We start from the raw sequence: 115343 nt of genomic DNA on the forward strand, positions 1-115343 counted from the left end.
CTATGTGCTGGCACCGCTGGCATCGGCACAGGCTGCGCTCGACCGCCGGGAGATCGCGCCGCTCTATAGCTTTTCGACGCATGTATCGCTGCTGCTTGCGGCGCCGCTCGCCGGTTTCCTGATCCTCGTCGCCGCCGACATGCTCAGCGCCTTTGCACCGGGGAGCGAGGCGGGACTGTCGGTCGTGATCATCCTGCTGGCCGCACGGGCGGCAGAGGCGGCATTGGGCCCGGCCACACCGATTATCGAGATGACAGGGCATCGCATATTGCCCTTGGCCAACAGCCTGGCCGGCCTTGTTATCTGGCTGGCGCTCGGGATGTGGCTGGTGCCGCAGCGCGGCGCCGAAGGGATGGCGATGGCCGTTTCCGCGGCAGTGGTGCTGACGGCAATCCTCGCAATGGTCGAGCTGTACTGGGTCGACCGCATCTCCCCGCTGGGGCATGGCTTCTGGCGGGCGCTGTTCTCCGCGGCTGGCTGTATCGCACTTTTGTGGGGATTGGGCGAACTGCTCTCCCCTATTGGGCAGCCGGTGCGCGCACTCTCGCTGCTCGTCCTGTTCTGGCCTGCACTGTGGGTCACGCTGCGCATCGGCCTATTGCCCGAGGACAAGGCTGGGCTGGGCAGTTTCGCGCGAAAGCTGCGCCTCTAAGCGGTTGCTCTAAACGCAGCATCGACGCATAAGGCGCGCCGGTGGAATAAGAGGGGCAGTCATCATGCAAGCAGGCGAAGTGCGGATCGAACGGGTGACGGGCAAAGGCGCGACTGCCGAATTTATCGACCTGCCTTTCCGCCTTTATGCCGATGATCCCAATTGGGTGCCGCCGTTAAAGGATGAAGTGCGCGGCTTGCTGACGCCGGGTAAAAACCCCTGGTTCGAACATGCCGAGGCTCAGCTTTTCCTCGCGCGGCGCGCAGGCGAAGTGGTCGGCCGCATTTCCGCCCATATCGACTATCTGGCGCTGCAGCAGCCTGCCGAACAGGGCATGGGCCCCGGCACGGGCTTCTGGGGTTTTTACGAGGCAGAGAGCGCCGAGATTGGCAAGCTGTTGCTCGACGAGGCCGCAAGTTGGCTGCGCACGCGCGGCATGACGCAGATGCTGGGCCCTGTAAGTTTCGCTATGTGGGATGAACCGGGATTGTTGGTCGAAGGGCATGATCATCCGCCGACCGTAATGATGGGGTTCAACAGCGCCGCCTATCAGGCGTGGATCGAGGCCGAGGGCCATGAAAAGGCAGAGGATCTTTATACCTATGCGCTGAAGATTGACGAGGGTTTCCCCGAACTGACCAACCGTATCGTCGCCATGGGCGAGAAAAGCGGCAAGATCAAAGTCCGCCGGGTGAACAAGCGCCGCTTCGATGAAGAAGCAGCCCTGATCCTGTCGATCCTCAACGATGCCTGGAGCGACAATTGGGGCTTTGTTCCCTTCACCCCAGCCGAGGTCGCCTATGCCGGCAAAAAATTGAAACCCATCGTCTTCGAAGACCTGATCCGCGTCGCCGAAATCGACGGTGAACCGGTTGCCTTCATGATGACCGTGCCTGATTTGAACGAACAGCTGGTAAAATATGGCGGATCCTTATGGCCGTTCAACTGGGCAAAGCTGCTCTGGTGGCTGAATGTCGGAACGCCGCAGGTCACCACAATGCGTGTGCCATTGATGGGCGTCGTCAAGAAATTGCAGGGAAGCCGCATGGCAAGCCAGTTGGCCTTCATGATGATCGAATATATCCGTCGCGATTCGGTGACGAAATTCGGTGCGACCCGCGGCGATTTCGGCTGGGTCCTGTCGTCAAACGGCCCCATGGGTTCGGTCGGCGAAGCCGTTGGCGGCAAGAAGAGCAAGGTTTACCGCATCTACCGCAAGGCGCTTTAAAGCCCGCGCCCTGCCCTTCCGGCCAGTTCAACCGCATAATGCCACGCGATCCGGCCTGATCGGCCGCCCCGCTGATGCGCAAAGGCAAGCGCATCGGCCGCGTCCCAGTCGAGGCTAAAATGCGCGGCATAGGCGGCCACCATTCCCAGGAAGGCCGGCTGGTCGGGATATTGAAAACCGAGTTTGAGGCCAAAGCGATCAGCCAGCGCCAGCCTGTCGTCGGCAACGTCACGGGCATTAACGGCGGCGTCTTCCTCATCTTGGCGGCGCTCAACGATGTTACGCCGGTTCGAGGTCACATAAAGCCGGACATTGGCCGGGCGCGCTTCTGACCCGCCTTCGAGCAAGGAGCGGAGACGACGCGGCGCGGCATCATCGCCTTCAAAGGCCATATCGTCGATGAACAGAATGAAGCGGCGGTCGTACGCTGCCAGAAGCGCGAACAGTTCAGGCAGGCTGGCAAGCTGGTCGGCGGAGGTTTCGACAAGCGCAACCGGCAGCCCATCGGCCTGCAGGCCCGCGAGCACCGATTTGACCAGAGCCGACTTTCCCATGCCGCGCGCACCCCAAAGCAGCACATCATGCGCGGCATGGCCCTGTGCGAGACGGAGGCTGTTTTGCGTGACAGCATCCTTTTGTCGGTCGACGCCGACGATCAGATCGGCCGGCAGCGGGGCAAAATGGGCAATCGCCGCCAAACCGCGGCCATCCCAATGATAGGCCGGATGCGCGCCAAGATCGGCGGATAGGCGGGGCGGCGGAACCAGCCGTTCAAGCGCACCGGCAATTCGGCGAAGGGTTTCACTATCGGTCACGCCCTGCCCCTTCCGGTTTCGTCATGCTGAAACAGTTTCAGCATTTACGCCGCCAGTTCGTCCGCATCCAAGGCATAGAGCAAATCCGCTCCCGCCATCGCGCTGCCCTTCAAAGACAGCGCCTCAGGCACCATCACGTCCAGATAATAGCGGCAGGCAGCAATCTTGGCCTTAAGGAACGGCGTGTCGCCACCTTCCGCCTCGGCCGCCGCCAATTGCCGCGCCATCAGCCAGCCGCTGGTCGCCACCGCCATCATCGTCGTGAAGGGATAGCTGCCTGCCAGCCGGTCGTCGGTCGACGCTGAACCGATCATCCATTCGGCAATTTCAGCACAGGCCCCGGCCAGCGCCTTCAGCGCGCCATGATTGCCAGCCTCCTGCCCAATCCGCGCCAGAAGGTCGCGCACAGCGTCCCCGCCGCGCATGCCAAGCTTGCGGCCGACAAGATCGGCCGCCTGGATACCATTGGTGCCTTCGTAAATCGCAGCAATGCGGATATCGCGATACAGCTGCGCCGCGCCGGTTTCCTCTACATAGCCCATGCCACCATGCACCTGAATGCCAAGCGACGCGATCTCGCTGCCCATATCGGTGCCATAGGTTTTGGCCAGCGGGGTCAGGAGGTCGACCATCTCCTGCGCGCCCTCAATCCCCAGCGCCGCGCGATCGACAAAGCCGCTGGCGCAATAAAGCAGCGCGCGGATCGCCTGCGTCCCCGCCTTCATCCGCATCAGCATGCGGCGGACATCGGGATGTTCAACGATAGCGACGGAATCGCGGCTCGCCCCGCCGGCACGAGCCGACTGCACCCGATCCCGGGCAAAGGCGACCGCCTTTTGCGTCGCCGCCTCGGCAATCTGCACGCCTTCAAGTCCGACATTGAGTCGCGCATTGTTCATCATCGTGAACATCGCGCGCATGCCGCCAAATTCGGGGCCGATCAATTCGCCGATGCAATCGCCTTCCTCGCCATAGGCAAGCACGCAGGTAGGTGAGGCATTGATCCCCATCTTATGCTCGATCGAAACCGTCTTGATATCCTGTTCAGCGCCCAGCGAACCATCGGGATTCACAAGATATTTGGGTACCAGGAAGAGCGAAATACCCTTTGTCCCCGGGGGTGCATCGGGCGTGCGTGCCAGCACAAGATGGACGATATTTTCCACCATGTCATGGTCGCCGAAGCTGATGTAAATCTTCTGGCCTCTGATCTGGTAAGTGCCGTCGCCACGCGGCGTCGCGCTTGCCTTCAGCGCGCCGACATCGCTGCCTGCCTGTGGTTCGGTGAGGTTCATCGTACCAGACCATTCGGCGGTCGAAAGCTTGGGCAAATACATCGCCTTTTGCGCATCGGAGCCGTGGTGATGGATCGCCTCGATCGCGCCGACCGACAGGATCGGACAGAGCGCAAAGGCCATGTTGGCGGCCCCGAGCGAATCGAGCGCGACGCTCGCAAGGGTGAAAGGCAGGCCCTGCCCGCCATAGGCTGCAGGCGCGTTGATCGATCCCCAACCATTGGCGACATAGGCCTTGTAAGCATCAACATAGCCTTCGGGCATCCGCACCCGCCCATCGATCAGCCGGGCACCGACGGTATCGCCAATCCGGCGCAGCGGATAGAATTGCTCCTCGGCAAATTCGCCGATGCCGCCGACAATCGCCTCGACCATGTCGGGGCTGGCATCGGCAAAGCGAGCATGCCCCGCCAGTTCATCGATGCCGGTGATATGCTTGAGCACGAACAATTGTTCGGCGACGGGTGCGGTGAAGGTCATCTTTTGCCCTGTTGTTGGAAGGTTACACCGCCTATAGCGCGGGATGATGGCAGGCTCAAATCCCCTAGGTCAAAGCCCTATGACAAAGGCCGATGACGGCGGAATCGACGCTGCAGTCGATGCATTGCGCGCGGGCCATGTTGTCGCGATTCCGACCGAGACCGTCTACGGCCTTGCCGCCGATGCCAGCAACGCGGAAGCCGTTGCCCGCATCTATCGCACCAAGGGACGGCCCGATTTCAATCCGCTGATCGTGCACGTTCCCGATCATGCCACCGCCGAAACGCTTGCCCGGTTCGATGATCGCGCAAGCAGGCTTGCCGCGCGTTTCTGGCCGGGGCCATTGACGCTTGTCCTGCCGCTCTTGCCCGGTGCGCCGGTGGCCAGCGCCGTGACCGCAGGACTTGCCACCATTGCGCTGCGCTGCCCCGCGCATCCGGTGATGCAGGCCGTGCTGCAACGCAGTGGCCTGTGCCTTGCTGCGCCCTCTGCCAACCGCAGTGGCGGGATCAGCCCGACCCGCGCCGAACATGTGGCGCACAGCCTTGGCGCAGATACACCGCTGCTGCTCGATGCAGGGCCATGCAGTGCGGGGCTGGAATCGACGATTGTCGCGGTACGCGAAAATGGCTGGCAGTTGCTGCGCCCCGGCCCGGTAACCACCGCTGCGATTGAGGGCCTTCTTGGCGAGCCGCCTTTGCCCGTTACCGAAGCCAAAATCGAAGCCCCCGGCCAGCTTGCGAGCCATTATGCACCGACCAAGCCCGTGCGCCTGAATGGCGAAACTGCGCAAGACGATGAATGGCATATCGGTTTTGGCGCGATTGCAGGCGATGACAATCTGTCGCCCGACGGCGATCTGGCCATGGCAGCTGCACGGCTGTTCGATGCCCTCCACCGCGCCGACGCAAGCGACCGGCGCGCCATCGTCGTTGCGCCGATCCCAGATCTGGGCATTGGTGCTGCGATCAATGACAGGCTGCGGCGGGCGGCAGCGTGAAGCTGCTGGTCGCTTTGCTCTCGCTATGCGGCCTGCTCGGGCTGGCAGCGACGGCGCGCAACGCACCGCCACAGGATCCTGTTGTCGTCGCCTATCAGGAACTGATCGCAACCGACTTGCGTCTTGCAACTGTCGGCTATCATCTGGCGAAAGGCAGTGCGGACTATTGCCGCAATAAATGGCGCAATCCCGGCTGGGTGCTGCATGACGAACGCCAATATCCAGACCTCGCGCTAGCCCGCCGCGCCTTTACCTTTCGCCGACCGGTCAGCATTGCGGCGTTGGTACCCGATGGTCCGGCAGAAAAGGCCGGCATGCAGGTCGGCGACGGTTTGGTCGGAACCGATAATGGCTTGATCTGGTATGGTGGGGATCCAATTCGTCACCAGCCTTCGGTCGATCGGCTTGATTCGGTGAAGGACGGATTGCGCAAGATTTTGGCGCAGAGCGGTCCCATCGCCTATCGCATGGAAACCGCAAGCAGCATGTCCCAACGCAATGAATTTTCGCGCTTCACGCTTGATCCGCCCGAAATCTGTGCATCCGATGTCTGGGTCGATGTCAGCGGCAAACGCGATGCTGGCGCCGATGGTGAACGGGTGCGGGTCACGAGCGGCCTGATCGCCTATGTACGCGACGATGACGAGCTGGCCGCTGTCGTGGCGCATGAAATGGCGCACAACCTGCTTGACCACCGCGCACGCATCAACGCGGCTAAGAGCGGGAAGACGCGCATCACCCGTGAAACCGAGGAGGAAGCCGACCGGCTGTCAGTCTGGCTGATGGCCAATGCAGGCTATGATCCCGAAGCGGCGGTCACATTCTGGGAACGTTATGGCGCGGAAACAGGGCTCGGCATATTTACCGAACCCACCCATAATCGCTGGCAGACCCGCGTCGCGATGTTGCAGGAGGAAATTGCCCGGATCAATGCAACCGCCGCAGTCGCAGGCCGGCGCGATCCGCCCTTGCTGGCCCGGCACCGGAGCGTGCAATAAATTGCATTTCAAAATGCAATCGACTGTTTCCTTATGTCCGCAAATCTCTTAACTGTTGGCGATAGAGAGAAATGGGAGGGAAAGTGCCAGTTCGAGCACATCGCCTTACAATTGCCGGATTATTGCTAAGCCTGTCGCTTGCCGGCTGTGCTGATGAACCGGCGACTGTGAACAGTTCAGAGGAAGTCTTTCCCGTCCAGACAATGACGGTGCAGCCCGGCAATATGGTGCAGACGTTGAGCGCCATAGGCACTGTGCGCTATCGCCGCGAAACGCCGCTTGGCTTTACCTCGGCAGGCAAGGTTGCCCGGGTAAGATTCGAAGAAGGCGATACCGTGCGCCAGGGCGCATTGCTCGCCGCGCTCGATACCACCAGTGTTGGCGCCGACCTGAGCATCGCCGAAGCGGAACGCAGCCGCGCCCAAGCCGATTTCGAACGCATCAAGCAGCTCTATGCAGAAGGCTGGATAACCAAGGCACGCTATGAAGCCGCCGAAGCCGCCGCCAAAGGCGCAACCGCGCGCGTTGCACAGGCAGGTTTTGCGAGCGGAACGGCACAGCTTTACGCGCCGTCCAACGGCGTCGTGCTGACCCGCAATGTCCAGCCTGGCCAGGTCATTGCCGCAGGCACGCCTGCGCTGATCCTGGGCGAGGCGGATGACGGCTTTGTCTTTCGCGCACCCGTGATTGATCGCAACGCTAGCCGGCTGCGCATCGGCATGCCGGCGCAAATTTCCTTGCCGGCACTTGGCAACGCCCCGGTGACCGCAACAATCAGCGAAATTGACGGCCGGGCCAATCAGGCGACCGGCGCCTTCACCGTCCAGTTCAAACTGCCGTCTGCCGCCGGACTGAAATCGGGCCAGATCGGCACTGCGAGCATCGCCCTTCCTGCCGCCGAGGACGGGTCGTTGCAGATCCCGGCAAGCGCCATTTTTGGCCTGCGCACCGGGGAGGCTCTTGTCTATATCGTCGATCCCAAGACCAGCCGCGTCGAAACCCGCAATGTCGCTGTTGAGCGGCTGACCGACGGTTTCGTGATCGTCACCGGCGGCTTGAAGCAGGGCGACATGCTGGTGGTCAAAGGTGCGGAAAAACTGCGGACCGGCGCCAAGGTACGCACGACACGGGCAGCCAATTGATATGCCGCCGCGCATAGCCGGAACAGCAAGGCCATGAACTTTACCGAAATTGCCATCCGCCGCTGGCAGTTGACGCTTGTCCTCTTCGCGCTGCTCTCGGCGCTTGGCTATTCTGCCTTTTCGACCATACCCCGCGCGGTTGACCCGCATTTCCCGCTTCCGGTCGTGGTGATCACCGCGATCCAGCCCGGCGCCGATGCGGCCGAGATGGAGCAGACGGTCGCCAAGCCGATCGAAGAACTGATGCAGGGTCTGGAGGACGTCAAGGAGATCGTATCCGCCAGCAATGACAGCAGCGCCGTCATTCGCGCCGAGTTCGACTGGTCGGGCGATCCGGACCGTTATTTCAACGACACTGTCCGTGAAGTCACTGCGATCCGGAGCAGGCTGCCCGCTGATCTTGCCCGTCTCGATTTCAAAAAGATGCGCACCACCAACGCGTCGGTGTTGCAAATTGCGCTGGTCAGCGAGACCGCAAGCTGGCGGCGGATGGAAAAATATGGCCGCGACATAAGCGAGGCTTTTTCACGCTACACATCGGTGCGTGAGGCCGAAGTGCATGGCTTGTCACAACCGGAAGTGACCGTTGCTGTCGATCCGGCCCGGCTGGCGGAGCTGCAATTGCCTGCCAGCCTTGTCGCCGATGCGCTGCGCCTGGGCGGCGCCGATGTGGCGAGCGGCGCAGTGGTCAGCGGCACGCGGCGGTTCAATGTCGAGGCAGGCGGCGCGTTCAAGAACCTTGACGCCATCCGCAACCTGCCCTTGCGCGCAAACAATGGTTCGATCCTGCGCGTCGGCGATGTCGCAAAGGTCTATTGGGGCGCAGAAGAAGCCCGTACCCGGCTGTTCCACAATGGCAAACGCGCCATCTGGATTACCGCCAACCAAAAGGCGGGTACAGACGCCACCAAGCTGCGCGACGCACTGCTGGAAGAGCTTGAGCTGCAGAAAAAGACCTTGCCGCCCGATATCGATGTCGTGATGCAGTTCGACCAGAGCCGGGATATCGCAACCCGGCTGCGCGAACTGGCGCGCGATTTCGCGATCGCACTGTTCCTTGTGATGTTCACGCTGCTGCCATTGGGGTGGCGCGCAGCGGCGATTGTGATGGTCTCGATTCCGCTCTCGCTCGCATCCGGCTTGCTCGCGGTCTATGCTGCAGGCTTCAATCTCAGCCAGCTGGTTGTGGCCGGCTTCATCCTGTCTCTGGGCTTGCTGGTCGACGATTCGATTGTCGTCATAGAGAATATCTCGCGCCATCTGCGCATGGGCAAGGAACGCATCCAGGCGGCCATCGAAGGCACAAAGGAAATCCAGCTTGCGGTGCTGGGATCAACCGGCGTTCTCATCTTCGCCTTTTTCCCGATGCTGTTCCTGCCTGAAGGCGCAGGGCAATATACCCGCAGCTTCATCGCCACGATCATCTTCACCGTCACCGCGTCGCTGGTCATATCGCTTACCATCATCCCCTTCCTCGCAAGCCGGATGTTGAAGCGTGATGAAGACGAGCATGGCAACCGGCTGCTGCAATGGCTGATGCGCAACATCGACCATTTCTATCGCCCCCTGCTGCACAAGGCATTGGAGGCACCGCGCAAGACGGTGTGGGGCGCATTGGCCGTGACCATCGCGGCCTTTGGGTTGGTACCCGTGCTGGGCTTCAGCCTTTTCCCGGACGCCGATGCCAGCTATTTCCGCGTCAAGATCGATGCGGAACAGGGCACCAGCCTCGATGAGACCCAGCGCATTGTCCGCAAGGTTTCCGACATTCTTGCCAAGGAACCAACGATTGAAGTGCGCGCCGAAAATGTCGGCCGGTTCAATCCCTCGGTTTTCTATAATAGTTTCGAAACGGTCGAGACGACGACCGAGGGCGAAGTGCTTGCCGTCATGGACAAATGGCATGGCCGCGAAAGCCGCGAGATGGTGGATCGGCTGCGCAAGCAGTTTGAAGAGATTAGCGGTGCGCGCGTCAAGCTGGTGCTTTTCCAGAATGGGGCGCCGATCAATGCGCCGGTCGAATTCCGCGTCGTGGGCCCTGACCTTGACATGTTGAAGTCGCTCGCCGCAAAAGTGCAGGCAGTGCTGCATGAAACGCCCGGCACGCGCGACATTGTGAACCCGGTTGCCAACGACCGGATCGACCTCGACATGCAGATTGACGATGCCAAGGCCGCGTTGCTCGACATTCCGGCAGGTTCGCCGCGCCGCACGATCCGGCTTGCGCTATCAGGTGAACGGGCCGGCACTTTCCGCGACAGTGAAGGCGACAGCTATCCGGTAACCGTGCGGCTTCCGCTTGATGGTACGCAGCCGGTTTCGGCGCTCGATTCAATCTATCTCGCCAGCCGCAGCGGTGCGCCGGTTGCACTTGGCGAAATCACCGATCCTGAACTGGTCGCCGTGCCCCCATTGATCAAACGCCGCAATCTCGAACGCACGGTCGAAATCACCGCGCAAACACAGGAAGGCGCACTTCCGTCGAAGGTCACGGTCGATGCAAAGGCGCGGATGGAAAAGATCGATCTGCCACCCGGCTATTCGATCCGGGTCGGCGGCGAAGCGGAAAAGATCAACGATACCTTTTCGGGGTTCGGTCCGGTCATCCTGATCGCGCTGTTCATCATATTCGGCATTCTCGTTGCCGAATTCGGTGAGTTCCGTGAAGCGCTGGTGGTGGCAGGGGTGATCCCGCTCGGCACCTTTGGCGGCTTCCTCGCACTGCTAGTGACCGGCAATAATCTGTCTTTCCTTGCCGTAATCGGTTTTGTCGCGCTGATCGGGATCGAGATCAAAAATTCGATCCTGCTCGTCGATTTCACCACCCAATTGCGTGCGCGCGGACTGGCGCTGCGCGAGGCGATCGAACAGGCCGGTGAAGTGCGCTTCCTGCCGGTGCTGCTGACATCGGTGACGGCCATTGGCGGGCTGCTGCCGCTCGCCATTTTCGGCGGCAACCTATACGGGCCGCTGGCAATCGTGCTGATCGGCGGACTTATTTCGTCGACCCTCTTGTCGCGCATCGTCACGCCCGCCATGTATCTGCTGGTGGTAAGAGGACGCGAAGAAAAGAAGGAAGCGGCAATTGGCTGAGGCAATTTTTGCGGGTGGATGTTTCTGGTGCACCGAAGCGGTGTTCAAACAGCTGGCCGGGGTAAATAGCGTTGAAAGCGGATATATTGGCGGCAGCGTCGCCAATCCCGATTACAAACTGGTCTGCACGGGCACAACCGGCCATGCAGAGGCGATCCGCATCGGTTTTGACGAGAGCGTCATTTCCCTCGCAGATCTGCTCGACATCTACTTTGCGACCCACGATCCGACCCAGCTGAACCGGCAGGGCAATGATATCGGGACACAATATCGCTCTGCCATCTTCCCGCTCGATGATGCCCAGCGCGCCGAAGCCGAAGCCGCGATCATACGCGCGCAGCCCGATTGGCCCGCCCCGATCGTCACCACGATTGAAGCCGCAACAACATGGTATCCGGCCGAAGATTATCATCAGGATTATTGGGTCGGCGAAGGTCAGCGCAACTCCTATTGTCTGGCGGTGATACCGCCCAAGCTGGCAAAGCTGAAAAAGGGGTTTGCCGAGCGACTGGCTTAGCCGCCGCCACAGCCATAGCCGTCATGGACAATTAACAATGTTCGATTATGGCTTAACATCATGACGCACAAACCGATCCGCAAGGCCGTGTTTCCCGTTGCCGGCCTTGGCACCCGCTTTCTGCCTGCGACCAAGGCGATCCCGAAGGAGATGCTGCCTGTCGTGGACCGGCCGCTGATCCAATATGCGGTCGACGAAGCGCGCGAGGCGGGGATTGAGCAGATGATCTTCGTCACCGGTCGCGGCAAGAGCGCGATCGAGGATCATTTCGACATCGCCTTCGAACTCGAACGCACGATGACCGATCGCGGCAAAGATATTTCGGTGCTGGAACCGACGCGCCTTGGCCCCGGCAATTGCGCCTATGTGCGCCAGCAGGAACCGATGGGCCTTGGCCATGCCATTTGGTGCGCGCGCGACATTGTCGGCGATGAACCCTTTGCGATCTTCCTGCCCGATGAATTCATGCACGGGTCACCCGGCTGCATGGCGCAGATGGTAGCAGAATATGAGAAAGTAGGCGGCAACCTGCTTTCTGTGCTCGAAGTGCCGCGCGAGCAAGTCTCCAGCTATGGCGTGATCGACCCCGGCCAGGCCGAAGGCAAGCTGACCGAAGTCAAAGGCCTTGTCGAAAAGCCCAAGGTCGATGCAGCGCCTTCGAACCTCATCATCTCGGGCCGCTATATCCTGCAGCCCGAAGTGATGCGCGTGTTGGAACATCAAGGCAAAGGCGCAGGCGGCGAGATCCAGTTGACCGACGCTATGGCGCAGATGATCGGCGAGCAGCCCTTCCATGCGGTCACCTTTAACGGTGCGCGATATGATTGCGGATCGAAGGTCGGCTATATCGAGGCCAATCTCGCCGTTGCGCTCTCACGCCCCGACATGGCTGACGAGGTGCGGGCAGTGGCACGCCGATTGGCGGGCTGACAGACCGAAGCGTTCGGTTTATGTGCACTCTGCGTCGGCATAGAAGTGCCGGCAAAATGGAGTTCCAATCTCATGCGCCTGCTTTTTCCCCTATTGTGCCTGCCATTGCTGGGCGGCTGCGTCGCATCGGTTGTCGGCGATGTCGTCACGGCACCGGTCAAGGTCGCTTCAAAGACCGCCGATGTCTTGACCACCAGCCAATCGGAAGCGGACGAGAATCGCGGGCGGGCGATGCGCGAGCATGAGGAACGGTTGGGCAAATTGTCGCGGAAGGCGAAAAAGGCGCAGAACAAATGCGAAGACGGCGATCGCGATGCGTGCGAGAGGCTGGAGGATATCGAGCAAGAGATCGCCAAGGAGCGCAAGCGCGCCTATCGGTGAACATGGCTTGATCGCCCTGCCAGCGCAGCGCGGCCAGAAATGAAAAGCCCGCCGGAATTGCTTCCAGCGGGCTTTTTCTTTGTCCTTTAAACGAGGCTTATTCGGCGGTGTCGCCGTCAAAATCCTCAACCGTCTCGGGCGTATGCTCCATCACAGCGATCGGATCGTCACCAATCGCAGCTTCGGGGCCCTGTGCCAGTTCGGCTGCATGCTCTTCAGCAGCAGTCGCAGGCGCGATCAGGCTTTCCTGAAGCTTGCGATAGCTGGCACGAAGCGCGGCATCACGGCTGCTGGCAGCAACGCGGATGCGGTTCATGGCAGAACCCGTACCGGCCGGGATCAGACGACCGACGATCACATTTTCCTTAAGGCCGGTCAGGATGTCCTTCTTGCCTTCAACCGCCGCCTGCGTGAGCACGCGGGTGGTTTCCTGGAACGATGCGGCCGAGATGAAGCTGCGCGTCTGCAGGCTGGCCTTGGTGATGCCGAGCAACACGGGCTTGCCAACAGCGGGCTGCTGACCATCAGCAAGCTTCGCATTGATCGCGTCCATTTCTTCACGGTCGACCTGTTCACCGGCGAGCAGCGTGGTATCGCCGCCATCAGTGATTTCGACCTTCTGAAGCATCTGGCGAACGATCGTTTCGATGTGCTTGTCGTTGATCTTCACACCCTGCAATCGATAGACTTCCTGGATTTCCGCAACGAGATATTCGGCCAGAGCTTCAACACCCAGAACTTCCAGAATGTCATGCGGATCGGGCGATCCGGCGATCAGATTGTCACCCTTGCGGACGAAATCGCCTTCCTGCACGTCGAGCACCTTCGACTTGGGGATCAGATATTCAATCCGGTCGCCTTCCTCCGGCACAATCGCGATCTTGCGCTTTGCCTTATAGTCACGGACGAATTCGATCCGGCCCGACTGCTTGGCGATGATCGCATTGTCCTTCGGCTTGCGCGCTTCGAACAGTTCGGCAACGCGCGGCAGACCGCCGGTGATGTCGCGGGTTTTGGCCGATTCACGGGTAACACGGGCGAGAACGTCGCCTGCTTCGACCCGCTGGCCGTCCTCAACCGAGAGCATCGTGCCAACTGCGAGCAGATAACGAGCGGCTTCGCCGCTGTCATCGTCAAGCAGGGTAAGGCGCGGACGAAGGTCTTCCTTCTTGGCACGGGCTGCACCGCGATATTCGATCACGACGCGCTGGGCGATACCGGTCGCTTCGTCGGTCTGTTCGATCAGCGTCTTGCCGTCGAGCAGATCCTGGAACTTCACGATACCGGGCTTTTCGGTGATCAGCGGCATGGTGAACGGATCCCATTCAGCCAGGCGTTCGCCAACCTTCACCGCATCGCCTTCGGCAAAGTGCAGCGTCGCACCATAAGGCAGACGGTGCACTTCCATCTCACGGCCGTCCTTGTCGTTGATCACAAGTTCACCGCCGCGGGCCATGGCAACTCGACGACCGCGCTTGTCGACGATTGTCGGCAGTTCGCGATAGTTGACGAAACCGTCAGCCGAAGAATCGAGGTTCGACGTTTCGTTCAGCTGCGCCGCGCCACCGATGTGGAAGGTACGCATGGTCAGCTGCGTGCCCGGTTCACCGATCGATTGGGCAGCAATAACGCCGACTGCTTCGCCGATATTCACCGGTGTACCACGCGCCAGATCGCGGCCGTAGCAGGTACCGCAAACACCAACCTTCGATTCGCACACCAGCGGCGAGCGGATCTTGAGGGCTTGCAGTCCGATTTCCTCGATCGCGGTGATCGCGGCTTCGTCCAGCAGGGTGCCCGTCGGGAAGAGGATGTTGCCATCTGCGCCGACGATATCTTCTGCAGTGGTACGACCCAGAACGCGCTCACCGAGCGACGCGATGGTCGAACCACCCTGCACGATCGAGCGCATTTCCAGCGCACGTTCGGTACCGCAATCGATTTCGACGATGGTGCAATCCTGCGACACGTCGACAAGACGGCGGGTCAGGTAACCCGAGTTTGCGGTCTTCAGTGCGGTATCGGCAAGGCCCTTACGCGCACCATGGGTCGAGTTGAAATATTCAAGGACGGTCAGACCTTCCTTAAAGTTCGAGATGATCGGCGTTTCGATGATTTCGCCCGAAGGCTTTGCCATCAGGCCGCGCATCCCGCCCAGCTGCTTCATCTGCGCCGGCGAACCACGCGCACCGGAGTGCGACATCATGTAGATCGAGTTGATCTGTGCCTCGCGGCCATCCTCGTCCTTCGGCGTCGCCTTCAGCTTTTCCATCATGGCATTCGCCACCTGGTCACCGCAACGGCTCCAGGCGTCGATCACCTTGTTGTACTTTTCCTGCTGGGTGATCAGGCCGTCCTGATATTGCTGTTCGAAATCGGCCACAATCGCCTTGGTTTCTGCAACCAGACCATCCTTTTCTTCGGGGATGATCATGTCATCCTTGCCAAAGCTGATGCCGGCCTTGAACGCGTGACGGAAACCCAGTGCCATGATCGCGTCGGCGAAAAGGACTGTGTCCTTCTGGCCGGTGTGACGATAGACTTGGTCGATCACGTCGCCGATTTCCTTCTTGGTGAGAAGGCGGTTCACAACGTCGAACGGCACGGTGTGCGATTTCGGCAGGCATTCACCGATCAGCATACGGCCCGGGGTGGTTTCATAACGCACCATACGCTCGACACCATCTTCGCCCGTTTGCGGGACGCGGCTGGTGATCTTCGAGTGGAGCGTGACCGCACCCACTTCGAGCGCCTGGTGAACTTCGGCCATATCCGAAAGCAGCATGCCTTCACCGGGTTCGCCTTGGCGGTCCATCGACAGATAATAAAGACCCAGCACCATATCCTGCGAAGGAACGATGATCGGCTTACCGTTTGCGGGCGAGAGGATGTTGTTGGTCGACATCATCAGCACGCGCGCTTCCAGCTGGGCTTCAAGGCTCAGCGGAACGTGAACAGCCATCTGGTCGCCGTCAAAGTCGGCATTGAATGCCGAGCAGACCAGCGGGTGAAGCTGGATTGCCTTGCCTTCAATAAGGACAGGTTCGAAAGCCTGGATGCCCAAGCGGTGAAGCGTCGGCGCGCGGTTCAGCAGTACTGGATGCTCACGGATCACCTCGTCCAGGATGTCCCAGACTTCCTTGCGTTCCTTTTCAACCCACTTCTTCGCCTGCTTCAGGGTCATCGACAGACCCTTGGCGTCAAGGCGCGAATAGATGAACGGCTTGAACAGTTCGAGCGCCATCTTCTTGGGCAGGCCGCACTGATGCAGCTTGAGTTCGGGACCGGTCACGATGACCGAACGGCCCGAATAGTCGACGCGCTTGCCGAGCAGGTTCTGGCGGAAGCGGCCCTGCTTGCCCTTGAGCATGTCGGACAGCGACTTCAGCGGACGCTTGTTGGCGCCGGTGATGGTACGACCGCGACGGCCATTGTCGAACAAGGCGTCAACGGCTTCCTGCAACATGCGCTTCTCGTTGCGCACGATGATGTCCGGCGCGCGCAGTTCGATCAGGCGCTTCAGACGGTTGTTACGGTTGATCACGCGGCGATAGAGATCGTTCAGATCCGACGTCGCAAAACGGCCACCGTCGAGCGGCACCAGCGGGCGCAGTTCGGGGGGAATGACGGGGATGACGTCAAGGATCATCCATTCGGGGCGGTTGCCCGAATCGATGAAGCTTTCGACAACCTTGAGCCGCTTGATGATCTTCTTGGGCTTCAGTTCCGACTTTGTGGTCGCCAGCTCTTCCAGCAGATCGACCCGTTCCTGTTCAAGGTCGAGGTCCATCAGCATCTGCTTCACGGCCTCAGCACCGATGCCGGCAGTGAAGGCGTCTTCGCCATATTCATCCTGCGCGGTGAGCAGTTCGTCTTCCGTCAGAAGCTGGAACTTTTCGAGCGCGGTCAGGCCGGGTTCGGTGACGATATAGTTTTCGAAATACAGCACCCGCTCCAGCTGCTTCAGCTGCATGTCGAGCAGAAGGCCGATGCGCGAAGGCAGCGACTTCAGGAACCAGATATGCGCAACCGGCGCGGCCAGTTCGATATGGCCCATGCGTTCACGACGCACCTTGGTGACGGTAACTTCGACGCCGCATTTTTCGCAGACGACGCCCTTATACTTCATGCGCTTATACTTGCCGCACAGGCACTCATAGTCCTTTACGGGGCCGAAGATGCGCGCGCAGAAAAGGCCGTCACGCTCGGGCTTGAAGGTACGATAGTTGATCGTTTCCGGCTTCTTGATTTCGCCGAAAGACCAGCTGCGGATTTTCTCCGGGCTCGCGATCCCGATCTGGATCTGGTCAAAGGTTTCCGGCTTGGCGAGCGGATTGCTGAATTTGGTAAGATCGTTCATCTTTGTGTCCTCATGGAGCCATGCGGCTCCGGTAAATCATCCAAGGGGCGGGAAAGGGGCGGCACAATGGCCGCCCGGCTTCCTTATTCCGCTGCCTCCGGCAGATCGTCGTCCTCGCTGTCGTTCATGGATTTCAGATCGACATTGAGACCCAGCGAACGCATTTCCTTGACGAGAACGTTGAAGCTCTCCGGAATGCCGGCTTCGAAGGTATCGTCGCCCTTGACGATGGCTTCGTAAACCTTGGTGCGGCCGACAACGTCGTCCGATTTCACCGTCAGCATTTCCTGCAGCGTATAGGCTGCGCCATAGGCCTGCAGTGCCCAGACCTCCATTTCCCCGAAGCGCTGGCCACCGAACTGGGCCTTACCACCCAGCGGCTGCTGGGTAACGAGGCTGTAGGGACCGATCGACCGGGCGTGGATCTTGTCGTCGACCAAGTGGTGGAGCTTGAGCATATAGATATAGCCCACGGTCACCTTGCGGTCGAACTTGTCACCGGTGCGGCCGTCATACAGGTCGCTCTGGCCCGATGTATCAAGGCCGGCGCGCGACAGCATGTCGGCAACGTCGGATTCCTTGGCACCATCGAACACGGGCGTTCCCATCGGCACACCAAAGGTCAGATGCTCGGCCAACTCGACGATTTCGTCGTCCGAACGGTTCTTCACTTCGTCGGCATAGTTCGCGCCGTAAATGTCGGCCAGTCGTTCACGAACAGCCTCTGGCGGAGCGCCGGCAGCCGGATTCGGGTTGGCTGCACGCCATTCCTCAAGCGATGCCTCGATCTGTTTGCCAAGACCGCGTGCGGCCCAGCCCAGATGCGTTTCGAAAATCTGACCGACGTTCATGCGCGAAGGCACGCCCAGCGGGTTCAGAACGATATCGACCGGCGTACCATCAGCAAGGAAGGGCATATCTTCCTGCGGCAGGATGCGCGAGATGACACCCTTGTTACCGTGACGGCCTGCCATTTTGTCGCCCGGCTGCAGCTTGCGCTTCACCGCGACGAAGACCTTGACCATCTTGAGCACGCCCGGTGCGAGTTCGTCGCCCCGCTCTAGCTTTTCGCGGCGGTCTTCAAACTTTTCGACGATCAGCTTCACGGCGTCGTCATATTGCGCCTTGACCGCTTCGAGGTCGGCCTGGACCTTGTCGTCCACAACGCCGATTTTCCACCAGTCGTGGCGTTCGACTTCGGCAAGGTTACCCTCGTCGATCGTGTCGCCCTTCTTGATGCCCTTGGGGCCAGCCGCCACGACCTGCCCGATCAGCATGTCCTTCAGGCGGTTGTAGGTCGCACGGTTGAGGATTGAGCGTTCGTCTTCACGGTCCTTCGCAAGGCGTTCGATTTCCTCGCGTTCGATTGCCATCGCACGCTCGTCCTTGTCGATGCCATGGCGGTTGAAGACGCGAACCTCGACAACCGTTCCGGCAACACCCGGCGGCAGGCGGAGCGAGGTGTCACGCACATCGCTGGCCTTTTCACCGAAGATCGCGCGGAGCAGCTTTTCTTCGGGGGTCATCGGCGATTCACCCTTGGGGGTGATCTTGCCGACAAGGATGTCGCCCGGATGCACTTCGGCACCGATGTAGACGATGCCCGCTTCGTCGAGGCTGCGCAGCGCTTCCTCACCGACATTGGGGATGTCGCGGGTGATATCTTCAGGCCCAAGCTTGGTATCGCGGGCCATGACTTCAAACTCCTCGATATGGATCGAGGTAAAGACGTCGTCCTTCACGATGCGTTCGCTGATCAGGATGGAGTCTTCGTAATTGTAGCCATTCCAAGGCATGAACGCGGTAAGGCTGTTCTTGCCCAGTGCCAGTTCGCCCAGTTCGGTCGACGGGCCGTCGGCGATTATATCACCGGCGTGAATGACCGCACCCACCTTCACCAGAGGCTTTTGGTTGATGCAGGTATTCTGGTTTGAACGCTGGAATTTCTGAAGCGTGTAGATGTCAACGCCCGACTGGCCGGGTTCAACCTCGCCAGTGACGCGGACAACGATACGCGTTGCGTCAACCTGGTCGACCACGCCCGAACGGCGCGCTGCAATCGCAGCGCCCGAATCGCGCGCCACGGTTTCTTCCATGCCGGTGCCAACCAGCGGCGCCTCTGCACGGAGCAGCGGCACAGCCTGACGCTGCATGTTCGATCCCATCAGAGCGCGGTTGGCGTCATCGTTTTCCAGGAACGGGATGAGCGAGGCAGCAACCGAAACCAGCTGTTTCGGGCTGACGTCCATCAAGGTGATCTGTTCCTTGGGTGCCATCAGGAATTCACCCGCCTGGCGTGCCGAGATCAGATCTTCGAGCAGATTGCCCTCTTCGTCGATTTCGGCGTTGGCCTGCGCGATCGTGTGCTTGGCTTCTTCCATCGCCGAAAGATACACAACCTCAGGCGTTACCTTATTACCCTCAACCTTGCGGTAGGGGGTTTCGATAAAGCCATATTTGTTCACGCGGCTGAACGATGCAAGGCTGTTGATCAGACCGATGTTCGGGCCTTCCGGCGTTTCAATCGGGCAGATACGGCCATAGTGCGTCGGGTGGACGTCGCGGACTTCGAAGCCCGCACGTTCGCGCGTCAGACCACCGGGCCCAAGCGCCGAAACGCGGCGCTTGTGGGTGACTTCCGACAGCGGGTTGGTCTGGTCCATGAACTGCGACAGCTGCGAAGAACCGAAGAATTCGCGCACCGCAGCGACCGCAGGCTTCGCATTGATCAGGTCGTTCGGCATCACCGTCGACACATCAACCGAGCTCATGCGCTCCTTGACCGCACGCTCCATGCGCAACAGGCCAACGCGATACTGGTTTTCAAGCAATTCGCCGACCGAACGGACACGACGGTTACCAAGATTGTCGATATCGTCGATTTCGCCCTTGCCGTCCTTGAGGTTCACCAGCTCCTTGACGACAGCGAGGATATCCTCGGTGCGCAGGGTGGTCAGGCTGTCATCGGCATCAAGGCCAAGGCGCATGTTGAGCTTTACGCGGCCAACCGCCGACAGGTCATAACGGTCGGGATCGAAGAACAGGCCGGCGAACAGAGCTTCGGCGGTTTCGCGGGTCGGCGGCTCGCCGGGGCGCATAACGCGATAGATCGCATCGAGGCCCATGTCGCGGTTCTCGGCCTTGTCAGCCTTCAGCGTGTTGCGCATCCAGGCGCCGGTGATGACATGATCAATATCGAGCAGTTCGAGGCTGTCGATCCCGGCCTTGTCGAGCGCTTCGAGATTTTCGGCGGTGATTTCATCGCCTGCCTCGACATAGATGCGGCCAGTCTTGTCGTCGACCAGATCGAACGCCGAATAGCGGCCAAAGATTTCCTCGGTCGGGATCAGCAGATCGGTGAGGCCATCCTTGACTGCCTTGTTGGCAGCACGCGGGGTGACCTTCTGGCCAGCGGGGAATACGACTTCGCCGCTATTTGCATCAACGATGTCGAATGTCGGCTTTGACGCGCGCCATTGCTCAGCATTGAACGGAATTTTCCAGCCGCCCTTGGCGCGTGCGAAAACAACGCGGTCGTAGAAATGGTTGAGGATTTCCTCGGCATTGAGGCCGAGCGAATAGAGCAATGTCGTCACCGGCAGCTTGCGCTTGCGGTCAATACGGACATTGACGATGTCCTTCGCGTCGAATTCGAAATCGAGCCACGAACCGCGATAGGGAATGACGCGCGCGGCAAAGAGATATTTGCCCGACGCATGAGTCTTGCCACGGTCATGATCGAACAGCACGCCCGGCGAACGGTGCATCTGCGACACGATCACGCGCTCGGTACCGTTGATGAAGAAGGTGCCGTTTTGCGTCATGAGCGGCATTTCGCCCATGTAAACGTCCTGCTCCTTGATATCGAGAACCGAACGCGCTTCGGTTTCAGGATCAACTTCAAAGACGATCAGGCGGAGCGTGACCTTCATCTGCGCCGAATAGGTAATTCCGCGCTGGCGGCATTCCTCGACGTCATATTTCGGCTCTTCAAGCTCGTAATTGACGAAATCGAGTTCGCAGGTGCCGGCGAAATCGCGGATCGGGAAAACACTGCGCAGGGTCTTTTCCAGACCAGACACATAGCCGATCGAGGGATCCGACCGCAGGAACTGCTCATAGCTTTCGCGCTGAACCTCGATCAGGTTCGGCATGTCGATCACTTCGTGAATGTCGCCGAAAATCTTGCGAATGCGCTTTTGGCGCGAGAGGGCGGTGGATGCGCCCAGCGATGCGGTAACCGCTGCTTTAGCCATGTGGTTTGCTCAGCCTTGTCTAGATCAAATATATGAGCGCGAAGGGCCCGACAACGAAAAGGCCGCATGGTACCACCCCGATGATTCCCGAGATAACCAGCAGCCTTAGCGCGTCAGAAAACCAGATCTTTCAATTCGTTAGAGGCAATGCGCGTTTTGCCCCGATCCCGAAAGTTCTGGTGGATGTGCAACGGTATACGGAAAGGGCAGCTTCCGGTCAAGCATGGCGCCGGTGCAGGTCAGCCGAAGGGAAGTTTTGCTACCAACCGCTCCATGGCCTCCGCCGCCTTTTGGGCGGCCCGCAGCAAATTGGTGTGGAAATCATCGCTGCTTGCGCCGTCCGCATCATCGGTCACGGCCTTGATTGCCGCCCAGCGCAGCCCCAGCGCCTCTGCCGCCTGTGCGACAGCTGCGACTTCCATATCGACAAGTTGGACCCCTAGCCGCGCAGCCAACGCCTCGGCGGTTTCGGGACATTCCAGAAAGACGTCGCCGCTGGCGATCGAAGCATGCGGCAGGCCAAGACCGGGATCAGCTATTGCGGCAAAGGCCTGGTCACGGGCATCGCCCATGGGCCAATCGCCTGCGCGATAATGGACGAAGCCGGCCGATTGGCGCGCGCCATAATCATGCTGGATCGCGCGGTGGATCCAGAAAAAATCCCCCGCAATCGGCGCAATCCGCCCGCAAGTGCCGGTCATCGCGACAAGCGCGGTATCGGCCTTAGCGTAGCGGCCGACGGCAAGTGCCGCATTCACCTTGCCTAGCCCGCAGGTGATGATCTTCACATGCACCCCGCCCTGATCGACGATCCGGGCAGGCATAGCTTCACCCTCAACAATCCTTCCCTCACCAGGCCGGAAAGCATCGGCTTCTTCGGGAAGTGCGGCAAGGAGGAGGATGTGCTTGCACCCGTTCTGCAAGCGAGGGGAGATAACGGTCAATGCCCGTCAAACCCGATAAGCGCAGTCGGTTCGACCCCCGCAGCGCGCAGTTTTTCTGCGCCGCCCAATTCGGGCAGATCGACGATGAAGAGCGCCTGATCAACCACGCCGCCGGCGCGGCGGATCAGTTCGATACCGGCCAGCGCGGTGCCGCCTGTCGCGATCAGATCATCAACCAGCAATATCTTTTGCCCCGGCAACACCTGACCGGTGTGGAGTTCGATGCGGTCGCTGCCATATTCAAGCTGATAGTCGATCCCGATTTTCTCACCGGGCAGCTTGCCGGGTTTGCGCAGCATCAATTTGCCAAGGCCGAGCGCATAGGAAAGCCCCGCCGCGACGATGAATCCCCGCGCCTCAATGCCCGCAATCAGCCGTGTATCAGGCGCGACCAAGGCGGCGAGCCGGTCGATCGTCATCTGGAAGCCCTTGCCGTCGAGCAACAATGTCGAGACATCGCGAAACAATATGCCCGGCTTTGGATAATCGGGAATGGTGCGGATAAGCACAGCAAGATCGGCATTTTCGGTCATGGTTGCTCAATGCCGCGACCATAAGGAAAGCGCAAAGAAAAAGGGCGGCCCCAAAGGACCGCCCTTCCCTTCTCCCCCGTCGGGGAAAAGTCGATTACTTAAGTTCGACAGTACCGCCGGCAGCGACGATCTTGCCCTTGATGTCTTCAGCTTCAGCCTTCGAAACGCCTTCCTTGATCGCCTTCGGAGCCGACTCAACAAGAGCCTTGGCTTCGGTCAGGCCGAGGCTGGTGATCGCACGGACTTCCTTGATGACAGCAATCTTGTTGCCGCCGTCGCCGGTCAGGATCACGTCAAATTCGGTCTGCTCTTCAGCAGCCGGAGCAGCAGCGGCAGCAGGAGCTGCAACAGCAACAGCAGCGGCAGCCGAAACGCCCCATGCTTCTTCGAGGGCCTTGGCAAGGTCAGCAGCTTCCAGAACGGTCAGCTTGCTCAGTTCTTCAACCAGCTTTGCGATATCAGCCATTTCAATAACACTCCAATTTCTATGCAATACTAGCCACGCGATCGCTCGCCGCGCGGTGATGTTGATTCAAAAAATTATGCGGCTTCCTTGGCAGCGTAAGCGCCAAAAACGCGAGCCAGCTTGCCAGCGGGCGCAACAACAACCTGGGCGATCTTGGTAGCCGGGGCCTGTACAAGGCCGATCAGCGTAGCGCGCAGTTCGTCGAGCGACGGCATAGAAGCCAGCGACTTGACACCTTCGACGTCCAGAACGGTTTCGCCCATCGCACCGCCGACAATTTCAAGTTTGTCGTTGGTCTTGGCAAATTCGACGGCAACCTTGGCGGCTGCTACCGGATCGGCCGATGTGGCGATCGCAGTCGGGCCGGTCAGCAAATCGCTGAGCGACTCATACTGCGTGTCTGAAAGTGCGATCTTGGCAAGGCGGTTCTTGGCGACCTTGTAGCTGGCACCAGCTTCACGCATTTTCAAACGAAGGTCGGTCGACTGTGCGACGGTCAGACCCAGATTACGGGTGACCACGACAACCGCGGCTTCGTTAAAAGTTGCATTCAGCGCAGCAACCGCATCGGTCTTTTCAGAACGGTTCATGCATTACTCCAATCACAGGGTCTTCCCGAAAGAAAACCCGACACGAATAGCGAAGCGCCGCTGTTGACGGCGATCCGCAAGCTTGGTCCGTGGGGAAGGTCATGCCCGCGAAAACGCGGCAAAAGGCACCAGAGTGCCATGAATGAGTCTATCCCCGTCTAGGCTGGAAATTAAGAAGGGCATATTCCCTTCACCAACTGTCTCGGACGGTGACGTGGAGGGCGAACCCTCCGGTCGGCGCTGGCCATTAGCAGCTATCGACCGAGAGTCAAGGCGCGAGCAGCGCCAAACCCAGCCCGAGAGCTGCGCAGGCGAGCAGCGTGACGATGATTCCGCGCTTCATCCAGAACAGCAGCGCAGCGGCAAGCAGCCCGATTCCGAGCGCTGAAACATTGATCGTTTCCCATATCGGCCACCAGATCCAGCCCTGGATCGCTCCAACGCCCCCTTCAAGCCGGCCGACCGTTCCAAAGAGCACATGTAGCGCAAACCATAGGGACAGGTTGGCAATCACACCCACAACCGCTGCGGTGATCGCGGCAAGGCTGCCTTGCAGCCAGGCAATGTTACGCAGCCGCTCCATCAATGGAGCAAGTGCAAAAATCCAGAGGAAGCAGGGGGCAAAGGTGACCCAGGTGGTCAGCCCCGCAGCCAGCAGCCCTGCAGTCCATGGACCGAGAGGTTCCGGCGCGCGGAAACCGGCGAGGAAGCCGACAAATTGCGTGACAAGGATCAGCGGCCCCGGCGTAGTTTCAGCAAGGCCAAGGCCATCAGCCATCTCGCCCGCGCTCAGCCAGCCAAAACCCGTCACCGCTTCCTGCGCCATATAGGCAAGCACGGCATAGGCTCCGCCAAAGGTGACAATCGCAAGCTGGGAGAAAAAGGCGCCGATCTTCCAAAGAATGTGATCTTGCCCCAGCGTCAGCGCGATGACGATCATCGGCGCGGCCCAGATGGCGCCCCAGACGAAAAGGGTTTTGAGCAAAGGGCCAAGCCAGCCCGCACCGGTTTTACCTGCAACAGTTTGGGCGCAAAGTGATGCGCCGGTGACATTCAAGCCGACCCATGCCGGCGCTTTCCAAGCCATGATCGCGCCGACAATCGCAGCGCCTGCAATCAGCAAAGGAAAGGGGATATGCAGCACGAACAGCGCGACAAATGCAATGACGGCCAGCCCGCGTTTGGCCGGCGTGGTGAGGGCCTTGCCTGCAATCCGAATCAATGCCTGCACGACAATCGCGAGCACCGCGGCCTTGATCCCGAAAAACAGACCCTGCAGCCAGTCAACGCTCATAGCCATAACGTAAAGCGCGGACAGCCCCAGCATCACAAACGCACCGGGAACGAGGAAAAGCAGCCCCGCGAGCAAACCACCGGCAACGCCGTGCAGCCGCCAGCCTATCCAGGCTGCCAATTGCTGCGCCTCTGGCCCTGGCAACAAATGGCAGAGATTGAGTGCTTGCAGATATTCGTCTTCGTCCACCCACTGGCGGCGTTCGACGACTTCCTCATGCATCAGCGCGATCTGGCCGGCGGGCCCGCCAAAGCTGATGAAGCCAATCTTGCCGAAAAGGCGGGCGAGATCACCCAGCGAAATGTTATGCTGTGCCGTCACAAGCCAAGCTCCTATATTCCGCCGCGGCGGGTAAGGTCTTGCAACGCTTGAGCCTTGTGGCTTGACCGGGGGGTCGCGTCGCCCCGATCCGTTTCTTTTATCGCGGCGTTATTGCCGTGGCAAGATTGAGCGCGGCATTGGCCAGTTGTTCGGCCTCGCGCTTTTCCCGGGCCTGGACCACGCCATCGGCCTTTACAGCCATTTCGGTCCAGCTGTCCCGGGCGACGATATGGCGCATCCTGACATTTTCGAGGATGGCTCCATCGGCAGCGAGCTGTGCCTCCCGGGCCCGTTCGCGGTAGAATTCGGCGGTCGGCATGCTCGTTCCTTTCCTAGCGCCTGCGCGCGTTGCGGGGCCCGGGTCCAACCCCGGGCGTGCGTTCACGGAAAATGATCCGGCCCTTGCTCAGGTCATAGGGCGTCATTTCCACATGCACGCGGTCGCCCACGACGGAGCGGATGCGGAATTTCCGCATCTTCCCCGCCGTGTAAGCGATGATCCGGTGATCATTTTCCAGCATCACGCCAAAGCGTCCGTCTGGATAAATTTCGTCGATCACCCCTTCGAGCGTCAGCAGCTCTTCTTTGGCCAAGATCAGTCGGCCGCCGAAATGTTGACAGCTGATTTCTTGCCGTCACGTCCGGCTTCGACTTCATAGTTCAGGCGCTGTTCTTTGTTCAGCGTCGACATGCCAGCCGCCATCACTGCAGTGATGTGGACGAAGCTGTCATCGCCGCCGCCATCAGGAGCGATAAAGCCATAGCCTTTTTCGGTATTGAAGAATTTTACGGTGCCTACGGGCATGGGGTCGTTCCTTTCACGAAACTATTGTCCGCGCGGCAACAGCGCCGCACGGGTGAGCCAGGGTCGTGTGAGAAAAGACGTTGCGCGTGCCAGACCTGTCCATTGGACCGGGCCCGAATTACACCACAAATTTCCGTCGCGTTCGACGATAGCATTTATGCTGTAGCAGATAAGCGCCCGATTGGCAAACAGCCTTGCAGCGCTGGCCTCTCTACTCCATAAGTAGAGAATGCTATCGCAGAAAACCCGTTACACCATCCGCGCGCTGATGCACCTTGCGGACCGTTATCAGCAGGGGCTGGTTCCGCTGACGGAAATTGCGGAGGCGCAGAATATTCCCGCCAAATTCCTGACTGTGATCTTATCGGAAATGAGCCGCGCAGGGATCGTCGTTTCACAACGTGGGCGCGATGGTGGCTATGAACTGGCGTTGCCGCCGGTCGATATCAGCTATGGGGACATCATCCGCCTCAGCCGCGGTTCGCTCGCGCTTGTACCCTGCGCCAGCCGCTTCGCGCACGAAAAATGCAAGAACTGCCTCGAAGAAAATGAGTGCCGACTGCGCGCGCTGATGTTGCAAGTGCGCGACGAAACCGCCGCGGTGCTCGACCGGATCACGCTTGCCGACAAGGTCAGCGTCGATGCCCTCGCTGACGCCTGATTTCCAGCCCAACATTCTGCCTGACAAAAGTTTCGCTTGGTCGACGCAAAGACAAAATTGAATTGTCAACCTTTGCGGTTGACTATAGCCATCGACTCGTCCTTGAACAGGAGAGCGACATGCCAAAAGCCGCCACCGACCGTGACCCCGGCCCGCCGGGGAAAAACACGTCAGCCGCCATGCAGGCAGTGACCGACGCGTTGGAGCGGCTGAAATATGGCGCGATCAACCTCACCGTCCATGAAGGCCGGCTGGTGCAGATCGACGTCACGGAGCGGCAACGCTTTTCAAACCAAGGCACTTTCAAAGACCGATAAACCTGAACTTCACCCGGCTTCGGCCGGATGCAGACCGGACGACCGGATGCATTTCTTTTCCCGCCAAAGGATAAGCCATGCACCGACCTACAAAGACATCAACTGCCCTCATCGCCCTAATCTGGGCTTCCTTATATTCCTACACTGCCTCGGCCGAAAATTTGGCAACGACCGGCAGTTCAGAACCAGTCGGCGAAATAATGGGCGGCACGGCTGGCTCAAATGCGCAAGACGGCGAGGAAGCGAGCCGAGGCGACGTCATCATCGTTACTGCCCGCCGTCGTCAGGAAACTGCACAGGAAGTCCCGCTCGCTATCTCGGTCATTCGGGGTGACAGCATTGAATCGACGGGCAACTTCAACGTTGTCAAGCTGCAGCAGCTTGCCCCGACGCTTCAAGTCTATACCTCCAATCCGCGGAACACGGCAGTGAACATTCGCGGCCTCGGCGTGCCTTATGGGCTCACCAGTGACGGCTTCGAACAGGGCGTCGGCATCTATGTCGACGATGTTTACAATGCCCGCGTCGCCGCCGCGACTTTCGATTTCCTCGATGTCGAACAGGTCGAAGTGCTCCGGGGACCACAAGGCACCCTCTATGGCAAAAATACGACCGCTGGCGCGATCAACATCACAACCAACCAGCCCACGTTCGATTTCGAAGGCCGGGCAGAGGTGACCTTAGGCAACCTGAATTTCAGACAGGCCAAGGCAGCGATCTCTGGGCCGTTATCGGACAAGGTTGCCGCCCGCATCGCAGTGGCCACGACCAGCCGCCGTGGCACGATCTTCAATGTCCGCAGCGATCGTTATATCAACGAGCAGGACAATCTCGGTCTTCGTGGAACGTTATTGTTCCAGCCGAACGACGATGTCAGCATCACTTTGTCGGGCGATTATAGCAAGCAGAACCCGGAATGCTGCGGCACCGTATTCGTCCGTGTGGGGCGCACGCAACGCGCCCTTGCGCGGCAATATGAAGCGCTGGCAGCAGCGCAAGGATATAATGTCGTCAGCCGCAATCCCTTCGACCGGCTCACCGACATTGATGCCAGCCTGAATGCAGGCAACAAGATCGGCGGTGCGTCGGCAAAGGTCAAATGGGATGTCGGCCCCGGCACATTCACCTCGATCAGCGCTTGGCGTTTCTGGGACTGGAAACCAGAGAATGACCGCGATTTCACTGCGCTGTCGATCGTTGCAAAGTCGCAGAACCCCTCGCAACAGGACCAGTATAGCCAAGAATTCCGCTACAACTATTCGGGCGACGCAATCGACTTTGTGATTGGCGCATTTGGCTTCAAGCAGCGGATCGACACACAAGGCATCGAACAGCAAGGCGTCAACGCCAGCCGCTGGAACCTGACTGGCGCTCTGGCAAGCAACCCGGCTGTCCTGAACGGACTGACCGCATCGAACACCCAATATCTAAAGAGCACAAGCGCTGCGCTGTTCGGGCAGTTAAGCTGGAAACTCACGGACTCATTTACGATCCAGCCCGGCGTTCGCGTCAACTATGACAAGAAGGAAGGTTTTTATCAGCGACGGGTTGTCGACGGGGTGGGCGTCGAAATTTCCTGTTTCAACCCGGCACCGCCAGCAGGATCGATCAGGGCGGCGCAATGCGGGGTTTACCAGCCCCAATTGAGCGCTCCCTCGGTGAAGGACTGGAACTTCAGTTATGACCTGAATCTCAATTACAAGCTCGCCGAAGATGTGCTCGCTTACGCGACCTATGCCAAGAGTTTCAAAACGGTCGGCATCAATCAGAACGGCCTTCCAACCGATGCCGCAGGCAATCCCATTCTGGCAGCAGGCGTGATCAAGCCCGAATCGGTCAACCATTTCGAGGCCGGCATCAAAACCCAGTTTTGGGACCGGAAAGCGACTTTCAACCTCGCGGCGTTCCGCACTGACATAAAAAACTATCAGGCGACGGTGACCAATGGTCAGTTGGGCGTGTTGCGTGGCTATCTCGCCAATGCAGGCAAAGTCCGTTCGCAAGGCCTTGAGGTTGACCTTAAAATCCGGCCGAGCGACCGTTTCAGCGCCTATGCCAATGCTGCTTACACAGATGCGAAATATGCCCGCTTTGTTGATGCTCCATGCCCACCGGAACTTGCAGGCGGCACTATCGCAACGGCAGCAAACCCGCCGAGCCCTCCGGGAACAGCAGGCGGATTCAGCCCAGCTAACTGTGACATTTCCGGCCAGCGGCTTCCTGGCGTATCGAAACTGGCCATATCCTATGGCGCCGAAGTCAACACATCTGTGACCGCACTCGCCACAGAAGGTCAGCTCTATGTAGGCTTCGACGGCAATTACCGTTCCGGCTTCTCATCCAACCCGTCGCCATCAATCTACACCAATATCAAAGGCTATGCGCTGTCCAACTATCGCGTCGGCTTCCGTTCCGACAAATTCGAGCTTTATGGCTGGGTCAGGAATGTGTTCGACGTCAACTATTTCGAACTGCTTCAGGTCGCGCCGAGCAATGTCGGGCTTGTTGCGGGCCAACTTGGCGATCCGCGAACCTTCGGCGGCACGGTGAAATTAAGTTTCTGACGATGTGTCGGCGAAACTGTTTCTATGGTCCCGGCGGTAAAGCAAAGCTTGCTTGGCCAAAACAATTTACAAAGGCGATAGCTATGGTCGATCGCTCCGAGTCCGTTTATTACGCTACGACAAAAGCCGGCAGGGTGAAAATCAGATGATTGAGTTCATAACCAACCTCGACTGGTCGGCAATCGCACCTTTCATCGCGATCGGCTTTGCCGCGCAGCTGATTGATGGCGCGCTCGGCATGGCCTTTGGCGTGATCTGTTCAACCCTGCTGGTCAGCGTGATGGGGGTACCGCCGGCACGGGCCTCTGCGGGCGTCCATTTCGTCGAAATGTTCACCACTGGCGCATCGGGGATCAGCCATGTGCTGCACAAGAATGTCGACTGGAAACTATTTGCGCGCATCGCCATCCCCGGCGTGATTGGCGGCGGGCTTGGTGCGGTGGCGATATCCTATATCCATGCCGAAGCGGCCCGACCGGCGGTCATGCTCTATCTGACCTGCATCGGTTTCTACCTTCTCTACAAGGCGCTGACCTTTGGTCAGGAACATCGCCCCCGCGATCCGAAAATCACGGCGCCCTTAGGTCTGGTTGGTGGCTTCCTTGATGCGTCAGGCGGCGGCGGATGGGGCCCTGTGGTAACATCAAACCTGCTCATCCAGGGCAGCGATCCGCGCAAGACAATCGGCACGGTAAACACCGCCGAATTTTTCCTGACCGTCGCGATCTCGGTGATCTTTACCGCTACACTCGGTTTTGAAGCTTTCACCATGGTGACCGGCGGGTTGCTGCTGGGCGGATTGATGGCAGCACCGCTTGGCGCCTGGGTTGCAAAGCGGATCCAGCCCCGCAAGCTGCTCTTTGCAGTCAGCGTCGTGTTGATCGCCACCAGCCTGTTCAGCCTTTACAAGGCACTGAGCTAATCATGCCAGCGCGCGCTTGCAATTGAGCGCGCGATAGGCTTTCTCCCGGCGCGGGGGAAAGATCATGCCATTGGCCTATACCGGATATGACTGGGCGGTGCTCGCGCTCTATGTCGGCTTGCTCGCCCTCGCCGCCTGGTGGTCGACGCGCAACCCGGCAAAAGCCGACGATTATTTCCTTGCCGGCCACCATGCCCCGGCCTGGCTGGTCGCTGTTTCAGCGCTATCTACAATGCAATCGGCGGCGACCTTTCTGGGCGCGCCAGACAACAGCTTTCGCGGCAATTGGAGCTATTTGGCGAGCAATTTTGCCGCCATCATTGCCGCCGTCTTTGTCGCGCGGCTGCTAATCCCGCGCTATTATGCCCTAGGCGTCACCACCGTCTACGAATTGCTGGAGACCCGCTTTGACGCGACTGCAAGGCGCGCAGCGGCCGGCATGTATCTGGTCGGCCGCATCCTTGCCAGCGGGGCACGGCTTTATCTGGCGGCCATTGCCGTATCGATGATCATCTTTCTGGATGTAGAGCCGCAGCACATCATGATTGCCGCAACGCTGCTCGTCCTGTTCGGGATCGTTTTCACCCTGTTCGGCGGTCTGAATGCGGTAATCTGGAGCGATCTGGTGCAGGTCGTGCTTTATGTCGGCGGCGCGCTGATCGTGCTGGTGCTGCTTTGGAACAGCATCCCTGCCCCTGCTGCCGAAATCTGGAGCGCGCTGAGCGACCCGCCCGGCGGCGGTGACAAGTTGCAGATGTTCGATTGGTCGTTGGACTTTTCCAAACCCTTTACCGTCTGGGCAATCCTGACCGGGCTTGTTCTGCTCAACATCGGCAATGCCGGGCTGGATCAGGATACCAGCCAGCGATTCCTGGCCTGTGCCGACGCGCAGCAGGGCAAGCGCGCGCTCTATTGGTCGATGTGGATGACCATTCCTGTCGTCGCATTGTTCATGAGCATCGGTTCACTGCTCTACATCTTCTACGAACGGCCCGATCTGATGGGCAATGGCGCGACGGCAATGCAGGGCTTTTCGGGTGAGAAGATCACCATCTTCATGTCCTATATCCTGTCTGAAATCCCGCCCGGGGTGCGCGGCCTGATCACCGTCGGCGTGATCGCGGCAGCGGCCATCAATTCAGGGCTGATATCGATGTCAGCGGTGCTGGTGAGCGATTTCTATCGTCCATGGAAGGAAGCGCGGGGCGCGCAGGTCCCGGAGCATCATTATGTCAATGCCGGGCGCATCGGCATCGTGCTGCTCGCCTTCGCGCTGCTCGCCATGTCGGTGCTCTGCTTTTACTGGCAACGCTATACCGACATGCCGCTGCTCGAATTTGTTCTGGGCGTGATGACCTTTGCCTATTCGGGCCTGTTGGGCGTCTACGCGACCGTGCTGTTTACCCGGCGGGGATCAACGCAATCAGTCATCGCAGCGCTGGCAACCGGCTTTGTCGCCATCCTGCTGCAACAACATTATGTGGTCGACAGCCTTGGCCTGCCGGCGGCGATGAAGACCCTCGCCTTTCCATGGCAGTTGTGCATCGGGGCGGGGCTGGCCTTTTTGGTGTGCATCGCGGGGCGCCCCCACCCTCAGCGGTAAATCAGATAGCGCGCGCGCATTTCGCCAAAGCCGGCCAATCTGGCCTGCCATTGCTGCTGGATACTCTCAACATCCTGACCGGCCAAAATGCCTTTGCGAACGGCATCGGTGCCGGCAAGCAGGTCGAAAAAGGCAGGTTCACCTGCGCCGAACTGAAACTGGCCGGGATATAGATCATGCACCGCCTTCACCAGCGCAACCCCGGTGCGGAACGGCATGAATGTGCGCCGATCGGTCGGGATCACCCAGACACCATGGCAGGCCTGCCCGGCAAATTTGGAGAAGGTCGGGGTGAAGGACACCGGCTTGAACGCGACCCCCGGCAGGCCCGCCGCATTCATCCTTTCGGCCAGCGCCGCGCCGTCGATAAAGGGGGCGCCAATATATTCGAATGGCTTGGCACTGCCGCGCCCCTCGGAAATATTGGTGCCTTCGAACAAGGCAGCACCCGGATAGACCGAAGCGGTTTTGGGCGAGGGCATATTGGGCGAAGGCGGCACCCAAGGCAGGTCCCACGCAAAATAGGGATGCATCGCCCGCGTCCAGCCGCGCATAGCGATCACGCGCAGCCGGGTGCGCAGCTTTTCTTCCCCCACAAACATCCGTGCCAGCTCGCCCAGCGTCATGCCGTGGCGGACAGGCATCGCAAAGCTGCCGACGAAAGAGGTGAAGGTCGGTTCAAGAACTGGCCCTTCGATCATCACCCCGCCCTGCGGATTGGGCCGATCCAGCACGATCACCTCTACACCCTCCCTTTCCGCCGCACGCAGCATGTATAAAAGGGTGGAAGAATAAGTGTAAAAGCGGGTCCCGACATCCTGAAGATCGACCAGCATCACATCGATCCCAGCCATCATTTCAGGCGTCGCTATTTTGGTTTCGCCATAGAGGCTGTGGATCGGCAATCCGGTTCCGGCATCAACCCCCGATGCCACCTTCTCCCCCGCCTGCGCCTCGCCGCGCACGCCATGTTCGGGGCTGAACAATGCGACCAGCGCGAATCCGCTTTGGGCACGCAGCAGATCGACGCTGCTAATGCCCTTGCGATCGACACCGGTCTGATTGGTCAGCAGCGCAACCCGTTTCCCCTGCAGCAAATCCAGCCGCTCGGTCAGCAGCACTTCAATGCCGGGGGTGATATGCTGGATGGGGACTTTTGCTACAAAAGCGGGATCAGCGGCATAAGCGTTCAAAGGCAATGCAATGGCAAGCAGTGCTGCGAAGGCGTGCCGATAATGCATCCTCACCCGATAGCGAAAATCGAATAGACCGGGCCTGTTCGTGTCTGTTCCCCGGTGCCAACGGCAATGACATTGTTCAGCCATTGGTAACGGGGATCCCCGCATTCCAATCGCGCCACTATGGCAAGCGAATATTCGGACGGGTCCAGCAGTTCGCCTTTGCCAAAGCGCGCCATTGCCTCAGGCTCGGCCAGAAAACGCCCCTGATAGGTGAGATATATCAGCGCACCGTCGTCGCTTTGCAGCGTCAGGCGTACGTCAATCACCATCACGCCATCGGCGCGGTTGATCACCCAGTCATTGCCGCCGGGCAACACAGTTCCATTCAGCCGGTCGCCAGAAAAAGTTCCGCCCGTGACCGGCGCAATCCGGCGTAATCCGGACGGCGTCTTCCCGATGCTGACCATCGCGGCAAAATCCACTGTCAGACTTAGGGTAACAAGCGGGCTATGTTTCAATATTGTCATTGCGGCATCGCTATCATGGCGGCACATGGGGTGCAAAGGGAGAGTATAATGGATGATCTGATCGCACGCCGGCCCGGCCCTTCGGTACAGCAAGTGTTCGAAACGGACCAGAACCCGGCACCTGCCATCATGTGTGAGGAATCCCCTGCCGTCGGGCAAAGCACAGCCGACATTTCCATCGAGCGCTATTTTTCAAAGGAATGGCATGATCGGGAAGTGGAGAAGGTGTGGCGCAAGACATGGCAGCTTGCCTGCCGGGTTGAACATATTCCCAATGTTGGCGACCATATCGTCTATGATATCGTCCATGACTCGCTGATTGTCGTGCGCACCGGACCGCAGGAAATTCGCGCCTATGTCAATTCATGCCTCCACCGCGGCACATTGCTGCGCACAGAGGGCGGTTGCGTCAAACAGTTCCGCTGCCCGTTCCATGGGTGGACGTGGAAGCTTGATGGGTCGCTGTCGGTCATTCCCGGCCAATGGGATTTTCCGCATGTCGACAAGGCTGCGATGAACCTGCCCGAAGCAAAGGTCGGTACTTGGGGCGGCTTTGTCTTCGTCAATTTCGATCCGGATTGCGAGCCGCTCGACAGCTATCTGGAAAATCTGCCGGAGCATTTCGCGGCATTCAATCTGGAAGACCGCTATGTCGCAGCCCATGTGGCCAAGATCATGCCGTGCAACTGGAAACTGGCGATGGAAGCCTTTGTCGAGGCCTATCATGTGCCCTTCGCACATGGACAAGTGCTCAGCTATTATGGCGACAGCAACACCCAATATGATGTCTGGCCGGGCGTTCGCCATGTCAGCCGGATGATCAGCGTGCAGGGCGTCGCCAGCCCATCCAAGCCGGCAACCACTGCCGCGCAGACCATCGAAGAGATGCGCCGCGACGTGCCATTTTTTGCCGGCAAACCCATTGAAGTGGCAGAGGGCGAAACCGCGCGGGCGAAACTGGCTGAACGCGCCAGAGAGCGAATTTCCCGCTCGATCGGGCGGGATATGTCCCAACTTTCCGATACCGAATCGCTCGACCTGATCGAATATATGCTGTTCCCCAATATGGTGCCCTGGGGCGGGCAGGCATTGCCCATCACTTATCGTTTCCGTCCCAATGGCGACGATCCCGAAAGCTCGGTCATGGAAATCATGTTTCTGTTTTCAAAGGCACCCGATGGCAGCCATCCCGAACCGGCTAAAATGACGATGCTCGGCCTCGACCAAAAATGGGCGGACGCCCCTGAACTGGGCTCGGCCGCCATGGTTGCAGATCAGGATACCGACAATCTGATGCGCATCCAGCGCGGCCTTCGCGCATCCAAAAAACCTGGCGTTACGTTGGCGCGCTATCAGGAAAGCCGCATCCGCCATTATCACGAAACGCTCGACGCCTATATGGCGCGATAAGCGGGCAAAGAAAAAGGGCCGGGGTTTCCCCCAGCCCTTTTGCATTCTCGAAAATCGAGGCGATTATGCGCCAGCGACGTCGGCGATGTCGACCTTCAGGCCGGGGCCCATGGTCGAGCTGACGGCGATCTTGCGGACATATTTGCCCTTCGACCCCGACGGCTTCGCTTTGATCACAGCATCAACCAGTGCGTCGAAATTCTTGCGCAGGTCGGCGTCAGAGAAGCTCTTCTTGCCAATGCCGCTGTGGATGATGCCCTGCTTTTCAACGCGGAATTCAACCTGACCAGCCTTGGCCGCTGTCACAGCAGCAGCAACATCCATGGTCACAGTGCCCAGCTTCGGGTTCGGCATCAGGCCCTTCGGACCCAGCGTCTTACCCAAGCGGCCAACGATGCCCATCATGTCGGGCGTCGCGATCACGCGGTCATAAGCAAGATTGCCGGCCAGCATGTCTTCCATCAGGTCTTCGGCACCCACCTTGTCGGCGCCAGCCGCGGTTGCAGCCTCGGCCTTGTCGCCACGGGCGAACACGGCAACGCGCATGTCCTTGCCGGTACCGGCGGGAAGCGAAACCATGCCACGAACCATCTGGTCTGCGTGACGCGGATCAACGCCAAGGTTCAGCGCGACTTCGATCGTCTCGTCAAACTTGGCAGTCGCCAGTTCCTTGATGGTCTTCAGCGCTTCGTCAACGCCGTACAGCTTTTCAGCGTCAAGGGCTGCAAGCGTCTTTGCCTTTTTGGTCAGCTTTGCCATGATCTTAGCCCTCCACCACTTCGAGGCCCATGGCCGTAGCCGAACCTGCGATGATCTTGACCGCGGCGTCCATGTCGTTCGCGTTCAGATCCTTCATCTTCAGCGTAGCAACTTCTTCCAGCTGCGCGCGCGTGATCTTGCCGGCAGAAACCTTGCCGGGCTCTTTCGAACCCGATTTCAGGCCGAGCACCTTCTTGATCAGATAGGTCGCCGGGGGCGACTTCATGATGAAGGTGAAGCTCTTGTCGGAGAATACGGTGATCTTGGTCGGAATCGGCGTGCCCTTTTCCATGTCGCCGGTGGCGGCATTGAACTGCTTGCAGAATTCCATGATGTTCACGCCGCGCTGACCCAGAGCAGGGCCGATCGGCGGTGAGGGAGTGGCTGAGCCGGCAGGAACCTGCAAGCCGATATAGCCGTCAATTTTCTTGGCCATGATGGCCTCCTTTCATTCTTTCCCCGCCTTGGCCCGAACGGGCGAAGGAAGGTCAAATTAAGCGGTCAAACAGGCAACCGAAGCCACCCTCCCGCACGGGAATCCCGAATCCTGAAGACTTGGGAAGGCGCGCCGATAGGCGAAAAGCCACCGGAACGCAAGCTGCACGTCACACCCGGCATTCGCCGGGGTGAAGGTTATTTCATCAATTCGACTTCTTCGAAATCGAGTTCGACGGGCGTTGCACGGCCAAAGATCGAGACCGAAACCTTGACGCGGTTCTTGTCGAAATCCAGTTCCTCGACCACGCCGTTGAAGCTGGCGAACGGGCCGCTCATCACCTTTACCTGATCGCCGATTTCGTAATCGACTGCGACGCGCTTCTTCGGCGCGGCGGCCAGCTCGTCCTTGGTGTTCAGGATGCGGGCGGCTTCGGCTTCGGTAATCGGCTGCGGCTTGTTGTTCGCGCCGAGGAATCCGGTCACCTTGGGGGTGTTTTTGACGAGGTGATAGACATCGTCGTTCATGTTCAGCTTTGCCAGAACATAGCCGGGGAAGAATTTGCGCTCGGCCTTTACCTTTTTGCCGCGGCGCACTTCGGTGACCTGTTCGGTCGGCACTTCAACCGATTCGACAAGCGCGGCGAGGCCCTTGCGCTCTGCCTCTGCGACAATCTGGTCGCGGACCTTGTTTTCGAAACCCGAATAAGCGTGGATGATGTACCAGCGTGCCATGTCGTTTTAGTCTTTCGGCCTGATTGAGGGCGGGGTGCGCTTATTGCGCGAAGCTCAAAAGCCCCTTTACCACCATGTTGAAAAAGGCATCGACGCCCAGGAAGAAGATGGCAAGAATGATCGTCATGATCAAAACCATGATCGCGGTCTGCGTGGTTTCCTGACGGGTCGGCCATACGACCTTGCCGATCTCGGCACGCACCTGACGAATGAATTCACCCGGGCTATTCTTTGCCATGTCCAGTTCCTGTAATCGCGCCCACCGGATAGCCGCCATCGCTCTCGGTATCAGGCCGGGAGCGATATAGGTTCCGATTTCGGAAAGACCAGCCCTTTAGCGGGGTTTATACAGAGTCGCAAGCCGCTTCAGATCGGGCTTAGCTGATTGGTTTTGCAGGGCGCAGATTGCCCAGCCGCTGATTGACCATCCCCTCGTTCCGCAACAGCAGCGCGACGATTCCCATCAATCCCCATCCGATTGGCGGCAGTGTCAGGAACAGCCAGCGGATCACGTCGTCGCTCGCCTCTGGGCGGGCCGCGTCGAAACCGTAAAGCCCGAGCAGCGCATAAGTGATGCCCACTGCGATGGCATTGCCGAATTTCTGCAACAAGTTGGTCAGCGCATAAAGGAATGCGGTGCGATCCCGACCGCAGCGGGCGCGATCATGCGGCGCGATGTCGGCAATCATGCCATGGATGAAAATCAGCCCCATAAAACCCGACCCGAGCCCCATTGAAAAAAGCAGCGCGGCCAAAAATACGCCGGGCGGCAAAGCCCAAGCGATAAGCAGCAGCGTAATTAGCCACAGGCAATTGCACGCCATGGCAACAGGCTTGCCCAGCCTCCGGGCAATCTGGATCCACGCCGGTGTGGCAATCGCCCCGCCGATGAAAGTTCCGAACAACAGCAGCGCGCCCTGCGCATCGAGCCGCAAATAGCCGTCGGCAAAGAAGATGAAGGTCGCCGTAAGGCTGCCGAAGGAAAAAGCCCCCAATATCTGGGCGAGCCAGACCAGCAGCAGCGGGCGCATTTTAAGGCTTACCTTGATCTCCGCGCGCCAGCCGATCCCGGGTTCCGGCACAATCGCGCGCGGCGGCAGGCGGTGTATCGCCCATAAAGCAAGCGGCAGCGCAAACAGCAGCAGCCCGACATAGGCCAGGATACGCCCTTGCAGGTCGAGCCCGGGGATCAGCGCCTGCGCCAATGCCGGGGAGGCAAAGGCGAGGATCAGCACCAGCTTTGCCCCAAATTCCCGATTGCCGAAAATGCGCGCACTATCATCCGCATTACGCGCCAGTGCCGCGCCCCAGGCGCAATGGGCGACATCGTAAAGGCTGAAGCAGGAATAGAAGAGCAGCAGCAGGGGCAGCAACATCCAGAAAGGCATGCTGTCCCCCATAGTCACCAGGATCGCCAGCAGCAGCGCCAGCGGGACCGATGCCCGCAACATCCAATCGCGATAGGGCGATGCGCCTTTGGACTTGCGGTCAATCAGCGTGCCGATCAACGGATCGACAAGGCCATCCCACAAGGTGCTGAGCGAAAAGAGCAGCCCGACCAGCGCCACCGGAATGGTGCCGCCTGATGCAATGAAGGGCGGCAGATAAACCGAAAAGGGAAGCCCTAATATCGCAACCGGCCCAATCGCGGCGGCATAGGTCGCAACGGTGCGGCGGCCAAGCGGCTGTTCAGCCACGACCGCAGCCTTGAAGCCAGCCATTGAGAATGACGATTGGAAATGCCTTGCCGGTCAACCGGCTGCCTTTGTCGATACTGTAACCTTCGGCATCTGTGTCCGCCGGATTACGCCATATTTCAAGACAGGATTTCCCAAAGGAAATGGCAGGGGTGACAGGATTCGAACCCGTGGCCCTCGGTTTTGGAGACCGATGCTCTACCAGCTGAGCTACACCCCTGCAGATTCGCATCTGCGAAGACCCGCGCCCTTAGCGGGTGAATGAGAAAGGGGCAAGCGCTTCAATCAGAAACTCATCTCGTCATAGATGCGCGACAGGTCTCCGCCCCATTCGCCATGATATTTTTCGAGCAGAAGTTCGGCCGGCGTCTTGCCGCTGGCGACAACTTCGCGCAGCGGATCAAGGAAGCCGCTTTCATTGTCGCCGCTGCTGTTCTGCCGGTCACGCGCGGTGAGGCCGGCTGAAGCGATCTCCACAATCCGCCCCGCTATATCGCGCAGCTTGCCACCGCCGCCAATAGGCGCATCAAGGCCAAGTTTGGGCACAGAGGCACGCAGCAGTTCGCGCTCCTCCATCGTCCAGTGCTTGACCTCATCCCATGCGGCATCAAGCGCCGATTGATCATAGAGAAGCCCCACCCAGAAGGCGGGCAAGGCACAAATGCGGTTCCACGGTCCGCCATCTGCACCGCGCATTTCAAGGAAGCTTTTCATCCGCACTTCGGGGAAGGCAGTCGACATATGATCTTCCCAGTCAGACACGGTCGGCTTTTCACCGGGCAGCACCGAAAGTTCGCCTTTCAGGAAATCGCGGAAACTATGGCCGGCTGCATCGATATATTTGCCGTCGCGATAGACAAAATACATCGGCACATCGAGCATATAGTCGGCATAACGTTCATAGCCGAAGCCGTCTTCGAACACGAAGGGAAGCATGCCGGTGCGCGCCGGATCAGTATCAGACCAGATATGGCTGCGGTAAGAAAGAAACCCGTTGGGCTTGCCTTCAAGGAATGGTGAATTGGCAAACAACGCCGTCGCCAGCGGTTGCAGCGCAAGGCTGGTGCGGAATTTGTGCGCCATGTCGGCCTCGCTCGAATAATCGAGATTGACCTGGATCGTGCAGGTGCGCAGCATCATGTCGAGGCCCATGCTGCCAACGCGCGGCATGTGGCGCAGCATGATATCATAGCGCCCCTTGGGCATGATCGGCAGTTCGGCGCGGGTCTTGTCGGGCCAGAGGCCGAGGCCCAGAAAGGCGGTGCCAGTTTTTTCGCCGATCGCCTTCACCTGCTTCAGATGGCGCCCGGTTTCGGCACAGGTCTGGTGCAGATTTTCAAGTGGCGCGCCCGACAGTTCAAGCTGCCCAGCAGGCTCAAGGCTGACAGTGCCGTCATCGCCGCCCATGGCAATGACATTGTCGCCTTCGTAAATCGGTTCCCAGCCAAATTCGGTGAGCGCCATCAATAGATCACGAATGCCACCAGGTTCGTCATAGGACGGCGCATGGTGATCCTTGCGGCAATAGACGAATTTTTCATGCTCGGTGCCGATCCGCCAGCGATCCTCGGGCTTTTCACCCTTCGCCATTGCCGCGATCAATTGGTCGCGGCTGTCAATGACAGGATCGTTGCGATTCGAAACTGTTTTCGTGCTCATGCCGCGCCTTTACGGGCCACACCCCCGCTTTGCCAGCATTTTTGCTACGGGAATGGCTCTGTGGATCAGTTGATCATCGTGCGGAAACGCAAGGTAAAGGATGAATTGGCCGCCATCGTTCCGGTCGGGCTAAAGCGCAGCGCATCGACAAGGGGGTCAAGCCCGCTCGTCGGGGCATAGGCATAGGTTGACCCGCCATTGTTGCTATAGGTCACATTGCCGGCCGCCATGGACAGCCCGCTGGTACCGGGCGTGAAGACAAAGGTCTGCACCCCCGCAGCAACAGGATCGATGTCGCCATGGAAATAGGTAACATCAGGCGGCAAGATATCCCCAATCACCGCCGAATTCAGGTCAAGCGTGCTGCCGCCACTATTGGTTACGGTGATGGTATAATCGACAAAAGCCCCCGGCACGCTGAATTTTTCAACCCCGGTGGTGGCCACGGTGGCCGACGTCTTGCTGACGGTCAAATTCGGCATCGGACAGAAACGGATCCACTGGATACCATAAGCCTGCTGCCCGACAGCGGTGCCGCCCGGCGACTGGTTGCTGTTGCCATAGCTGATCACCACCGTGCGCACCGGCTGGGCAAAGGTCGCGGTCATGGTACCGGTAGTAGCATTATTCCCTGATGCCGCATTACCGATGCCTTCTGCTGCCGCGACGACAAGCGGAGTCGTGACGGCACCCAGTTGCACCGACGAACTGGCATTGGACGTCGCACCGCCCACATTGTTGGTTCCAAAGGGCGTTGTGATCGTCGGATTATAGACATTCGCCCCGTTGATGCCGCGAATGTTGATCCAGTCGCGAAACTGGTTGGAGGTAAAGTCGACGTCATTCACCTGCATGGTGAACTCTCGAATATCGACGGGAAAGGTAAAGGTCGCCCGCATCACCGAAACATTGCTGGTGATGTTCGTAGTGCGGGCCGTCAGCACGCCGCCGATCACCAGATTGTTTGCCGTTGCTGGTATGCCATCATTCACCAGCGGATCGATCCGCGGCATGGACAGGCCGGCGACCATATTCGAACTCAGACCGTTGGTGAAAAAGCTCAGCGTGAAAGGTTGCGTGCCACCAAGGCCGTTGGTAGCCGTCCAGTTATAGGTCGTTGTGTAGCTGAGCGCTGCCGCCGGCTGTGCTGCAAAGCTATATTGGAACTGGTTGGTCGCCGAACAGGCAACCTGTGCATGGGCAGGAAATGCAAAGCCGAACAGAAACAGCGCAGCCCAGCCGCGCGCACTTCGCAGCATGTGCAACGCAAGGCGCAGCGCTGGCAGGCGGGAAATCCCGTGCTCTGATGTCTGGTCCATGGACGGCAGGATAACCGAAGTGCGATGACAATTGGTTAACCGCCATCGCCGCTTAATTGTAAAAACTGCGTATTGCAGCGCTCAACCGGCAGGGCGCAGTGCCGCCATCCAGACCGAAACCGCCGCAACTGCAGCGGTATCGGCGCGCAGGATGTTGGGACCGAGCGAAACCGGAACCGCTGCCGGATGCGCCCGGATCGCCGCATTTTCGGCATCGGTAAAGCCGCCTTCGGGACCGATCAGGATCGCTGCCTTGCCATGCCCGCCCGATTGCAAAAGCGGCAGAATATCGTCGCCGCCCCGTTCATCGCAGAATAGCAGGCTGCGGTCTGCCGGCCATGCCCGCAACAAAGCATCCAATTTCGCAAGGTCGCCAATTTCAGGCAAGGCCGTACGCTCGCATTGCTCCGCTGCCTCAATCATCTGCGACCGCAGGCGATCTTCCTTGACCTTGTCGACGACGCAGCGCGCGGTGAGCACAGGCTGAAACCGGGCAATGCCCAGTTCGCACGCCTTTTCCGCAATCCAGTCGAGCCGGTCCTTTTTCACCAGTGCCTGGCAAAGCCAGAGATCGGGCGCCGCTTCGCGACCGCGCAATTTCGCCTCGACGGTCATAGCCAGATCGCGCTTTCCGACACCGCTGATGGTGGCCAGATATTCGCCTGTCCGGTCGTCGAACAGCTTGACCGGATCGCCGGCCTTAAGCCGCATCACATTGATCAAATAATGCGCCTGCCCGCCGTCAATGCGCAATTCGCGGCCCTCGGCCAGCGCCTCGTCAACAAACAGACGCGGGGTCGAATGCGGCGGAAAAGCCGGGGTTTGCACCATGATGTTAAAACGCCATTCCTATGTCATCCCGACGTGATCGGGGATCCATGGTCTGAATTGCCGGTTTAAACCAAGCTACCGACCGTCGCCCCCGCTTTCGCGGGGATGACAAAAGGCTGTTGTTGTGTCGAGCAAGAATTTCGCCTTAAAGGATGGCCGTGACCGTCACAACCACCCCTCCCGATACGGAAATTCAAGGCCTTGTCCGCCTGCTTCCGGCAAGCCTGCGGCCCTTTGCGCTTTTGGCCCGGTTCGACCGGCCGATTGGCTGGTGGCTGCTTTTCTGGCCCTGTATTTTCGGGCTGACCTTGGCGGGCGGCGCGTTCAGCCACTGGCATTTGGCGCTCTGGATGCTGATCGGCGCGATCGCGATGCGCGGGGCCGGATGCGTGTATAATGATATTGTCGACCGTGATCTTGACGCCAAAGTCGCCCGTACGGCCAGCCGTCCGCTGGCCAGCAGGGTGGTCAGCCTGAAAGCCGCGTGGGCATGGCTGTTGCTGCTCTGTGGCATCGGCTTGCTGGTGCTCGTGCAATTGCGGATCGAGGCAATCTTTGTTGCCCTTTGCAGCCTCGCATTGGTCGCCGCATACCCTTTTATGAAGCGCATCACCTGGTGGCCGCAGCTTTGGCTGGGGCTGGTGTTCAGTTGGGGCGCGCTGGTCGGCTGGGTCGCAGTCACGGGGCGCGCCGATAGCGCGATGCTCTGGCTTTATGCCGGCACGATCTTCTGGGTCGTCGGCTATGATACAATTTATGCGATGCAAGACCGCGAAGATGATGCGCTGGTCGGCATCCGTTCCAGCGCGCTGCGCATGGGGGCACAGATCAGAGGCGGGGTTGCCCTTTGCTATCTGCTCGCAATTACCGGCTGGGGCATGGCAATCTGGGAGGTGCGTCCGCAAGGTCAGGCATTGATTGCATTGCTGCCCGCATTTTTACACCTTGCGCTGCAGGTGGTTACCCTCAAAAAGGATGGCAGCAATGCCCTCGCGCATTTCCGCGCGAACAAGGTCACCGGGCTGCTGGTCGCGCTCGCCTGCCTCGTTGTCGGCGTTACAAGTTAAGGGAGAGAATTTATGGGACATCGCCGGCTGGGCAAAAGCGCGATCGTCGTTTCCGACATCTGCATGGGCACAATGACCTTCGGGTCGCAGGCAGACGAGGCGACCGCGCACCGCGTGCTCGACATGAGCCTTGATGCAGGGATCAATTTTTTCGACACCGCCGAAGGCTACCCCGTGCCCCCCGATGTCAAATGGGTAGGCCGCACCGAAGATATTGTCGGCCGTTGGCTGAAGGGCAAGAATCGCGACTCGATCATCCTTGCGACCAAAGTTTCAGGGCCGAGCCATGTCTGGTTCAAATCGCCGAAGCGTGGCGGGATGACCGCGCTTGACCGGCACAATATCATTGTCGCCGTAGAAGAAAGCCTGCGCCGCCTGCAAACCGACTATATCGACCTCTACCAGACGCATTGGCCCGACCATGGCACCGCTTATGAAGAAACGATGGAGGTGCTCGACGAGCTGGTCCGTGCCGGCAAGGTGCGTATTCTTGGCTGTTCGAACGAGACAAGTTGGGGGCTGATGAAATCGATCGCGGCGTCCGAACGGCTTGGCGCAGCCCGTTACCAGACGATCCAGAATAACTTCTCGATCAACAACCGCCGTTTTGAGGATGAACTGGCGCAGGTATGCCGCGAGGAAGGCGTCAGCCTGATCCCCTATTCGCCGCTCGCAGGCGGGGTGCTTTCGGGCAAATATCAGGATGGCGCACGCCCCGATGGTGCCCGCTTCACCCGCTATATGGATATGGCCGATGCACGGCAGGCGGCGATGGCCAAACGCTTTGCCGGGCCGCGTGCGCTCGAATCCACCGCGCGTATTCTCGACATCGCAAAACAGGCCGGAATGTCGCCGGTAACGCTGGCGACCGCTTGGTCAAAACAGCATGATTTCGTCGCCTCAACAATCGTCGGCGTCAGCAGCGTGGAACAATGCGCAGAAATCTTCGCCGCGACCGACCTTGTTCTGCCCGACGATGTGATGAAGGCGATCCACAAGGTGACGCGGGAAATACTCTACCCGATGGGGTGAGGCCTATTCCGCCGCGAGGAGCTGTTCCGCGCCGCCCAGATCGACGCTGACCAGGCGCGACACCCCCTGTTCGACCATCGTCACGCCGAACAGGCGGTGCATGCGGCTCATCGTCACCGCATTGTGGGTGACAATCAGATAGCGGGTATCGGTCTCGCGCGTCATCGCGTCGAGCAGGTCGCAGAAGCGCTCGATATTGGCATCGTCCAGCGGGGCATCGACTTCGTCGAGAACGCAGATCGGCGCAGGGTTCGTCAGGAAGAGCGCAAAGATCAACGCCACCGCGGTCAGCGCCTGTTCGCCGCCCGACAGCAAGGTCAGCGATTGCAGCCTTTTCCCCGGCGGCTGCGCAAAGATTTCAAGGCCGGCCTCAAGCGGATCGTCGCTGTCGATCAACGCCAGATGCGCCTGACCGCCATTGAACAGCGTGGAGAAAAGGCGGCGGAAATGCTGGTCAACAGCTTCAAATGCCGTCAGCAAGCGGGAGCGCCCTTCACGATTGAGGCTGCCGATCGATCCGCGCAAGCGGTTAATCGCCTGCGTCAGTTCCTCACTTTCGGCTTGGCCCTTCGCAACCTCAGTCTCCAATTCTGTCAGTTCGTCTGCCGCGATCAAATTGACAGGGCCTATCCGTTCGCGATCCAGCTGCAACCGTTCCAGCCGCGCCGATTCTTCGCCGGCTGCACCTAATGCCTCTTCGTCAAAGCCATGTTTTTCGGGAAGAAGTGGCGGTGGGCATTCAAAACGTTCGCCCGAAATCCCTGCCATCTCGCGGCGACGGGCATCCTGATTTTCTGCCCGGGCTTCGGCACCGGCGCGCTGCTCACGCGCTGTCGATACCGCTTCGGCAGCGGCGGCCAGATCGCCCTCAAGCGATTTGAGTACTGCATCACTCGCCTGTTCGGCCGCCTGCAACGCCGCCAGTTTTGCGCCCAGTTCCGCCTTGTCGCGTTCCAGTTCAACCAGCTGCGCCGCAATCGCTTCCGGCCGGCCTGTAATCGCATCGCGTTCTGCCGCAATCTCCGCGCTGCGCTTGTTCATCTCGGCGATCCGCCGCTCGGCTTCGCCCGCCCGTTCCTGCCAGCTGCGGATTTCTGCCTGCGCGACGGCGCGCCGTTCGCGATCTTGCCCGATTTTCTGGTCGAGCGACGATAGATCGGCCTGGGCGCGAATGAACAATTGGCGCAAGGTTTCGCTCTCGCCAGTCAATGCCGCGACAAGCGACCGTTGCTGCTCCCCGTCGGGTAGATCGGCACGCGATTTTTGCGCCGACTCAAATTCGAGTCGCGCCTGTTCGGCCTCTTGCGCCACGGCTTGGCCGCGCTCGGCAAGCGCCGCAGCCGCCTGTTGGGCGCGGACAAGCGCATCTTCCGCCCGGTCTGCATCGCGCAGCGCCTGGCGCAGCGCCGCCTCGCTGCCCGCCTGTTCTGCGGCCAGCCGACGGGCCTCATCCTGCGCCGCGCCGATCTGCGCGGTCAGGCTTTCAAGCTCTGCCGCCTCGTCCGCAACCTTGGCCTCTGCAATCGGCAGCGCCTCGCCCAGTGCCGCAATCCGGTTTGCACGTTCCAGCTGTTCGGCGGCCGCCGCGCCATCATCCTCGGCGACAAAGCCATCCCAACGACGCAGCTTACCATCGCGGGTCACCAGCCGCTCACCAATAGCGAGAAGGGCACCATCGTCAGTATCAACGACCCGCACCATCGCAAGGCGCAGCGCCAGTTCGGCAGGCGCCTCCACCACATCGGCCAGACGCTCGCCCGACAGCTGCGGCGGGGCTGCGGTAAAGCCCTTCCACCGCCGCCCTACATCGCCGCCTATCGCTGCATTCAGATCATCGCCCAGTGCCGCGGCCAGCGCACGTTCATAGCCGGGCTTAACCTTGATCCGGTCGATCGCACGGCTCGCACCGCTTTTCTGAATGGCGCGTTCCAGCGCATTGCGTTCGCTGATCAGTGCGGCCAATTCGGCCTTGGCACTGGCAAGTGCACTTTGCGCCGCATCGCGCTGTGCAACCAATGTCGCCCTTTGGGCTTCGGCCGCTTCGATGGCGCCAGCCTGTATAGCAATAGCCGACTGTAACCGCTCCGCCTCGGCACGGGCGGCCTCGCGGGCGGAAGCCAGCTCTGCCTCATCGCCCAGCGCTTCACGCTCGGCATTGATCCGGGCGTTTTCCCGCTCCGCACGATCGACCCGCGCCCGGGCGCTGGCAAGTGCGGCCTCGGCCACGCGCAATTCGGCCTCGGCGCGTGCCTGTTCAGCGCCTGCCTTGGCAAGCTTCACCTCAGCCTCGCGGACGGCGCGCTCGCCATCGTCCAGTGCGCGTGAAAGCCGAGGGCGCTGCTCTTCGGTCGCCTTGATCGCCTCGCCAAGGATGACAGCCTCGGCTTGCAAGCGGGCCAGCGCCTCTGCCGCATCATGCGTCAACTTGCCTTCGCGCGCGCCGTCTTCCTCAATGCGCTGCGCCTGTGTCGAAAGATCGGCCTGCCGCTGCGTCAGCCGGTCGCGCTCGCCCGACAGCTGCACCAGCCGGTTGGACAGGTCGCTGGCCGCATCGCGGGCCGCCATGGCTGCGGCGCGATCATCTGCGAGCTTGCGGACTGCCTGCTGCTGGCGTTCGGAAAATTCGCGCTGGCGGGCCGATGCCGCTTCGACGGCCTTGCCAGCCACATCCGCCTCGGCGCGCGCCGCCTCTGCTGCGGCCTTTGCCTCTTGCCAGCGCGCGAAGATGAGGCGCGCCTCTGCTTGCTGGATCTCGCCCGACAGTTTGCGATAACGTTCGGCCTGCCGCGCCTGCCGCTTCAGCGCCTGCCCCCGCGCGTCCATATCCCCCAATATGGTCGCAAGACGGTTGAGGTTGGATTCGGCCGCGCGCAATTTCTGCTCGGCATCCTTGCGGCGGACATGCAGGCCCGAAATCCCTGCTGCCTCTTCGAGCATCATGCGCCGTTCCTGCGGCTTGGCAGCGATGATCGCACCAATCCGGCCCTGGCTGACAAGCGCCGGGCTATGCGCACCAGTTGCCGCATCGGCAAAGATCAGCGCGATATCCTTTGCGCGCACATCGCGGCCATTGGCACGATAGGCACTGCCGGCGCCGCGCTCGATCCGGCGGACAACCTCAAGCTCGCCATCCTCGTCATTGGCGATAACGCCGGGAATATCTTCCTGCGCATCATGTTCCGCGAGCAGGGTGACCTCGGCAAAATCACGCGCGGGGCGTTGCGCGGTGCCGGCGAAGATCACGTCTTCCATGCCGCCGCCGCGCATCGATTTGGGCGAATTTTCGCCCATCACCCAGCGCAAAGCCTCAAGCAGGTTCGATTTGCCGCAGCCATTGGGGCCGACCACGCCGGTCAGCCCAGCCTCGATATGCAGCTCCGTCGGCTCGACAAAGCTTTTAAAACCTGTGAGTTTGAGCCTCTTGATCCGCATTCCGTCCCCCGACGCGGCCAGCCATATGGCCTAGCGTGCGCCCGCTTCCTGCAGCTTGCCCTTCACCTGTGCCCAAGCGGTGACATCAAGCTTCACGCCATTGAGATAGAAGGTCGGGGTGCCCTGCACCGAATATTTCGTGCCATATTCGGCAGTCTGGTCCGCCAGTTTCTGCATGGCGGGCGTGTCCGAAAGGCAGGCGCGCGACTGATCCCGCGATACACCGCGCTGGGCGAAAAATTCGACGATCCCTGACGCATCGGCAATTGCAAAGAAACGGTCGCCATTTTTCAGGCCTGCCAGTTGGGCCTCAAGCGCCTTGTTCGCGCTCATTTTCTCGGCGTTCTGGAACAAGGTTTCCTGGAAAGCCATAAACTGTTCGGTCAGCGGCAACATCGCTTCATTGGCACCGCATTGGGTGATGCGCGCCGCCATCAGGTCAAGTTCGTCACGCACGAAATTGCGGAATTCGTAAGACACCTTGCCATTGTTGATGAAATTGTCGTGAAAGTCGCTGCCCGAATCCTTCGAAAACTGCGCACAGACGTGGCAGGTGAGCGAGGCGAATTCCATCAGCTTGACCGGCGCGTCTGGGTTGCCGATCAGATAGCCGCCCTCGGCCGTCTTGCTAACAACATCGATCCACTGCTTGCCCGCCGGCGGCGCGACTGCCGCCACGGCTTCTCCCTTCGGGGCTTCACCGGTGGTGCCGCCGCCGCAAGATGCAAGCGCAAGTGCGGCGAAAGAAGCGGTCAGGATTTTCAAACTGCGCATGAGATGGATCCTTTAATTCTTGATAAGCTGTCTGAGAGTGGAAAATTCATGGCCGTCAATCTTCTTGCCATTGACGAACAAGGTTGGCGTGGCGTTGATCTTCAGAACATCAATCGCCTCATCTGTCATCGCTATAATCGCATTGAAAGACGGGCGGTTGGAAAGACAGGCCTTTGCCTGAACCGGGGTAATACCCCTTTGGGCCATGATCTTGTCGAGGCCCAGTTCGCCATAGGCGGCCTGCATGAAGGCGATGGTGTTCTGTGCATCAAGCAGGGCAATGGTCGGCTTGGAAAGCTTGCGCCCGTCTGCCCATTGCGCCTGCGTTGCCATCAGCAATTTGTGATTGCCGAAAAAGCGGCCCTTGCCCCCGCAACGCGCCAGCATGGCTGCCGTCAGGTCCAGCGGGTCGCGCACCAGATTGCGTATCTCGAAACTGGAATTGCCAGTCGCAACCAGTTGCGCCTTTACCAGTGGCGCATCCTTTTCCTCAAATTCTGCGCAATGGCCGCAGGTATAGCTTGCATATTCGACAATCTTGTTCGCTGCCGCCGGGTTGCCGACAATATGCCCGCCCTTTGAAGACAGTGAAAATGTGAGTTGCCAGTTGGGCTTGGCCTGCGCAGCGATCTGCGCCGCCCCTGCAAGGGTAGCGATGGCACCTGCGAGCAAAAGGATCTTGCGGGAAAGAAAGGAGGGTTTGCGGCTCATATCTGCCTCTGAATTAGACCGCTGCATCTGCATTCACTCATCACTTTTGGCAAGGCTTTTCGCCAGATTCTGCAGCACGGCTTGCAATTCGGGGTCGGCAATTTCACGCAAGGAATCCCCCAGTTCCGCCGCCGGAGCGCGCAGCACCGGCGCGGCAGTAACGCGCGGCTTGGCATCATCCTTTTGCACCAACCCCTGACGCATCTTTACCTTTACCACCGCCTCATATCCGAAAAAGCGGTTCACCCGTTCGATGATTTCGGGAATGACATGCTGCAACATCGGCGCATGGCCGCTTTCGACCACCAGTTCCAAGGTGCCACCGGCCTTTTGGCCGACAGGAAAACGGATCATCTCGGGCGCTGAAACCGATGCATAGCGCGGCCCCACAATTTCGTCCCAACGGCTGACGATCGAGCTTTGCACAAAACCGAAGCGGCGAAAGGCCGCCCGGCCGATATCGGGAACCAAGTCCGATATGCTGCGCGCCTCCCCGCCGCGCGGCCGCTCGAACGGCGCCGGCTTCGCTTTCGCCTTTTTGGGAGGCGCGGATGGCTTGCCTTCCTGCATCAGGAGCCTATCGCATTTTGCATGGTCGCCGTCCAACCCTCGCAACAATATTCTGGGGATATCGCCGCCGCGCTGCTCGCGCATTATGACGTGCACGCCCGGACTTTGCCCTGGCGCGCCATGCCGGGTGCACCCGCCCCCGATCCCTACAGGGTCTGGCTTTCCGAAGTGATGCTGCAACAGACGACAGTCGCGGCCGTTATCCCCTATTTCCAGGCCTTCACATCACGCTGGCCGGGTTTTGCCGCCTTGGCGTCAGCCGAAGATGCCGACGTCATGGCGGCCTGGGCTGGGCTGGGCTATTACAGCCGTGCGCGCAACCTGCTGAAATGCGCACGAACGGTTGCTGCAGATCATGGCGGGCAATTACCGCCATCTGCCGCTGCGCTGGCCCTGCTACCCGGCATCGGCCCCTATACCGCCGCCGCGATCGCCGCGATCGCATTTGGCGAGCGGGCCATTGTCGTTGACGCCAATGTCGAGCGGGTAGCGTCACGGCTGTTCGCGATCACAACACCCCTGCCTGCTGCAAAGCCTGCCATACGCGATGCAGTCGATGGGATTACCCCTGCCGACCGGCCGGGCGATTTCGCGCAGGCGATGATGGATTTGGGCGCGGGCATCTGTTCACCGCGCGCGCCGCAATGCCTGATCTGCCCGCTATCGGCACATTGCATGGCGCGCGCGCAGGGCATTGCAGAGGAACTGCCACGCAAGGCCCCGAAAAAGGCCAAGCCCGAACGGCGTGGGACGGCTTATTGGATTGAGCGACAGGGTATCGAAGGTCGCGAAATATGGCTGGTGCGAAGGCCACCCCACGGCATGCTGGGCGGGATGCGCGCGCTGCCTGATGATCGGTGGAGTGCGCGCGCCGATGGCGACTCGCAGCCGCCTTTTACCGCACGTTGGTCATTAGCGCCCGGCAGCGTCGTCCATGTCTTTACCCATTTCCGGCTGACCCTATCCATTGCCGTTACGGCATCGCCTGTTGCACCCGACATAGTGGACGACGGCGAATGGTGGCCTGTAAATTCATTGGACAGCGCCGGTTTGCCCACCTTATTCAGCAAGGCAAGCAGCCTTGCCGCAAGAGCAACGCAGACGATTATTGAGGAGTGATCATGCCGCAGACCCCGAACGATCTATTGATTCCCAGCCGCCGTGCCTTCCTGTCGATGGCCGGAATGGGCGCGGCTGCCGCTATGCTGCCAACGCCGGCATGGAGCTTTGCCGCGCAGCAATTTCCGACCTTGCGCAGCCAGATCGATGCCTATGTCGCCAGCAAGAAGGCCGCAGGGGTTGTCGCAGCCATTGGTCGCGGCTTGGCCGCACCCGAGGTCATCAAGGCAGGAACCCTCGCCATTGGTGATACGACACCGGTTGATCTGGACACGCTGTTCCGTGTCTATTCGATGACAAAGCCCGTCACCGGCATGGCCGCGATGCTGCTGATCGGTGAGGGCAAGATGGCTCTGGATCAGCCGATTTCGGATTTCCTGCCGGAATATAAGGAAATGCGCGTTCTTATCGATCCTGCCAAAAGTCTGGATTCGGTACCGGCCAAAACACAGATCACAGTGCGCCATCTGCTGACGCATACCGCGGGCCTTGGCTATTCGATCATCACCAAGGGTCCGCTGCTCAAGGCCTATATGGCCAACGGCATCACACCGGGCCAGGTCAGCCGGATACCGATCCCCGGTTTCGAACCCGGCGCGCCGACGCCCGACCTCAAAACCTTTGCCGAGCGGCTGGCCACATTGCCGCTGATCGCAGAGCCGGGAACGAAATGGAGCTATTCGATCAGCCTCGATCTGCTTGGCCGGGTGATCGAAGTGGCCAGCGGAATGGAATTTGACGCCTTCCTGAAGGCCCGCCTGTTCGATCCGCTGAAGATGACCAGCAGCTATTTCCAGGTACCGCAAAGCGAGGTGAAGCGGTTGACCACCAATTATGCGGTGTTCGGCGGCGCGCTAATCCCGATCGATCCGGCCGCGTCCAGCATCTATCTCGACAAGCCCGCCTTTGCCTTTGGCGGTGCAGGCCTTGTCTGCTCTACCCGCGATTATGACCGCTTCCTCGCCATGCTTCTTGGCGGCGGCGAACTGGACGGCGTGCGCGTGATTGCGCCCGAAGCGGTCGCGCTGGGCATGACCGATCTTCTGCCTGCAGGCGTCAGCACCGATGGCACCTTTGCCGCCGGTGCAGGCTTTGGCGCGGGCGGCCGTGTCGGCAAGGGCGAGACCGAGGGTGTGTTCGGTTGGGGCGGAGCAGCGGGCACGATTGCCTTTGTCGATAACCGCCGCAAGGTGCGCGCAACCGGCATGGTGCAATATATGCCGAGCAACGCCTATGGCTTCCACGAAGATTTCGGCAAATGGGTCGTTGCGGATCTGCAGGGCTAAGGACGGCAAATGAACCCAGGCTTCACAGGCTCACCCCTCGACCGCGCCGACCGGCTGCGCAACGATCTGGAAGGCTATAACGCCGCGCTGAATGATTGGCGCGCGCGGGTGCTCGGGCTCGACGGGCTTGATCCGGTGGTGGCAAGCGAGGGCGGCCTGAAATGGCATTCGATCGCCGAGGTCGATGTCTCGGTCGAACTGATCCTTCTGGGCCTTGCCGATGGCAAGCCGCATTTCGTGCCTTTGGTCGAAGGGGCGGGCGGCCCAGGCACAGGCGGGCCGCGTTCGCCTGCGGTCTGGCGCGCGCTGTCGATATTGCCGGCAGAGGACGCGGCGATCTATGGCACCGCGCGCAGCCTGATCGACTGGCACAACAGCCACCGTTATTGCGGCCGTTGCGGCGGAACGACCAAGGTGTTTCGTGCCGGCTGGGGGCGGCAATGCACGGCGTGCGAGGCGCAGCATTTCCCCCGCACCGACCCTGTGGTGATCATGATCGCCGAACATGAAGGCAAGGCATTGCTCGGGCGGCAGGCGGCCTGGCCACAAGGCAATTATTCGGCGCTGGCAGGCTTTCTGGAACCGGGCGAAAGCATCGAGGAAGCGGTTCGGCGCGAGATATTGGAAGAAGCGGGCGTTGCCTGCGGTGCCGTGCGCTATGTCACCAGCCAGCCTTGGCCGTTCGGCGGATCGCAACTGATGATGGCCTGCACCGCAGACGCGCTTGGCACCGATCTGGTCATCGACCATACCGAATTGGAAGACGCGCTCTGGGCGAGCAAGGAAGAGGTTCGCGCGGCGCTGAATGGCGATGATGGCCGCCGTTTCAACGCACCGCCGCCCTTTGCCATCGCCCATACGCTGATGCGCCACTGGGCCGAGGATTGAGATGAGCACCCAACCGCTCCGCATCGACATTGTCTCGGACGTTGTCTGCCCATGGTGCATCATCGGCTACAAGCAGGTTGAAAGGGCGCTGACCCTGTTGCCCGAACCGGTCGAGGCCGAGTTTCACTGGCATCCGTTCGAACTCAACCCCGACATGCCGGCAGAGGGGGAGGATGCCGCAGCCCATATTGCGCGCAAATATGGCCGCAGCCCCGAAGAGGGCAAAGCGGTACGCGACCGGATCCGCACCACCGCCGCCGAGCTTGGTTTCAGCTTTGGTGAAAATGGCGCGCGGCGGCTCTGCAATACATTTGACGCGCATAAATTGCTGACGCGGGCGGGCACCGAAAAGGGGTGGCATGCGCAGACGCAGCTCAAACTCGCCCTGTTTTCCGCTTATTTCCAGCAGGGCAAGGATGTCAGCGACCGGGCAGTGCTGCTCGACATTGCCGAGGCGACCGGGCTTGACCGCGCAGAGTGCGCGCAATGGCTGGACGATGACGCGCTGGCAAAGGAAGTGCGCGGCGAGCAAAGCTATTGGATCGGCGAAAATGTCAGCGGCGTGCCCGCCATCATCTTTGACGGCAAATATATGGTCCCCGGCGCGCAGAGCGCAGAAACCTTTGCGCAGGTGATCGGCAAGGTGCTGGCAAAACGGGAAGCCGCCTAAGCCGCAACCTGCACGCCATATTTGCGCATCTTCTCAATCAAGGTAGTGCGCTTCAGCGTCAACAGCCGCGCCGCATCAGAAACAATGCCATCGGCCAGTTCGAGCGCCATGGTGATGCGATCACATTCGATCGCCTCTATTTCCTGACGCAGGTCGATCGGCCGGTCTTTACTGGGTGCAGGCGACGCAGGAACAAGGGACAAGGGACAAGGGCTGCACGGCAGGGCGCGCATCTGCCAGATCAAGAAAGCTGCGCTGGGAAAATTGCGATTCCGCCTCGAACAAGCACTGTAACCCTCAGTCAGCGCCGATAACGGCATGTTAACCATCTGCAGGCATAGTCGAATCTGACTGCAACAGGTGCGCTCCTAGAACGGGACCGGGTTATGGATAATTTACGCGGATTTGGACCATCAGGCGAAAATCAGCATGATGGCGGGCTATATGATGCGCCTGCCTATGCCAGCTTCGAGGAGCAGGAAGATGCTGCGATCGAGGCCCCGCCGGTCGTTTCTGGCGACGAGCGACGGATGCAGGTGCGCGCCTATAATTTCTGGACGGCCCAGCTGGGCGAAGGCAATTACCCCAATATAGAAGAACTCGACCCCGGGAGTGTCGACGATTTCCGGGACTTTTCGGTCCTTCTCGATTTCACATCGGGCATCGAAAACCCGTCAATCCAGTTTCTAGGCGCGGCACTGCGCCGCGAATGCGGACTGGCCGACGATATTGGCTATCTCGATCAGGTACCGTCCCGTTCGCTGCTATCCCGGATCACAGACCATTATCTGCAGATCATCGCCAATCGCGCACCCATCGGGTTCGAGGCCGAATTCGTCAACGATCGCGGCGTCAACATCATGTATCGCGGTATCTTGCTGCCTTATTCGTCCGACGATGACACGATCGATTTCATCTATGGCGTGATCAATTGGAAAGAGGGCGCGCCCGCAGAAATCGTCAAACCGCTGCAAGCAGAGGTTGAAGCAGCGCTTGCCGCCATGCCGGTGCGCACGACCAATGTGCCGATATGGGCAGATGGCCCCGCTGCTTCGGATTTCGAGGCGGAAGATCAGGCCGGCGAACTTATGCTCAATTCCCATTTTGCGGCCGCCGTAATCGCGACCGATGAAAAAGAGCCGGACGAGGATTCGGGCCTTGCCGATTGGCTACAAATAGCCCGCAAAAGTGCAGTAGTCGCGCGCGAACAAGATCTGCGCAGCCGGGATACACTGTATCGCGCCATCGGCCGGGCCTATGATTTCTCGCTCGCCGTCGAACGCTTCCCCGAGGAATATGCCGCTTTGCTGGCCGACAACCACATAAGCGTGCAGGAACGCGCGCCGATGACACCGATTGTGAAGCTGATATTCGGCAGCGGCTATGACAAGACCCGCTTGACCGAATTTGCCGCGGCGCTCGATTATGCTCATCGCAACATTGTACCCTGCGGCGGCCTTGCCGATCTGCTCACCCTGCATGACGGCGGCCTCAAGGGCATTGTCCAAGCCGAGCGACGTGCCCGCAAGGTCGCTAGGGGAGAGCATGTGGCCCCCGCCACGCTTGACCCACGCCCGCGCCTGCGCGCTGCACGCGCCCGCAGCCTCTCCGAATTCGCACATGGCAATGACGAATTCGTCGTTCTGGTTGCCCGCCGCGATGGCGATGGCGAAGTTGTGATTGTTGGCGCGGTTGAGGATAGCGGGCTGACCGACAAGGTGCTCGCCAAGACTGTCGTCTAAAGCGACAAACCCCCATCGACCACCAGCGTGTGGCCGGTGACATAACTTGCAAGTGGGGATGCCAGAAACAGCGCGGCCCCGGCCATGTCTTCGGGCGTTCCCATGCGCGCTTGCGGAATGTTGGCCAGCGCGGCCGCGCGCCGTTCAGGATGGTCGGTCGTCACCTTGGTCAATTTGGTTTCAACCAATCCAGGCGCCAGGCCATTGACCCGTATGCCGTCACGCGCCCAGGCCTGACCCAATGTTTTTGTGAGGCTGATCGCGCCCGCCTTTGACGCGGCATAGGCCGGGTTGCCGACATTCGCTTTCAAGCCGGAAATCGAACTGACGATGATCAGGCTGCCACGCGATGCCGCAAGTTGCGCATAAAATTTGCGCGCACAGTGCATCAGACTGTCCAGATTAACCGCCATCACCTTGTCCCATCCAGGACGTTCAAACTCGCCGCGACGATAAACAACCGTCCCCTGACACAGCACAAGCACATCCAATTCGCCAAACGGCAGCGCCGCCTGTTCGATCGCGTCAGGTTCACCCACATCAACGCAGCTATAGCCCAGGCCCGAAAGATCCGATCCCTCCGCAGCATCATAATCCGATGCCGAGGGACGAGTTCCCCAGACATGTACGTTGCCGCCACGCGCGCGAAATCCATGCGCGATACCGTTACCGATACCGCTGGATCCGCCCACCACCAGAATATGCTTGCCCGAAAAATCGGTATCACCTTGCATGCTGCTCCCTCCCTCTTGCGGGCGCATCATGCCGGATCGGCGAGCACCTCCAGCAACTGGTCGCGCAACCATCCGGCCTCGTCAATGCCTGCAAAGCTGTGTGACGCCGAATCGATCCGGCGCAACACGACATTGCGGCGATAACGCACATCAGCAAAAGCATGGCCGAACCATGCCTCGGCAAAGGTGCAGGCGGTCATATCCTTGCTGGCTAGCAAGATCTTTACAGGCACATCGCTGGCGCACAGGCTGTCGGCAATCCGCCCGGCCAATGCGGTTTGGTTGGCCGGTTGCACCGCCCGACGCAATCCGCGCCATAGTTTGGCAAGATTTATCCGCCCTGCGAACAGATCGATCAGGCTGCGCGGATCCCTTAATCGCGCCATATAACGCACGCGGATCGCGGTTGCAGGCGGAACGCTCGCGCCATCAGAGGAATCATTTTCGATTACCCAAGGGTTTGCCAGCACCAGTAGATCAATTTCCCGACCATGGTGGTGCAGCGCCAATAGGCTGGCAGCGTCGCAATTGCCAAAGGCGACAACGCGCTTCAGATGCGGTTGCTGGATACGGAAGGCCAACAGCGCTGCTGCAAGGTCGGCAGCACCCCTTTCAAAGCCGCCATTTTCGCCTTCGCTCTCACCTATTCCGCGGCGATCATAACGAAAAACGGGATAGCCAGCTTTGGCGATCGCGTCTGAAAGACGTGCCTGCCCTGCATGCGCTCCACTGCGGATTTCATTGCCGCCGCTCACGATCAAAAGACCGGTGTTACGCTCACCTGCATCAAGCGTTGCGGCACACCAATGGCCTTCGCAGTCAAAGCCGCTCAGCCGCCGCATCGGGCGCTCCAGCCTTCAAGATCGTCAGCTATTGCAACTGACATCGCAGTATCATCCTGCGGTTCGACGCGCAGCCATAGCGGTGAACCGGCAATATCCGACCCGAGAGTTCGCACCATGCAATCCGGCAGGCTAACTGCTTCGGCATCGCCCAATTGGGTGACCATCTCCGAACCCAGCCAATTACCCGCCAGTTCAATCGGCGCTGTCTGTGCCGCCGCCATAAGATCTGCCTCGCTGATGGTCTTGCCTGCTTCGCGGTCTCCTGCGATCCGTGTGCGGATCATCGTCTTGAGCAGACCTCCGCCTTTGACCGGCGCAAGCCGCCAGTGCGGCAAATCTGGAATACCATCATCCACCAACGCCCCACCGCGCAATGCGGCGACATGGGTGACACCAAAGGCTGCCGCGGCCGCGGCAACTGCGTTCCGCCAAGTGGAAAGACTTTGCACCTGCAATGGCGCGACACTTTCATTGCAACCGGGCAGGTCGATCAGAATCGTTCCAACGCCCCGTTCCCCAACATGGCGCATCGACTGAACGAGCATGCGGCGAACGCGGTTCATCTCGTCAAAAAGGGGCGGAACAATCAATATGCGCCGTGCTGCAGTCGCAGCGAAGCAGAGGGCATATTCATCCTGCCCATCATGTCGATAAGTAAGATATTCGGGGCGCAGCGTCACGCCCCTACCTTGGCCTTTGCAAAAGCGACAAGGGTTCCGAAACTTTCGAACAGCTCGCCATCAATCTCGTCATCGTCGATCATGATGTCGAGCCGATCCTCCATCTCGGTAAGCAAGGATGCAACCGCCATCGAATCAAGTTCGGGCAGCGCACCGAACAAAGGCGTATCATCGGTCATCGCGGCAACGGTAGAGGGAGCAACGCCGAGCGCATCGATCAAAAGATCGCGGATCGCAGTTTCGGTGACGTCGGGAACGAACGGCATTATTTTCTCTTTCTCAATCTTGCGAGCGATAGGCGCGCCATTTGCGGATGGCAATGTAAGGCCAGTTGGCGGGATGGTTCGGCCAGAATATTTCCAACTGGAAACGGTCGCGCACATGGTCCATCCATTCCGCCTTATAGGCATCATCGCCGGTTCCAAAATCGACAAGGTCGACCCGGTCGATATCAAGCACATGCTGAAAAAGTGCAGCTGACAACAATGTGCCGGGCGACGCCTGCATGTGCCGTTCATCATGCGCCAGCTTGTGGATCATCGCGGTACCGTTCTCGACCGTCCAGAATTGCGCCGCCACCGGCTGCCCATCAATATAGGCAAGACCCAGTCGCAACGTGCCCGCCGCAGCCTCGCGCTCTGCAAGCTGGCGCAAAAATTCCGGACTGCCCTCGCTTGGTTTCCAACTGCGGGCGTAAACACGCTCATAATCACGCCAGCTTTCGCTGCCATATTCGTGCTCGATACGGATTGTTACAGTGCCGGCCTTACCCTTGCGCTTGACCGTGTTTTTCAGTCGCGAAGGGCGGCCTTCCCAATAGGTGTCAAAGCTGCGCCCGGCCACCTGCAAGACATGATTTCGGTCACATTCTGAGCGAAAGACAATCCATCCCTCTGCCTCGAACGCAGACTGCAACCTAGTTGCACTATGGTCCTCGTCAGGCAGAGGCCCCAAGGTTAGGCGGCGGCACCGTTGCTGCAATGACCGCGCGCTGCTGCGAAGCAATGCCAGCTTCGCCACTTCGTCGTCGGCACCTGCAAACAAGGGCCGCCAGCTGAAATTATACCAGTTTGCAAGCGATGCCAGATAACCATAGCCCAATTCCATCAGTGGCAGCCATGCTTGTGCATCGTCATAACGCGCTTGAAGCAGATGCGGCTTGCGCTGGCGCAAGGCGATGCGATGCAGACTTTCCAGCCAATCAAGCCGATCGAAAAGACACGGCTGAACGTCGCGTTCAAGCGCGCCCGACGCCGCGGCTTGTGCGACAGCAAAATTATCGTGATATTCACACTTTACCGGCAAGGATTACCCCCGAAACCTGTTCAGCCAAAGCCAACCACCCATCGCCATGACCGACAATCAAGCTGCCTTTCCCATCGATCATTTGCCACTCTGCGGAGTAGCCGATGCTGTTGCTTTGCGCATCAAGGAGCGGAGCTATAATTATCAGGAGTTAAATCATCGTATCGGCAGGCTTGCCGCAACCCTTGCTGCGCATGATTTTACAATAGGTGATCGGGTGGCCACCTGGCTTCCCAAAACCGAACTGGCCTGCCTGATGCCGCTAGCTGCAGTGCGCGCAGGTTTAGTGCATGTGCCGATCAACCCGCTTTTGAAGGCAGCGCAGGTTCAGCATATACTAGCAGACAGCGGCGCAAAGGCACTGGTGACCAGTGCGACGCGAAAGGCACAGATTGACGCCATCGCCAGCGCCGCAGACGTGATCCTGCTTGACGAGGCCCAACTGCTCGGTGCCGTCGATCTGACGGGTGAGGTTTTGCCGCCACTGCCGGATGACTTTGATACAGATACGCTCGCGGCGATCCTCTACACCAGCGGCTCGACCGGACGGCCGAAGGGCGTCATGCTCAGCCACGCTAATCTAAGCCTGGGGGCTGTCAGTGTGGCGCAATATCTGCACCTCGACGCCAGCGACATTGCACTAGCAGTACTCCCGCTCAGCTTCGATTATGGTCAGAACCAGCTTTTGTCGACATGGCGGGCGGGCGGCTGCGTTGTGCCGCTCGACTATCTTGCCCCCCGCGATGTGATAAAGGCTTGCCTCCGCCACGGCGTCACGACGCTGGCCGCCGTGCCCCCGCTCTGGGTACAATTGGCCGAGCAGCCATGGCCCGACGAAGCGACTGCGACGATGCGCCGCCTGACCAACAGCGGCGGCGCCTTGACGCCCACGCTCGTCAAAACGTTGCGGCGGATTTTTGGTACCGGCACCGATATCTACGCGATGTATGGGTTAACCGAAGCCTTTCGTTCAACCTTTCTCGACCCCGCATTGATCGATGGCAATCCGACCAGCATGGGCAAGGGGATACCCTTTGCCGAGATCATGGTTGTTGCCAATAATGGCAGCGAGGCACAGCCCGGCGAGCATGGCGAGCTGGTCCATGCAGGGCCATTGGTTGCGCAAGGCTATTGGCGCGACGCTGAGCGTACGGCAGAGCGTTTCAAGCCTGCGCCCGATTTTTCGTTTCATGGCGGCATGGCGGTCTGGTCGGGAGACACCGTCTGGCGGGACAAGGATGGCCTGCTCTATTTTGTCGGCCGCGATGACGCGATGATCAAAACCAGCGGCAACCGCATTTCACCGACCGAGGTAGAAGAAGCCGCCATCGAAAGCGGACTTGTGGCAGAGGCTTGCGCACTTGGCCGCAAGGACGAACGACTGGGTGAGGCGATCATACTTTTCGTGCGCGCCATTGGCAAAGACGACGAGGCAGGCCTCGTTGCGCATATGAAGACTGCCCTACCCAATTTCATGCAGCCCGCCGCCTATGTCTGGCTGGAGGCGTTTCCCAAAAACGCCAATGGCAAGCTGGACAGGGACGGCCTGAAGGATATGGTGCCGCAATGAGCGAAGCCAAGGCCAAGCCAACCGGGCCGATCCCCCCCTATTTCGAAACCATTGCGGGCGAACTTGCCGTCGGCGGCAAGACGGCATCCGCACTTGTCGACGAAGCCGGCGACACGCCCTTATTTGTATATTCAACCGATGCGCTGGGCGCACGGCTGGCCGAGTTACGCACCGCGATGCCCGAACGGCTGGCGATCCATTATGCGATGAAGGCGAACCCCTTTGCGCCGCTATTGGCATGGATGAACCGCCGTGTTGACGGTTTTGACGTTGCCTCTGGCGGCGAATTGCAGATCGCCCTTGACGCGGGTGTGGAGGCAGAGCGGATCAGCTTTGCGGGCCCCGGTAAACGGGATCGCGAACTTGAATTGGCAATTGCAAAAGGCGTCACCCTCAATTGCGAGTCCGAAGGCGAAGCGGAGCGAGCCTTTAGAATCGCGGAGGAACTGGGGATGAAGCCAAAACTCGCCATCCGCGTCAATCCCAGCTTTGATCTCAAGGGATCGGGCATGAAGATGGGTGGCGGGGCGAAACCCTTTGGCGTCGATGCCGAACGGGTTCCCGCGCTGGTTAAGCAGATTGTCGCTGCGGGGGCGGAGTGGCGCGGTTTCCATATCTATGCAGGATCGCAGGCGCTCGACGCGGATGCGATCATCGCCATGCAGGCACAGACGCTTGCGCTGGCAGGGCAACTGGCCGACGGAGCCGGCTATGCACCGCCACACGTCAATCTGGGGGGCGGTTTCGGCATTCCCTATTTTCCGGGCGACACACCCGTTGATCTGGGTGCTGTCGGCGGCGCGTTCGGGCAAGCATTATCGAAGCTGCCAGATTCCCTGAAGGATACCCATTTCTGCATCGAGCTTGGCCGCTATCTGGTTGGCGAGGCGGGCATCTATCTGTGCCGGGTGATCGACAAAAAGTTCAGCCATGGCGAGACTTTTCTCGTCACCGATGGCGGGTTGCACCACCAGTTGGCGGCATCGGGCAATTTCGGAACCGTCATCCGTCGCAATTATCCGGTCGCCATCGCAAAACGTTTCGATGCCCCTGCAAAAGAGGTGCAAACAGTGGTCGGCTGCCTTTGCACCCCGCTCGACCGGCTATCGGATAGCGCAATGCTGCCCCATGCCGAGGTCGGCGATCTGATCGCGATCTTCTGCGCCGGCGCCTATGGTGCCAGCGCCAGCCCGGCCAATTTTCTGGGGCAAGGCCCGGCGCTGGAAATGCTTGTCTAATCCTCGCGCCAGACGGCGACACCTGCGGGTAGCAGCAAAGCATCACCCAGCACGAAATTCCTGCCGGGCGCATGGCCCAACTGCACAGTTTCACTTGCATAGTTGAAGGCAAACCGCATCTTTCCCGCACGGCGCAGTCGCACGCCTTCGGGTGAATGTTGAACCTCCACACTGGCTTCATCTGCCATTTCGGTGAGAATCTGTTTGAGCAATGCTGCATCCGGCCACGCTGCAAGATAACGCAGCGCGCCTTGGCGAAACAGGATACCGCGGCCGTCTTCCAGCTTGATCTCAGGCTCAACCTCGCCCTCAACCGTTTCCATCCAGCGGTGTACGGCAAAACCATCTCCGTCCAGCACAACGCCATCACGCAGCGATTCGACCCGCACCACCTTGATCGGCAGCAACGCCTGCAATCCTCCCGGCGGCAAATCTGCTGGAATGGTAAAGTCGGCGGTCTTGCTGCCACTGCGTGGGCCGATAAGCACCGGTCCGGCAAAACCCTGCAGGCGCTCGACCAGGCCATCGGGCAGGATCGGCAGGCAGGGGATGAGGACCATGGCATAGCCCGACAGATCCGCATCGGGTGCGACAATATCCACATCCAGCCCCAATTGCCGCAGCGCCGAATAATATTCGAATAGAGCACGTAGCGCGCTGAACCCCCGACCCTGCGGCTGGATATCGGTGACCCAGTCGCTCTGATAATCGAAAAGCAGCGCCACTGATCGCGGCGGCGGGCCAACCGCGCCGATGACTTTGATATCGGCCGCTGCCTGCCGCGCTTCATGCGCGCCCCTATCGTCGACCCTATCGGGGCGCAGCAAGCCGGCGTGCATCTGTTCCTGCGCAAAGGGTGCCTGTCGCCAGCGAAAATAGCTGACCAATTCGGCCCCATGCGCCATCGCTTCCAACGTCCAGAGCCGCACCATTCCCGGCAGGGGCGCGGGATTGAAACGCGCCCAATTCACAGGGCCCGGCTGCTGTTCCATCACCCACCAGCGACCCTCTCGCTGGCAACCGCGATACAGATCATGATGGAAAGCGGCGATATCGGGATGGCCTTGGTGCAGATATGCCTGCTTTTCTCCCTCCGAAAACCAGAACTGCTCAAGGAAGCCGAGGGGATAACTGTCCCAACTGGCAACATCAAGATCGCGGCCGACGGCATGATGATCGAACTGAGTAAAGAAACCCATGAAGTTATGGACTATGTCGCGCCCCGGCGACGCGTCGCGCAGGATTTCGACCTGCATCCGGTTGAAGCTGGCAACCTGATCCGAGGAAAAACGCCGGAAATCGAGCCAGTGCGACGGGTTGGCTTCGGTCACGGTCAGGTTTGGAAGATCAATTTCCGCAAAGCTGCGATATTCCATCGACCAGAAGACATTGCCCCAAGCATGGTTCAGCACGGCAATTTCGCCATATTTCGCGGCCAGCCAATAGCGAAAGGCATCGCGCGCGGCGGGAGAATAGCTGACCGCGCTGTCGTGGCAGCCATATTCATTATCAGTCTGCCAAGCGATAACCGCCGAATGGTCGCCATAACGGTCAGCCATGGCCGCAACGATGCGCGCGGCTTCGTCCCGATAGCCTTGGTGCGAAAAGCAATAATGCCGCCGCGATCCGAAGCCACGGGGTCGCCCGTCTGCATCGTACGCAATCATATCGGGCATCCGGTCGACCAACCATTTGGGCGGTGTAGCCGTCGGCGTTCCCATGATGATGCCCAGACCTGCAGCATGCAGAACCTCCACCGCACGGTCGAGCCAGGCCCAGTCGTAACGCCCGAGGCTAGGTTCAATCCGGCTCCAGGCGAATTCGCCGATCCGTACCCGAGTTAGCCCGATATCAGCCATGCGCCGCGCATCATCGGCCCACCAGTCTTCGGGCCAATGTTCGGGATAATAGCAAACCCCCAGCCGCATTGATGCGCTCCTCTTGTCCTGCCGATAATCTCCGGCTTGTACCATTCGGGGCAATGCGCCAAACCAAGCTTAAAGGGGAGAGGAAAAATGGAAACAGGCCTGCCGACCGGCAGCATGCTGCAGATCCTGATATTTGTAACGCTGACTGTGCTGGTCGGCGTTGCGACATGGTGGAAAGTCAAATCGACCAAAAAGGTGCACGACGGTAGCGGGAAGGATGTATTCCTTGCAGGCGGCGGGCTGAGCTGGCTTTTCGTTGCCGGATCGATCACGCTGACCAACCTTTCGACGGACCAGTTGGTCGGTATGAACGGCAACCAGATGCTGCTCCTCGCCTGGTGGGAACTGGCAGGCTTTGTTGGGCTGATGATCCTCGCCTTCGTTTTCGTCCCCGTTTATTATCGCAACAACTGCACCACGGTGACAGAACTGCTCGAGCGGCGCTATAACGGCCGCAGTATCCGAACATTGATTTCGGCGATCTTCCTGACGGGCAATGTGCTGATCTATCTGCCCGCTGCGCTTTATTCGGGCAGCCTGTTCATGCAATCGCTGTTCGGAACAAACATTCCGCTAATCGCCTTTGCCGCCGGGCTTGCGATCATAAGCGCCGCCTATACGATCTTTGGCGGGCTGAAGGCAGTAGCTGTAATGGACACTTATTCAGGCTTTGGCGTCTTGGGCCTTGCGCTGCTGATCGTGTTCCTTGCGCTGGCAGCGGTTGATTTCGATATTGTCAGCGGCGTTCCGATGGAACGGCTGACAATGATTGGCGGGCCGGACAGCCCGATCCCCTGGACCACGTTGTTTACCGGCATGTTGTTCATCCAGATATTCTACTGGTCAACAAACCAGAATATCACCCAGAAAGCCATGGCAGCGCCTTCGGTACGCGAGGCTCAAAAAGGCGTGCTTGTGGCGGCTGCCATCCGCGTTCTGATCATCCCGCCCATTGTCGTGATCCCCGGCGTCGTTGCCTATAAACTGTTCGGCGATATTGGCGACGCCGCTTATGGCAGGCTGGTTGGGGAAGTGCTGCCGGGATGGCTCGCAGGGGCCTTTGCCGCCATGGTGGCCGCTGCGGTGATCACCACGTTCAGCGCCGTGCTAAATTCCACCGTCGCGCTCTATTCGGTCGATTTCCACGACCAGTTCATTGGCAAGGTCAAGGATCACTGGAAACTGGGCGCAGGCGTTTCGACCGTGGTGACGATCGCTGCAGTGGCGCTGGTCCCTGTCTACGAGAACCCGCAAATGATCGTCGATCTTCCCGGAGAGCAAAGCATCATCAATCTGTTGCAGCAATTGAACGGGCTGGCGTCGATGCCAATCCTTTCCGCTTTCATCGCCGGATTGCTGTATCGCAATGTCGGCGCCAGTGCTGCAATCGTAGGCGTGCTTTGGGGCGTCTTATTCTACGGCCTATATACCTTCTGGTGGAACCCTGAAGGGATCATCACGCTGCACTATATCCATTTCATGGTGATCGTGCTGCTGACATCGGTGCTCGTCGCGCTGGGCTATAACCGGCTGGTGCTCGGCAACCGCGCCCAATGGATCGGCCTTGCTGAAATTCGCGGCCGGGCATAGTCGGTAGCGGATGACAGACAGCCCGCAGACCGGATCGCACCGCCGTTTCAATCCGCTGACCGGGCGATGGGTGCTGGTATCGCCGCAGCGCAGCCTGCGCCCATGGCTTGGACAGGTCGATGAACCCGATAACCGGGAAAGCCTGTCGCACGATCCGTCCTGCTATCTTTGCCCGGGGAATGCCCGCGCCAACGGCACGGTCAATCCCGACTATGATGGCGTGTGGCTGTTCGACAATGATTTCCCGGCATTGATGGCCGATGGCGGCGAAGCCGGCGGCAGCGACCCACTCTTCCGCAGCGAAGCCGTTTCGGGCACTTGCCACGTCCTGTGCTTCTCACCCGATCATTCCAAAACGCTACCCGAATTGCCGCCGGCGCAATTGCGCGCGGTGATCGATTGCTGGGCAGAGCAGAGCGCCGAACTGGGCACGCGATATCGCTGGGTGCAATTGTTCGAAAACAAGGGTGCGATGATGGGCTGTTCCAACCCGCATCCACATGGACAGATCTGGGCAAGCAGCCATATACCCGACGAACCCGCTCAGGAAGACGCCACGCAGCGCGCCTATCTTGACGAACAGGGACGACCGATGCTGCTCGACCTTGCCGAACGTGAAGCCGGCGGACCAAGGGTTGTGGTGCAGAACGAAGCTTGGTTGGCCATCGTCCCCTGGTGGGCGACCTGGCCGTTCGAGACATTACTGATGCCGCGATTTGCCGTGCAGCGGATCGAGCAACTCGATAATAGTGCACGTGACTTATTGGCTGCGCTCCTTTCCGAGCTTACCGCGCGTTACGACAATCTGTTCCGCTGTTCCTTCCCATATTCGATGGGCTGGCATGGCGCGCCTTATGGCAACTGCGATATCGCGCACTGGCAACTGCACGCGCATTTCTATCCACCGCTGCTGCGCTCTGCAAATGTGCGCAAATTCATGGTCGGTTATGAAATGCTGGCAGAGGCGCAGCGCGATCTGACCGCGGAACAGGCGGCCGAACGGTTGCGCGAACTATCGCCCAAGCACTACCGCTCATGAGCATCGATCCAATCCTTGTCGAACGCGTCCGTCAGGGCTTTGGAGCGCAATTCGGCCGTGAGCCCGATATCATTGTCCATGCACCCGGACGGGTCAATCTGATCGGGGAACATACCGACTATAATGACGGATTCGTGCTTCCTTGCGCGATTCCGTGCGGCACCACGGTCGCGCTCGGCGGCCGAACCGACAGCAAAGTCGAGGCCGTTGCGCTCGATCTGGACGCCGCGACCGACCGTTTCGATCTGGCGATAGCGCCCGGCCGGCTGGCTGAAGGTCATTGGGCCAACCATCTGCGCGGGGTTACCACTGCGCTACCGCATTTCGGGTTTGCGACAACGGGGGCCGATATCGCGATTGCGGGCAATGTCCCGCAGGGTGCGGGGCTATCCTCCTCGGCGTCGCTCTGCGTCGCCCTCGGGTTGGGCTTGTCGACGCTGGCAGGTACCTATGAAGCCGATCGCGTGGCGCTTGCTCGCGCGGCCCAATGGTCCGAACATCATTATGTCGGCTGTGCTTGCGGGATTATGGACCAGCTTGCCTCAGCCTGTTCAAGCGATGGCAAGGCGCTGCTAATCGATTGCCGGAGCAATGCTGGCGAAGACGTTGCCGTCCCTGCAAATGCCGCTATCGTGATTGTCCATTCAGGCGTCACGCGCGGCCTTGTCGATAGCGCCTATAATGAACGGCGTGCGCAATGCGAGGCGGCAGCGCGCCATTATGGCGTTGGCGCTCTTCGCGATCTCGATACCATCGCGCTCGAAACGGGGCGCACCGGCCTAGATGACACCAGCTTTCGGCGAGCGCGTCATGTGGTTAGCGAAAATGCCCGCGCCATCGCCGCAGCGGATGCCCTTCGCACAGGCAATCTTTGCCAGTTGGGTGATCTGATGCGTGCCTCGCATGCTTCGTTGCGCGATGATTTCGAAGTCACCGTGCCACAGGTCGATGCCTTAGCCGATACAATGAATGCAGCAATCGGTTCTGAGGGCGGCGCGCGGATGACGGGCGGCGGCTTTGGTGGATGTCTGGTTGCAGTGCTGCCCGCAGAAGGCGTCAATGCGTTATGCGCGGCGATCCGCGAACATTGGGACACTGCCGGGATCGAGCACCAGTTGCTGCTCGCCGTCCGACCGTCGGCCGGAGCTGCCTTGCTTTAACCGCATTGCGCGCGGTGCAGCAGTTTCTGATCCGCCAGCACCAGCGCCATCATCGCCTCCACCACCGGTGTTCCGCGAATGCCCACACAGGGATCGTGCCGGCCCTTGGTGACAATTTCTGCCGCTTCGCCTGCGCGCGTGATCGTTTCGACTGGCGTCAGGATCGAACTGGTCGGCTTGAACGCCACACGGCAAACGACCGGCTGGCCAGTAGAAATCCCGCCGGATATCCCGCCGGCATTGTTGGCAAGAAATTCGGGAGCATTGGTTCCAGGCCGCATTGGATCGGCATTTTCTTCACCGCGCAACCGCGCTGCCTCAAAACCGGCACCGATTTCGACCGCTTTCACAGCGTTGATGCTCATCATTGCAGCGGCCAGTTCACTGTCGAGCTTGGCATATAGCGGCGCGCCCCAGCCTGCGGGAACACCGTTCGCCACACATTCGACCACCGCGCCGAGTGAAGAGCCGGCGAGCCGCGCTTCGTCGACCATTTTTGCCCAACGCCCTGCAGCCGCTTCATCCGGGCACCAGAAAGGGTTTTGGCCGATCTGCGCCTTTTCAAAATTCGCCCGGTCGATCGCGTCGCCGCCAATTTCGACCACATAGGCTAGAATCTCAACCTCTGGGATTGCAGAACGAGCAACTGCACCAGCGGCAACGCGTGCGGCAGTCTCGCGCGCCGAACTGCGCCCGCCGCCGCGATAGTCGCGAAAGCCATATTTGGCATCATAGCTATAATCGGCATGGCCAGGGCGATAGGCCTTGGCGACTTCCGAATAATCCTTCGATCGCTGGTCTACATTTTCTATCATCAGCGAAATCGGTGTGCCGGTGGTGCGTCCTTCAAACACACCCGAAAGGATGCGCACGGCATCGGGTTCCTGCCGCTGCGTTGTAAACTTGCTCGTCCCCGGGCGGCGTGCATCAAGGAATGGTTGGATGTCAGCCTCTGACAGCGCGATGCCCGGAGGGCAACCATCGACCACAGCGCCCAGCGCAGGCCCATGGCTTTCGCCCCAAGTGGTAAAACGGAAAACGCGGCCGAATGTGTTAAAGCTCATGGCAATGCCTTTCCCGAAAAGCCGGCGATGGTCAATCGCCGCCGTCAGTGGGCGAGGTGACGCGGACCTTGCGATACCGCACTTGTTCCTTGCCAATCCAGGTGCGGATCGCGCGATAAGCGATCACGGCAGCAGAGACTGCGAGCACACGTGCCGCATGGGGATGGCCATATTCACTGCCGATCCGGCCCGCCCAGACAAAGGCAGCGATGATCCCGCCAAAGCCCGCCATCGACACAAAGGCGTCGAGAATCGGCGGTAGCCCCTCCCAATAATGGCGCGCGTGCCAATAAGCATGGAGGCCAACCAGCAAAGTGCAGCCAGCCAAAAGCAGAACCAGTTCGTTGCTATGCCCCGCCAGCATAGGTCAGGCCAGTCCGATATCCGGAGCATCCTCCTGCTTCATGCCGACGGTGTGGTAACCGGCGTCGACATGATGCGTTTCGCCGGTGACGCCGCCCGACAGGTCTGACAGGAAATAGAGCGCCGATGCGCCGACATCGTCGATGGTAACATTGCGGCGCAACGGCGAATTCAGTTCATTCCATTTCAGGATATAACGGAAATCGCCGATGCCCGATGCGGCGAGCGTCTTAATCGGCCCTGCCGAAATCGCATTCACGCGAATACCCTGCGGACCGACATCGTTTGCCAGATATTTGACGCTGGTTTCCAACGCCGATTTGGCAACGCCCATGACATTGTAATGCGGGACAACCTTTTCCGCGCCATAATAGCTGAGCGTCAGCATCGAGCCGCCGCCGGTTCCGGTTTCGGGATCAAAGGGTACCATCATTGCAGCTGCGCGCTTGGCAACGGCTGTAAAGCTGAACACGCTGATGTTCATCGTCATCAGGAAATCATCTAGGCCGACGTCGAAATATTTGCCGCGCAACGCCTCCTTGTTGGTGTAGCCGATCGCATGGACGACGAAATCGATCGTCGGCCATCGAGCAGCAAGGGTCCCAAAAGCCTTGTCGAGCTCCGCCTCGGTCGAAACGTCGCAATCGATCAGGAAATCACAACCAAGCTGCTCAGCCAGCGGCCTTACCCGCTTTTCCATCACTTCGCCCTGATAGCTGATCGCGAGTTCGGCGCCTTCGGCGTGCAATTTTTTCGCGATTCCCCAGGCCAGTGATTTATCGTTCGCCAAGCCCATGATCAGGCCCCGTTTCCCTGCCATCAATCCCGACATATTCGTAATTACCCTTGTTGTTTCCCCGTCATCAAATGCCCCTTTAGGCCATTTTTGGTGGCATTTGCCAGCGCCGCGTTCAACTGAGCGCCCGTCACCATGCCGAGCCCGATCAGGTAAAAGAAAATCAGCGCGATCATTACCCCTGCAAGGCTACCATAGGTCAGGTCGTAATCAGTCATCGAGGTAAGGAAGAGCGGCAGGAGCATGGTGCATCCCAGCCACCACAGGCTAACCAGCACCGCGCCCGGCCATTTGGGATAAATCGACCCGCGATATTTGCGCGGAGTGAGGCCGCGGTAGATGGTGTAGATAGCAAGAAAAAGCGCCGCAAAGGGAATGATCCTTCCCCATGCAAAATAGCCCGATGCCTGCTGCGCCATCGGAATGAAGCGATAGACAAGTTCCTCGATCGCAACGACGAGGACTTGTGCCGAAAACGAAATCATTGCGACAACCACCGCAGCGACAATCATTATCAGACTACCAAGCCGATAGTGCCAGAACTGGCGTTCGGGCTGGGCCCCATATGCGCGGTGGAGCACGTCGCGGATCGTTTCGATAAGACTAGATGTCGTCCACAGGCTGACAAGCGCACTTAGCCATAACAGCGGCCCAGAACGGGCAGTCATCGCAGCATGGACTGGGCCCGACAGTGCCTCTGCCGCGCTGGGCGGAACGGTGCGGAAAAAAGCGTCGATGAGGGCAAGGCCGGATGCCGTCTGACCGAAACTGCCGGCAATAGCGGCTGCGACGATGCAAAAGGCAAAAAGCGTGACCAGCGACAGATAGGCAAAATTGCCGGCATGGATGAAGCCTTCGTTATAGACACCCACTGCAACGCGGCGAACGACTTCGCCTGCACGATGGTAAACATCCAACCTGTGAAACCATTCATCCTCGCTTGTCGGGTGCGGGTGCGGGTCGTGCGCACGCGCCTCAGGCGACAGGGGGCTGTGATCAGACACCCAGATCGGACCGGATCGCAGGCTCATCGGGCAGTTCTGCCGCCAACTTCGCAAGCAGCCCGGCATCGCTGGGCAAACGGATCTGCAGTGTTACCATCTGGTCGCCGCGCTGACCGTCCTTGCGGTGGAAACCGCGCCCCTTGATCCGCATCGTCGTGCCCGATTGCGCGCCTGCTGGTACGGTGAGCATCACTGCCCCATCCAGCGTCGGGACCTTCACCTTGGCGCCACTGATCGCTTCCTTGAGGCTGACCGGCAGGTCGAGGCGCACATTATCACCATCACGTTCAAAAAAAGGATGCTTGCCAATCTTGAGCGTCACCATTGCATCGCCATTGCCGCCCGGGCCGGGCTGACCTTTACCTGGAATGCGGATCTGCTGGCCGGCAACCATACCTGGCGGCAGCTTGAATTCCAGCGTCTTTCCGTCGCGCAATGTGATCCGCTGAGGCTCCTGCTTTGCCGCGTCGGTGAAGCTCACCAGATGTTCATAGGCAATATTTGCGCCCTTGGGCGGAGGCCCCGGCTGCGGCCCACGCCCAGGCCCGCCAGGTCGGGCGCCAGCACCCCCGCCGAACAGGCCGTCAAAAATATCGCCAAGGTCTATGCCCCCGCCGAATTCGAAGCCGCCTTGCCCTGGCCGAGCGCCACCTGCGCCAAAGGGGCTGCCACCGCCGAAACCTCCGCCGAAGGGGGAACGGGGCTGCCCGTTTTCGTCGATCTCACCGCGATCATATTGTCCGCGCTTCTGCGCATCGGACAGCACATCATAAGCTTGGGTCACTTCGGCAAAGCGCTCAGCTGCCCGGGGATTATCCTGGTTCCGGTCGGGATGCAGTTCCTTGGCAAGCTTTCGGTAAGCGCTTTTGATCGCCTTGTCGTCCGCTTGTCTGGAAACGCCCAAAATGGAATATGGATCGGCCATTGCTACCCTGTATTGTCCTTGCCTGTATTAGATTGGCATTACAGCCAGCTTAGTCAACTCGGCAACTCCGCATTTTCAGGCGGATTTTTTACAGTCAGTCGCAGCAGAAGATAGAGGGCAAGACCCAGCGGCCCGGCCATCAACACAAAAAACAGGATAGGAACCTGCACAAACCGTCCGAAACCATATCGGTCGGCATTCCGCGCAACCCAGAGACCGACGAACAGATCAAAGGCAAGATAGTGCATCCAGCCGATTGTTGTCCCGCCTTTACTGTCGAACAGCGCCATGACCCCTGCTAGCGTAGTGAAATCGGCAGGAGCATTTTCCGGGCCGACCTGATCAACCGCGCCGCTCATGATCAATGGCAACAGCACGGCATAGACAAAAGCGAGCGGCGCAATGCCGCCAAACAGAATGATGCGCCCGGTCAATTCGCTGCGCGGAGCGAATGCGAGCAGCAGCCAGAAAGGCAAAACCCAAAGATTGGCGAATGAAAAAACGGTTTCCCACGGCATGAAATTGTCCTTCCCTCTTTTCCCTGCTTCCCGTCTAGCCTATCGCGGACAGATGGAAAGTCGAGATCCCTACGCCCTTTTCGACGCTTGGTATGCCGAAGCGCGCGCCAGCGAAATCAATGACAGCAATGCGATGGCACTTGCCACCGCAAACGCCGAAGGCCTTCCGTCGGTTCGGATGGTGCTGCTGAAAGGGCATGGCCCAAATGCCGATGGTATTCCGGGTGGAGGATTCATTTTCTACACCAATCTCGAAAGCCGCAAGGGGGGCGAACTTGCTGCCAACCCTCATGTAGCTCTGCTTTTCCACTGGAAATCGCTGCGTCGCCAAATTCGCATCGAAGGCCCTGTCCAGCGGGTGACTGATACCACCGCCGATGCCTATTTTGCTAGCCGCGCGCGTGAATCGCAGCTTGGGGCATGGGCGTCTGAGCAATCACGCCCGCTCGACAGCCGCGCTACATTCGAGGTGCGTTTTGCAGAGGCAAAGGCACGTTTTGAAGGACAGGATGTTCCCCGCCCGCCGCACTGGTCGGGCCATATCGTTCGGCCACAGCGGATCGAATTCTGGCAAGATCGTGAATTTCGCTTGCATGAACGTTGGGTTTTTGAACGCGACGGCGACGGCTGGCGCACACAGATGCTCTATCCCTGAACATGTCACAGGCTGAAACTCACGGGCACCACCATGGATCGCTGACAACAAAGGCCGCGATTGCAAGCGTTGCAACCGCGCTTTTTCTGACCTTGCTGAAAAGCTGGGCGACGATTGAAACTGGATCGGTCGCGCTACTCGGATCTCTGGCAGATACCGGTTTCGATCTGCTCGCTTCGTTACTGACGCTGTTCAGCGTGCGCTATGCGGCGCAGCCGGCTGACGACGAACACCGCTTCGGTCATGGCAAGGCAGAGGCGCTTTCGGCGCTTGTGCAGGTGACGCTGGTCAGCATTTCTGCCCTGTTTATCGGCTGGCGCGCGATCGACCGGCTCGGTGTGGCGGCCAAGCCCGATCATCCGGAGCTTGGCATTGGGGTATCGCTGGTCGCCATTGCCGCAACACTGGCACTGCTTGCCTATCAGCGCCATGTGATCCGCCGTACACAGTCGGTGGCTATTCATGGCGATCATCTTCATTATCAAGGCGACCTGTTGCTGAACGTCGCGGTCATCGCCGCAATCGGCCTCGACGCGTTTCTGGGGTTGCGCGGTGCAGATCCGTTGTTCGGACTGGCTATTGCGGGATGGCTGCTATGGGGTGCTTGGCGGGCGGCGCAGACAGCCATCGACCAACTACTCGACCGCGAATGGCCGCTCGAAAAGCGCCAGCGTTTTCTGGAAGTGGCGATGCGCCATCCGGAACTTAAAGGCATTCACGACATGCGCACCCGATCATCGGGGGTGCATGATTTCTGCCAATTCCATGTCTGGGTCGATCCGCAGATGACTGTATTAAAGGCGCACCAGGTGATGGACGAGATCGAGGCCGAGCTGATGCGCGAATTTCCCGGCGTCGAAGTGCTGATCCACCCCGATCCGCTCGGCCACAAGGATGAGATCGGTTATGTGCCCAGCGAAACAGTTGAACATCGCGAGAGCGGGGCATGACGGACATGCGGCAGAGTAAATTCAAACAGGTCGATGTTTTCACTGCGCTGCCTTTCAAGGGTAATCCTGTTGCCGTAATTCTTGACGGGGCCGGATTGTCGACCGAGGCGATGCAGGCGATCGCAAATTGGACCAACCTTTCGGAAACGACTTTCGTCACCAGCCCTACTGATCCCGCCGCCGACTATGCGGTACGCATCTTCACGCCGCGAAGTGAACTGCCTTTTGCCGGACACCCGACGCTAGGCACCGCCCATGCCGTGATCGAAGCAGGGATAGCCGCGCCGCGTGACGGCCGCATCGTGCAGCAATGCGCGGTGGGACTAGTTGAGATCGACCAGTCGGCTTCAGGACTGTCCTTTCGCCTGCCCCGCTATGCTGCCAGCGACGCACCAGAACCGGGCGTTCTTGAAGCCGCCATTGGCGCAGGGCTGGTTTATGGCATACCCCAAATCGTCGATGTCGGCCCGCGCTGGGTGATTGCCGAAATCGCCAGCGTGGCTCAGGTCGAAGGCATGTCGCCCGATCTGGCAGCGCTAGCCAATTATGACCGCCGGCATGGCACGACAGGGCTGACCGTCTATGCGGGCAAGGCCGAGGGTGACATCATCGTGCGCAGTTTTGCACCTGCAGACGGGATCGCCGAGGATCCGGTATGCGGCAGCGGCAATGGCGCAGTTGCGGCCAATCGGCTGATTGCTGGCCAACTGTCGCGGCAAAGCCACTATGTTGCCAGCCAAGGCCGCCAGATGGGCCGTGACGGTTATGTCCGCGTGCGGATAGACGGCGAGGCAATCCACATAGGCGGTGATTGTGTAACCGTGGTCGACGGCATCATACAGGTGCCAGACTGAAGACGGGACTTCACTATTTCGATTTGCGCAAGTGCATCGCACTGTTAAGCGCGTTTAACCGCTGCGCGTTTGGCTGGGCGGTGTTCAATGCGGGGCCAACCCGCGCGAGAGGAGTATCCATGCTGAAAACCGCCGCTGCCGCGCTCATTCTGATGTCGAGCGCCGCGATTGCCCAAGAACAACCCGCTCCGCCGGCGCCGCAACAGGAACGCCCGACGCCCGAGCAAATCTTCGCCTTTCTCGACGGCGACAAGGACGGCTTTATCAGCCGGGAGGAAGCGCGAGGTCCGCTTGCCGATTTTTTCGACAATGTTGATAGCGACCAAGATGGCAAGATTTCGCCTGCCGAACTGAAAACCGTAATGGACGCGATGCAGGGCCGCTGATCAGCGACCCTGCCACAGCCGTTAGCCCAGCGTGATCGACTTGATTGCGCCGGGTTCGCGCGGCGGCTCACCCTTGGGAAGCGCGTCGACATTTTCCATACCTTCGATCACATTGCCCCAGACAGTATACTGGCGATCAAGGAAAGTTGCGTCATCGAAAACGATGAAGAACTGGCTGTTGGCGCTGTTCGGATCGCTTGTCCGCGCCATCGAACAGGCCCCGCGCACGTGCGGCTCCTCGTTGAATTCCTGCGCCAGATCGGGCTTTGACGAACCACCCATGCCGGTACCATTCGGGCAACCGCCCTGCGCCATGAAACCGTCGATCACACGGTGGAACTTCACACCGTCGTAAAAGCCCTCGCTTGCCAGTTCGACAATCCGTTCAACATGCTTGGGTGCCAGATCGGGGCGCAACTTGATAACAACATCACCCGTCGACAGATGCATGGTCAGCGTTTCGGCCATTTCGGTGGTTCCTTTGGAAAAGAGATGAGACAGCCGCCGCCAATAGGCGGCCTTGCCCAAAAGTAAATTGCAATTTCTTCTGCCCGGCGTAGGAGAAGCGCGAGTTGCCGTGAAAGAGCCGGAAAGGGTGGCCAGATGACCGCAGACGCCGATCCCGTAACCGCCTTTCCCGAAACACCCGATAGTACCTTTGACGAAGAGAACCGTCTGTCTGCAGATTTCGTGCGGCAGGTACTCGATGCGGTCGAGGCAGGCAATCGCGAGGAAGCCTATCGGCTGGCAGAGCCGCTGCATGCAGCCGACATCGCCGACCTTTTTGAACTGACCGCCGCAGAGGATCGCGGCGACCTTGCCGTTGCATTGGGCGATCTGTTGAGCGCCGACGTGCTTGCGGAGATCAATGACTGGGTCCGCGAAGACATTATCGACGCGCTGCAGCCGGCGCAGGTTGCCGACCTTGCCGGACAGTTGGATACCGATGACGCAGTTGCGATCATCGAGGATCTGGAAGAGGATGACCAGCAGGCTGTCCTTGCAAAGCTCGATCCCGAGGATCGCGCCGCAATCGAAGATGCGCTCTCCTATCCGGAGGAATCGGCCGGCCGCATCATGCAGCGCGAACTGGTGGCGGTTCCCGAGCATATCACCGTTGGCCAACTGATCGATTATCTGCGGGAAAATCAGGATCTGACGACCGAATTCTGGGAAATCTTCGTCGTCGATCCGGCACATCGCCCGATTGGCACCTGCCAATTGAGCTGGATCCTACGCACGCCCCGCAACATTGCAATTTCGGATGTAATGAAGCGGGAGCAGCGCTTGATCCCGGTCGATATGGACCAGGAAGAAGTCGCACTGCAATTCCAGAAATATGCACTCATCTCCGCCGCCGTAGTCGACGACGCCGGCCGGCTAGTAGGCGTGATCACCGCGGACGACGTGGTCCATATCGTTCAGGAAGAAGCCGGCGAGGATATATTGCGCCTGTCAGGTGCTGGCGAGGGCGACATTAACGAACCAATCGCCGACAGCTACAAGGCGCGTGTCCGCTGGCTGATCGCCAATCTGGCCACCGCAACAGTTGGATCATCAATCATCTGGTTTTTTGGCGGCGCGATAGAAGCGATGGTTGCACTTGCAATACTGATGCCGATGGTGGCCTCACTTGGCGGCAATGCAGGCACGCAGACGCTGGCGGTGACGGTGCGCGCACTGGCCACCAACCAGTTGACCGAATCGAACACGATGCGATCAATTTGGCGCGAAATTCGTGTCGCGTTACTGATCGGAGCGACGGTTGCGCTGGTTGCCGGTGGGATGACAGGGCTGATCTTCGGCAACTGGCTTCTTGCCGCGGTGATCGGATCGGCCATCCTGTTCAACATCCTGATCGCAGGGCTTTCAGGCGTGGTCATCCCGATCGTGCTCGACCGTCTTGATCAAGATCCTGCGGTGTCGAGTTCGATCTTCGTGACAATGATCACGGATTCGATGGGCTTCCTCATTTTCCTCGGACTTGCGGTATTTGCCGGTCTTGCACCCTGATCAGCCCACGCCCAAATAGGTGCAATGCCACTCAATATGACCCGTATCGCCTTTGGAGCGGAAAGCCATGGGCATTTGCGCCAACGGCTTGAAGCCCATGCCTCGATCGGCGAAGTTCGGCTGACCACCCGTTATCTGCCAAAGCGCCACGAGGAAATGGTTGGTGGTTCGCTCTACTGGATTCTGAACCACAGCCTGATCGGCCGCAGCCCGTTAATCGGATTCATGGACAATGGCGAGGGCCGCACTTGGATTCGCCTGCGCCCCGAACTGATAGCCGTGCGCACTATACCCAAACGCGCGCATCAGGGTTGGCGTTATCTGGAAACCAAGGACGCCCCGCCGGACCTAGGCGCGGTTGATGCTGACGGACTAGACGAAATGCCGGCGCAGATGCTCGGCGAGCTGATGAAAATAGGGCTGGTGTAATTGCATTTCATGGCCCGACGGCTTAGCCAAGGCCAGAGATAGAGGGGCAGTGATGCGCAATTCAAAACAAATGGCAGATGATCGCGGCACTCCAGAAGGCCACAAAGCTTTTCCGGGTGTCTGGCAAAGTCTCGGCTGGGTTGTGCTATTCCTGATCCTTCAATTGATCGTCGGCGTTGCTACCATTGCCATTGCCGTCGCACTCGACAAAAGTGGCCGCGAACTGGTTGAACTAACCAACGATCTGACCTTTGTCGCAGGCCCGACCATTGCATCGCTGGTCGCCTCAAGCATCGCGCTGCTCGCATTGTTGTTTATCTACCTCAACCGGCAAAGCCGAGCCGCCCGCATCGGCCTTAACCGCTGGAGCGCGATCAGCCCCGTCGCAACGCTCGGCTGGGCCTTTGGCCTGATCGGTCTGGGGCTGACACTCAACTATGGCTACACCGAATTTGTCATCCCCGACATCGAGATGCAGCAGCAATTGCGTAAACTATTCGCGGCACTTCCCGATACGATTCCCAACCAGATTATGCTTGTGGCCGCCATCGTGCTGATTGCCCCGCTGCTCGAAGAACTACTGTTCCGCGGGCTTCTGCAGAATGCGCTGGCTCGGCATCTACCCGTTTGGGCAGCCATCCTTGGTGCCGCCGCCATTTTCGGGGCAGTCCATATGGATCTCCATGCATTCCCTGCGCTCATGGCGATGGGGGCGGTGTTCGGTCTCCTATACTACAAGACGGGATCGCTGCGCGTTACGATCATCGCACATATGGCGAATAATGGCGCGGCATTGCTGCTAAGCTGACTGGTCGGCGGCGATTGCCCGCCACGCCTGTGCGAGCGTATCGACCGCAGAACCCAGTTCCGAAATACGCTCTGGTTCAGGATGGGCGAAGTTTCCAACATTCTTGTCCGGATGCGCGAACTATCGGTTCAAGCGGCCAACGGCACCACCGCAGCCTCTGATCGTGCCGCGATCCAGACCGAAGTGACCACGTTGCTCGGCCAGATTGACGATATTGCGGGCCGTACCGATTTCAACGGAACCAATTTGTTCGACGACGCCAGCACATTTGAAATCCAAACGGGCGTCGACACTGGCCAGACTGTCGCCATCGCCTTTACCAGCATGAATGCGGCCGGGCTTGGTGTAGACGGCATCGACATGTCTACAACCGCCGGGGCGTCGACAGCCATGGGGCTGATCAGCACGGCAATCGACACTGTGGGGACAGAGCGCGCCAATCTGGGTGCTGCACAGAACCGGCTCGAGGCGACGGTCAATAACCTCACATCGACCGCGACCAATCTCACCGAGTCCCGCTCGCGTATCGAGGACGCAGATTTCTCTGCAGAATCGACCAAGCTCGCTGCCGAACAGATCCTTTCGCAAGCCTCGACCGCGATGCTCGCGCAGGCGAACCAGAGCCAACAGGGCGTACTCAACCTGTTACGTGAATTCCCAACCCACAGGGGCGGCGCCTACTGGTCCGGCAATGGCCCACCCACTGGCGCCCCGATGGATCATTTCCGTCGGGGCGCTTTTATTTGCGGTTTACAAACCACAGGCAGGACAAAAAGCAGGCAGGGTCATTACGCCTCTTTAGCATCAGCGAATCTATTGACCCCGCAAGGCGCGCCGCCTATAGGCCGCGTCCTGTCGCGCATACAGCCGCGCGATGCCGGTATGGCGGAGTAGCTCAGGTGGTTAGAGCAGCGGAATCATAATCCGCGTGTCGGGGGTTCGAGTCCCTCCTCCGCTACCATTCAAGTTATTTATCGCTCTGTTTTCAAAGGATAAAATGACTTTTCTGGAAAATCGAAACCACATTTGTTCCCACATTTTGTGCGAGCCGGAATGGGCTGTTATGCCCCTCGCTGGGACCGTTTCGCGGTCCCCTCAGACGTTGTTGCTGTTCTACTTTCTTGGGTATTTGGACGAATCTTGACAGTGCATCGCACTGGCTGCTGCGAGGATGCGGCGGTCTTCCGGCAAGCGTCAATGGCCTCGCGGTTGTCGCGCCGGATGTCAGCGGCCTGCACCAGTGCATTCCAGGCCTCGGGGCTGTCGCTCTGCATCAGCCGCGCACCTGCATCCCATCGTGTGGATTCTCCAACCATCCGCGCCGCCAAGCGCTCTGGCCAGTGCCAGCCTTCCGGCATCGTTCGGGCTAAGGTGCCGGGAAGGAAAGACCATAGCAGTATTCCGGCGAGCAACGCTCCGCCTGCCACCTGGTAGAGTTGCAGCCGCTGCTCTGCGGCGGTGCGCGCTTGGGCCGTGACGCTCCGCATTTCCTGGGCAGCGTGGTTCAAGTCGCTCCGGGCCTGGCTGATCCTTTCATGGTCGCTGCGCCGTGCTGATTCTGCTGCTGCGGCGATCCGCTGGCCAATGCTGTCAGGCGTTATCTGCATCGCGGGATGGCTCGCCATGCCCTTCAGGCTCTCGCCCATCGCCCCTATCCGCTTGGCCATGTCGGTCAAGGTCGCGCCGTAGTCGGGAATGACGATGTCCGCGCGCTCGGCGGCCAGGTGCTGGACCGCCCGGCGCATGAGAGCCAGTTCTCCTTCAAGGCGGGCAAATGCCTCGGCGGCGGGATCGCCTGCGGCCTCCGGAACGGGCGCGTCGGGATCGGGTTCCGGCTCAAGGTCCAGGGTCGGTTCCACGTCATCCGTATCGGTATCCATCGAATTTCTCCTACAGGCCCATGCCGATTGACCGGCTCCGCTCCATCGAGATGGAGGCGGCAAGGTCGCGGGCCAGATCGCGACCGAGTTCTGTCTTGATGCCAAGCTCGCGGGTGCGGCTGCGCAGCAGGGATTCAACCTGCGCGTCGCGCTCCAGGCCCTTCGCCATGTCCGTCATGCGGCCCGTGAGCCTCTGCGCGCCCTTGCTGTCGCCATCGCGCTGCATGGCCTGGCGCGCCTGCGCAAGCCGCTGCCAGTCGCTGACAAAGCGGTCGGCGCGCTGCGCGGGATCAATACGGATTTCGGCCTCAAGCTGCATGGCGCGGATTGCACCCTGGCTGCGACCATCGGCGGCTTCACGGGCCAGCGAGGGCTGGCGTTGCAAGGCGCTGGCGAGGTCGGCTGTGCCATGGGGCCGGATCGCGTCGAGCGCCTTTGCAGCCTTCTCCAGCGCGTCGCGCTGGTGCGGCAGGACCGGCAATCCCTGTTCGCACATTTGCCCTATGTCGGCGGCGGCACGGGCATAGCGTTCGACAGCTCGGCGCTGATCGGACAGGCCAGCCTGATCGGTTGGCACGGTTTCGAGCTTTGGGACCTGCGGGCGGAATCCGGCGAAGATGGATTTCGCCCGCTCCGGCAACTGACGGGCGATTTCGACGATACGTTCACGGAAGGTGATGCCGCGCCGTTCGGCAAATTGCTGCTCGGGCTTGTAGTCGCTCGCCATGTCCTTGCCGCGCTCGCGGCTCAGAGTGCGCACTAGCTTTGACTGATCGGCGAAGTCATCGCGCCCATAGTGCAGGGCCACGCCGTCGCGGTGGCGCGACAGGCCGACATAGGCCCCGTGGCTGTCCAAGCCGGGGGTGGCCAGAACATGCGCGCGGTCGACCGTCATGCCCTGCGCCTTATGGATCGTCGCGGCGTACCCGTGATCGATATGCGCATAATCCTTGGTGTCGAAGGCGACGCTGCGGCCATCGTCGGTGCGCACGGCCATGCGCTGCGGCGTCACCTGCTCAATGGTGCCCAGTGTGCCGTTCTTGACGCCCAGGCCCCGCTCATTGCGCAGGAACATGATACGGTCGCCGCTGGCGAACTGGCGCTCGCCGCGCTCGGCTTGGATGGTCACATCGATACCCAGTTCGCCACTGTCGCGCAGCTTTCCGCGCGCCGCGTCATTGAGTTCGCGCACCTCATCGTTGGTATGGGTGAGAATGATGCGTGTATCGCCGGGGCTGGCCTGCCGGTTACGATCCCAGCGCTCGATCAGCTCGTCACGCGCTGCCTCCCGCGTCTCGGCGGCGTGCACCATGCCGCGTTCGCCATAGGCCTGAATGGAAAGTCCGGTGCGCCCTGTCGCAAGGTGCCAGGTGGCGTCCTGCTGCCAGCCTTCGTGCTGGCGGCGCACTTCGCTGATTTCGACGCCGCCATGCCGCTCGTGGATCGCACGGAAGGCGGCTCCAGCTTCGATGGCCTGCAACTGCTGCGGGTCGCCAACCAATACGACTTTCGCGCCTGCATCGGCGGCATGGGAGAGGACGCGCTCCATCTGGCGCGTGCCGACCATACCAGCCTCATCAATAACCAGCACATCGCGCGACGTGAGCAATTCGCGGCCCTGGCTCCACTGATGCTCAAGGCTGGCAATGGTGCGCGAGGCGATGCCCGAACCGTGCTCCAACCCCTCGGCGGCAATACCGGACAGCGCCGCGCCTTGCACGGTATAGCCCGCATTCTCCCATGCCTCGCGCGCCACGCCCAGCATCGCGCTCTTGCCGGTCCCGGCATAGCCGACGACAACGCTCAAGCCGCGCTCATCAGTCACATGCTCGAACGCCGCGCGCTGCTCGCCGGAAAGCACAAGGCCGCGCTCCGCCCCGTGCGCCAGCGCTCCTTCCCGGCCTGCGCCTTCGAGCTGATGTTGTTCACGTTGCGCCAGCAGTGCCGATGCATGTCCAAGGCGCTGTTCGGTGTCGATCATCTGCCGCGAGGTGAACCGCTCTTCGCCGCGTCCGTCCTTGCCCAGCGCGATCAGGTCGGACGAACCGCGAACCGCCCTCATGGCCAGATCGAACTGCTCCTTGCTGTCGCTGTGCCGATGCACGAACATAGCAAGGTCGCGGTTGGTGAAGGTGGCCTGGCTGTGCATGATCGCGTCAAGCGCGACAGCGGGATTGGCGATAATCCGCTCGCCGTTGCGTAGCGCGACGGCGCGATGTTCCTCGATCCGCTCGGCCTCCAGCCCGCGCACGCCCATGCGCGATGCGGCGGGACCGATCTTGTCCTGCGGCTCCAGCGCGATACCCTGCGCCTCCAGGCTGCGGTGATCGATGCGGGCGTCGATGTCGAGTTCGGCCAGCCGCTCATTGACATGTTCGGCCCAACGCTCGCGCCACTGCTCGACCAGTTCGGCCTTGTTCCAATCACGCACCTTCGCGCCAAACCCGTCGCCGTCCACTTCGCGCATGGTCAGCATGACATGGGCGTGGGGCTTGGGCTGGCCGTCTGCGCCAATATCCCAATGGACATTGAGGTCGGCGATCATGCCCTTTGCAACGAACTCGGCTTCGACAAATTCGCGGGCCAGCTCGATGCCCTGTCCCTTGGTCAGCTCGCGCGGAATGGCGAACTCTACTTCGCGGGCAAGCTGCGCGTCCTTGCGCTTCTCGGCGGTCTCGACCGCGTTCCAGAGCTTTTCGCGGTCGGCAAATTCCTCCGGCGCGCCTTCCGGCAGCAGCACTTCGGAATGGACGACGCCGTCCTTGTTGGTGAAGTCGTGGTCACGGTCGAGCCGTTCGTCGTGCAGCCGCTCGGCCCCGCGATAGGCCGCTGCCGCCACGGCGCTGCGCCCGCTCGACCGGCTGATGACTTTGACGGAGAGATGGAAGATCGCCATGACGGCAATCCATCTACGCCATGAGCGCCACGTCGGCACGACGTATAAGCGCGCCCTCCCATGATAAAATCCTGCTCGGGACTATTCAGTATCAGACCGTCTCGACGACTCTACAGCATTGAGAGAGCATCGATATTATCATCAGCGCATCACCTCTCAATGGAGAACTTCGATGCGCAAACCCCGTGACCTTGATTCGGAACTAAAGGCGCTCGCCGACAAGGCGAAGCAACTGAAGGAACGCCGCGTGCAGCAGCTCGGCGAACTGGTGATCGCCACCGGGGCAGACACGACCGATGCGGAAACCCTGGCCGGTGCGCTGCTCGTCATTGCGGAAACCAGCGATGCCCAAAAGAAGGAGGCGTGGCGCAAGCGCGGCGCGGCCCTCTTTCAGAGCAAGGCGCGCAAGCGTGGCAATGGAACTCAAGTCCAGCTGGATGGCACTCTCCCGCTTGACGGCGGCGCGGCATCGGCTTGAGGCCCGAAAGGCACGAACCGACATGCGCGAATGGCAGGTCAAACGCCGCGGACGCACACGGCAACTGATCGAACTGGGCGGCCTGGTCGTGAAGGCTGGACTGGTCGAACTCGCCGACGATGATCGCGCCACGCTCTACGGCGCGTTCCTCACGGTTGCGGCCAAGCTGCGCGGCGAGGAACGCGAACAAGCGCTGGTGCTGTGGAAGCGCAAGGGCAAACGGGCGTTTGAAGCAGAAAGCGAGGCAGGTAGTAGGTAAGCAGGTTTGGATTGAAGCGGGTAGAATGGCTGCAGTGTTAAAAGGTGCTCCAGAAGAACGGCTTACACTACAATTCCTCGAGATTGCCCGACATCGTTGCCAGCAACGTCTTGATCGCCGCAAACTCTCTATCGGAAATTCCCGACAACAGGCGGGCGTAGATCGCATCGGCCTCAAGCCTGAGCGAAGGAAGTATCTCGATTGCCCGAGGCAGCAGATGCAGTGTCCAGACCCGGCGATTGCCCTCGATTGAGCGTCGCTCGACATATTCGGCCTTTTCCAGCTGATCGATCACATGACCCACGCTGGCGCGTTCCAGATCAAGGCATTTGGCGAGTTCGGTCTGGGTAAGTCCCGGTGACCGAAAGATATAGGCAAGCGCGCGCCATTGGGTGCGGGACAGGCCGAATTTTGCCGTAGAGGCATCGAACAGCCTGCGCAGTTTACGCGGCACTTCCTCGACGAGAAACACGATCTCGTCGTTCTCGGTCATGTAGCTGTCCTGGTCGATTTCCTGTTGCATCGGGCAAGCGCCTTACCCGCCGAGCGTTCAATTGAAAAGACTTTACTGTAAGACATCTTACAGTAAGAAGGTTTCATGCATAGTGAATCGATCAAGCTGGAAGGGAAGGCAGGCCATGCCATCGCCGCCAGCATCGAAGGGGCGCGGGATGGAATGCCGGTTATTCTCGCGCACGGCGGCGGGCAAACCCGACGGGCCTGGAAGAAGATTTCGACGCTACTTGCTGGTCGCGGCTTTCATGCCATCGCAATCGACCTGCGCGGACATGGCGACAGCGAATGGGCCAGGGACGGGGCCTATGACATTGCCGACTTCGCGAGCGACCTCGTTGCTATCGCCGCCCGGTTGGCGCGCAAGCCAGCACTGATCGGCGCATCGCTGGGGGGACTCGCCGGGATCGTCGCCGAAGGGCAACTCGCACCCGGCAGTTTCGCTTCGCTGACACTCGTCGATATTACGCCGCAAATGGAGGCAACGGGCGTTGCGCGCGTTGTAGGCTTCATGGCGGCCCATGCGCGCGAAGGCTTCGCTTCGCCCGATGAGGCTGCGCGCGTGATCTCGGAATACTTGCCGCATCGCCCCAGCCGCAAGGCATCGGCAGGGCTGGCCCACTATCTGCGCCAGAAGCCCGACGGGCGGTATTATTGGCATTGGGATCCTGCGTTCATCGACGGGGTCATGCGCCGTCACGCGCAAGACGGCGCGTTGGGCGATCACGGACGGAGCGAACTCAGCAGTGCCGCGATGAATCTCGCGCTTCCGGTGCATCTGGTCAGGGGCGGTTCGAGCGATCTGGTCTCGCCGGAAGCCGTTGAGCATTTCCGGAAACTGGTCCCGCACGCTGCCTTCAGCGACATTGCCGATGCCACCCACATGGTCGTGGGCGACCAGAACGACGTATTTGGAGCGGCGATTGCCGACTTCCTGATCCGCACTCACGATAAGGGCGATGCAACATGACCGCCCGCTCCAACAGGCCGGAACTCGCGGAACTCCGCAAGATGCTCCACATCGCGCCGTTTCACCGCTGGCTCGGCCTCGATATTGTCGATCTGACCGAGCGGGAACTGATCCTCGAAATGCCCTGGCGGGATGAAATCGTCTCCAACCCGATGATCGGGTCGGCGCATGGCGGTATCTTGTCGGCATTGATCGACCTGACTGGTCTCTACACCGTCAACGCGCTGGGCGGCACGGCGCGGGCGACCGCCGACCTTCGCGTCGATTTTCACCGTCCTGCAACCTCCGGGCCGCTGCGTGCGATTGGTAGTGTCGTCAAACTGGGCAAGCAGTTGAGCGTCGCGGAAACCCGGATCGAGGATTCGGCCCACAGGCTGCTGGCTAGCGGCAGGGGGGCCTATGTCGGTTGACCCCCGTTTCCCTACCATCGGAATCGTGCTTGCGCTGTCGGCCTGTGTTGGGGTTCCCGATGCCGGTGTCAGGCCGGTCATGCGGACCCCCGAGTCCATCGAGGCGACCCAGACCCTCGCCGCGCGCGGCAGCATTGGCTGGCCGCCCGACCAGTGGTGGCGGCTTGTTGGCGATCCGCAGCTCACCCAGTTGATCGAGGAAGGCCTTGCCAACTCGCCGCAGACCGCGATTGCCATGGCTAGGATAAGACGGGCGGACGCAGAGGCTCAGCGCGTCGGCGCAGCCCGGCTCCCGACCGTCGGCGGCGAGGCGGAAGGTGGCTTGCGCCGCCAAAGCGGCAACAACGGCATACCCGCGCAGTTCCTTCCCGATGGCTGGGCGGATTACGGCCAGGCCTCGCTGTCGTTCGATTTCGACCTTGATCTATGGGGTCGCAACCGAGCGGCCTATGCCGCCGCGACCTCGGGAGCTCGTGCGGCGGTGGTCGATGCCGCGCAGGCGCGGCTTGTCCTTTCGGTTGCGATCACCGCCGCTTATGCCGAACTGGGCAGGCACTACCGTGAACGCGACAACGCCGAGGCCGTGCTGGTCAATCGCCGCGCGGCGTTGGCGCTGGTTGCCGAGCGCGAACGCAACGGCCTCGACAACCGCATAGGCCTGCGCCGCGCCGAAGCGGAACTGGCGAGCGCCGAGCAGGACATGGCGGCGGTCGATGAAAGCATCGCCCTGCGCCGAAACCAGTTGGCCGCGCTAGTGGGGGCCGGACCGGATCGGGGCCGGACGATCACGCCAGCACCGCTATTCCCATCGACACCGCTTGGTATTCCGGCCGGGTTGACCACGGACCTGCTTGGCAGGCGTCCGGACATTGTCGCGGCGCGCGAACGGGTCGAAGCGGCTGAAAGCCGCATCAAGGTGGCGCGCGCCGGATTCTTTCCTTCGGTAAATCTCAGGGCGCTGATCGGCTTGCAAGCTCTTGGGATTGGCAACCTCGTCGATTCCGGATCTTTGTTCGGATCGGCTGGCCCGGCGATCAGCCTGCCAATCTTTCAGGGCGGCGCGCTCAGGGCGCAATATGGCCGCGCCGGAGCGGATTATGAGGAGGCAGTCGCCAGCTATAACCAGACCGTGATTTCCGCCTTTCAGCAGGTTGCCGACGCAGTAACGCAGCGCGAGGCGGCGGACAAACGGCTGGCGGCAGCACGCACTGCCCTGGCCGCGAGCGAAGATGCCCTTGCGCTGGTCAACAATCGCTACACGGCTGGCTTGGCCAGCCGACTCGACGTGCTCGCCAGCGAGCGGGCGGTTCACGATCTCCGGCTCGCCGTGATCGGTCTCGAAACCTACGAGCGGGGCGCAACTCTGGCTCTGATCCGGGCCCTCGGCGGCGGATTTGCAGCAGACACTCAAACTTCACCGGAACCGATAACCCAATGACCGCTGCCGCGCCCGAAACCCCTGCCGTCGATCCGGCCCTGTCCCAGTCCCGCAAGGCGTCGCGCAAGCGATGGCTCACGCGGCTTGCAGTGGCCTTGGCGGTGATCGGACTGGCCTGGGGGGTCTGGTATCTGCTGGTCGCCCGGAATTTCGTGTCCACCGAAAATGCCTACGTCAATGCGCAAATGGCGCAGGTCACGCCGCTGGTTGCAGGCTCGGCGACCGAGGTTCTGGTGCGCGACACCCAGCAGGTGAAGGCCGGACAAGTGCTGGTGCGACTCGATCAGGCCGACGCGCGGATCGCGCTGGCCCAGGCGGAAGCGGATATGGCCGCAGCGCGGCGGCGCTTCCGTCAGACCGTTGCCAACAGCTCCGCCTTGGCGGCGCAAGTGGACACCTCCGGTGCCGGAGTAACCCAGGCTCAGGCGCAATATCGCACGGCGCAGGCTGAACACGAAAAGGCCCGGATCGATCTGCAGCGCCGAGAGAATGTGGCAGCTAGCGGGGCGGTATCCGGTGAAGAGTTGACGCAGGCCCGCAGGACCTATGCCACGACCCTGGCCGCGCTCGATGTAGCGCGCGGGGCGATCAACCAGGCCAGCTCGTCAAAGCGCGCCGCGCAAGGGCAACTGGCCGCGAACGCCGCGCTGGTGAGCGGATTAAGCGAGAATAGCGATCCTGCCGTATTGGCCGCCATGGCGCGGCGCGATGCCGCGCAACTCAATCTCGACCGCACGGAAATCCGCGCGCCCATCGACGGTGTCGTCAGCAAGCTGCAAGTCCAGATCGGGCAACGGCTCAATCCCGGACAGATCATCATGACAATTGTGCCGCTGGCTAGTGTCTATGTTGAGGCCAACTTCAAGGAGAGCCAGTTGCAGCGTGTGCGGATCGGCATGCCCGTCAAGCTCACCGCCGACCTCTACGGATCGAACGCAACCTATCGCGGCAAGGTGGTCGGCTTTGCGGGCGGCACTGGTTCTTCGATGGCCGTTATCCCGGCTCAGAATGCGACCGGCAACTGGATCAAGGTCGTCCAACGCTTGCCCGTTCGCATCGAACTCGATCCAGCCGACCTCAAACGGCATCCGCTGCGGGTCGGCCTGTCGATGGAAGTCGAAATTGACGTTTCGGGCGACTGACAGCCATGAGCGGCACCGCAAAGACTGCGACGGGCATCCCACCTTCGCTTCGGCTGATCGCCGGGCTTACCCTGGCGTTTGCGAACTTCATGGTGATTCTCGATCTGACGATCGCCAATGTTTCGATCCCCCATATTGCAGGCAGCCTCGGCATCACGCTCGAACAAGGCGCGTGGGTTATCACCTCCTATGCGATTGCCGAAGCGATTTGCGTGCCGTTGACGGCGTGGATTGCGTTCAGGTTTGGCTCGGTTCGCACCTTTCTGTTCAGCATGATGGGTTTCGGTTTCTTTTCGCTCCTCTGCGGGCTGTCAGTCTCAATCGAAATGCTGGTGATGTGCCGCATCGGACAGGGCATTTTCGGGGCCTTTCTGATGCCTATGTCGCAAACCCTGCTGCTGCGCGTATTCCCGCCCGAGCAGCAAAACATCGGCATGGGCATGTGGGCAATGACGCTGCTGCTTGGGCCTGCACTCGGCCCGATCATCGGGGGCTGGCTGACCGATAACTGGTCCTGGCACTGGATATTCCTGATCAACGTGCCAGTTGCCCTGCTTTCCATCATCGGCGGGGCCGTCCTGCTCCGCCCGATTGAAACCGAACGCCGCGTCTTGCCAATCGATTATGTTGGCCTTGTTCTGCTGGTTATTTGGGTCGGCTGCTTGCAGGTCATCCTCGATATTGGCCGCAACCATGACTGGTTCGGTGACCCGCTGATCGTCGTGCTGGCTATAACGTCGGCTGTCGCATTCCTGATTTTTGTCGTCTGGGAACTCACCGAAGACCATCCCGTGGTCGATCTGCGCATTCTGCGGCATCGGGGGCTGAGTGTCAGCCTCGTAGTCCTCTCAATCAGTTTCGGCGCCTATTTCGCGGGCTTTGTGATTGTTCCGCAGTGGCAACAGGCATGGCTGGGCTTCACCGCGACGCAGGCAGGCTATTCGTCTTCATTCTCGGCGATCGCGGGTCTCCTGACAGCACCGCTTGTCGTGATGCTGATGCCGCGGCTCGATCCCCGCTTGCTGGTTTCGGGAGGCATCGTTTGGCTGGCCGTGATGGGGCTCTTGCGGACATTCTGGGCCACCGACAGCGATTTCTGGACACTCAGCATACCCCAATTCGTTCAAGGGCTGGGCATGACTTTCCTGATGTTGCCGATCATCAACCTGACGTTGAGTACCGTGGACGAGCATGAAGTCGCATCAGCCGCAGGCTTGCAAAGTTTCATGCGTACCATTGCGACGGCATTCGCGACTTCGGTTTCGCTGACCTATTGGGGCGACACCCAGCGCGCGGCACGCAACGATATAGCGGGCGTTCTGCAACCGGACGCTGAAGGCGGCGCAATTGCCGGACTGGGCTTCTCACCCGAGGGTGCGCGCCAAATGCTGAGCAACATGGTCGAGGTAGAGGCCACGACCCTGTCTGTGCTGCACGTCTTCTGGACGACATCCGCAATTCTGCTGATCGCTGCGGCACTCATCTGGCTAGCGCCCCGGCCCAAGCGGAGCGGCGGCGTGTCGATGGGGCATTGAACGCGCCTGTTGGGGGAAGTGACGGAACGGGCGTGGTTCACCGCATCCAGCCAAGAATAGCGTCCGCCTGCCCACGGGAATCGTGCGGTGAACTCCTCCAAGTCCACCATCTCGACAGGATCATTGGTGTCGAGTCCTGGAAGTGAAGGGAAGCGTGACGGGCGGGAGATGAACCAACCGAAGCAGTTAACGGCGAGTGCGGCGGAGCTTTCGGGACTCTCAAGTTTGACTGACCCTACTTCGTTTCTGCCAGCAGCGCCAAATCGATCCAAGACATGTTCGACTGGAACACTGGGAAGAAACCCTGTCAAACTCAACGCGGATTCGTTGCCATCATCCGCTTTTAGACCGCGACTATGCAAAGTTCTTACGTCCTCAATCAGTCACCTGGCTCAACCGCTGTCTGGAGACCTCGGCCACGTGCTTCGACTGCTGCCTGAGCCAGGAAATCCTCGATGGCGGCAACGGAGTGCTGACGACATAGGTTGAGGGCTTCGACTTCCGTGAGGCAGTCGATCCCGTAGCCGAATTGGCTTTTCCAGAGGTCGTCAAGTGCTTGGCCATGATGCTCCCATAACACAATTCGGGTTGCGGGCTGCAATGAAATTATGCGCGCGTCCCGGCTCTCGGTCAGGGTCGTGATCGCGATGACCTCTCCGCCGCGCGCCTCGACGTAACCGCGCAGGTTGGCGAGAGTGCCGCCAAGGCCGACGTGATCGTCAACAAGCACATAGTTTGCACCCGGCTGGACCTGCCCTTCGAACGTCGCCGGGGTAACCAGCCGCTGAAATGCCGGGGCACGGGTATGGCCGACTTTGTTTGTCTGGACGATTTCACCGGCGATGACGGGGGTTCCAAGTTCGCTGCCCAACACCTGCGCCATCGCATCGGGGATCGCGTTGAAGCCCGTCAACTCGTCGGCCACGACCGGCAGGAGCAGAGTAGGCCGATTGCCGATGATCTCGTGAAGACTCACTATTCCATCTGGCGACAGTAGATCGGATGCCAGCATGAGAGCCGCCTCGGCATCCCCCGCCTTTGCGGCGGCGTAACCCGGATGGTTATCACGTGTGCGGACATCTGTGTGGATCACTACATCGGGGAAATCGGGTGGCCAGGGCAATCGGGTTGGCAATGGGTTGCTCATCTCGTGAACATGCCCACAGGCGGGTTGAAAAGCCAGAACCCGATAGCGCGCACCAAGTTGAACCGGCAATTTGCGCGATTCGCGCGCAAAATCCACCGATGCCGACGCAGATTTGCGGCGATGACGGCGCAAATGCCCGACGATGAAGCGCATTACCGCAAAACTCTTGTTTGAACTGCTTTCCGCGCCCTCGCATTTCTCGCCGCGCCTTTCCGTCTCATGCTTTCTATTGCCTTGTCATGGCGTCCTTTTCCCAATCCATCCGACTGCGCCCTGCGCTACGATGTACCGGAAATGTTCTTGCCTTCGCGAAGCAGGCCGCCAATCCTTGGTCTCGGGAGGTTTCATCAACTGCCAACTTATGGAAGCAAGTCCCATGTCGAATGCCGAAAAGATCATCCGCCTCAAGACCGTTCTCGACCGCACCGGCCTTTCCCGCTCCACGCTCTATCGCAAGATCGCCGAGGGGACATTTCCGCCCCAGGTCAGGATCAGCATCCACGGTGCGGGTTGGCATGAATCGGCAGTGAGCGGCTGGATCGCCGATCCTGCTGCCTACCGCCACAGTCAGAGGGAGAGCCGGGTGTCATGAACGCGCTCCCTGATCCAATATGCGTCCGGGTCAACGATGCCGCCCGCATGATCGGTGTGGGCCGGACCAAACTCTACGAACTAATTGCCAGTGGCGAAGTGCAGGCCGTCAAACTTGGCAAGTCCACCCGAATTACCACTGCGAGCTTGCATGAGCTAATCAGGCAGCAACGCGATCCTCTGTAGGCTCTGCCGCCGCATCGGCTGGCGTTGCCTCGGCGCGGGGCGGGCTATCCAGATAGTCCGCCCACAGCTTCATCAAGCCGCGCCGCTTCTCGAAAAAGTCAGTTCGGCGATAGGCAGCTTCAACTTTGTCGGGCAGTTTGTGGGCCAAAGCCTTGTCTGCCACCTCCTTGGGATATTCGGTGCATTCCGACGACCAGTCGGTAAAGGCGGAGCGGAAGCCGTGAACCGTCACGCCGCTTATGCCGTCATCGCGCAAAAGCTTCGTCATCGTCATGTCGCTGATCGGCTTCTTTCCATCCTTGGAAAAGACGAGGCCGATATCGCTGGCGCGCTCGTCCCATCGCCTGCGGAGCAATGCGACCGTGGGTGCGGACAACGGCACGACATGAGTTTCGCGGGCCTTCATACGCTCGCCGGGTATAGTCCAGACCGCGTTGTCCAGGTCGAACTCTGTCCAGACTGCAAGCCGGGTTTCGTTCGATCGGACAGCGTTGTAGATCGTGAAGCGCAAGGCGTCGCGCCCGATCGTCGGCGCAGCGTTCGCCAATTTCCGCATGAGGGCAGGGACTTCAGCATAGGGCATGGCCTCCATGTGGCCGCGCTTGTCGTTCTGGCGCGGTAGCCCCTTGCGAACGGATCGCAGTGAAACTTCCTCCGGCACCCAGCCTTTGACGTGGGCGAAATCCAACACCACGCCGATGCGCTGCAACATGCGCCTCGCCGTTTCGGGAACCTCCAGCCAGATAGGGGAGAGCGCCTCGGCAACGCAGGCGCTATCGACCTGATCGACTTGCTTCCCTCCGATCCGGGGAAAGACATGCCGCTCAAAGCCAGACAGCCAACGCGCGTGATGGCCCTCCTTCCAACCGTCGCCAAGTGTTTCATGGCAGCTCCGGGTTGCGACCTCGAAGGTCGGGATGACCTTCCGTGCATTGCGGCGCTCGGCAACAGGATCGAAGCCTTCGCGCACTTGCCTGCGCAACATGGAGGCGGCCTCACGCGCTTCGGCTAGCGAAACGTCCAGTGCTGAACCCAGCCCATAGTCGCGGCGCTGCCCATTCAACTGCATTCGCAGCATCCAAGTCCGCGCACCGCTTGGCTTCACCAGCAGGCAAAGGCCACGGCCATCGACGTGGCGACCGGGCTTGGCATTCTTTACTTTCAGGATCGTCAGCGGCATCAGGTTCGAGTCCCTGTTAGGGAATCACACCCCCGAAAAGGCGGCATTTTGTTCCCACAATCGTTCCCACATTTCGGCGGGAATTCAGGCAATTCGAAGCGACCGACCGCGAATACGTTACAAGATAAATCGCTGATTTTACAGTGGACTTAAGGACGTTCTGAAATCGCCTGAGACGAAAGTTATAGCGCCTCCTCCGCTACCATATTTTCCAATGCTATCTTTTGTTTGACCCCTGCGGTGCTGTGCACAACCATGCGTATGGTTTATCGCGCGGTTTTGAATTGTGCGGAGACGGCGCGGATGCGGTGTTTTCGCTGGTTACGAAATGGTCGTGTGGCACGACTGTTGCCGTTTGCTTCAAGTCAGCGCTTGTAGGACATGCCACGAGTGAGCATAGCGCTCAGCCAGTCTATCGTTCTTGTCCATTTGTAGCAGAGTGCCAGATATGCGCGATAATTCATCATCGGCAATCATCGGTAAGCTGGGCTTGCTGCCTCACCCTGAAGGTGGATGGTATAGAGAAACCTGGAGGTCTGCGGCTGCATCGGGCCAGCGGGCCGGAGCAACGGCAATCCTGTTTCTGCTTGATGAGGGGGAGCGTTCGCACTGGCACCGGGTGGATGCGGCTGAATTGTGGTTGTGGCATGCCGGTGCACCTTTGACGTTGATGATAGCGGAGAATGCGGAAAGTGCCCCAACTCGCTTGAGGTTAGGGGGCGATGTTTTGAACGGCGAAATGCCGCAACTTTTGGTTCCGCCTTTTCATTGGCAAGCGGCTGAACCGGATGGTGGTTGGGCTTTGGTCAGCTGCGTTGTGTCGCCAGCATTCGACTTTTCGGGTTTTGAACTGGCTGCGCCGGATTGGTCGCCCGGTTAGTATTCATCCGGGGCGAGCACCGACCCACTTGATTATCGTCGCAGACGGATGTGTCAGCGTAGATGAATTCTTAGTTTTCAGTCGATAGTGCGCTGATCTAACAGCAAAGAATCGTTCAAAATGACCTTTCAGCCCGAGCCATCAAAACTAGCCGCATCGGTCCGTTTAGGTTTGCCGGTTGCGGAATGGTCGTTTTCCACGACTGATTGTGAGCCGCTCAAGCTTTCTTATCGTCCTCTACCTCAGACAACCTGCGCTTCCTGAGCCTGCCAACGATAGCGTCGGATGACAGCTGATCGTCCAAGCTTTGCAGGCGACCTTTGCTCCATCGGATGAAGGCTGCGTAGCGTGGATCATTCTTGCGGCTTTTTGGCTATGTCCAGCCGTCAAGTTCGGATCTTTCTAACTTTGCAGGCCGCGCTTGCTCCACCGATCAAGGTCAGCGTGACGTGGATCTTTTGATTAATTTGGAACAGGGCCCATCAACTGCCTAGGTCGATAGAGCCGGGGGCCTATCGAGCCCTCCCGGAAAAACCAAGGAATGGAAACCGAATTGGATTGAACGGTGCCATTTTTGTTCAATTTCTCTATTTCTAAAATCCAATAATAATTGATGTCATTAATATAAAAATATGCAAATTCTACATGCATTTTGAATATAGTGAAATATTCATAAATTATACAGTTTTTCTGTAAAATATATAATCTTGATAACAAACAAGGTTAATGCATTCATATTGAGAATGACATCATGGTTAACGGATTGGCGATGTTACCATTTATCCCTTTTAAGCACGACGCCTCTTTCCATTCATGCTTTTTGCTTATTGGAAACTGGCAATAAATGACAAGGTAAGGTTATGTTCCAATAGGTTCGCGGCAGCCTCCAGACACGGCATGAGAGTTGGATCTCCGATTCTCCCGGAAACTAGGCTGCAATGTTCTTATTCAAACAAAACCCTCTTTCATTTTTCGGGTGAAGCCGGCCGCGCTTTTGGGGTCGGTAGTCAATGAATAGGTCGTCACTCGCCGACGTTAAGGCATCGGCAGTACGATCAGGAGACGCTTTAATGACAAAACTTTTGAAAATTGGCGTTGCCGCAATTGCTGTTGGAGCTGCTGCTCTGACCGCTAGCGGTGCCGTTGCCCGTAAGGGCGCAGATGATCCGGCAGGTCATATTCGTCAAAGCCGGGGAGCTGACGACAGTGCCGACAACGCTCGTCGCGGCCGCGGCGCGGACGATCCAGCCGAGCGCAAGGCAAATGACGACAAGGGCGGCGACCGCATCGGTGGCCGCGGTGCAGACGATGCCGCTGGTGATGATCGCCGGGGCGACCGCACTCGTGCTGCCCGGACAAGCGATGACAAGTCCAGCGCGCGCAGCCGGACCCAGGATCGCAACCAAAGCCGTGGCCGCGGTCGCGGTCGTGGCGGCAACTAAGGCGTCCATATAGACGTATCGCCGCTTCCAAAGCGGCGCATGGTAGGTTCTGGCGGGCTTGGCTCTGCCAGAACCTAGCTACTTGGCGCCAAACTGCAATGCGCGTTGCTTAAGCCGCCGGACAGCGCACCATCCAGAAATCGGCTCGAAATATCTTGATATGAACAATTTCGAAAAATTGATGCTCTTGGCACTCGCTTCGGGTGCAATGGTAAGTCCGGCTGCAGCACAAAGTCTGACAGTTGAAGACGTCACGCGCGACGACGACAGCATCCGCTTTTCCACCGGCGTGCATTTTTCGACGGGTCACTATGGCGAGGCTGTCCGCACGACCGTTGTTTCGGCGCCACTGTCGTTAAAATATACCCGCAACAATCTTAGCGTGCGGATATCGGTGCCTTATATATGGATCGACGGCCCGGCGACTTTGCTCGATGCCTCCCATGGCGGCGACGCAGTGACCGGCGGCGTGAGCAGCCTCAACGAAACCGGCGACCCCGAAGGTCGCGTTAATGAATTCTCGTCGCTTAGCGGGAGGCGACAGGGCCTGGGCGATGTCACCGTGGCAGCAACCTACAGCTTCGATCTCGGCTCGAATTTCTACTTTGATGCATCCGGCCGCGTCAGATTGCCCACGGCCTCGACGCGCAATGGCATTGGCACGGGTAATGCGGACATCCTCGTATCCGGCGACTTGAGCAAAGAGTTTGGTCCGACAACTATTTATGTTCACGCGCGTCGCCGCTTCCTCGACAGCACCGACGCGCATTGGCTGCGCAACAGCTGGGGCGCAGGGGCGGGCGTCAGCCTTGAGGTCGGCGAAGGGCCAATATTCGGTGTTGATTATGATTGGCAGCGGTCCCCGATACAAGGAGAGGCCGCATCAAACGAAGTTACGGGCTGGGCGAGTGTCCGACTTGCAAGGGCGCTGAATCTTTCCTTTTATGGCAGCACAGGGTTGAATAGCGAAAGTGCCGAATTCGCAGGCGGCATGACCTTAAGCGTCCGCGTGGATAAATAGTCGCGGGCTACCGCTTTCGCGATTCTCCGCACTCCCAATGTCACAAAAACTGAAGCTCCGTTCGTCCAAGAGCGGAGGAAGCCTGCAGGCTGCATTCCAGCCAAACAATTGTTGAACGCCGACCTGGAAAGGTCTGCGCAGCACTTACGTTGCAGCCATATCCGCATGTCGGGTGTTCGTCATAAGTACAGCCAACCCTAATCCCAGCTGACGAAATGCTGGGACACATCAGTTAGGGCGCGCTAAATGGGAAGGTTAAGAGCTGCCTTTCCAATCGCATCACCCGCCGTTAATCACATCAATGCCAAGGACTGCGTGAGGGTTCACATCTTGGATTGCATGAAGATATTGGTCAGGAATGTAGTGAATGGATGAATCTGAAATTGCTCATAATTTTGGAAAATTACACGCTCGACATGCCGGAATTCTTATTCGTTATCTGGTAGAGTGTCGTCGCGCCTCTGATGGAGATCTTGATCTTTTCCTCATCATGGCGACCATCGGCGAACGCACCTTTAACGAGCGCTACGCACCAGACGCGATGAGCCTTGAGGAATTCGTCGGCGGGACGGTTGGCAAAATAGAGCCCCTGCCGATCAATGCTCAGTCAATTTCAGACTTCACGGGGATTCCCAGGGAAACAGTCAGGCGAAAAATAGATACGCTTCTGAAAAAAGGATGGGTGAAGAGAGATCAAAAAAATTACTTTACGGCAACAGATGATGTCAACCATGCATTCTCTAGACTTACCGAAATAACTCAAAAATATTTGCAGGACTTCACTTCATCATTGAGTAAGTGATTCTCATAATAAAAAATAATGACATATTTTAATTTAAAGTAAAATCTATAAACCATTTTTTTGACATTATGGTTCAACAATATTGAAATCCAGTTTCGGGATACTCAAAAAGCTTGTCAGCTGCTTGATCGCCGTTCCGTCACCCACCAGTTGGACCCGCCCAGATGCAACCATCGCATCCAACGGTGCTTGTCCAAATAGAACACCCAGGATGATGGGTTTTGGCGCAGACAATGTGGGTGCTCCGGGAACGGTTTGGCCCTTTTCGCTCACAAGAACTGCATTTTCGAGCGTCACCGCAAAACGATCTCCGCTGATCGTATCGACGAGATTGAAAGCAAGCTTAGTCTCGCCCGCCTTTTCTGGCACCAGCGTCGTTTCAACAAGATCAAGAAAATCCGCCAAGGGAGTGGCCATCATCAAGTAATTTGGGCCGGTTTCAGCGAACCCATCAGGCTTTCCTCTGCGCAATTCGCGCGCGCCGGTGAGATAGATGTTTCGCCAGATAGCACTCTCGGATTGGTATCCGAGTTGTTCATAGCTATCTGCAAGCAGGAACCTAGACACGCTGTCAGTCGGATCAGCAAACACCCCGCTTTGGCCGAGTTCTGCGGCCCATCGATAATTGCCAGCCTCAAAAGCCTTTCGCGTCACACGGTGCAGAGCCTTGGCACCCCCCAATGCTTCAACCAACAGCTTTGCCCGTTCAACTGGTGGGTGAGGATTGAGATTGGCTGGCACGCCATCATACCAACCCATGTAGCGGTCATATACGGCCTTGGCGTTGTGGCTCACTGTTCCGTAATAGCCGCGCACACCCCAATCAGCCTGCAATGCTGCTGGCAATCGCAGATTCTCGGCAATCTCCTCGGGCGTCTGCCCCAGATTCATGCGCCGAACAGACTGGTCATGGATGAATTTATAGGCATCGCGCTGCCGACTAAGGTGCTGCCGGATTACGTCGTTACCGTATCGGGGCCAGTGGTGCGAAGCGATCAGCACTTCGGCCTTCTTGCCCCACAGTTGCAACGATTCTGTTAGATAGAATGCCCAAGCCTTTGCGTCGCGCACCTTGGCGCCTCGCAACGTCTGCACGTTGTGCAAGGATGCTGTTGCAGTTTCGGAGTTCAACAGGGCCTTCACATGCGGGATCCAAATGTTGAATTCGGCAGGCGCCTCGGTTTCGGGGACCATTTGGAAGATGAGTTCAACCCCATCTATCTTGAGACTTTGCCCGGTTTGTTCAATTTCGATTGTCGGGGCTATAAAACCCTGCTGTCCGGCAGCAATGGCCGTACCCATCCCCATCCCCGTGTGCCCTTTGGGCCCGCGCGGCAAAAAATATCCGAATTGATAAAAGGCTCTGCGGCCCATTGCGGTCCCGGCAATCATCCATTCGCTGACCACCTCGTCAACGAACCCCTTAGGCGCGATTACTTGCACCTTGCCGGAGGCCACATCTGCCGGGTCCACAATTCCAAGAGCCCCGGCAAAATGATCCGAATGGGAATGCGTGTAGATGACGGCGACGACAGGCTTGTCGGCTACATACTTTTTGAGAAGGTCAAAGGCTGCACGCGCCACTTCAGATACTGTCAGAGGATCAACGACGATCCATCCCTTGGGGGTTTCAATGAAAGAAACGTTGGAATTGTCAAAATTGCGAACCTGATAGAGGCCGGGAGCGCTCTGAAATAGCCCCTCTGCCCGTAAGACCCTGTTCTGACGCCAGAGAGCAGGATGAACCGTACTAGGCGCGGGACCTTCGATGAAGTCGTTGCCTGACAGGTCAAAGCTTTGCTTTCCATTGGTCTGGCGGATCACATTTTCAGGCCAGGTCGCGATAAAGCCGCGCTGGGCAAATTCAAAGTCTTGCCCGTCCTCTGGCGGCAGATCGCGGGCCGCTTGTTCCAAAACAGCTTTTGTTGCCGGGGTCGCATCACGTGCAACGTCGGCAACCGGGGCGCCTGCAGGTCCATTCGCCCATGCAACGCCAGAACACAGCAGGAAAGCAGCAAAGCGTGTCGCTCGGCTCAAAATGGGCATCAAAATCCTCCCTTGAAATTCTTTTGAAAGGTATAGGAACGCGACACCAATCATTGGAATGAGATTGGCGCCCATTTTGGGCAGAGCCAAGCGGGAGCGAGAGGCAAGTGGAAGCCGATTTTGTTATAATTGGCGGAGGTTCGGCAGGGTGCGTACTGGCCAATCGTCTGTCGGCTGATCCCCGAAACCATGTTATTTTGGTCGAAGCGGGTGGCCAGGGCAAATCATTTTTATTGTCCATGCCCGCAGGCTTTGGTGTCACGGCAAATGGACCCGGGCATTCGTGGCATTATTCTGGAGAGGCCGAACCAGCCATTCATGGACGCAGAATGCTACTCCCGAGAGGCAAGGGACTGGGCGGTTCGTCCAACATAAACGGACTGCTTTATGTGCGGGGACAACAGGCAGACTATGATAGCTGGAGCAACCTTGGCGCTATTGGCTGGGGCTGGGCCGATGTTGCGCCCTATTTTCGCAAGAGCGAGAGCTATGCCGCCGGCGGAACGGATCTGCGTGGAGATGATGGGCCTTTGCGCGTAGAAGAAGTGTCCCACCGCAACCCGACCAATGACGCTATCCTCTCCGCCTTTGCCGATATCGGCGTGCCGCGCACGAACGACTATAATGGCGTCGATCAATTTGGTGCCTTTTACTACCAAACAACAGTCGCCGATGGGCGCCGCTGTTCTGCGGCCGATGCATTTTTGCGCCCGGTGATGGGGCGCCCCAACTTGGAGGTGATGACCGGCGCGGAGTGTCGTCGCGTCGTGCTGGAAGATAATCGCGCAACAGGCGTTGAAATTGAGGGGCCTAAGGGTCGTCTGACAATCAAGGCGCGGCGGGAAGTCATCTTGTCGGCGGGGGCGTATCACAGCCCAAAGCTGTTAATGCTGTCCGGAATTGGCCCGGCCAGCCATTTGCAGCAGATTGGGATTCCGGTGATCCAAAACAGCCCGCAGGTCGGCAAGAACCTTCAGGATCATTATATCTTGACCATGAGCTGGCGCCTGCGGGCAGGAGTCTATAGCTATAATAAAGAGCTTTCCGGGGGCCGCCTGCTCTGGAATGTCTTGCGCTATCTGTTGCGGCGCGACGGTACGATGACGATACCAGCAGCCCAGATAGGTGCCTTTGTCAAATCTGATCCAGCCCTCGACCGGCCGGATCTGCAGTTTCATTGCCTGCCTGTAACAGGCGATCTCGACGCCGCAGCCGCGGGCAAGAAATCAGCGCTGTCCCCTTGGCCGGGATTAACACTCGGCCCCACGGTCTTGCGACCCGAGTCCCGTGGGCATGTCCGACTGAGCAGTCCAAGCCCGACAGACGTGCCGGAAATCGTGCATAACTGGCTTGAAGCCGAGGTGGATCAAAGATTGTCTGTGCGCGCCATGCGTATGGCACGCAATCTGGTGGCTGCGCCCTCCCTAGCTCCATTGGTGGAAAGCGAACCTTGGCCCGGCCAGAATTGTAACAGCGATCAAGAGCTTTTGGATTATGCCCGTGGATACGGCAACACGGGTTATCACCCGGTTGGCACATGCAGAATGGGCATTGATGATGGCGCAGTTCTGGACCCTACATTGCGGGTCAACGGGGTCGACAGACTGCGCGTCGTTGACGCATCGGTTATGCCGCGCTTGGTTTCAGGCAACACCAATGCAGCTGCCATCATGATCGGAGAAAAGGGCGCCGACCTCATTCTTAACGCGCCCTAGCCGGTCGGAATCAAGCACCGCAGATTCAGATGATCGACGCACCGTGCTTGGCGACAGAATGCTTTGCCTTGCATATCTGAGCTATCGGTCACCGTAATATTCTTTGCATCCAACGCCCTTTGAATGACTATTAATTACCCAGATAAATGTCTACCGCGAATCAAAATTCGCATATTCGGGAAACAAGGGTTTAACATGGGATTTCCGCCGGCACAGGGTCTGTACGACCCGCGCAATGAACATGACGCGTGCGGCGTTGGCTTCATCGCCAACATCAAGGGCAGTAAGAGCCACGCGACCATCGAACGCGGATTGGAAATTCTCGTCAATCTTGACCATCGCGGCGCGGTGGGTGCCGATCCGCTGCTTGGTGATGGCGCTGGCATATTGATCCAGATTCCCGATGCACTCTATCGCGACTGGGCCAATGGGGCGGGCGTGACCCTGCCGTCACCCGGCGATTATGCCGTGGTGATGTGCTTTCTGCCGCAAGACGAAGCGGCACGCGAATTCGGCATACGCAACTTCGAAAGCTTCATCGTAAAGGAAGGCCAGACGATCCTCGGCTGGCGCGATGTGCCGACGACACTCGATGGTCTTGGCAAGGCAGTGATCGAGCAGATGCCTGTCATCCGGCAGCTATTCATCGGCCGTGGGGCGAATTGCGCTGATCAGGATGCCTTTGAACGCAAGTTGCTCGCCATTCGTAAACAGGCGCAAAACCCGCTTTCCGCTCTGGAAGAAAAGCACGGGCTTCCAGGTCTTGGCAGTTTCTATATCCCATCCATGTCGACGCGCACGGTGGTCTATAAAGGGCTGCTGCTCGCAGGGCAGGTCGGCAGCTTTTACGACGATCTGCGCAACCCGCTGTGCCAATCGGCGCTGGCGCTCGTCCACCAGCGATTTTCGACCAACACCTTCCCGAGCTGGAAGCTCGCACACCCCTATCGCTTTGTCGCACATAATGGCGAGATCAACACAGTTCGCGGCAATGTGAACTGGATGAACGCGCGCCGTCGCACGATGGAATCGGACCTGATGGGCCCCGATCTCGACAAGATGTGGCCGATCATTCCGCACGGGCAATCGGATACAGCCTGTCTCGACAATGCGCTCGAACTTCTGCTCGCTGGCGGATATAGCCTCGCCCATGCGGTGATGATGTTGATCCCCGAAGCATGGGCCGGCAATCCGATGATGGATGCCGACCGGCGCGCCTTTTACGAATATCACGCAGCGCTGATGGAACCATGGGATGGCCCGGCCGCGGTTGCCTTTACCGATGGCCGGCAGATCGGCGCGACCCTTGATCGCAACGGCCTGCGCCCTGCCCGTTTCTGCGTCACCGACGATGACCATGTCATCATGGCATCGGAAAGCGGCGTGCTTCCGATCAAGGAAGACAATATCGTCCGCAAATGGCGGTTGCAGCCGGGCAAAATGCTGCTGATCGATATGGAACAAGGCCGCATCATCGAGGATGAGGAAATCAAGGCCGAGTTGGCAAGCAAAGAGCCTTACGCCAAATGGCTGGAATCGGCGCAGTACAAGCTGAAGGATTTGGACGAGGTTGAAGTCGCCGACGGTGCGCTGGCAAACGATGACAGCACGTTGCTCGACCGGCAGCAGGCCTTTGGCTACACGCAAGAGGATATCAGCAAATTCCTGACGCCGATGGCAACCAACGGCGACGATCCGCTGGGCTCGATGGGCACCGACACGCCGATTGCCGTATTGTCGAACAAGCCGCGCTTGCTGTTCGATTATTTCAAACAGAATTTCGCGCAGGTCACCAACCCGCCGATCGACCCGATCCGCGAAGAACTGGTGATGAGCCTGGTTTCAATGATCGGCCCGCGTCCCAATCTGCTCGGCCATGATGCAGGGACGCACAAGCGGCTGGAGGTTGCTCAACCCATCCTGACCAATGCCGATCTTGCCAAGATCCGCTCGGTCGAACAGGCTCTGGATGCCGCCTTCCGCGCGGAAACGATCGACATTACCTGGAATGCCGCGAGCGGAGCAGCGGGCCTTGAAATGGCAATCAAGGAAATGTGCTGGGCCGCAACCGAAGCGGTGCTGCAGGACAAGAATATCCTTATCCTCTCGGACCGTGCGCAAGGGCCGGAGCGGATCGCCATGCCCGCATTGCTGGCAACCGCAGCCGTACACCACCACTTGGTCCGCCAGGGTCTGCGCATGCAAACCGGGCTTGTCGTCGAAACCGGCGAAGCACGCGAAGTGCATCATTTCTGCGTTCTCGCAGGCTATGGCGCCGAGGCGATCAACCCCTATGTCGCTTTTGAGACGTTGGAGGAAATCCGGCTACGGCAGGGCCTGGCGCTTTCGACCTATGATGTGCAGAAAAACTACATCAAGGCGGTCGGCAAGGGCATATTGAAGGTCATGTCCAAGATGGGCATTTCGACCTACCAGTCCTATTGCGGCGCACAGATTTTCGACGCCGTTGGCCTGTCTTCGGAATTTATCGGCAAATATTTCACCGGCACGGCGACGACGATCGAAGGCGTCGGCCTTGCGCAAATCGCTGAAGAGACCGTCCGCCGTCACGCGGCGGGCTATGGCGACAATCCGATCTATCGCAACATGCTCGATGTTGGCGGTATTTATGGCTATCGCATCCGTGGCGAGGACCATGCCTGGACCCCGAACAGCGTGGCAAAACTGCAGCACGCCGTGCGCGGCAATAACCCCAAGGAATATGAAGAGTTTGCCCGTTCGATCAACGAGCAGAGCGAGCGACTGCTGACCATTCGCGGACTGATGGAGCTGAAACCAGCGGACAAGCCGCTCGACATCAGCGAAGTCGAACCCGCTTCCGAAATCGTCAAGCGTTTTGCCACCGGAGCGATGAGTTACGGATCGATCAGTTGGGAAGCGCACACCACGCTGGCACTGGCAATGAACCGGATCGGCGGCAAATCGAACACCGGCGAGGGCGGCGAGGATCCGCAGCGGTTCACGCCGCTGTCCAATGGCGACTCCATGCGCTCTGCGATCAAGCAGGTCGCCTCGGGTCGCTTTGGTGTGACCACTGAATATCTGGTCAATGCCGATGATATCCAGATCAAGATGGCACAAGGCGCAAAGCCCGGTGAAGGCGGCCAGCTGCCGGGTGACAAGGTCGACAAAACCATCGGCGCCACCCGCCATTCCACGCCGGGCGTCGGGCTGATCTCTCCGCCGCCGCACCACGATATCTATTCGATCGAGGATCTGGCACAGCTGATCCATGACCTGAAGAACGTCAATACCGGCGCACGCATATCGGTGAAGCTCGTCTCCGAAGTTGGCGTCGGCACCGTTGCCGCTGGCGTGTCGAAGGCGCGCGCCGACCATGTCACCATTTCAGGCTATGAAGGCGGGACCGGCGCTTCGCCGCTGACCTCATTAACCCATGCGGGATCCCCTTGGGAAATTGGCCTTGCCGAAACCCAGCAGACATTGCTGCTTAACAATCTGCGCAGCCGCATTGCCGTGCAGGTCGATGGCGGCCTGCGCACGGGGCGGGATGTCGCAATCGGCGCGCTCCTCGGCGCGGACGAGTTCGGATTTGCGACCGCTCCGTTGATCGCAGCCGGCTGCATCATGATGCGCAAATGCCATTTGAACACCTGCCCGGTCGGCGTTGCGACCCAGGATCCGGTCCTGCGCAAGCGTTTTACCGGCCAGCCGGAACATGTGATCAACTATTTCTTCTTCGTCGCTGAAGAATTGCGCGCGATCATGGCCGAAATGGGCTTCCGTACGATCGATGAGATGGTCGGCCGGGTCGACCGGATCGACATGAAGAAAGCAACCCATCACTGGAAGGCGCAAGGGATCGACCTGTCGCGCCTGCTGCATGTTGTCGATAACAAGGGTGCATCGCTGCACCAGACGGAAACGCAAGACCATGGGCTCGACAAGGCGCTTGACCGCGAACTGATCGACGCCGCAGCGCCCGCGCTTGAAAAGGGTGATCCCGTGCGGATCGAGCGCGAGGTCAAAAGCCTCAACCGAACCGTTGGCGCGATGTTGTCGGGTGAAGTCGCCAAAAGATATGGCCATGCGGGCCTTCCCGAAAACACGATCCAGATCGCCTTGACCGGTGTTGCTGGGCAAAGCTTTGGCGCGTTCCTTGCACATGGCATTACGCTCGATCTCACCGGTGATGCCAATGACTATGTCGGCAAAGGCCTGTCGGGCGGACGCGTGATCGTGAAGCAGCCAGGCCATGTGAAACGCGAACCAACCGAGAATATCATCGTGGGCAACACCGTGCTTTATGGCGCAATCGCGGGCGAAGCCTATTTGAGCGGCGTCGCGGGCGAACGCTTTGCGGTGCGCAACTCGGGCGCACTTGCGGTCGTCGAAGGCACCGGCGACCATGGCTGCGAGTATATGACCGGCGGCGTTGTCGCCGTCCTCGGCAAGACCGGGCGTAACTTTGCTGCAGGCATGTCCGGCGGCGTCGCCTATGTCTATGACGAAGACGGCCGCTTCCGCGAACGGTGCAACATGGCGATGGTCGATGTCGAACCGATCGAGGCCGATGGACCCGAAGCCGAAAATAGCAAGGGCGCGCCAAGCCAGCGCGCGGTGAGCGTGAATGATTTCGGCATGGGTGACATGCTTTACCATTCCGAAGAGCGCTTGCGCATCCTGCTCGAACGCCACCATCTTTACACAGGCAGCAAGCGGGCGCGTGCGATCCTTGATGATTGGTCCAACGCCGTCGGCAAATTCTTGAAGGTTATGCCAAAGGATTACAAACGGGCATTGAAGCAGATCGAGGCCGAACGCCTTACCGCCGCGCATGTCGCAGCTGAATGAATTGACGGAGCATTATCGTGGGTAAGGCAACAGGCTTTCTCGAAATCAACCGGCAGGACCGGATTTACGCCGACACGAATGAGCGGCTGAAGCACTATAAGGAATTTGTAGTGCCACTGCCCGAAGAGAAGTTGAAGGCACAGGCATCGCGCTGCATGGATTGCGGCATCCCTTATTGCCACAATGGTTGCCCGGTGAACAACATCATCCCCGACTGGAACCATCTGGTCTATGAGGGGGACTGGCAGAATGCACTGGAAGTACTGCATTCAACCAACAACTTCCCCGAATTCACCGGGCGTATCTGCCCCGCCCCGTGCGAGGCGAGTTGCACACTCAATATCGATGACGCACCAGTAACGATCAAGTCGATCGAATGTGCGATCGTCGACCGCGGCTGGCGGGAAGGTTGGATCCAACCACAACCGCCCAAACGCAAGACCGGAAAATCGATAGCGGTTGTGGGATCAGGCCCGGCGGGCATGGCCTGTGCGCAGCAATTGGCGCGCGCTGGACATAGTGTGACCCTGTTTGAGAAGAATGACCGGATGGGCGGCCTCCTCCGTTATGGCATCCCCGATTTCAAGATGGAGAAGGATCTGATCAGCCGTCGCCTGATGCAAATGCAGGCAGAGGGCGTTGTCATGCGCGAATCCACCGAAATCGGCGTCCATGTCTCGATGGAAAGCTTGCGTGAAAATTTCGACGCGGTGGTGATGTCGGGCGGGGCAGAGGAGCCGCGCCAACTGAACATTCCGGGTGCGGAAATGGCCGGTGTTCGCTTGGCCATGGAGTTCCTGACCCAACAGAACAAGCGCAATGCCGGCGATGAAGAAACCCGCGCTGCGCCGCGCGGATCGATTATCGCAGCCGGAAAACATGTGATCGTCATTGGCGGCGGCGACACCGGTTCAGATTGTGTCGGCACATCGAACCGGCAAGGCGCCGCTTCGGTGACGCAAATCGAAATCATGCCCAAACCGCCGCAAAGGGAGGACAAGGCGATGGTCTGGCCCGATTGGCCGCTGCGCCTGCGTACCTCATCGAGCCATGAAGAAGGCTGTGAGCGCGACTGGGCGATCAGTGCGAAGCGAGTGTTGGGCGAAAACGGGCAGGTCACCGGCCTTGAATGCGTGCGCCTTGACTGGTCCAATGGCCGGATGGAAGAGATCCCTGGCAGCGAGTTCGTGCTGAAAGCCGACCTGATCTTCCTCGCTATGGGCTTTGTCGGTCCGCGCCGGGCGGGCCTAATCGATCAGTCCGAAGTAGAACTGGACGCGCGCGGCAATGTGGCTGCGAATATCGCCGATTATAAAACCAACCAAGACGATGTCTTTGCATGCGGCGATATGCGCCGTGGCCAGAGCCTGGTGGTATGGGCGATCCGCGAGGGTCGGCAATGCGCCCGCGCGGTCGATCTGCACCTTATGGGTGCCACCGAATTGCCGCTATAGCCGGGAACGCCATGACGTGCGGCGGCGCGCAATAGGACGTCGCAACGATGGCGGCGGCTACATTCACTTGTCTTTTGTCAAAAAGACGTCGCGGCCAAATGGCCCCAGTTGCCGAAAGCAGGTTATAAAAGGGAAATGGTGCGCAGTGCAGTCCTGAGCGAAGCCGTCTCCTTGGAAATTCCCGCTTTTCCGCAAAATTAACTGGGACAAGCCGCGCGGCTTGGCCAATTCCGGCGGCACAAGCGGGTTTTCTTGCTGAGGCGAAACAGGCCTAACCGGGAATACCTTCCTCTCAGAAGCGGGATTTCGCCAATTCAATACTGGTCAAATAGGCGCACAGCTGATTCGCGTGATCGGCGACAGGCGGCGAATACGTTATCACTAATGTTATAACGTTGAGCAGCTTGGTGTGGTGACGGCGCGATAGCATCGAGTATCAATATTGTGATAACGCCGCTTCACAATGGCGGATTTCTGCGGGCTTCCCGCACTCACCCAAAGCCACTGTGCGATGCCTGGGCTAGGCGGCCTTTGTAGCTGGTCATCACAAAGATGATGCCCGCAGCGGCGTCATCTTTGTGATAGCGCGTCGCTGTGACGACGTGCGCGTGGATTGGTCAGCAAAACTGATCTGCCCCCTTCTGAGTGGTCCAAAATCTGAATTAGATTTTGGACCACTCAGAAGGGGCAATGGAATGGCGAGGAAGCACAAGCCGGAGGAGATTATCGGCAAGCTGCGTGAGGCGGAGATCATGCTAGCACAAGGCGGCACGGTTGCAGATGCGTGTCGCGCAGATCGGTGTTACGGGGCAGAGTTACTACCACTGGCGCAAGGAATATGGTGGTCTGAAGAGGGATCAGGCTCGACGGATGAAAGAGCTGGAGAAGGAGAACGCCCGGTTGCGGCGAGCGGTGTCGGACCTGACGCTCGACAAGCTGATCATGCAGGAGGCTTACTTGGGAAACTTCTGGGCCCCGCGCGCCGACGACGCTGTATCGATAGCACTGACATTGTTCAGGAAACTGTTCAACAACCAAGGCGAGCCGCCCGAGCAGGTCGTGACTGGCGGGCTGGCTTCATACAGGGCTACGACGAAAATCATCGGGTGCCGGGACAAGCCCTGCCCCGGCCAATTACGCGACAACAACCGGGGCGAGAACTCGCATCTTCCGGTCCGACGACGAGAGCGCAAGATGCAGCACTTCAAATCCCAAGACCAGGCCCAGCGCTTCGTTTCCGCCCGCTCCGCAATCTACAACACCTTTGCCATCCCGCGTCACCTCGACTCCCACAAAACCATGTGCAGCTTTCGAATGGAGCCTTGCGTCCGGGACGGGTGCATTAAATCCGGTGGGTGAGCATAAGTTCGTGCGGCGAAACTTAACCTGACAAGACCCAACCTCGGTCATCAACTCGCTGCTTTTCGGGCGAACCAACCATAACCAGCGATCAGCGCGTAACAAATTGCCGGCAAGGCAAGCGAGGCCGTGAGGCTACCTGTCATGTCGGCCATCACACCTGTCAGCAATGGCACAACAGCGCCGCCGAAAATGGCGACGTTTATTATGCCCGACCCATCTGCTGAACGGGAGCCGAGGCCTTCGCATGCAAGGCTGAAAATGGTTGGGAACATGATGGCGTTCATCAGGCCAATCGCGAGCAGACTGTAACCCGAAACGGTTCCCGTTGTCGCACTGGAAAGCATGATCAGAGCCACGGCACCAATCGACACACCCGACAACATGACGCCCGGATTAACCACACGCAGAAGGCCGGAACCAATGAAGCGGCCGATCATGGCACCGCCCCAATATAGCCCGATCAGCTTTCCGGCGGCCTGTTCCTGCAACCCCATGACCTGGGGCTGCATGAGATAGTTCACGACCACAGATCCGATCGCGACCTCTGCCCCAACATAGAGAAATATGCAGGCCGCGCCGAAACCGAAGCGCGGACGTTTCACGAGATCAAACCCCGCAAGGCCACTGCTTTCCGAGTGACTTTCGCCTTTCAGTGCATTGCGGAACAGCCATACGGCCGCCGCGACCACCGCAAGGGCTCCGGCCAGACCAAGATAGCCAGCGACGATTGCCTGACTTTCCTGCGTCCGATACGCATCCAGCTCAGCACCTGATAATTGATCGGCACTTACAGTTGCGAGGCTCCCCAAAATCAGGATCGAACCGACAATCGGGAAGACGGTCGTGCCGAGCGAGTTGAAAGCTTGCGCAAATGTCAGGCGGCTGTGCGTGGTGCGTGCGGGACCCAAAAGCGAGATGAGCGGATTGGAAACAACTTGGACAATCACAATGCCACTTGCCAGCACAAACAGGGCGAAAAGAAACAAGCCGTAAGTCGCGGTCTCACTGGCCGGAATGAACAGCAGGCAGCCCGTCATCATGATCAAAAGCCCAGCTATGGCACCACGCATATAGCCGATTTTCTTCACCAGCCGGGCGCCGGGAATGCCGATGACCGCATAAGCGGTAAAAAAACAAAACTGTACCAGCATTGCTTGGGTATAATTCAGCGTGAACAGCTCCTTGAGCTTCGGAATAATCACATCATTAAGCGACGTGATGCCACCGAAGATGAAGAATAAACCCATAACGAAAAGCTGCAGCTGCGGAGCATCAATCTGAGCCGTTTGATCTGACGGGATCGTTCCTGCAGAGTCCGAATTAATCAGTGCCATGGTGTCTTTTCCTTTGGGTTTCAGGATTTTGGCGGACAGGGCAGCGTCGCTTTGCGCAGTGCAGGCCTCGTCTGGAGGTTGATGCTATGCAACGAGCTTGCGGCGTTACAAGCACCGATCTTAGATAGTCTATTGTTTGAGTCTTTCACGTTTTTTATGTTGGATACAGCCATATCGAAGTCGGCATCGTCTGGAATCAAGTTCTTCAGACTCTCATAATAGAACTGTCGGCTATAGTGCTCGAAGAATAAAAGCCTAGCCAGCCCAGCCGGCAGTTCGCCCGCTAACGCAGTGTGGCAGGAAACCAGGCAAAAAGTGCCTTTCGTGCGAATTGCCTGCGCTGCGAGGTCAGGAGATAAGCAGTTCAGGATGCGTTCGAAAGTTGCGTGCTGCATGATTGATAAAGCGATCGATTACCGTCATATCGGATATCGGTAAGCTTGCTTCGGCCGGAATTGTTTTGCTGTCTTCAGGATACACGCCATAGCCGGCAAGCAGACAATGCCATGACAGCGGGGCATAATAACGGGCAATGTCCTGTTTATGGATCTCGGCTACCAAATCTTCGCCAGTAAACCAGCAAGTCAGAATCGATTTCAGCGATTCCGACAGTTTCTGGTTTGCGCCGTTATCGCGCCAATATTCCGTATCCGAACGGCTATTCACCCGGTAATGGCAAACAATATAGTCGCGAATTCCGTCATAACGCCGATTGATTGTTTCGTTGAACGACGTGCGGTTTGCTTCGTCGAAACCACCCTGCTCAAGTGCACTCGCAAAGCCCTCTACCGTTGCCTGCACGATATGGAGTGCGGTTGCCTCCAACGGCTCGATAAACCCCTGGCTCAACCCGACAGCCAGCACATTAGCCACCCAGCTGTTCCGCACTCGGCCTACATTCATTTGCAAATGTCGTGCTTCGACATCGCTTTCGAGGAGCCCGAGATGGCTGCGCAGTTCGTGCTCCGCGGCGTTCGGATCGATATAGCGGCTGGAATAAACATAGCCATTTCCGGCACGGTTGGTGAGCGGGATACGCCACGCCCAACCCGCCGATAGAGCAGTCGCGCGCGTCTCGTATGGGATATCGCTCGGGTCATTGGCTGTCGGCAAAGCAACGGCCCGGTCGTTGAACAGGTTATCGGCAAAGGAAACAAAGGGTTCACCAAGTGCCCGCTGAACAATCGCTCCGGTAAAGCCGCTGCAGTCGACGAAAAAGCAGCCACTCAGTCGATAGTCGCCCTCCAAGTGAAGTGCGGCCACCCCTCCCTTGCCATCCGGTTCGACATGCACCACCTTGCCCTCAACATGGCGAACGCCAAGGCGTTCGACGGCATGTTTGCGCAGATAGCGACCTACCAACACGGCGTCGAAATGATAACCGTAACCTATGTCGAACGGGAAATTTTCCGACGGTATCGGCGCTAGCCGCCTTTCTGCCAGCTTCGCCGACAGAAAGAAACGATCCGGGTGAGCCCATACATCCCTCCCCGTCCTCCGGGCACGGGTATGGAAAAAGAACTGCGGCGCAGTGTGTATGTCGAGATCGGTCTGGAAAGGGTGAAAGTAACTTTCGAATCCCGGACGGCTAGACCATCCGTGGAAGCTGATGCCATTTTTGTAGGTTGCGTTGCATTCAGGCATCCAATCGCGCTCATCGACACCCAAATCGCGAAAGAATGAACGCAACTGCGGGGTCGATCCCTCGCCTACGCCAATAATGCCGATATCGGGAGACTCAACGAGGGTCACTTTGGACTGCGGCCAGCGCGTTGCCAAAAGACAAGCCGTCATCCACCCTGCGGTACCCCCGCCGAGAATTATAATCTGTAATTTGATATCGGTCATCGCCGCTTGCCAAACAGCCAGAGAAAAATGTCATCCATCCGCGCTGCCCAAGCGTTTTCTTCATGCGCAGCGCCAACATAGACGCGGCTGGAAAAACTCCGCCCTTTCTCCCATCCGTTTTCGACAAGAGCAGCATCAACGACATTTTGATACGGCCGATAATAGTTATCAAGCGTCTCTGTGCCATGGTCAAACCAAATGCGGCGTCCCGCCGGCTTGCCCAGATCGTGGGCAATGAATTCACGCCACGCAACGAAAAGCTGTTCTCGCTCGGCATCAGTCCATTCGGGTACCGCCAAAGGCCAATGTGTAGAAACTGCAGCGGCATTGCCGAAAATCGAAGGGTAGCGGGCGATGGCATAGAGACTTATCAAGCCCCCCATGCTGGAGCCGACGATCGCCGTATGCCGCCGATCCGTTCGCGTCCGGAACCGGCGGTTGATGATGGGACGCAGTTCGTCCACAATAAACTGCAAATACTGGTTGGAGATTACGGCCTTTCCGTTGCTTTGCCCTGCAAGTTTAGCGCGGACCGAGGAAGGCAGCCGATCAAGGATCCCCTGTGGTAGATATTGCCGGCTCCTGTCCGGACCCGGATGGTCTATGCCGACAATGATAAACGGTTCGATCTCATCTTTTCCCAGCAACCGCTCAGCCGATTTATCAGCCGCCCAGACCTTGTTGAAATTGGATCGTGCAGGATCGAACAAATTTTGTCCGTCATGCATGTAGACCACGCTATATTGCTTGCGCGAGATATCATAGTCGTATGGAAGCCATACCATTACCCTCGAAGGCGAGATATAATTAGAAGATACCGGATCAAGCTCAATAAAGCGGCTCTTGTTTCTGGCCACAGCGGAATAAGCTGAACTTGCGTTAAACGCCGCAGCTCCCGCGGCGGTCAACAACTGCCGACGGTTGATCATTTCACCTTTTGCTCGACGAACCGGATTGCGAAACCGCCACCAGGAGCGATACGCAAGTCCATAGAATCGGTTGATGTAACCATCCGGCTTTCAATGACTATCGCGTGCCGCTTTTCAGTGCGGTAATCGGCATCGTCTGCGTCGCGATATACTTCGGCCTTGTAACGCTTTCCGGGTGTCAGGAAGTCCAGCTGGAAACTGACGCTACGTGCCTCTTCGTCACCAACCGCACCCACATACCAATTCGGACCGCCACGTTCTTTCCGCGCAATGGTGACATAATCCCCCACTTCGCCATTGAGCACCCGTGTATCCTGCCAATCGACGGGTACGTCGCGAATAAATTTCATCGGCTCAGGGTATTTGGCATAATTTTCGGGCGTATCCGCGACCATTTGTAGCGGAGAATATATCACGATATATAGTGCCAGCTGCTTGGCAATGGTGGACAATATGTCGCTATCGCCCTGCCCTTTCAAGCTCAATATGCCAGGGGTAAAGTCCATCGGCCCTTCAAGCATTCGGGTGAAGACGACATTGGCTTCATGCTCGGGCGGGTTCTTCCCGCCCCACGCATTATACTCCATGCCGCGCATGCCTTCGCGCGCAGCCCAGTTCGGGTAGGTCCGATGCAGTCCGGTTCCTTTCACCGGCTCATGACTGGCGATGGCAATTTTGTATTTCGCAGCGGTTTCAACAACGCGCAACTGGTGGTTCACCATCCATTGGCTCTCATGCCACTCGCGATATTTGCGGCCATCGGAGTCTTCTCGCTCCATCTGTCCAGCATCGGTGACATAGCCTGTTTTGACCGCCATGTAATTGCGGTCTGCCGCAAATTTAAACGCCGCATCGAGCTGCTTGTCATAATGAGAAGCAGCCCCCCCGGTTTCATGATGGCCGACAAGCCGCACACCCTTTTTCTTTGCGTAGGCGACCAGCATGTCGACGTCGAAATCCTCGGTCGGCTTAGTAAAATCCATATCGTGGCCGTTGCCGAACCAGTCACCGTCCCAGCCTACATTCCACCCCTCTACCAGCAGGTGGGGAATGCCGTTCTCTGCAGCGAAATCGATATAGCGCTTCACATTGTCATTAGTCGCACCGTGCTTTGGCCCGCGTGCCCAGCTCCAGTCGCCCTTGATCATGTTCCACCAGACACCGGCAAACTTGCCTGGCTTAAACCAGCCCATGTCGCCAAGCTTATTTGGCTCGTTCAGGTTCAACATTAAATGGCTGTGATAAATGCCGGCGGCGTTGTCAGCAATGATCAGGGTCCGCCAAGGCGTCGCCCAAGCGCCGCGTTTTTGCACCTTGGGCTCGCCCGCACCTGGCGTCAAATTCGCGCGGAGCGTGTTGCCCTCTGTTCGTGTAACCGCCATGCCTGAATAATCGACCAACGCGGCCTCATGCAGCGCGACATGGATACCGTCATTGAACTTGATTGTAACAGGTGTTGCCGCAGTACTAACGGCCGACAGCGGTGTTTTGTTGTAAAGATATTCCTCTCGGTTCCAGAGGAAGGCCGGCTTCCACCATGCTGTGCCGTTCTGCGCAAAGGCAAATTCGGTCAGTTCTTCCGCAATATTGGCTTTGAGCAGGTTGGGCTGCTCCGGAAATTCATAACGGAAACCCACTCCATCTTCGTACAAGCGGAACGTTACGGTAAAGACACGCGCCAGCGCGGTGTTTTCCTTGAACCGGACTTTCAGTTCGCGATAACGGTTGCGAATCGTCGACCATTCGCCCCAAGGCTGCGCCCAGGTTTCGTCGAAGTCGCGCGTTTCCTGCCCGACCACGCTGAGATGCCGATCGATTTTTGCGACATCGGTGAACAGAAACCCTAATTTGGAAGGCGTAAGGATCGCCGTACCCTTGCGGCTCACCGCATAAGACGCGCGCCCGTCGCCATCAACTGTGAGCGTCACACTTACCGTTCCCTCCGGTGATGTCGCGGTAACCGGTTGGCTCGTCTGCGCGTAAAGCGGCGCTGCCGCGAGGCACAGCCCTGCGCTGATGGCAAAAACGGCAGATTTCATCACAATCAACTCCCCAATAAAATTGCCGCGAAAGGTGGCAGCGCTCCTACTTTTGCCTCATTTACCGCCTTCAGGACATCCAAGGCGGGATCCACCATATCCGGCCAAACAGCAGTCGTGGCAGACAGATTGAAAACCCCCCACA

General features: G+C 59.2%; 103 protein-coding genes, 2 tRNA genes and 1 pseudogene (2 of these 106 only partly in view). 54 read left to right on the forward strand and 52 right to left on the reverse strand.

Features of this window, described 5'->3' with window-relative positions; all coding sequences use genetic code 11:
• Positions 1-652: the 3' end of a polysaccharide biosynthesis C-terminal domain-containing protein gene (locus RSE16_01355; protein WRH76146.1), read on the forward strand. The gene continues 893 nt to the left of window position 1, outside the view; the window shows 652 of its 1545 coding nt (coding positions 894-1545); its start codon lies beyond the left edge, outside the window; the stop codon is at positions 650-652.
• Between the two features lie 64 nt (positions 653-716).
• The gene (locus RSE16_01360; GenBank protein WRH76147.1) at positions 717-1880 is read left to right on the forward strand and encodes an N-acetyltransferase; all 1164 of its coding nucleotides are present in this window, start codon (positions 717-719) and stop codon (positions 1878-1880) included.
• Here the strand turns inward: RSE16_01360 and RSE16_01365 are convergent.
• Together RSE16_01365 and RSE16_01370 are read right to left on the reverse strand one after the other, a co-directional pair.
• Complete coding sequence (locus RSE16_01365) at positions 1877-2695, reverse strand: ATP-binding protein (GenBank protein WRH76148.1); 819 nt, start codon at positions 2693-2695, stop codon at positions 1877-1879. The two genes, RSE16_01360 and RSE16_01365, sit on opposite strands and share 4 nt — an antisense overlap.
• A gap of 44 nt (positions 2696-2739) precedes the next feature.
• Positions 2740-4470, reverse strand: coding sequence for an acyl-CoA dehydrogenase (locus RSE16_01370; protein ID WRH76149.1), 1731 nt, complete (start codon positions 4468-4470; stop codon positions 2740-2742).
• Between the two features lie 79 nt (positions 4471-4549).
• Here RSE16_01370 and RSE16_01375 point away from each other — a divergent pair, with 79 nt between their 5' ends.
• From RSE16_01375 to RSE16_01405, 7 genes are all read left to right on the forward strand, one after another.
• Positions 4550-5470 carry an L-threonylcarbamoyladenylate synthase gene (locus tag RSE16_01375; protein WRH76150.1) on the forward strand — a complete coding sequence of 307 codons (921 nt, stop codon included), beginning with the start codon at positions 4550-4552 and terminating at the stop codon, positions 5468-5470.
• Positions 5467-6468: a M48 family metalloprotease gene (locus tag RSE16_01380; protein ID WRH76151.1), complete on the forward strand. Its 1002-nt coding sequence runs from the start codon at positions 5467-5469 to the stop codon at positions 6466-6468. The genes RSE16_01375 and RSE16_01380 overlap by 4 nt, the downstream gene beginning before the upstream one ends.
• A gap of 83 nt (positions 6469-6551) precedes the next feature.
• Complete coding sequence (locus RSE16_01385; protein WRH76152.1) at positions 6552-7610, forward strand: efflux RND transporter periplasmic adaptor subunit; 1059 nt, start codon at positions 6552-6554, stop codon at positions 7608-7610.
• Positions 7611-7643: 33 nt separating this feature from the next.
• Complete coding sequence (locus RSE16_01390; GenBank protein ID WRH76153.1) at positions 7644-10703, forward strand: efflux RND transporter permease subunit; 3060 nt, start codon at positions 7644-7646, stop codon at positions 10701-10703.
• The gene (gene msrA, locus RSE16_01395; GenBank protein WRH76154.1) at positions 10696-11220 is read left to right on the forward strand and encodes a peptide-methionine (S)-S-oxide reductase MsrA; all 525 of its coding nucleotides are present in this window, start codon (positions 10696-10698) and stop codon (positions 11218-11220) included. Before RSE16_01390 ends, msrA begins: the two co-directional genes overlap by 8 nt.
• Before the next feature lie 60 nt (positions 11221-11280).
• Positions 11281-12150, forward strand: coding sequence for a UTP--glucose-1-phosphate uridylyltransferase GalU (gene galU, locus RSE16_01400; GenBank protein ID WRH76155.1), 870 nt, complete (start codon positions 11281-11283; stop codon positions 12148-12150).
• Positions 12151-12222: 72 nt separating this feature from the next.
• Positions 12223-12531, forward strand: coding sequence for a hypothetical protein (locus tag RSE16_01405; protein ID WRH76156.1), 309 nt, complete (start codon positions 12223-12225; stop codon positions 12529-12531).
• A 97-nt stretch (positions 12532-12628) separates the two neighbouring features.
• Here RSE16_01405 and rpoC read toward each other — a convergent pair whose 3' ends face one another.
• The 10 genes from rpoC to RSE16_01455 form a co-directional block, all read right to left on the reverse strand.
• Positions 12629-16891, reverse strand: a complete 4263-nt coding sequence (gene rpoC, locus RSE16_01410; protein ID WRH76157.1) for a DNA-directed RNA polymerase subunit beta' — start codon at positions 16889-16891, stop codon at positions 12629-12631.
• An 83-nt stretch (positions 16892-16974) separates the two neighbouring features.
• Complete coding sequence (gene rpoB, locus RSE16_01415) at positions 16975-21147, reverse strand: DNA-directed RNA polymerase subunit beta (GenBank protein ID WRH76158.1); 4173 nt, start codon at positions 21145-21147, stop codon at positions 16975-16977.
• Between the two features lie 239 nt (positions 21148-21386).
• Complete coding sequence (locus RSE16_01420; GenBank protein WRH76159.1) at positions 21387-22091, reverse strand: purine phosphorylase; 705 nt, start codon at positions 22089-22091, stop codon at positions 21387-21389.
• Positions 22088-22624 carry an adenine phosphoribosyltransferase gene (locus RSE16_01425; GenBank protein WRH76160.1) on the reverse strand — a complete coding sequence of 179 codons (537 nt, stop codon included), beginning with the start codon at positions 22622-22624 and terminating at the stop codon, positions 22088-22090. The genes RSE16_01420 and RSE16_01425 overlap by 4 nt, the downstream gene beginning before the upstream one ends.
• Positions 22625-22718: 94 nt before the next feature.
• Positions 22719-23090, reverse strand: coding sequence for a 50S ribosomal protein L7/L12 (gene rplL, locus RSE16_01430; protein ID WRH76161.1), 372 nt, complete (start codon positions 23088-23090; stop codon positions 22719-22721).
• Between the two features lie 74 nt (positions 23091-23164).
• Positions 23165-23680 (reverse strand): 50S ribosomal protein L10, encoded by a 516-nt coding sequence (gene rplJ, locus RSE16_01435; protein ID WRH76162.1) that lies wholly within the window; start codon positions 23678-23680, stop codon positions 23165-23167.
• 268 nt (positions 23681-23948) lie between these two features.
• Entirely contained in the window at positions 23949-25295 is a 1347-nt protein-coding gene (gene chrA / locus RSE16_01440; GenBank protein WRH76163.1) for a chromate efflux transporter, read from the reverse strand.
• A 97-nt stretch (positions 25296-25392) separates the two neighbouring features.
• On the reverse strand, positions 25393-25614 hold the full coding sequence (locus RSE16_01445) for a hypothetical protein (protein ID WRH76164.1): 222 nt from the start codon (positions 25612-25614) through the stop codon (positions 25393-25395).
• Positions 25615-25627: 13 nt separating this feature from the next.
• Positions 25628-25888 (reverse strand): translation initiation factor IF-1, encoded by a 261-nt coding sequence (gene infA / locus RSE16_01450; protein ID WRH76165.1) that lies wholly within the window; start codon positions 25886-25888, stop codon positions 25628-25630.
• A 2-nt stretch (positions 25889-25890) separates the two neighbouring features.
• A complete protein-coding gene (locus RSE16_01455) occupies positions 25891-26100 on the reverse strand; it encodes a cold-shock protein (GenBank protein WRH76166.1) in 210 nt (69 codons plus the stop codon).
• Positions 26101-26329: 229 nt separating this feature from the next.
• On the opposite strand from RSE16_01455, the gene RSE16_01460 reads away from it, so the two are divergent.
• The 5 genes from RSE16_01460 (at position 26330) to RSE16_01480 (ending at position 32167) form a co-directional block, all read left to right on the forward strand.
• Positions 26330-26761 carry an Rrf2 family transcriptional regulator gene (locus RSE16_01460; protein ID WRH76167.1) on the forward strand — a complete coding sequence of 144 codons (432 nt, stop codon included), beginning with the start codon at positions 26330-26332 and terminating at the stop codon, positions 26759-26761.
• Positions 26762-26880: 119 nt separating this feature from the next.
• A complete protein-coding gene (locus tag RSE16_01465; protein WRH76168.1) occupies positions 26881-27078 on the forward strand; it encodes a YezD family protein in 198 nt (65 codons plus the stop codon).
• 200 nt (positions 27079-27278) lie between these two features.
• Positions 27279-29642: a TonB-dependent receptor gene (locus RSE16_01470; protein ID WRH76169.1), complete on the forward strand. Its 2364-nt coding sequence runs from the start codon at positions 27279-27281 to the stop codon at positions 29640-29642.
• Positions 29643-29787: 145 nt separating this feature from the next.
• Positions 29788-30564 carry a sulfite exporter TauE/SafE family protein gene (locus RSE16_01475; GenBank protein ID WRH76170.1) on the forward strand — a complete coding sequence of 259 codons (777 nt, stop codon included), beginning with the start codon at positions 29788-29790 and terminating at the stop codon, positions 30562-30564.
• Positions 30565-30628: 64 nt separating this feature from the next.
• On the forward strand, positions 30629-32167 hold the full coding sequence (locus RSE16_01480) for a sodium:solute symporter (protein ID WRH76171.1): 1539 nt from the start codon (positions 30629-30631) through the stop codon (positions 32165-32167).
• On the opposite strand, the gene RSE16_01485 is transcribed toward RSE16_01480, so the two are convergent.
• Together RSE16_01485 and RSE16_01490 are read right to left on the reverse strand one after the other, a co-directional pair.
• Positions 32158-33408 (reverse strand): DUF1343 domain-containing protein, encoded by a 1251-nt coding sequence (locus RSE16_01485; GenBank protein ID WRH76172.1) that lies wholly within the window; start codon positions 33406-33408, stop codon positions 32158-32160. The two genes, RSE16_01480 and RSE16_01485, sit on opposite strands and share 10 nt — an antisense overlap.
• A 2-nt stretch (positions 33409-33410) precedes the next feature.
• Positions 33411-33875: a DUF3237 domain-containing protein gene (locus tag RSE16_01490; protein ID WRH76173.1), complete on the reverse strand. Its 465-nt coding sequence runs from the start codon at positions 33873-33875 to the stop codon at positions 33411-33413.
• Between the two features lie 48 nt (positions 33876-33923).
• Here RSE16_01490 and RSE16_01495 point away from each other — a divergent pair, with 48 nt between their 5' ends.
• The gene (locus tag RSE16_01495) at positions 33924-35285 is read left to right on the forward strand and encodes an aromatic ring-hydroxylating dioxygenase subunit alpha (GenBank protein WRH76174.1); all 1362 of its coding nucleotides are present in this window, start codon (positions 33924-33926) and stop codon (positions 35283-35285) included.
• Positions 35286-35348: 63 nt separating this feature from the next.
• On the opposite strand, the gene rplA is transcribed toward RSE16_01495, so the two are convergent.
• From rplA to RSE16_01540, 9 genes are all read right to left on the reverse strand, one after another.
• Positions 35349-36044: a 50S ribosomal protein L1 gene (gene rplA, locus RSE16_01500; protein WRH76175.1), complete on the reverse strand. Its 696-nt coding sequence runs from the start codon at positions 36042-36044 to the stop codon at positions 35349-35351.
• Between the two features lie 4 nt (positions 36045-36048).
• Positions 36049-36480 (reverse strand): 50S ribosomal protein L11, encoded by a 432-nt coding sequence (rplK, locus tag RSE16_01505; GenBank protein ID WRH76176.1) that lies wholly within the window; start codon positions 36478-36480, stop codon positions 36049-36051.
• 197 nt (positions 36481-36677) lie between these two features.
• Entirely contained in the window at positions 36678-37214 is a 537-nt protein-coding gene (gene nusG / locus RSE16_01510) for a transcription termination/antitermination protein NusG (GenBank protein WRH76177.1), read from the reverse strand.
• Positions 37215-37254: 40 nt separating this feature from the next.
• A complete protein-coding gene (gene secE / locus RSE16_01515) occupies positions 37255-37452 on the reverse strand; it encodes a preprotein translocase subunit SecE (protein ID WRH76178.1) in 198 nt (65 codons plus the stop codon).
• Positions 37453-37591: 139 nt separating this feature from the next.
• A complete protein-coding gene (locus tag RSE16_01520) occupies positions 37592-38911 on the reverse strand; it encodes an MFS transporter (GenBank protein ID WRH76179.1) in 1320 nt (439 codons plus the stop codon).
• Positions 38912-39055: 144 nt separating this feature from the next.
• Positions 39056-39131: transfer RNA gene (locus RSE16_01525), tRNA-Trp, on the reverse strand.
• 65 nt (positions 39132-39196) lie between these two features.
• Positions 39197-40570 carry a glutamate--cysteine ligase gene (locus RSE16_01530; protein ID WRH76180.1) on the reverse strand — a complete coding sequence of 458 codons (1374 nt, stop codon included), beginning with the start codon at positions 40568-40570 and terminating at the stop codon, positions 39197-39199.
• Positions 40571-40635: 65 nt separating this feature from the next.
• The gene (locus RSE16_01535; protein ID WRH76181.1) at positions 40636-41889 is read right to left on the reverse strand and encodes a hypothetical protein; all 1254 of its coding nucleotides are present in this window, start codon (positions 41887-41889) and stop codon (positions 40636-40638) included.
• Between the two features lie 81 nt (positions 41890-41970).
• A complete protein-coding gene (locus RSE16_01540) occupies positions 41971-42720 on the reverse strand; it encodes a 16S rRNA (uracil(1498)-N(3))-methyltransferase (protein WRH76182.1) in 750 nt (249 codons plus the stop codon).
• 158 nt (positions 42721-42878) lie between these two features.
• Here RSE16_01540 and ubiA point away from each other — a divergent pair, with 158 nt between their 5' ends.
• The gene (ubiA, locus tag RSE16_01545) at positions 42879-43787 is read left to right on the forward strand and encodes a 4-hydroxybenzoate octaprenyltransferase (protein ID WRH76183.1); all 909 of its coding nucleotides are present in this window, start codon (positions 42879-42881) and stop codon (positions 43785-43787) included.
• Positions 43788-43799: 12 nt separating this feature from the next.
• On the forward strand, positions 43800-44819 hold the full coding sequence (locus RSE16_01550; protein WRH76184.1) for an aldo/keto reductase: 1020 nt from the start codon (positions 43800-43802) through the stop codon (positions 44817-44819).
• Between the two features lie 3 nt (positions 44820-44822).
• On the opposite strand, the gene smc is transcribed toward RSE16_01550, so the two are convergent.
• Genes smc through RSE16_01570 form a run of 4 tightly spaced genes read right to left on the reverse strand, consistent with a single transcriptional unit; the run spans position 44823 to position 50306 of the window.
• Complete coding sequence (smc, locus tag RSE16_01555) at positions 44823-48251, reverse strand: chromosome segregation protein SMC (GenBank protein ID WRH76185.1); 3429 nt, start codon at positions 48249-48251, stop codon at positions 44823-44825.
• Positions 48252-48281: 30 nt separating this feature from the next.
• Complete coding sequence (locus tag RSE16_01560; protein WRH76186.1) at positions 48282-49025, reverse strand: thioredoxin domain-containing protein; 744 nt, start codon at positions 49023-49025, stop codon at positions 48282-48284.
• A 12-nt stretch (positions 49026-49037) separates the two neighbouring features.
• Positions 49038-49736 (reverse strand): thioredoxin domain-containing protein, encoded by a 699-nt coding sequence (locus tag RSE16_01565; protein ID WRH76187.1) that lies wholly within the window; start codon positions 49734-49736, stop codon positions 49038-49040.
• Positions 49737-49769: 33 nt separating this feature from the next.
• On the reverse strand, positions 49770-50306 hold the full coding sequence (locus RSE16_01570) for a DciA family protein (protein ID WRH76188.1): 537 nt from the start codon (positions 50304-50306) through the stop codon (positions 49770-49772).
• 21 nt (positions 50307-50327) lie between these two features.
• Between RSE16_01570 and RSE16_01575 the strand changes: the two genes are divergently transcribed.
• From RSE16_01575 to RSE16_01590, 4 genes are read left to right on the forward strand one after another with little or no spacing between them, the layout of a single operon-like run.
• Positions 50328-51425 (forward strand): A/G-specific adenine glycosylase, encoded by a 1098-nt coding sequence (locus RSE16_01575; protein ID WRH76189.1) that lies wholly within the window; start codon positions 50328-50330, stop codon positions 51423-51425.
• Between the two features lie 2 nt (positions 51426-51427).
• Complete coding sequence (locus RSE16_01580; GenBank protein ID WRH76190.1) at positions 51428-52711, forward strand: serine hydrolase domain-containing protein; 1284 nt, start codon at positions 51428-51430, stop codon at positions 52709-52711.
• A gap of 9 nt (positions 52712-52720) precedes the next feature.
• A complete protein-coding gene (gene nudC / locus RSE16_01585) occupies positions 52721-53599 on the forward strand; it encodes an NAD(+) diphosphatase (protein WRH76191.1) in 879 nt (292 codons plus the stop codon).
• Between the two features lies 1 nt (position 53600).
• Positions 53601-54269, forward strand: a complete 669-nt coding sequence (locus tag RSE16_01590; GenBank protein ID WRH76192.1) for a DsbA family oxidoreductase — start codon at positions 53601-53603, stop codon at positions 54267-54269.
• Here RSE16_01590 and RSE16_01595 read toward each other — a convergent pair.
• Entirely contained in the window at positions 54266-54472 is a 207-nt protein-coding gene (locus tag RSE16_01595; GenBank protein ID WRH76193.1) for a helix-turn-helix domain-containing protein, read from the reverse strand. The genes RSE16_01590 and RSE16_01595 overlap by 4 nt on opposite strands.
• 183 nt (positions 54473-54655) lie before the next feature.
• Here RSE16_01595 and RSE16_01600 point away from each other — a divergent pair, with 183 nt between their 5' ends.
• Positions 54656-56011, forward strand: a complete 1356-nt coding sequence (locus RSE16_01600) for a hypothetical protein (protein WRH76194.1) — start codon at positions 54656-54658, stop codon at positions 56009-56011.
• Here the strand turns inward: RSE16_01600 and RSE16_01605 are convergent.
• The 5 genes from RSE16_01605 to RSE16_01625 are packed head-to-tail and all read right to left on the reverse strand — an operon-like array spanning position 56008 to position 59575.
• Positions 56008-56745, reverse strand: coding sequence for an SDR family oxidoreductase (locus tag RSE16_01605; protein ID WRH76195.1), 738 nt, complete (start codon positions 56743-56745; stop codon positions 56008-56010). The two genes, RSE16_01600 and RSE16_01605, sit on opposite strands and share 4 nt — an antisense overlap.
• A gap of 26 nt (positions 56746-56771) precedes the next feature.
• Positions 56772-57587 (reverse strand): hydrolase 1, exosortase A system-associated, encoded by an 816-nt coding sequence (locus RSE16_01610; GenBank protein WRH76196.1) that lies wholly within the window; start codon positions 57585-57587, stop codon positions 56772-56774.
• Positions 57575-58270, reverse strand: a complete 696-nt coding sequence (locus RSE16_01615) for a hypothetical protein (protein ID WRH76197.1) — start codon at positions 58268-58270, stop codon at positions 57575-57577. Before RSE16_01615 ends, RSE16_01610 begins: the two co-directional genes overlap by 13 nt.
• The gene (locus RSE16_01620) at positions 58267-58536 is read right to left on the reverse strand and encodes a phosphopantetheine-binding protein (protein ID WRH76198.1); all 270 of its coding nucleotides are present in this window, start codon (positions 58534-58536) and stop codon (positions 58267-58269) included. Before RSE16_01620 ends, RSE16_01615 begins: the two co-directional genes overlap by 4 nt.
• Before the next feature lie 13 nt (positions 58537-58549).
• Positions 58550-59575: a GNAT family N-acetyltransferase gene (locus RSE16_01625; protein WRH76199.1), complete on the reverse strand. Its 1026-nt coding sequence runs from the start codon at positions 59573-59575 to the stop codon at positions 58550-58552.
• Positions 59576-59621: 46 nt separating this feature from the next.
• Here RSE16_01625 and RSE16_01630 point away from each other — a divergent pair, with 46 nt between their 5' ends.
• Together RSE16_01630 and RSE16_01635 are read left to right on the forward strand one after the other, a co-directional pair.
• Positions 59622-61145 (forward strand): acyl-CoA ligase (AMP-forming), exosortase A system-associated, encoded by a 1524-nt coding sequence (locus RSE16_01630; GenBank protein ID WRH76200.1) that lies wholly within the window; start codon positions 59622-59624, stop codon positions 61143-61145.
• Complete coding sequence (locus RSE16_01635) at positions 61142-62383, forward strand: pyridoxal-dependent decarboxylase, exosortase A system-associated (protein WRH76201.1); 1242 nt, start codon at positions 61142-61144, stop codon at positions 62381-62383. Before RSE16_01630 ends, RSE16_01635 begins: the two co-directional genes overlap by 4 nt.
• Here RSE16_01635 and RSE16_01640 read toward each other — a convergent pair.
• Positions 62380-64311, reverse strand: a complete 1932-nt coding sequence (locus RSE16_01640; protein ID WRH76202.1) for a beta-galactosidase — start codon at positions 64309-64311, stop codon at positions 62380-62382. The two genes, RSE16_01635 and RSE16_01640, sit on opposite strands and share 4 nt — an antisense overlap.
• Before the next feature lie 87 nt (positions 64312-64398).
• On the opposite strand from RSE16_01640, the gene RSE16_01645 reads away from it, so the two are divergent.
• Genes RSE16_01645 through galK form a run of 3 tightly spaced genes read left to right on the forward strand, consistent with a single transcriptional unit; the run spans position 64399 to position 68100 of the window.
• A complete protein-coding gene (locus RSE16_01645) occupies positions 64399-65901 on the forward strand; it encodes an SLC5 family protein (protein ID WRH76203.1) in 1503 nt (500 codons plus the stop codon).
• A 10-nt stretch (positions 65902-65911) separates the two neighbouring features.
• Complete coding sequence (locus RSE16_01650) at positions 65912-66940, forward strand: UDP-glucose--hexose-1-phosphate uridylyltransferase (GenBank protein ID WRH76204.1); 1029 nt, start codon at positions 65912-65914, stop codon at positions 66938-66940.
• Positions 66937-68100 carry a galactokinase gene (gene galK / locus RSE16_01655; protein WRH76205.1) on the forward strand — a complete coding sequence of 388 codons (1164 nt, stop codon included), beginning with the start codon at positions 66937-66939 and terminating at the stop codon, positions 68098-68100. The genes RSE16_01650 and galK overlap by 4 nt, the downstream gene beginning before the upstream one ends.
• Here galK and aroC read toward each other — a convergent pair.
• Genes aroC through RSE16_01685 form a run of 6 tightly spaced genes read right to left on the reverse strand, consistent with a single transcriptional unit; the run spans position 68097 to position 72770 of the window.
• Positions 68097-69164 (reverse strand): chorismate synthase, encoded by a 1068-nt coding sequence (gene aroC / locus RSE16_01660; GenBank protein WRH76206.1) that lies wholly within the window; start codon positions 69162-69164, stop codon positions 68097-68099. The genes galK and aroC overlap by 4 nt on opposite strands.
• 31 nt (positions 69165-69195) lie before the next feature.
• Complete coding sequence (locus tag RSE16_01665) at positions 69196-69528, reverse strand: hypothetical protein (protein WRH76207.1); 333 nt, start codon at positions 69526-69528, stop codon at positions 69196-69198.
• 3 nt (positions 69529-69531) lie between these two features.
• Positions 69532-70359, reverse strand: a complete 828-nt coding sequence (locus RSE16_01670; protein WRH76208.1) for an SDR family oxidoreductase — start codon at positions 70357-70359, stop codon at positions 69532-69534.
• Positions 70360-70367: 8 nt separating this feature from the next.
• A complete protein-coding gene (locus RSE16_01675) occupies positions 70368-71354 on the reverse strand; it encodes a YihY/virulence factor BrkB family protein (GenBank protein ID WRH76209.1) in 987 nt (328 codons plus the stop codon).
• Positions 71320-72252 carry a DnaJ C-terminal domain-containing protein gene (locus tag RSE16_01680; GenBank protein ID WRH76210.1) on the reverse strand — a complete coding sequence of 311 codons (933 nt, stop codon included), beginning with the start codon at positions 72250-72252 and terminating at the stop codon, positions 71320-71322. The genes RSE16_01675 and RSE16_01680 overlap by 35 nt, the downstream gene beginning before the upstream one ends.
• Positions 72253-72305: 53 nt before the next feature.
• Entirely contained in the window at positions 72306-72770 is a 465-nt protein-coding gene (locus RSE16_01685) for an ABA4-like family protein (GenBank protein ID WRH76211.1), read from the reverse strand.
• Positions 72771-72822: 52 nt separating this feature from the next.
• Here RSE16_01685 and pdxH point away from each other — a divergent pair, with 52 nt between their 5' ends.
• The 4 genes from pdxH (at position 72823) to RSE16_01705 (ending at position 75615) form a co-directional block, all read left to right on the forward strand.
• Entirely contained in the window at positions 72823-73425 is a 603-nt protein-coding gene (pdxH, locus tag RSE16_01690) for a pyridoxamine 5'-phosphate oxidase (protein ID WRH76212.1), read from the forward strand.
• A 2-nt stretch (positions 73426-73427) separates the two neighbouring features.
• Positions 73428-74375 (forward strand): cation diffusion facilitator family transporter, encoded by a 948-nt coding sequence (locus tag RSE16_01695; protein ID WRH76213.1) that lies wholly within the window; start codon positions 73428-73430, stop codon positions 74373-74375.
• A gap of 5 nt (positions 74376-74380) precedes the next feature.
• Positions 74381-75229, forward strand: a complete 849-nt coding sequence (locus RSE16_01700; GenBank protein WRH76214.1) for a PhzF family phenazine biosynthesis protein — start codon at positions 74381-74383, stop codon at positions 75227-75229.
• 119 nt (positions 75230-75348) lie between these two features.
• The gene (locus RSE16_01705; protein ID WRH76215.1) at positions 75349-75615 is read left to right on the forward strand and encodes a hypothetical protein; all 267 of its coding nucleotides are present in this window, start codon (positions 75349-75351) and stop codon (positions 75613-75615) included.
• A 21-nt stretch (positions 75616-75636) separates the two neighbouring features.
• Here RSE16_01705 and RSE16_01710 read toward each other — a convergent pair whose 3' ends face one another.
• Positions 75637-76083 carry a peptidylprolyl isomerase gene (locus RSE16_01710; protein WRH76216.1) on the reverse strand — a complete coding sequence of 149 codons (447 nt, stop codon included), beginning with the start codon at positions 76081-76083 and terminating at the stop codon, positions 75637-75639.
• Positions 76084-76218: 135 nt separating this feature from the next.
• Here RSE16_01710 and mgtE point away from each other — a divergent pair, with 135 nt between their 5' ends.
• The 5 genes from mgtE (at position 76219) to RSE16_01735 (ending at position 79826) form a co-directional block, all read left to right on the forward strand.
• Positions 76219-77628, forward strand: coding sequence for a magnesium transporter (gene mgtE, locus RSE16_01715; GenBank protein WRH76217.1), 1410 nt, complete (start codon positions 76219-76221; stop codon positions 77626-77628).
• Between the two features lie 24 nt (positions 77629-77652).
• Positions 77653-78057, forward strand: a complete 405-nt coding sequence (locus RSE16_01720; GenBank protein WRH76218.1) for a DUF1489 domain-containing protein — start codon at positions 77653-77655, stop codon at positions 78055-78057.
• 52 nt (positions 78058-78109) lie between these two features.
• The gene (locus tag RSE16_01725; GenBank protein WRH76219.1) at positions 78110-78865 is read left to right on the forward strand and encodes a type II CAAX endopeptidase family protein; all 756 of its coding nucleotides are present in this window, start codon (positions 78110-78112) and stop codon (positions 78863-78865) included.
• Between the two features lie 81 nt (positions 78866-78946).
• A complete protein-coding gene (locus RSE16_01730; protein WRH76220.1) occupies positions 78947-79759 on the forward strand; it encodes a flagellin in 813 nt (270 codons plus the stop codon).
• Positions 79750-79826 (forward strand) — tRNA-Met (locus RSE16_01735). Before RSE16_01730 ends, RSE16_01735 begins: the two co-directional genes overlap by 10 nt.
• A gap of 100 nt (positions 79827-79926) precedes the next feature.
• Here RSE16_01735 and RSE16_01740 read toward each other — a convergent pair.
• The gene (locus tag RSE16_01740) at positions 79927-80745 is read right to left on the reverse strand and encodes a DUF6118 family protein (protein WRH76221.1); all 819 of its coding nucleotides are present in this window, start codon (positions 80743-80745) and stop codon (positions 79927-79929) included.
• Positions 80746-80755: 10 nt separating this feature from the next.
• Positions 80756-83641: a Ti-type conjugative transfer relaxase TraA gene (gene traA, locus RSE16_01745; GenBank protein WRH76222.1), complete on the reverse strand. Its 2886-nt coding sequence runs from the start codon at positions 83639-83641 to the stop codon at positions 80756-80758.
• A 172-nt stretch (positions 83642-83813) separates the two neighbouring features.
• Between traA and RSE16_01750 the strand changes: the two genes are divergently transcribed.
• Both RSE16_01750 and RSE16_01755 read left to right on the forward strand, forming a co-directional pair.
• Positions 83814-84119, forward strand: a complete 306-nt coding sequence (locus RSE16_01750; GenBank protein WRH76223.1) for a conjugal transfer protein TraD — start codon at positions 83814-83816, stop codon at positions 84117-84119.
• Positions 84120-84141: 22 nt separating this feature from the next.
• On the forward strand, positions 84142-84378 hold the full coding sequence (locus RSE16_01755) for a conjugal transfer protein TraD (protein WRH77269.1): 237 nt from the start codon (positions 84142-84144) through the stop codon (positions 84376-84378).
• Positions 84379-84445: 67 nt separating this feature from the next.
• Here the strand turns inward: RSE16_01755 and RSE16_01760 are convergent, their stop codons facing one another.
• Complete coding sequence (locus RSE16_01760) at positions 84446-84901, reverse strand: MarR family transcriptional regulator (protein WRH76224.1); 456 nt, start codon at positions 84899-84901, stop codon at positions 84446-84448.
• Positions 84902-84976: 75 nt separating this feature from the next.
• Here RSE16_01760 and RSE16_01765 point away from each other — a divergent pair, with 75 nt between their 5' ends.
• The 5 genes from RSE16_01765 to RSE16_01785 are packed head-to-tail and all read left to right on the forward strand — an operon-like array spanning position 84977 to position 90386.
• A complete protein-coding gene (locus tag RSE16_01765; GenBank protein WRH76225.1) occupies positions 84977-85861 on the forward strand; it encodes an alpha/beta hydrolase in 885 nt (294 codons plus the stop codon).
• A complete protein-coding gene (locus tag RSE16_01770; protein ID WRH76226.1) occupies positions 85858-86271 on the forward strand; it encodes a hotdog fold thioesterase in 414 nt (137 codons plus the stop codon). The genes RSE16_01765 and RSE16_01770 overlap by 4 nt, the downstream gene beginning before the upstream one ends.
• Positions 86261-87709 (forward strand): efflux transporter outer membrane subunit, encoded by a 1449-nt coding sequence (locus RSE16_01775; protein WRH76227.1) that lies wholly within the window; start codon positions 86261-86263, stop codon positions 87707-87709. The genes RSE16_01770 and RSE16_01775 overlap by 11 nt, the downstream gene beginning before the upstream one ends.
• Complete coding sequence (locus RSE16_01780; GenBank protein WRH76228.1) at positions 87706-88851, forward strand: EmrA/EmrK family multidrug efflux transporter periplasmic adaptor subunit; 1146 nt, start codon at positions 87706-87708, stop codon at positions 88849-88851. The genes RSE16_01775 and RSE16_01780 overlap by 4 nt, the downstream gene beginning before the upstream one ends.
• Positions 88852-88856: 5 nt before the next feature.
• On the forward strand, positions 88857-90386 hold the full coding sequence (locus RSE16_01785) for a DHA2 family efflux MFS transporter permease subunit (GenBank protein ID WRH76229.1): 1530 nt from the start codon (positions 88857-88859) through the stop codon (positions 90384-90386).
• Positions 90387-90765: 379 nt separating this feature from the next.
• On the opposite strand, the gene RSE16_01790 is transcribed toward RSE16_01785, so the two are convergent.
• Positions 90766-91686 carry a hypothetical protein gene (locus RSE16_01790; protein ID WRH76230.1) on the reverse strand — a complete coding sequence of 307 codons (921 nt, stop codon included), beginning with the start codon at positions 91684-91686 and terminating at the stop codon, positions 90766-90768.
• A 223-nt stretch (positions 91687-91909) separates the two neighbouring features.
• On the opposite strand from RSE16_01790, the gene RSE16_01795 reads away from it, so the two are divergent.
• Both RSE16_01795 and RSE16_01800 read left to right on the forward strand, forming a co-directional pair.
• Positions 91910-92125, forward strand: coding sequence for an AlpA family phage regulatory protein (locus tag RSE16_01795; protein WRH76231.1), 216 nt, complete (start codon positions 91910-91912; stop codon positions 92123-92125).
• Between the two features lie 47 nt (positions 92126-92172).
• The gene (locus RSE16_01800; GenBank protein ID WRH77270.1) at positions 92173-92310 is read left to right on the forward strand and encodes a helix-turn-helix domain-containing protein; all 138 of its coding nucleotides are present in this window, start codon (positions 92173-92175) and stop codon (positions 92308-92310) included.
• On the opposite strand, the gene RSE16_01805 is transcribed toward RSE16_01800, so the two are convergent.
• A complete protein-coding gene (locus RSE16_01805; protein ID WRH76232.1) occupies positions 92285-93490 on the reverse strand; it encodes an integrase arm-type DNA-binding domain-containing protein in 1206 nt (401 codons plus the stop codon). The two genes, RSE16_01800 and RSE16_01805, sit on opposite strands and share 26 nt — an antisense overlap.
• A 448-nt stretch (positions 93491-93938) precedes the next feature.
• On the opposite strand from RSE16_01805, the gene RSE16_01810 reads away from it, so the two are divergent.
• From RSE16_01810 to RSE16_01825, 4 genes are all read left to right on the forward strand, one after another.
• Entirely contained in the window at positions 93939-94370 is a 432-nt protein-coding gene (locus RSE16_01810) for a cupin domain-containing protein (GenBank protein WRH76233.1), read from the forward strand.
• Positions 94371-95440: 1070 nt separating this feature from the next.
• Positions 95441-95812 carry a hypothetical protein gene (locus RSE16_01815; protein ID WRH76234.1) on the forward strand — a complete coding sequence of 124 codons (372 nt, stop codon included), beginning with the start codon at positions 95441-95443 and terminating at the stop codon, positions 95810-95812.
• Positions 95813-95972: 160 nt separating this feature from the next.
• Positions 95973-96833 carry a hypothetical protein gene (locus RSE16_01820; GenBank protein ID WRH76235.1) on the forward strand — a complete coding sequence of 287 codons (861 nt, stop codon included), beginning with the start codon at positions 95973-95975 and terminating at the stop codon, positions 96831-96833.
• Positions 96834-97200: 367 nt separating this feature from the next.
• Positions 97201-97635: a hypothetical protein gene (locus tag RSE16_01825; GenBank protein WRH76236.1), complete on the forward strand. Its 435-nt coding sequence runs from the start codon at positions 97201-97203 to the stop codon at positions 97633-97635.
• Positions 97636-97701: 66 nt separating this feature from the next.
• Here RSE16_01825 and RSE16_01830 read toward each other — a convergent pair whose 3' ends face one another.
• Positions 97702-99756, reverse strand: coding sequence for an alkyl sulfatase dimerization domain-containing protein (locus tag RSE16_01830; protein WRH76237.1), 2055 nt, complete (start codon positions 99754-99756; stop codon positions 97702-97704).
• 32 nt (positions 99757-99788) lie between these two features.
• Here RSE16_01830 and RSE16_01835 point away from each other — a divergent pair, with 32 nt between their 5' ends.
• The 5 genes and pseudogenes from RSE16_01835 to RSE16_01855 all read left to right on the forward strand — a co-directional run bounded on the left by RSE16_01835 (position 99789) and on the right by RSE16_01855 (position 109045).
• Positions 99789-101396: a GMC family oxidoreductase N-terminal domain-containing protein gene (locus tag RSE16_01835; GenBank protein WRH76238.1), complete on the forward strand. Its 1608-nt coding sequence runs from the start codon at positions 99789-99791 to the stop codon at positions 101394-101396.
• 195 nt (positions 101397-101591) lie between these two features.
• The gene (gltB, locus tag RSE16_01840; GenBank protein WRH76239.1) at positions 101592-106232 is read left to right on the forward strand and encodes a glutamate synthase large subunit; all 4641 of its coding nucleotides are present in this window, start codon (positions 101592-101594) and stop codon (positions 106230-106232) included.
• Between the two features lie 17 nt (positions 106233-106249).
• On the forward strand, positions 106250-107686 hold the full coding sequence (locus RSE16_01845) for a glutamate synthase subunit beta (protein WRH76240.1): 1437 nt from the start codon (positions 106250-106252) through the stop codon (positions 107684-107686).
• Between the two features lie 695 nt (positions 107687-108381).
• Positions 108382-108687 (forward strand): annotated as a pseudogene (locus RSE16_01850) (transposase).
• Between the two features lie 10 nt (positions 108688-108697).
• The gene (locus RSE16_01855) at positions 108698-109045 is read left to right on the forward strand and encodes a DDE-type integrase/transposase/recombinase (GenBank protein WRH77271.1); all 348 of its coding nucleotides are present in this window, start codon (positions 108698-108700) and stop codon (positions 109043-109045) included.
• Between the two features lie 50 nt (positions 109046-109095).
• Here RSE16_01855 and RSE16_01860 read toward each other — a convergent pair whose 3' ends face one another.
• The 5 genes from RSE16_01860 to RSE16_01880 form a co-directional block, all read right to left on the reverse strand.
• On the reverse strand, positions 109096-110382 hold the full coding sequence (locus RSE16_01860) for a sugar MFS transporter (protein ID WRH76241.1): 1287 nt from the start codon (positions 110380-110382) through the stop codon (positions 109096-109098).
• A 348-nt stretch (positions 110383-110730) separates the two neighbouring features.
• The gene (locus tag RSE16_01865) at positions 110731-112230 is read right to left on the reverse strand and encodes a tryptophan halogenase family protein (protein ID WRH76242.1); all 1500 of its coding nucleotides are present in this window, start codon (positions 112228-112230) and stop codon (positions 110731-110733) included.
• Positions 112227-113159: an alpha/beta fold hydrolase gene (locus tag RSE16_01870; protein ID WRH76243.1), complete on the reverse strand. Its 933-nt coding sequence runs from the start codon at positions 113157-113159 to the stop codon at positions 112227-112229. The genes RSE16_01865 and RSE16_01870 overlap by 4 nt, the downstream gene beginning before the upstream one ends.
• Positions 113156-115198 carry a glycoside hydrolase family 97 protein gene (locus RSE16_01875; protein WRH76244.1) on the reverse strand — a complete coding sequence of 681 codons (2043 nt, stop codon included), beginning with the start codon at positions 115196-115198 and terminating at the stop codon, positions 113156-113158. Before RSE16_01875 ends, RSE16_01870 begins: the two co-directional genes overlap by 4 nt.
• A gap of 5 nt (positions 115199-115203) precedes the next feature.
• Positions 115204-115343 carry the end of an alpha glucosidase gene (locus RSE16_01880; GenBank protein WRH76245.1) on the reverse strand. The gene runs 1474 nt beyond the window's last position, so only the last 140 of its 1614 coding nucleotides appear in the window; the start codon falls outside the window, past its right edge — the gene reads right to left on this strand; it ends in the stop codon at positions 115204-115206.

It is taken from the genome of Sphingobium sp., assembly GCA_035196065.1.
Taxonomy (GTDB): Bacteria; Pseudomonadota; Alphaproteobacteria; order Sphingomonadales; family Sphingomonadaceae; genus Sphingorhabdus_B; species Sphingorhabdus_B rara.

Coding starts and splice junctions, on each gene's coding strand:
- RSE16_01485 (WRH76172.1), bottom strand. CDS start 33,408: ATGCATTATCGGCACGCCTTCGCAGCACTGCTTGCCATTGCATTGCCT.
- RSE16_01650 (WRH76204.1), top strand. CDS start 65,912: ATGACAGACAGCCCGCAGACCGGATCGCACCGCCGTTTCAATCCGCTG.
- RSE16_01785 (WRH76229.1), top strand. CDS start 88,857: ATGAGCGGCACCGCAAAGACTGCGACGGGCATCCCACCTTCGCTTCGG.
- RSE16_01765 (WRH76225.1), top strand. CDS start 84,977: ATGCATAGTGAATCGATCAAGCTGGAAGGGAAGGCAGGCCATGCCATC.
- RSE16_01530 (WRH76180.1), bottom strand. CDS start 40,570: ATGAGCACGAAAACAGTTTCGAATCGCAACGATCCTGTCATTGACAGC.
- rplJ (WRH76162.1), bottom strand. CDS start 23,680: ATGAACCGTTCTGAAAAGACCGATGCGGTTGCTGCGCTGAATGCAACT.
- RSE16_01755 (WRH77269.1), top strand. CDS start 84,142: ATGCGCGAATGGCAGGTCAAACGCCGCGGACGCACACGGCAACTGATC.
- RSE16_01600 (WRH76194.1), top strand. CDS start 54,656: ATGGATAATTTACGCGGATTTGGACCATCAGGCGAAAATCAGCATGAT.
- RSE16_01495 (WRH76174.1), top strand. CDS start 33,924: ATGGATGATCTGATCGCACGCCGGCCCGGCCCTTCGGTACAGCAAGTG.
- RSE16_01750 (WRH76223.1), top strand. CDS start 83,814: ATGCGCAAACCCCGTGACCTTGATTCGGAACTAAAGGCGCTCGCCGAC.
- RSE16_01825 (WRH76236.1), top strand. CDS start 97,201: ATGGATGAATCTGAAATTGCTCATAATTTTGGAAAATTACACGCTCGA.
- RSE16_01570 (WRH76188.1), bottom strand. CDS start 50,306: ATGCAGGAAGGCAAGCCATCCGCGCCTCCCAAAAAGGCGAAAGCGAAG.
- RSE16_01820 (WRH76235.1), top strand. CDS start 95,973: ATGAACAATTTCGAAAAATTGATGCTCTTGGCACTCGCTTCGGGTGCA.
- rplA (WRH76175.1), bottom strand. CDS start 36,044: ATGGCAAAGCTGACCAAAAAGGCAAAGACGCTTGCAGCCCTTGACGCT.
- RSE16_01670 (WRH76208.1), bottom strand. CDS start 70,359: ATGTCGGGATTGATGGCAGGGAAACGGGGCCTGATCATGGGCTTGGCG.
- rpoB (WRH76158.1), bottom strand. CDS start 21,147: ATGGCTAAAGCAGCGGTTACCGCATCGCTGGGCGCATCCACCGCCCTC.
- pdxH (WRH76212.1), top strand. CDS start 72,823: ATGGAAAGTCGAGATCCCTACGCCCTTTTCGACGCTTGGTATGCCGAA.
- RSE16_01875 (WRH76244.1), bottom strand. CDS start 115,198: ATGAAATCTGCCGTTTTTGCCATCAGCGCAGGGCTGTGCCTCGCGGCA.
- RSE16_01760 (WRH76224.1), bottom strand. CDS start 84,901: ATGCAACAGGAAATCGACCAGGACAGCTACATGACCGAGAACGACGAG.
- RSE16_01535 (WRH76181.1), bottom strand. CDS start 41,889: ATGGACCAGACATCAGAGCACGGGATTTCCCGCCTGCCAGCGCTGCGC.
- smc (WRH76185.1), bottom strand. CDS start 48,251: ATGCGGATCAAGAGGCTCAAACTCACAGGTTTTAAAAGCTTTGTCGAG.
- RSE16_01700 (WRH76214.1), top strand. CDS start 74,381: ATGCGGCAGAGTAAATTCAAACAGGTCGATGTTTTCACTGCGCTGCCT.
- RSE16_01540 (WRH76182.1), bottom strand. CDS start 42,720: ATGGTGCAAACCCCGGCTTTTCCGCCGCATTCGACCCCGCGTCTGTTT.
- RSE16_01795 (WRH76231.1), top strand. CDS start 91,910: ATGTCGAATGCCGAAAAGATCATCCGCCTCAAGACCGTTCTCGACCGC.
- RSE16_01475 (WRH76170.1), top strand. CDS start 29,788: ATGATTGAGTTCATAACCAACCTCGACTGGTCGGCAATCGCACCTTTC.
- RSE16_01575 (WRH76189.1), top strand. CDS start 50,328: ATGGTCGCCGTCCAACCCTCGCAACAATATTCTGGGGATATCGCCGCC.
- RSE16_01635 (WRH76201.1), top strand. CDS start 61,142: ATGAGCGAAGCCAAGGCCAAGCCAACCGGGCCGATCCCCCCCTATTTC.
- galU (WRH76155.1), top strand. CDS start 11,281: ATGACGCACAAACCGATCCGCAAGGCCGTGTTTCCCGTTGCCGGCCTT.
- RSE16_01815 (WRH76234.1), top strand. CDS start 95,441: ATGACAAAACTTTTGAAAATTGGCGTTGCCGCAATTGCTGTTGGAGCT.
- RSE16_01790 (WRH76230.1), bottom strand. CDS start 91,686: ATGCGCTTCATCGTCGGGCATTTGCGCCGTCATCGCCGCAAATCTGCG.
- rplK (WRH76176.1), bottom strand. CDS start 36,480: ATGGCCAAGAAAATTGACGGCTATATCGGCTTGCAGGTTCCTGCCGGC.
- RSE16_01705 (WRH76215.1), top strand. CDS start 75,349: ATGCTGAAAACCGCCGCTGCCGCGCTCATTCTGATGTCGAGCGCCGCG.
- RSE16_01805 (WRH76232.1), bottom strand. CDS start 93,490: ATGCCGCTGACGATCCTGAAAGTAAAGAATGCCAAGCCCGGTCGCCAC.
- RSE16_01565 (WRH76187.1), bottom strand. CDS start 49,736: ATGAGCCGCAAACCCTCCTTTCTTTCCCGCAAGATCCTTTTGCTCGCA.
- RSE16_01630 (WRH76200.1), top strand. CDS start 59,622: ATGACCGACAATCAAGCTGCCTTTCCCATCGATCATTTGCCACTCTGC.
- rpoC (WRH76157.1), bottom strand. CDS start 16,891: ATGAACGATCTTACCAAATTCAGCAATCCGCTCGCCAAGCCGGAAACC.
- traA (WRH76222.1), bottom strand. CDS start 83,641: ATGGCGATCTTCCATCTCTCCGTCAAAGTCATCAGCCGGTCGAGCGGG.
- RSE16_01580 (WRH76190.1), top strand. CDS start 51,428: ATGCCGCAGACCCCGAACGATCTATTGATTCCCAGCCGCCGTGCCTTC.
- mgtE (WRH76217.1), top strand. CDS start 76,219: ATGACCGCAGACGCCGATCCCGTAACCGCCTTTCCCGAAACACCCGAT.
- gltB (WRH76239.1), top strand. CDS start 101,592: ATGGGATTTCCGCCGGCACAGGGTCTGTACGACCCGCGCAATGAACAT.
- RSE16_01720 (WRH76218.1), top strand. CDS start 77,653: ATGCCACTCAATATGACCCGTATCGCCTTTGGAGCGGAAAGCCATGGG.
- nusG (WRH76177.1), bottom strand. CDS start 37,214: ATGGCACGCTGGTACATCATCCACGCTTATTCGGGTTTCGAAAACAAG.
- RSE16_01770 (WRH76226.1), top strand. CDS start 85,858: ATGACCGCCCGCTCCAACAGGCCGGAACTCGCGGAACTCCGCAAGATG.
- aroC (WRH76206.1), bottom strand. CDS start 69,164: ATGAGCTTTAACACATTCGGCCGCGTTTTCCGTTTTACCACTTGGGGC.
- RSE16_01465 (WRH76168.1), top strand. CDS start 26,881: ATGCCAAAAGCCGCCACCGACCGTGACCCCGGCCCGCCGGGGAAAAAC.
- RSE16_01550 (WRH76184.1), top strand. CDS start 43,800: ATGGGACATCGCCGGCTGGGCAAAAGCGCGATCGTCGTTTCCGACATC.
- RSE16_01490 (WRH76173.1), bottom strand. CDS start 33,875: ATGACAATATTGAAACATAGCCCGCTTGTTACCCTAAGTCTGACAGTG.
- rplL (WRH76161.1), bottom strand. CDS start 23,090: ATGGCTGATATCGCAAAGCTGGTTGAAGAACTGAGCAAGCTGACCGTT.
- RSE16_01830 (WRH76237.1), bottom strand. CDS start 99,756: ATGGGCGCCAATCTCATTCCAATGATTGGTGTCGCGTTCCTATACCTT.
- RSE16_01590 (WRH76192.1), top strand. CDS start 53,601: ATGAGCACCCAACCGCTCCGCATCGACATTGTCTCGGACGTTGTCTGC.
- RSE16_01645 (WRH76203.1), top strand. CDS start 64,399: ATGGAAACAGGCCTGCCGACCGGCAGCATGCTGCAGATCCTGATATTT.
- RSE16_01405 (WRH76156.1), top strand. CDS start 12,223: ATGCGCCTGCTTTTTCCCCTATTGTGCCTGCCATTGCTGGGCGGCTGC.
- RSE16_01610 (WRH76196.1), bottom strand. CDS start 57,587: ATGCGGCGGCTGAGCGGCTTTGACTGCGAAGGCCATTGGTGTGCCGCA.
- RSE16_01370 (WRH76149.1), bottom strand. CDS start 4,470: ATGACCTTCACCGCACCCGTCGCCGAACAATTGTTCGTGCTCAAGCAT.
- RSE16_01620 (WRH76198.1), bottom strand. CDS start 58,536: ATGCCGTTCGTTCCCGACGTCACCGAAACTGCGATCCGCGATCTTTTG.
- RSE16_01460 (WRH76167.1), top strand. CDS start 26,330: ATGCTATCGCAGAAAACCCGTTACACCATCCGCGCGCTGATGCACCTT.
- RSE16_01640 (WRH76202.1), bottom strand. CDS start 64,311: ATGCGGCTGGGGGTTTGCTATTATCCCGAACATTGGCCCGAAGACTGG.
- nudC (WRH76191.1), top strand. CDS start 52,721: ATGAACCCAGGCTTCACAGGCTCACCCCTCGACCGCGCCGACCGGCTG.
- RSE16_01740 (WRH76221.1), bottom strand. CDS start 80,745: ATGGATACCGATACGGATGACGTGGAACCGACCCTGGACCTTGAGCCG.
- RSE16_01710 (WRH76216.1), bottom strand. CDS start 76,083: ATGGCCGAAACGCTGACCATGCATCTGTCGACGGGTGATGTTGTTATC.
- RSE16_01775 (WRH76227.1), top strand. CDS start 86,261: ATGTCGGTTGACCCCCGTTTCCCTACCATCGGAATCGTGCTTGCGCTG.
- RSE16_01870 (WRH76243.1), bottom strand. CDS start 113,159: ATGATCAACCGTCGGCAGTTGTTGACCGCCGCGGGAGCTGCGGCGTTT.
- RSE16_01455 (WRH76166.1), bottom strand. CDS start 26,100: ATGCCCGTAGGCACCGTAAAATTCTTCAATACCGAAAAAGGCTATGGC.
- RSE16_01865 (WRH76242.1), bottom strand. CDS start 112,230: ATGACCGATATCAAATTACAGATTATAATTCTCGGCGGGGGTACCGCA.
- RSE16_01695 (WRH76213.1), top strand. CDS start 73,428: ATGTCACAGGCTGAAACTCACGGGCACCACCATGGATCGCTGACAACA.
- RSE16_01725 (WRH76219.1), top strand. CDS start 78,110: ATGCGCAATTCAAAACAAATGGCAGATGATCGCGGCACTCCAGAAGGC.
- RSE16_01780 (WRH76228.1), top strand. CDS start 87,706: ATGACCGCTGCCGCGCCCGAAACCCCTGCCGTCGATCCGGCCCTGTCC.
- galK (WRH76205.1), top strand. CDS start 66,937: ATGAGCATCGATCCAATCCTTGTCGAACGCGTCCGTCAGGGCTTTGGA.
- RSE16_01685 (WRH76211.1), bottom strand. CDS start 72,770: ATGCCGTGGGAAACCGTTTTTTCATTCGCCAATCTTTGGGTTTTGCCT.
- RSE16_01665 (WRH76207.1), bottom strand. CDS start 69,528: ATGCTGGCGGGGCATAGCAACGAACTGGTTCTGCTTTTGGCTGGCTGC.
- RSE16_01730 (WRH76220.1), top strand. CDS start 78,947: ATGGGCGAAGTTTCCAACATTCTTGTCCGGATGCGCGAACTATCGGTT.
- RSE16_01480 (WRH76171.1), top strand. CDS start 30,629: ATGCCATTGGCCTATACCGGATATGACTGGGCGGTGCTCGCGCTCTAT.
- RSE16_01470 (WRH76169.1), top strand. CDS start 27,279: ATGGGCGGCACGGCTGGCTCAAATGCGCAAGACGGCGAGGAAGCGAGC.
- RSE16_01445 (WRH76164.1), bottom strand. CDS start 25,614: ATGCCGACCGCCGAATTCTACCGCGAACGGGCCCGGGAGGCACAGCTC.
- RSE16_01680 (WRH76210.1), bottom strand. CDS start 72,252: ATGGCCGATCCATATTCCATTTTGGGCGTTTCCAGACAAGCGGACGAC.
- RSE16_01605 (WRH76195.1), bottom strand. CDS start 56,745: ATGCAAGGTGATACCGATTTTTCGGGCAAGCATATTCTGGTGGTGGGC.
- RSE16_01390 (WRH76153.1), top strand. CDS start 7,644: ATGAACTTTACCGAAATTGCCATCCGCCGCTGGCAGTTGACGCTTGTC.
- secE (WRH76178.1), bottom strand. CDS start 37,452: ATGGCAAAGAATAGCCCGGGTGAATTCATTCGTCAGGTGCGTGCCGAG.
- RSE16_01560 (WRH76186.1), bottom strand. CDS start 49,025: ATGCGCAGTTTGAAAATCCTGACCGCTTCTTTCGCCGCACTTGCGCTT.
- RSE16_01810 (WRH76233.1), top strand. CDS start 93,939: ATGCGCGATAATTCATCATCGGCAATCATCGGTAAGCTGGGCTTGCTG.
- RSE16_01800 (WRH77270.1), top strand. CDS start 92,173: ATGATCGGTGTGGGCCGGACCAAACTCTACGAACTAATTGCCAGTGGC.
- RSE16_01375 (WRH76150.1), top strand. CDS start 4,550: ATGACAAAGGCCGATGACGGCGGAATCGACGCTGCAGTCGATGCATTG.
- RSE16_01360 (WRH76147.1), top strand. CDS start 717: ATGCAAGCAGGCGAAGTGCGGATCGAACGGGTGACGGGCAAAGGCGCG.
- RSE16_01860 (WRH76241.1), bottom strand. CDS start 110,382: ATGGCACTGATTAATTCGGACTCTGCAGGAACGATCCCGTCAGATCAA.
- RSE16_01425 (WRH76160.1), bottom strand. CDS start 22,624: ATGACCGAAAATGCCGATCTTGCTGTGCTTATCCGCACCATTCCCGAT.
- RSE16_01675 (WRH76209.1), bottom strand. CDS start 71,354: ATGAGCCTGCGATCCGGTCCGATCTGGGTGTCTGATCACAGCCCCCTG.